The 115,343-nt window shown below is 61.2% G+C and carries 87 protein-coding genes, 1 pseudogene and 2 riboswitches (2 of these 90 only partly in view); of the genes and pseudogenes, 44 read left to right on the plus strand and 44 right to left on the minus strand.

Translation table 11 applies throughout. From position 1 onward, the window contains the following. From AB4N73_RS06270 to AB4N73_RS06300, 7 genes are all read right to left on the minus strand, one after another. Positions 1–698, minus strand: partial view of a TolC family outer membrane protein gene (locus tag AB4N73_RS06270; protein WP_122750731.1) — the 5' end (the start) only. 739 nt of this gene lie to the left of the window's left edge; 698 of the gene's 1,437 nt are visible here — the first part of the coding sequence; the start codon lies at positions 696–698; its stop codon lies beyond the left edge, outside the window. Between the two features lie 43 nt (positions 699–741). Continuing rightward, a complete protein-coding gene (locus AB4N73_RS06275) occupies positions 742–12,462 on the minus strand; it encodes a BapA/Bap/LapF family large adhesin (RefSeq protein WP_460143083.1) in 11,721 nt (3,906 codons plus the stop codon). A gap of 406 nt (positions 12,463–12,868) precedes the next feature. After that, the gene (locus AB4N73_RS06280; protein WP_460143084.1) at positions 12,869–13,828 is read right to left on the minus strand and encodes an alpha/beta hydrolase; all 960 of its coding nucleotides are present in this window, start codon (positions 13,826–13,828) and stop codon (positions 12,869–12,871) included. A 61-nt stretch (positions 13,829–13,889) separates the two neighbouring features. Then, the gene (locus AB4N73_RS06285) at positions 13,890–14,918 is read right to left on the minus strand and encodes a transketolase family protein (protein WP_150742626.1); all 1,029 of its coding nucleotides are present in this window, start codon (positions 14,916–14,918) and stop codon (positions 13,890–13,892) included. Continuing rightward, positions 14,915–15,763 carry a transketolase gene (locus AB4N73_RS06290; RefSeq protein ID WP_460143085.1) on the minus strand — a complete coding sequence of 283 codons (849 nt, stop codon included), beginning with the start codon at positions 15,761–15,763 and terminating at the stop codon, positions 14,915–14,917. Before AB4N73_RS06290 ends, AB4N73_RS06285 begins: the two co-directional genes overlap by 4 nt. A gap of 17 nt (positions 15,764–15,780) precedes the next feature. Continuing rightward, the gene (locus AB4N73_RS06295) at positions 15,781–17,079 is read right to left on the minus strand and encodes an MFS transporter (RefSeq protein WP_041480451.1); all 1,299 of its coding nucleotides are present in this window, start codon (positions 17,077–17,079) and stop codon (positions 15,781–15,783) included. 100 nt (positions 17,080–17,179) lie between these two features. After that, the gene (locus AB4N73_RS06300; RefSeq protein WP_252883659.1) at positions 17,180–17,929 is read right to left on the minus strand and encodes an SDR family NAD(P)-dependent oxidoreductase; all 750 of its coding nucleotides are present in this window, start codon (positions 17,927–17,929) and stop codon (positions 17,180–17,182) included. Between the two features lie 194 nt (positions 17,930–18,123). Between AB4N73_RS06300 and AB4N73_RS06305 the strand changes: the two genes are divergently transcribed. Together AB4N73_RS06305 and AB4N73_RS06310 are read left to right on the plus strand one after the other, a co-directional pair. Further along, positions 18,124–19,041 carry a LysR substrate-binding domain-containing protein gene (locus AB4N73_RS06305; protein WP_252869308.1) on the plus strand — a complete coding sequence of 306 codons (918 nt, stop codon included), beginning with the start codon at positions 18,124–18,126 and terminating at the stop codon, positions 19,039–19,041. 223 nt (positions 19,042–19,264) lie between these two features. Continuing rightward, positions 19,265–19,507 (plus strand): hypothetical protein, encoded by a 243-nt coding sequence (locus AB4N73_RS06310; protein ID WP_041480449.1) that lies wholly within the window; start codon positions 19,265–19,267, stop codon positions 19,505–19,507. A gap of 200 nt (positions 19,508–19,707) precedes the next feature. Here the strand turns inward: AB4N73_RS06310 and AB4N73_RS06315 are convergent, their stop codons facing one another. Next, on the minus strand, positions 19,708–20,616 hold the full coding sequence (locus AB4N73_RS06315; RefSeq protein WP_460143086.1) for a LysR family transcriptional regulator: 909 nt from the start codon (positions 20,614–20,616) through the stop codon (positions 19,708–19,710). 134 nt (positions 20,617–20,750) lie between these two features. Between AB4N73_RS06315 and AB4N73_RS06320 the strand changes: the two genes are divergently transcribed. Both AB4N73_RS06320 and AB4N73_RS06325 read left to right on the plus strand, forming a co-directional pair. Further along, a complete protein-coding gene (locus AB4N73_RS06320; protein ID WP_123442679.1) occupies positions 20,751–21,779 on the plus strand; it encodes an alpha/beta hydrolase in 1,029 nt (342 codons plus the stop codon). A gap of 117 nt (positions 21,780–21,896) precedes the next feature. After that, positions 21,897–22,241 carry a cyclophilin-like fold protein gene (locus tag AB4N73_RS06325; RefSeq protein WP_460143087.1) on the plus strand — a complete coding sequence of 115 codons (345 nt, stop codon included), beginning with the start codon at positions 21,897–21,899 and terminating at the stop codon, positions 22,239–22,241. Between the two features lie 406 nt (positions 22,242–22,647). On the opposite strand, the gene AB4N73_RS06330 is transcribed toward AB4N73_RS06325, so the two are convergent. Continuing rightward, a complete protein-coding gene (locus AB4N73_RS06330; RefSeq protein ID WP_457263397.1) occupies positions 22,648–23,643 on the minus strand; it encodes a cupin domain-containing protein in 996 nt (331 codons plus the stop codon). Positions 23,644–23,702: 59 nt separating this feature from the next. On the opposite strand from AB4N73_RS06330, the gene AB4N73_RS06335 reads away from it, so the two are divergent. Beyond that, the gene (locus AB4N73_RS06335) at positions 23,703–24,926 is read left to right on the plus strand and encodes an MFS transporter (protein ID WP_423661807.1); all 1,224 of its coding nucleotides are present in this window, start codon (positions 23,703–23,705) and stop codon (positions 24,924–24,926) included. A 55-nt stretch (positions 24,927–24,981) separates the two neighbouring features. Here AB4N73_RS06335 and msrA read toward each other — a convergent pair whose 3' ends face one another. The 3 genes from msrA to AB4N73_RS06350 form a co-directional block, all read right to left on the minus strand. Beyond that, positions 24,982–25,488: a peptide-methionine (S)-S-oxide reductase MsrA gene (msrA, locus tag AB4N73_RS06340; protein ID WP_016774420.1), complete on the minus strand. Its 507-nt coding sequence runs from the start codon at positions 25,486–25,488 to the stop codon at positions 24,982–24,984. A gap of 145 nt (positions 25,489–25,633) precedes the next feature. Next, on the minus strand, positions 25,634–26,419 hold the full coding sequence (gene sseB / locus AB4N73_RS06345) for an enhanced serine sensitivity protein SseB (RefSeq protein ID WP_460143088.1): 786 nt from the start codon (positions 26,417–26,419) through the stop codon (positions 25,634–25,636). 238 nt (positions 26,420–26,657) lie between these two features. Continuing rightward, positions 26,658–28,784: a TonB-dependent receptor family protein gene (locus AB4N73_RS06350; protein WP_460143089.1), complete on the minus strand. Its 2,127-nt coding sequence runs from the start codon at positions 28,782–28,784 to the stop codon at positions 26,658–26,660. 190 nt (positions 28,785–28,974) lie between these two features. Between AB4N73_RS06350 and ppk2 the strand changes: the two genes are divergently transcribed. The 5 genes from ppk2 to cydB all read left to right on the plus strand — a co-directional run bounded on the left by ppk2 (position 28,975) and on the right by cydB (position 33,632). Next, complete coding sequence (gene ppk2 / locus AB4N73_RS06355) at positions 28,975–29,790, plus strand: polyphosphate kinase 2 (protein WP_056785103.1); 816 nt, start codon at positions 28,975–28,977, stop codon at positions 29,788–29,790. Positions 29,791–30,612: 822 nt separating this feature from the next. Continuing rightward, on the plus strand, positions 30,613–30,828 hold the full coding sequence (locus AB4N73_RS06360) for a hypothetical protein (protein WP_130928185.1): 216 nt from the start codon (positions 30,613–30,615) through the stop codon (positions 30,826–30,828). Between the two features lie 23 nt (positions 30,829–30,851). Then, the gene (locus AB4N73_RS06365; protein ID WP_339100014.1) at positions 30,852–31,241 is read left to right on the plus strand and encodes a VOC family protein; all 390 of its coding nucleotides are present in this window, start codon (positions 30,852–30,854) and stop codon (positions 31,239–31,241) included. 3 nt (positions 31,242–31,244) lie between these two features. Further along, a complete protein-coding gene (locus tag AB4N73_RS06370; protein ID WP_460143090.1) occupies positions 31,245–32,618 on the plus strand; it encodes a cytochrome ubiquinol oxidase subunit I in 1,374 nt (457 codons plus the stop codon). Positions 32,619–32,630: 12 nt separating this feature from the next. Beyond that, complete coding sequence (gene cydB, locus AB4N73_RS06375) at positions 32,631–33,632, plus strand: cytochrome d ubiquinol oxidase subunit II (protein ID WP_460143091.1); 1,002 nt, start codon at positions 32,631–32,633, stop codon at positions 33,630–33,632. Positions 33,633–33,635: 3 nt separating this feature from the next. On the opposite strand, the gene AB4N73_RS06380 is transcribed toward cydB, so the two are convergent. Then, positions 33,636–36,245 (minus strand): bifunctional diguanylate cyclase/phosphodiesterase, encoded by a 2,610-nt coding sequence (locus tag AB4N73_RS06380; RefSeq protein WP_460143092.1) that lies wholly within the window; start codon positions 36,243–36,245, stop codon positions 33,636–33,638. Between the two features lie 220 nt (positions 36,246–36,465). On the opposite strand from AB4N73_RS06380, the gene AB4N73_RS06385 reads away from it, so the two are divergent. Then, positions 36,466–38,670 carry an OsmC domain/YcaO domain-containing protein gene (locus tag AB4N73_RS06385; protein ID WP_110599287.1) on the plus strand — a complete coding sequence of 735 codons (2,205 nt, stop codon included), beginning with the start codon at positions 36,466–36,468 and terminating at the stop codon, positions 38,668–38,670. A 196-nt stretch (positions 38,671–38,866) separates the two neighbouring features. Here the strand turns inward: AB4N73_RS06385 and AB4N73_RS06390 are convergent, their stop codons facing one another. The 3 genes from AB4N73_RS06390 to AB4N73_RS06400 form a co-directional block, all read right to left on the minus strand. Next, positions 38,867–39,382 (minus strand): PaaI family thioesterase, encoded by a 516-nt coding sequence (locus tag AB4N73_RS06390; protein ID WP_110599289.1) that lies wholly within the window; start codon positions 39,380–39,382, stop codon positions 38,867–38,869. Between the two features lie 8 nt (positions 39,383–39,390). Then, positions 39,391–40,548, minus strand: coding sequence for a GGDEF domain-containing protein (locus AB4N73_RS06395; protein WP_460143093.1), 1,158 nt, complete (start codon positions 40,546–40,548; stop codon positions 39,391–39,393). A 105-nt stretch (positions 40,549–40,653) separates the two neighbouring features. Continuing rightward, positions 40,654–40,902 carry a hypothetical protein gene (locus AB4N73_RS06400; protein WP_056785124.1) on the minus strand — a complete coding sequence of 83 codons (249 nt, stop codon included), beginning with the start codon at positions 40,900–40,902 and terminating at the stop codon, positions 40,654–40,656. Between the two features lie 167 nt (positions 40,903–41,069). On the opposite strand from AB4N73_RS06400, the gene AB4N73_RS06405 reads away from it, so the two are divergent. Further along, positions 41,070–41,711, plus strand: a complete 642-nt coding sequence (locus tag AB4N73_RS06405) for an ATPase (protein ID WP_353187487.1) — start codon at positions 41,070–41,072, stop codon at positions 41,709–41,711. A gap of 87 nt (positions 41,712–41,798) precedes the next feature. Next, positions 41,799–42,140 (plus strand): YajG family lipoprotein, encoded by a 342-nt coding sequence (locus AB4N73_RS06410; protein ID WP_041480431.1) that lies wholly within the window; start codon positions 41,799–41,801, stop codon positions 42,138–42,140. A gap of 816 nt (positions 42,141–42,956) precedes the next feature. On the opposite strand, the gene AB4N73_RS06415 is transcribed toward AB4N73_RS06410, so the two are convergent. From AB4N73_RS06415 to AB4N73_RS06430, 4 genes are all read right to left on the minus strand, one after another. Next, positions 42,957–43,913 carry a 2-hydroxyacid dehydrogenase gene (locus AB4N73_RS06415; RefSeq protein WP_457263382.1) on the minus strand — a complete coding sequence of 319 codons (957 nt, stop codon included), beginning with the start codon at positions 43,911–43,913 and terminating at the stop codon, positions 42,957–42,959. Positions 43,914–43,944: 31 nt separating this feature from the next. After that, a complete protein-coding gene (locus tag AB4N73_RS06420) occupies positions 43,945–44,703 on the minus strand; it encodes an SDR family oxidoreductase (protein WP_252879986.1) in 759 nt (252 codons plus the stop codon). Positions 44,704–44,737: 34 nt separating this feature from the next. Beyond that, positions 44,738–45,430 carry a fumarylacetoacetate hydrolase family protein gene (locus AB4N73_RS06425; protein WP_056785132.1) on the minus strand — a complete coding sequence of 231 codons (693 nt, stop codon included), beginning with the start codon at positions 45,428–45,430 and terminating at the stop codon, positions 44,738–44,740. Between the two features lie 99 nt (positions 45,431–45,529). Further along, positions 45,530–46,879, minus strand: a complete 1,350-nt coding sequence (locus tag AB4N73_RS06430; RefSeq protein ID WP_056785134.1) for an MFS transporter — start codon at positions 46,877–46,879, stop codon at positions 45,530–45,532. 541 nt (positions 46,880–47,420) lie between these two features. Here AB4N73_RS06430 and AB4N73_RS06435 point away from each other — a divergent pair. Then, positions 47,421–48,353 carry a helix-turn-helix transcriptional regulator gene (locus AB4N73_RS06435; protein WP_150742602.1) on the plus strand — a complete coding sequence of 311 codons (933 nt, stop codon included), beginning with the start codon at positions 47,421–47,423 and terminating at the stop codon, positions 48,351–48,353. Between the two features lie 8 nt (positions 48,354–48,361). On the opposite strand, the gene AB4N73_RS06440 is transcribed toward AB4N73_RS06435, so the two are convergent. The 4 genes from AB4N73_RS06440 to AB4N73_RS06455 form a co-directional block, all read right to left on the minus strand. After that, a complete protein-coding gene (locus tag AB4N73_RS06440; RefSeq protein WP_460143094.1) occupies positions 48,362–49,555 on the minus strand; it encodes a GAF domain-containing sensor histidine kinase in 1,194 nt (397 codons plus the stop codon). 127 nt (positions 49,556–49,682) lie between these two features. Beyond that, positions 49,683–51,851 carry a TonB-dependent siderophore receptor gene (locus AB4N73_RS06445; protein ID WP_460143095.1) on the minus strand — a complete coding sequence of 723 codons (2,169 nt, stop codon included), beginning with the start codon at positions 51,849–51,851 and terminating at the stop codon, positions 49,683–49,685. A gap of 267 nt (positions 51,852–52,118) precedes the next feature. After that, positions 52,119–52,958, minus strand: a complete 840-nt coding sequence (gene yghU / locus AB4N73_RS06450) for a glutathione-dependent disulfide-bond oxidoreductase (RefSeq protein ID WP_460143096.1) — start codon at positions 52,956–52,958, stop codon at positions 52,119–52,121. 228 nt (positions 52,959–53,186) lie between these two features. Continuing rightward, positions 53,187–53,690, minus strand: a complete 504-nt coding sequence (locus tag AB4N73_RS06455; RefSeq protein ID WP_460143097.1) for a cupin — start codon at positions 53,688–53,690, stop codon at positions 53,187–53,189. A gap of 180 nt (positions 53,691–53,870) precedes the next feature. On the opposite strand from AB4N73_RS06455, the gene AB4N73_RS06460 reads away from it, so the two are divergent. From AB4N73_RS06460 to AB4N73_RS06550, 19 genes are all read left to right on the plus strand, one after another. Beyond that, on the plus strand, positions 53,871–55,658 hold the full coding sequence (locus tag AB4N73_RS06460; protein ID WP_056785147.1) for a thiamine pyrophosphate-requiring protein: 1,788 nt from the start codon (positions 53,871–53,873) through the stop codon (positions 55,656–55,658). A gap of 10 nt (positions 55,659–55,668) precedes the next feature. After that, entirely contained in the window at positions 55,669–56,406 is a 738-nt protein-coding gene (locus AB4N73_RS06465) for a DUF72 domain-containing protein (RefSeq protein WP_460143098.1), read from the plus strand. Between the two features lie 74 nt (positions 56,407–56,480). Next, positions 56,481–57,368: a Dyp-type peroxidase gene (locus AB4N73_RS06470; protein WP_460143099.1), complete on the plus strand. Its 888-nt coding sequence runs from the start codon at positions 56,481–56,483 to the stop codon at positions 57,366–57,368. Positions 57,369–57,377: 9 nt separating this feature from the next. Beyond that, positions 57,378–58,343 (plus strand): Gfo/Idh/MocA family protein, encoded by a 966-nt coding sequence (locus AB4N73_RS06475; RefSeq protein ID WP_460143100.1) that lies wholly within the window; start codon positions 57,378–57,380, stop codon positions 58,341–58,343. 216 nt (positions 58,344–58,559) lie between these two features. After that, complete coding sequence (locus AB4N73_RS06480; protein WP_236169017.1) at positions 58,560–59,312, plus strand: GntR family transcriptional regulator; 753 nt, start codon at positions 58,560–58,562, stop codon at positions 59,310–59,312. Continuing rightward, a complete protein-coding gene (locus AB4N73_RS06485) occupies positions 59,309–61,039 on the plus strand; it encodes a fumarate reductase/succinate dehydrogenase flavoprotein subunit (RefSeq protein ID WP_460095506.1) in 1,731 nt (576 codons plus the stop codon). Before AB4N73_RS06480 ends, AB4N73_RS06485 begins: the two co-directional genes overlap by 4 nt. A 27-nt stretch (positions 61,040–61,066) precedes the next feature. Further along, on the plus strand, positions 61,067–61,312 hold the full coding sequence (locus tag AB4N73_RS06490; RefSeq protein WP_003225615.1) for a 4Fe-4S dicluster domain-containing protein: 246 nt from the start codon (positions 61,067–61,069) through the stop codon (positions 61,310–61,312). Between the two features lie 211 nt (positions 61,313–61,523). Then, entirely contained in the window at positions 61,524–62,948 is a 1,425-nt protein-coding gene (locus AB4N73_RS06495) for an ABC transporter substrate-binding protein (protein ID WP_460143101.1), read from the plus strand. Between the two features lie 330 nt (positions 62,949–63,278). Further along, positions 63,279–64,058, plus strand: coding sequence for an ABC transporter permease (locus tag AB4N73_RS06500; RefSeq protein WP_217863575.1), 780 nt, complete (start codon positions 63,279–63,281; stop codon positions 64,056–64,058). Further along, the gene (locus AB4N73_RS06505) at positions 64,058–64,906 is read left to right on the plus strand and encodes an ABC transporter ATP-binding protein (RefSeq protein ID WP_460143102.1); all 849 of its coding nucleotides are present in this window, start codon (positions 64,058–64,060) and stop codon (positions 64,904–64,906) included. The genes AB4N73_RS06500 and AB4N73_RS06505 overlap by 1 nt, the downstream gene beginning before the upstream one ends. Further along, positions 64,903–65,865 (plus strand): HEAT repeat domain-containing protein, encoded by a 963-nt coding sequence (locus tag AB4N73_RS06510; RefSeq protein ID WP_460143103.1) that lies wholly within the window; start codon positions 64,903–64,905, stop codon positions 65,863–65,865. The genes AB4N73_RS06505 and AB4N73_RS06510 overlap by 4 nt, the downstream gene beginning before the upstream one ends. Then, entirely contained in the window at positions 65,862–66,140 is a 279-nt protein-coding gene (locus AB4N73_RS06515; protein WP_305382830.1) for a DUF971 domain-containing protein, read from the plus strand. The genes AB4N73_RS06510 and AB4N73_RS06515 overlap by 4 nt, the downstream gene beginning before the upstream one ends. Before the next feature lie 197 nt (positions 66,141–66,337). Further along, complete coding sequence (gene lexA, locus AB4N73_RS06520; RefSeq protein ID WP_041478675.1) at positions 66,338–66,955, plus strand: transcriptional repressor LexA; 618 nt, start codon at positions 66,338–66,340, stop codon at positions 66,953–66,955. Continuing rightward, positions 66,955–67,572, plus strand: a complete 618-nt coding sequence (imuA, locus tag AB4N73_RS06525; RefSeq protein ID WP_041478676.1) for a translesion DNA synthesis-associated protein ImuA — start codon at positions 66,955–66,957, stop codon at positions 67,570–67,572. Before lexA ends, imuA begins: the two co-directional genes overlap by 1 nt. A 5-nt stretch (positions 67,573–67,577) precedes the next feature. Next, positions 67,578–68,993, plus strand: a complete 1,416-nt coding sequence (locus tag AB4N73_RS06530; protein ID WP_252877984.1) for a Y-family DNA polymerase — start codon at positions 67,578–67,580, stop codon at positions 68,991–68,993. Further along, positions 68,990–72,067: an error-prone DNA polymerase gene (locus AB4N73_RS06535; RefSeq protein ID WP_460143104.1), complete on the plus strand. Its 3,078-nt coding sequence runs from the start codon at positions 68,990–68,992 to the stop codon at positions 72,065–72,067. Before AB4N73_RS06530 ends, AB4N73_RS06535 begins: the two co-directional genes overlap by 4 nt. Before the next feature lie 517 nt (positions 72,068–72,584). Further along, positions 72,585–73,274 carry a GntR family transcriptional regulator gene (locus AB4N73_RS06540; RefSeq protein WP_076563214.1) on the plus strand — a complete coding sequence of 230 codons (690 nt, stop codon included), beginning with the start codon at positions 72,585–72,587 and terminating at the stop codon, positions 73,272–73,274. 135 nt (positions 73,275–73,409) lie between these two features. Beyond that, on the plus strand, positions 73,410–75,521 hold the full coding sequence (locus AB4N73_RS06545; RefSeq protein WP_252869333.1) for an ATP-binding protein: 2,112 nt from the start codon (positions 73,410–73,412) through the stop codon (positions 75,519–75,521). 38 nt (positions 75,522–75,559) lie between these two features. Continuing rightward, positions 75,560–78,193, plus strand: coding sequence for an excinuclease ABC subunit UvrA (locus AB4N73_RS06550; RefSeq protein WP_460143105.1), 2,634 nt, complete (start codon positions 75,560–75,562; stop codon positions 78,191–78,193). A 123-nt stretch (positions 78,194–78,316) separates the two neighbouring features. Here the strand turns inward: AB4N73_RS06550 and AB4N73_RS06555 are convergent, their stop codons facing one another. Genes AB4N73_RS06555 through AB4N73_RS06580 form a run of 6 tightly spaced genes read right to left on the minus strand, consistent with a single transcriptional unit; the run spans position 78,317 to position 83,745 of the window. Beyond that, positions 78,317–80,260 carry a response regulator gene (locus AB4N73_RS06555; RefSeq protein ID WP_041478681.1) on the minus strand — a complete coding sequence of 648 codons (1,944 nt, stop codon included), beginning with the start codon at positions 80,258–80,260 and terminating at the stop codon, positions 78,317–78,319. Next, positions 80,250–81,125: a sensor histidine kinase gene (locus AB4N73_RS06560; protein ID WP_041478682.1), complete on the minus strand. Its 876-nt coding sequence runs from the start codon at positions 81,123–81,125 to the stop codon at positions 80,250–80,252. The genes AB4N73_RS06555 and AB4N73_RS06560 overlap by 11 nt, the downstream gene beginning before the upstream one ends. Then, positions 81,118–82,131, minus strand: a complete 1,014-nt coding sequence (locus AB4N73_RS06565) for an ATP-binding protein (RefSeq protein WP_460143576.1) — start codon at positions 82,129–82,131, stop codon at positions 81,118–81,120. The genes AB4N73_RS06560 and AB4N73_RS06565 overlap by 8 nt, the downstream gene beginning before the upstream one ends. Continuing rightward, a complete protein-coding gene (locus tag AB4N73_RS06570) occupies positions 82,128–82,532 on the minus strand; it encodes an anti-sigma regulatory factor (RefSeq protein WP_016774465.1) in 405 nt (134 codons plus the stop codon). The genes AB4N73_RS06565 and AB4N73_RS06570 overlap by 4 nt, the downstream gene beginning before the upstream one ends. After that, positions 82,529–82,891, minus strand: coding sequence for an STAS domain-containing protein (locus AB4N73_RS06575; RefSeq protein WP_056785183.1), 363 nt, complete (start codon positions 82,889–82,891; stop codon positions 82,529–82,531). Before AB4N73_RS06575 ends, AB4N73_RS06570 begins: the two co-directional genes overlap by 4 nt. 2 nt (positions 82,892–82,893) lie before the next feature. Continuing rightward, complete coding sequence (locus tag AB4N73_RS06580) at positions 82,894–83,745, minus strand: STAS domain-containing protein (protein ID WP_041478684.1); 852 nt, start codon at positions 83,743–83,745, stop codon at positions 82,894–82,896. Positions 83,746–84,005: 260 nt separating this feature from the next. Between AB4N73_RS06580 and AB4N73_RS06585 the strand changes: the two genes are divergently transcribed. Beyond that, positions 84,006–84,269 (plus strand): hypothetical protein, encoded by a 264-nt coding sequence (locus AB4N73_RS06585; protein WP_110647015.1) that lies wholly within the window; start codon positions 84,006–84,008, stop codon positions 84,267–84,269. Between the two features lie 56 nt (positions 84,270–84,325). Here the strand turns inward: AB4N73_RS06585 and AB4N73_RS06590 are convergent, their stop codons facing one another. Continuing rightward, positions 84,326–84,847: a DUF4142 domain-containing protein gene (locus AB4N73_RS06590; RefSeq protein WP_056785185.1), complete on the minus strand. Its 522-nt coding sequence runs from the start codon at positions 84,845–84,847 to the stop codon at positions 84,326–84,328. Positions 84,848–85,051: 204 nt separating this feature from the next. On the opposite strand from AB4N73_RS06590, the gene AB4N73_RS06595 reads away from it, so the two are divergent. Then, the gene (locus AB4N73_RS06595; RefSeq protein ID WP_041478686.1) at positions 85,052–85,306 is read left to right on the plus strand and encodes a DUF465 domain-containing protein; all 255 of its coding nucleotides are present in this window, start codon (positions 85,052–85,054) and stop codon (positions 85,304–85,306) included. Positions 85,307–85,405: 99 nt separating this feature from the next. Further along, the gene (locus AB4N73_RS06600) at positions 85,406–85,570 is read left to right on the plus strand and encodes a hypothetical protein (protein ID WP_016774471.1); all 165 of its coding nucleotides are present in this window, start codon (positions 85,406–85,408) and stop codon (positions 85,568–85,570) included. Positions 85,571–85,701: 131 nt separating this feature from the next. Here AB4N73_RS06600 and AB4N73_RS06605 read toward each other — a convergent pair whose 3' ends face one another. The 3 genes from AB4N73_RS06605 to AB4N73_RS06615 form a co-directional block, all read right to left on the minus strand. Next, positions 85,702–86,778: an SMP-30/gluconolactonase/LRE family protein gene (locus tag AB4N73_RS06605; protein WP_460143106.1), complete on the minus strand. Its 1,077-nt coding sequence runs from the start codon at positions 86,776–86,778 to the stop codon at positions 85,702–85,704. After that, positions 86,775–87,920 (minus strand): sterol desaturase/SRPBCC family protein, encoded by a 1,146-nt coding sequence (locus AB4N73_RS06610; protein WP_305382847.1) that lies wholly within the window; start codon positions 87,918–87,920, stop codon positions 86,775–86,777. Before AB4N73_RS06610 ends, AB4N73_RS06605 begins: the two co-directional genes overlap by 4 nt. Before the next feature lie 111 nt (positions 87,921–88,031). After that, positions 88,032–88,895 (minus strand): LysR family transcriptional regulator, encoded by an 864-nt coding sequence (locus AB4N73_RS06615; RefSeq protein WP_056785192.1) that lies wholly within the window; start codon positions 88,893–88,895, stop codon positions 88,032–88,034. A 350-nt stretch (positions 88,896–89,245) separates the two neighbouring features. On the opposite strand from AB4N73_RS06615, the gene AB4N73_RS06620 reads away from it, so the two are divergent. Beyond that, complete coding sequence (locus tag AB4N73_RS06620) at positions 89,246–89,722, plus strand: antitoxin Xre/MbcA/ParS toxin-binding domain-containing protein (RefSeq protein WP_460143107.1); 477 nt, start codon at positions 89,246–89,248, stop codon at positions 89,720–89,722. Beyond that, a pseudogene (locus AB4N73_RS06625) lies at positions 89,719–90,213 on the plus strand (RES family NAD+ phosphorylase). Before AB4N73_RS06620 ends, AB4N73_RS06625 begins: the two are co-directional and overlap by 4 nt. A 105-nt stretch (positions 90,214–90,318) precedes the next feature. Here the strand turns inward: AB4N73_RS06625 and AB4N73_RS06630 are convergent. Further along, positions 90,319–90,636 carry an SCP2 sterol-binding domain-containing protein gene (locus AB4N73_RS06630; RefSeq protein WP_095179730.1) on the minus strand — a complete coding sequence of 106 codons (318 nt, stop codon included), beginning with the start codon at positions 90,634–90,636 and terminating at the stop codon, positions 90,319–90,321. A gap of 63 nt (positions 90,637–90,699) precedes the next feature. After that, the gene (locus AB4N73_RS06635; RefSeq protein ID WP_041478696.1) at positions 90,700–91,410 is read right to left on the minus strand and encodes a histidine phosphatase family protein; all 711 of its coding nucleotides are present in this window, start codon (positions 91,408–91,410) and stop codon (positions 90,700–90,702) included. A 204-nt stretch (positions 91,411–91,614) separates the two neighbouring features. Here AB4N73_RS06635 and sohB point away from each other — a divergent pair, with 204 nt between their 5' ends. Continuing rightward, positions 91,615–92,646, plus strand: coding sequence for a protease SohB (gene sohB, locus AB4N73_RS06640; RefSeq protein ID WP_016774479.1), 1,032 nt, complete (start codon positions 91,615–91,617; stop codon positions 92,644–92,646). 65 nt (positions 92,647–92,711) lie between these two features. Here sohB and AB4N73_RS06645 read toward each other — a convergent pair whose 3' ends face one another. From AB4N73_RS06645 to AB4N73_RS06655, 3 genes are all read right to left on the minus strand, one after another. Next, on the minus strand, positions 92,712–93,206 hold the full coding sequence (locus AB4N73_RS06645) for a DUF934 domain-containing protein (protein WP_041478697.1): 495 nt from the start codon (positions 93,204–93,206) through the stop codon (positions 92,712–92,714). After that, positions 93,190–94,848, minus strand: a complete 1,659-nt coding sequence (locus tag AB4N73_RS06650; RefSeq protein ID WP_056785207.1) for a nitrite/sulfite reductase — start codon at positions 94,846–94,848, stop codon at positions 93,190–93,192. Before AB4N73_RS06650 ends, AB4N73_RS06645 begins: the two co-directional genes overlap by 17 nt. Positions 94,849–95,319: 471 nt before the next feature. After that, the gene (locus tag AB4N73_RS06655; RefSeq protein WP_041478699.1) at positions 95,320–95,538 is read right to left on the minus strand and encodes a DUF2970 domain-containing protein; all 219 of its coding nucleotides are present in this window, start codon (positions 95,536–95,538) and stop codon (positions 95,320–95,322) included. Positions 95,539–95,695: 157 nt separating this feature from the next. Between AB4N73_RS06655 and AB4N73_RS06660 the strand changes: the two genes are divergently transcribed. After that, complete coding sequence (locus tag AB4N73_RS06660; protein WP_460143108.1) at positions 95,696–102,988, plus strand: dermonecrotic toxin domain-containing protein; 7,293 nt, start codon at positions 95,696–95,698, stop codon at positions 102,986–102,988. A 54-nt stretch (positions 102,989–103,042) separates the two neighbouring features. Here the strand turns inward: AB4N73_RS06660 and metH are convergent, their stop codons facing one another. Next, complete coding sequence (gene metH, locus AB4N73_RS06665) at positions 103,043–106,753, minus strand: methionine synthase (RefSeq protein ID WP_041478700.1); 3,711 nt, start codon at positions 106,751–106,753, stop codon at positions 103,043–103,045. 155 nt (positions 106,754–106,908) lie between these two features. On the opposite strand from metH, the gene AB4N73_RS06670 reads away from it, so the two are divergent. Both AB4N73_RS06670 and nfuA read left to right on the plus strand, forming a co-directional pair. Next, complete coding sequence (locus AB4N73_RS06670; protein ID WP_460143109.1) at positions 106,909–109,203, plus strand: fatty acid cis/trans isomerase; 2,295 nt, start codon at positions 106,909–106,911, stop codon at positions 109,201–109,203. Between the two features lie 103 nt (positions 109,204–109,306). Beyond that, complete coding sequence (gene nfuA / locus AB4N73_RS06675) at positions 109,307–109,891, plus strand: Fe-S biogenesis protein NfuA (RefSeq protein WP_460143110.1); 585 nt, start codon at positions 109,307–109,309, stop codon at positions 109,889–109,891. Between the two features lie 144 nt (positions 109,892–110,035). Here the strand turns inward: nfuA and cobM are convergent, their stop codons facing one another. From cobM to AB4N73_RS06695, 4 genes are all read right to left on the minus strand, one after another. Then, a complete protein-coding gene (cobM, locus tag AB4N73_RS06680; RefSeq protein WP_252869345.1) occupies positions 110,036–110,782 on the minus strand; it encodes a precorrin-4 C(11)-methyltransferase in 747 nt (248 codons plus the stop codon). 78 nt (positions 110,783–110,860) lie between these two features. Next, positions 110,861–111,274 (minus strand): cobalamin biosynthesis protein, encoded by a 414-nt coding sequence (locus AB4N73_RS06685; RefSeq protein WP_122507089.1) that lies wholly within the window; start codon positions 111,272–111,274, stop codon positions 110,861–110,863. Next, complete coding sequence (locus tag AB4N73_RS06690; RefSeq protein WP_056785224.1) at positions 111,271–111,972, minus strand: CbtA family protein; 702 nt, start codon at positions 111,970–111,972, stop codon at positions 111,271–111,273. Before AB4N73_RS06690 ends, AB4N73_RS06685 begins: the two co-directional genes overlap by 4 nt. Before the next feature lie 11 nt (positions 111,973–111,983). Continuing rightward, positions 111,984–112,181, minus strand: a complete 198-nt coding sequence (locus tag AB4N73_RS06695; protein WP_041478703.1) for a CbtB domain-containing protein — start codon at positions 112,179–112,181, stop codon at positions 111,984–111,986. Between the two features lie 123 nt (positions 112,182–112,304). Next, positions 112,305–112,523, minus strand: a riboswitch (cobalamin riboswitch). An 883-nt stretch (positions 112,524–113,406) separates the two neighbouring features. Next, positions 113,407–113,618, plus strand: a riboswitch (cobalamin riboswitch). Between the two features lie 99 nt (positions 113,619–113,717). Between AB4N73_RS06695 and cobW the strand changes: the two genes are divergently transcribed. Beyond that, the gene (gene cobW / locus AB4N73_RS06700) at positions 113,718–114,782 is read left to right on the plus strand and encodes a cobalamin biosynthesis protein CobW (protein WP_056785227.1); all 1,065 of its coding nucleotides are present in this window, start codon (positions 113,718–113,720) and stop codon (positions 114,780–114,782) included. Between the two features lie 3 nt (positions 114,783–114,785). Next, positions 114,786–115,343: the 5' portion of a cobaltochelatase subunit CobN gene (gene cobN / locus AB4N73_RS06705; protein WP_460143111.1), read on the plus strand. Its footprint extends 3,291 nt past the window's final position; 558 of the gene's 3,849 nt are visible here — the first part of the coding sequence; its start codon is at positions 114,786–114,788; its stop codon lies off the right edge, out of view.

Here is a 115,343-nt window from a genome sequence, read left to right on the forward strand (position 1 = left end):
AACGTCGCCGTCGCGCCTTCTGCGCGGGACTGCGCCTGGACCATATCGGAGCGGGTGCTGGCGCCCATGTCGCTGCGCTGTTTGGCCAGATCAACGATGCCGCCGATGCCCTGAATCTGTTCACGGGCAACCTCGAGCAGACGCTGATAACGCTGCACTTCGATGTAGGCTCTGGCGGTGTCGCGGGCGATATCGTCGATCGCCAGCAGAATCCCGGCCTGACTGCGCGCCACGCGGGCGCGGGCGGCGTCGACCGAACTGGAAACCTTGCCGAAGTCGTACAGCATCTGTTTCAGGGAAATGTTCACCGACTGGCTGCCGGCATCGCTGCCGTAACCGCTGGTGTAACCACCCTTGATGCCGCCGGTGACCTGCGGGTAATAACCGGATTCGGCGACGTTGACCCCTTCGCCTTGCTGGAACAGGGTGCCGATGGCCTCGCCGATGCGTGGGTGCCAGTCCACGGCCAGCCTGACCGCTTGTTCCAGCCCCAAAGTATCCGCGTTGGCGGCCGTTTTTGAAGCAGGGGCAGGGCGCTGACGATTGTCATTGCCTGCAGGTTGTTGCAGTTGCGACGGGCTGATGCTGCGCAAGCTGCTGTCGAGGTTGTCGTCGGCGCGAACGCCGACGGTGAAAGCGGGGTAGAGGCCGATGGTCAACAGGACCACCGGCCATTTCTGGCGAAAAACTGACTCCACAGACTTCCCTTACTGTTGAGAGACCGACGTTTGATGTCTTGTTTCAAACCACTTGAATGCCGTTCTGCACCCACAAGTGGTGGCTCGGATCCTCCTGTGCCGTGTATTGAACATAGTCGATGCCGTCGGCCTGTTGCGTGCCATCGGCGACCCAGCCATCGGTCATGTGCACGCTGTCCCTGTCGTCACCCTTGATCAGCAAAGTGTTGTTGTCCGAAGAGGTAATCGCCAGCAGATCGCCGAGATTCAATGTCAGCGCAACCGCACTGGAATGGTTGAGGTCGAGGATTTCGACGTTGTGGATCTTGCTCTGCAGATCGCCGAGGTTGATCGACACATCGCCACCGGCCCAGAGCAGGGTGTCGGTGCCGCTGCCGCCGTCCACCGAGGTGAACTGCTGATCGGCGATGATCAGCGTGTCGTCGCCACCGCCACCTTGCAGCGTGACGGCGCCACCGTGCGAGCCGTCGAGGGTGTCGTTGCCTTCGGTGCCCTGGATCAGTTCGCTGCCAGCGACATGGGCCAGACCGAGGTCATCGCTGGCCAGTGCCGAGAACGCGGTGCTGGCGAATGCGCCGGCATTGTTCAGGTCGATGGTCAGCGTCGCGGTATCCACGGTGCCGTTGGGGTGGGTGAGTTGGTAGGTGAAGGTGTCTTCCTGGCCGATCACCGCATCGGTCAGCCCGGCCTTGAGCGTGTAGGTGTAGTTGCCGTTGGCCTGGACCACCAGGGTGCCGTAGTTGCCGACCAGCGAGACGCCGTTGTAACCCGGCGCGACGTAACTGCCAGCGACCAGCACGCTGAGCAAGGTATAGACCGAGCCCAGTACATCGGCACCGCCGCCCGCGGTGTCAGTGAGCAGGTTGCCCGATACCGGTGTGTAGCTGCCGACCACGAACTGATTGTTGTAGGTCGCGACGTTGATCAGGCTGGTGTTGACGCTGGTCAGCAGGCCGAGGCCGCCCACTGCCACCCGCACCTGATAACTGCCGGCGGTCTGGTCGTCGAACTTGATCCCGTAGTTGCCGCCACCGAGATTGAGCAGCGCGTTGCCGCCGTAACTCTTGACCAGTACGTACTGGTTGGTGGCGGTATTGAGTTTGTACAGGCCCACCGTCATCGAACCGAGCAGCGCCAACAGGTTGCTCGAATTGACCACCACGGTCAGGTCACTGACGGTATCGGCCGCGACCACGGTGTTGTAGTTACCGCTGCCGCCGCCCAGCAGGACATTGAACGTGCCAAGGGCAGAGTTGGTGGTGACTTCGCGGTTGATCAGGGTGACGTCAGTCGAGGCGACGTCTGGCGTGGCATCCACCACCAGCGCCGGGCTGCCAAGGTTGGCGTCATTCCACACTTCGCTGGCTTGCGGGCTGTCGATGCGCACGTACAGATTGGCGGTGTCGCTCAAGCCGTTCGGGTGCACCAGTTGATAGTTGAACACGTCGACTTTGCCGACGCTGCCAACACTGCCGTTCGGTTTGTAGCTGTAGTTGCCATTGGCGTCGATGGTCAGCGTGCCGTACAACCCTTGCACCGTGGTGCCGGCCCCAGCGCTGACCCAGGCGCCGTTCTTGAAGATCTGCAATTGCGCGCCGTTGTCCGGGCCGGTCTGATCGGCCGTGCCATCGACGCCGACGTTGGTGATGACGTTGCCGGTCACCGCTGGCCCGGCAATGCCGTTGAACTGGGTCAGGCTGCTCACATCCAGTTGCAGCTGGGTATTGACCGTGGTCAGCACGCCGATGCCGGTGCTCGAAACCGTCAGTCGATAATCGCCTGACAGCAGGTTACCGATGTCGACCCGCACGCCCTGGCCGGCGAGCGCGATCAGGTCGAGCAGACCGCCGCTGCCGTTGACATCCAGAGTGACCCAGTTGCCGCTGGCATCTTTCACTTGCAGGGTGTAGACCACGCCATCGATCAGCGAAATCAGACTGCTGGTGGTCAGCGTCAGGGTCGGATCAAGACGCGTGCCGCCGGCCACGGTGAAGGTGAAGGTTTTCGAGAACCCGGCCAGCAGTGTGGTGAACGAGTCGTTAAAGGTCTGCGACGCGGTGACCGGAGCCAGGGTGACGGTGCCAACGGCGAGGTTATCGCTGGCGATCACTGGCGCGTTGACGTCGACGTCCGGCGCAATGACGTTGGCGGCCACCGAAACGTTGCCGCGAGCGTCGCTGAGATTGACGGTGAGGTTTTCGCCGTTGATCTGCGCACTGCTCAGGGTGACGTTAAACACGCCGAGGTTGTCGACCGTGCCAGTGCCCAGAACGCTGCCGCTGGCCGACTTGATGGTCACGGTTGCACCGGCTTCACCGGTACCGGTGACGGTCAGGCCATCGGCACCGACCAGCAGCGCCGTTGCCGCAGCGGGCGGTGTCAGGTCTGGCGCCGTCGCGGTCGCCGCTGCCGATACGTTGCCACTCGGATCGGCCTGGGTAACGCTGAGCACTTGGCTGTTGATCTGCGCCGAGGCCAGTGTCACCGAGAAACTGCCGTTAGCGGCGACGGTCGCGGTGCCGAGCACCGCACCACCGACGCCGAGCACGCTGATGGTCGAACCGGGCACGCCGACGCCAGTGAGCACGGTGCCGCTGCCATTGACGCTGACGCCAGTCGGCGCGCCGAGGGCGGTAATGTCCGGCGCCGTCAGGCTGGCATTGGGCGACAGATTGCCGGCCGGGTCGACCAGACGCACGGTCAACAGCTGCCCGTCGAGTTGCGCGGTGTTCAGGTTGAAGCTGAACGTACCGCCACTGCCCACGGTGGTGGTGCCGATCAGCGCGCCGCCGGGGCCGTAGACGTTGACCGTCGCACCGGCTTCGCCCGTACCGCTCAGGGTCAGACCGTTGGCAGCGAGCGTCAGACCGCTGGCCGCGATCGGCGCCTGTACGTCAGGGGCCGTCAGATTGAAGACCTGCGACAGATTGCCCGTCGGGTCGGCCTGTTGGACGTTGAGCTGTTGGCCATTCAGTTGCGCGCTGGACAGTTGCACGGTGAAGGTGCCGCCAGCATTGACCACAGCGGTGCCGAGGACGGTACCGGCTGCGTTGGTCACGCTGACGGTCGCGCCGGCCTCACCCGTGCCGCTGACCGCCAGGCCGGTGCCGTTCAGGCTGACATTGCTCAGCGGCGCCGGCGCTGTGGTATCGGCGACGCTGAGGTTGGTAACCGGCGAAACGTTGCCCGCCGCATCACTCTGCGTGACGCTCAGTTGCTGGCCGTTGAGTTGCGCCGATGACAAGGTCACCGAGAACGAGCCATTGCCCGCCACCGTCGCCGTGCCCAGCACCGCGCCTCCCGCACCGCGAACAGTGACGGTGGCGCCGGCTTCACCGAGCCCGCCGAGCACCAGACCGGCACCGCTGAGGACCAGTGCTGTCGGAGCGGCCGGGGGAGTGATATCGGGCGCAGTTACGTTAAGACCGGATGAGGTGTTGTTGGCCGCATCGGTCTGTGTCGCATTGAGCACCTGACCGTTGACCTGCTGCGTATTGAGCTGTGCGCTGAAAGTGCCATTGGCGCCAACCGTCGCATTGCCCAGCACCACGCCGCCAGCGCCGGTGATGGTCACCGACGCGCCGACTTCGCCGCGACCGGTAACCAAAGTGCCGTTGGCGTTGACCGCCAGATCGCTGAGTGGCGCCGGCGCCGAGGTGTCACCTGCGGTGATTTCAGTCGGCAGCGAGGCGCCACCCAACGCAGTGTTGGCGGTGACTTCGAGGCTTTGGCCGTTGGTTTGCGCAGGCGTCAGCACCACGCTGAACGTGCCATCCGCGCCGGTGACGCCGGTGCCGATCAGACTGTTGTCAGGCCCATAAACATTAATGGTGGTGCCGAGCGCCGCCGTGCCGGTCAGCGTCAGACCATCGGCCGTAAGCGCCAGATTGGCTGGAGCGTCCGGTGCCGGAACCGCCGGGACAGTCAGGTTAGCGTCTGCCGAAACGTTGGTTGCGACGTCGATCTGATTCACCGTCAGCACCTGGCCGGCAGTGATGCCCGGCGCCAGATCGATCAGGAACGTACCGTTGGCGGCCACTGTGCCGGTGCCGACGATATTGCCCAGCGCATCGGTCACTTCGACACTCGCGCCGGCTTCGCCACGACCGGCGAGCTGGCTCAGATCGCCGCTGATGGTCAGACCGGTGACGGCATCTGGAGCGGTAGTATCAGCCGCCGGGTAGAGCAGCACTGGCGATGCGTTTTGCGCCTCATCCGTCGCGATCACTGACAACAACTGACCATTGGCCTGGGCCGGATTCAGCGTAACGGTATAGGTGCCGTCGCCCAATGCCACCGCCGTGCCGAGCACGGTGCCGGTGGCGGACAGCACAGTCACGGTGCTGCCGGCTTCGGCGGTTCCGGCGAGCAAGGTGCCGGCGCCGGTCAGCGATGTCACCGTTGGTGCGATCGGTGCAGTGCTGTCCGGCGCGTCGACCAGTACGGGCTCGGACTGGTTGTTTTGCGCGTCGGCTTGCACGACCGACAGTGCGCGGCCATCGATTTGCGCAGCCGACAACGTGACGCTGAAATTGCCATCTGCGGCCACGGTCGCCGTGCCGAGCACCACCGTGCCGTCGCGCACGGTGACGGTCGCTCCGGGCTCGCCGGTGCCGGTCACGGTCAAGCCGTCCTGGCTGACATTGAGGTCGGCCACCTCCAGTGGATCGGTGATATCGCCCGCTTGCACGGGCGCTGTCGGCGATGTGTTGGATGCCAGATCGGTCTGATTGACGCTCAACAGCTCGCCGTTCACTTGCGGCGGGTTGAGGGTCACGCTGAACGAGCCATTGCCGGCCACGGTTGCCGAGCCCAACACAGTGCCAGTCGCGCTGAGTACACGCACCGTGGCGCCGGCTTCACCGCTGCCGGTCAGTGTCACGCCATTGGGCGTGAGAACGAGGTCGGTGGGCGCAGCGGGCAGGGTGATGTCCGGCGCAGTGACGGGCACGATCGGCGAAGGGTTGCCCGCCGCATCGCGCTGGATCACCGACAAGGCTTCACCATTGAGCAGCGGCTGGTCGAGCGTCACGCTGAAACTGCCGTCGGCCTGCACCGTGCCAGTGCCGACGATAGTGCCCAGCGCATTGGTGACGACCACCTGCGAGCCAGCCGCACCGGAGCCGGTAATCAGGCTGCCGCTGGCGTCGATATCGACATCGGTCAGCGCGGCAGGAGGCGTGCTGTCCGGCGCGGTCAGGGTGCCGGCAGGCGAGGCATTGCCGGCCGCATCCGCCAACACCACGAACAGCGCTTGGCCATTGGTTTGCACCGGAGTCACGGTGATCTGGAAACGACCATCGCTACCCACGGTGCCGGTGCCCAGTTCGGTGCCATCGGCCGACGTCACACGGACAGTGGCGCCGACTTCGCCGGTACCGGTGAGCAGACCGCCATCGGCATTCAGTTGCAGATCGGCCGGCGTCGCTGGCGGGGTCAGATCCGGGGCGGTGACCGTCACCGGGGCGCTGACGTTGCCGGGTGGATCGGCCTGCTGCACGCTGAGAATCTGTTCGTTGATCTGCGGCGGATTGAGGGTGACGCTGAACGTGCCGTCGCCGAGTACCACGCTGGTGCCGAGCAAAGTGCCGTTGGCATCGCGCACGGTCACGGTCGCGCCGGGTTCGCCAGTACCGATGACCAGCGCGCCGGACGAGTTGATATCGACGTTGTCCAGTGGATCAGGTGGGGTGAAGTCCGGCGTGGTCAGGTTCACTGCCGGCGAGTCGTTGCCCGCTGCGTCGGCCTGCACGACGGTGATCACTTCGGCATTGGTCAACGCCGGGTTCAGTGGCAGCGTGAACGTACCGGTCGCGCTGACCACGGCGGTACCAAGCACGTTGCCGTCACTGTCGATGACCCGCACCTGCGCGCTCGGTTCGCCGCGCCCGGTCAAGCTTGCGCCGTCGCCGCCGATGCTCAGTTGCGAAACGGCCGCTGGCGGTGTGCTGTCGACCGAAGTGAACGGCGTGGCTGCCGAGGTGTTGCCCGCTGCATCCGTCAGCGACACGGTCAGCGCCTGGCCGTTGGCTTGCGGCGTGGTCAGGGTGATCGCAAACGTGCCGTCGATGCTCACGGTGCCGGTCCCGACCAGCGCTCCGGCGGTGTTGTACACGTTGACCGTGGTGCCGGCCTCACCGGTACCCGACAGCAGCGTGCCGTCAGTGCTTGCCACCAGCGCCGCCGGCGCATTGGGCGCGAGCAGGTCCGGGGCGATCAGGTTGACGCTGTTCGATTCGTTGCCGGCGGTGTCGGCCTGGCTCAGGCTCAAAGTCTGACCAGAGGTCTGTGCCGGGCTGAGGGTGACGCTGAAGGTGCCATTGGCCGCCACCACCGCGCTGCCGAGAACCACTCCGCCGATGCCGAGCACGGTTACGGTGGCGCCGGCTTCACCGCGCCCGGTCAGGGCCGTGCCGTTCGGTGCCAGGCTCAGTTCGCTGAGCGGCGTTGGCGCGGCGATATCGGCAGCGGTGTAGTCGGTCGGGGATGAATTGATACCGGTGCTCGACGTCGCCACGGCAGACAGCTGTTCGCCGTTGAGTTGCGCGGCGTTGAGGGTGACGCTGAAAGTGCCATTGGCCGCCACCAGCGCGCTGCCGAGCAACACGCCCGAGGCATTGCGAATGCTCACGGTGCTGCCGGCGGTGGCCGAGCCGGTCAGGGTCAGGCCGTCAGCGCTGAGGGCCAGATTGGTCGGTGCACTTTCCGCCAGATTGCCCGGTGCAGTCACCGGCGCCGCCGGTCCGGTGTTGCCGGCAGCATCGATCTGCACCACGGAAAGATTCGATCCAGCCACCGCCGCCGGGGACAACGTGACGCTGAAATTGCCATTGCTGGCAACGGTCGCAGTACCCAGCAAAACACCGCCGGCATCGCGAACTTCCACGCTGGCGCCGACCTCACCAATGCCGGTCAGGGTGGCACCATTGGCGCTCACCGCCAGATCGCTCGCTACCAACGGCGCCGTGCTATCGACCGCATTGACGATTGCCGGGGCCGACGGATTGCCTGCCGCGTCGGTGGCCGTCACGTTCAGTGCCTGGCCATTGGTTTGCGGGCTGTTGAGGGTAATCTGGAAAGTGCCGTTTGCGGCCGCCGTGGTGGTGCCGAGAAGATTGCCCTGACTGTCGCGCACGGTCACCGTGCTGCCGGCCTCGGCGTTGCCCGACAGTTGCACGCCGGCAGCATTGAGCGTCAATGCGCTCGGAATCGCCGGGGCGGTCAGATCCGCGGCGATGACTTCAACCGCCGTCGAAACGTTGCCCGGCGGATCTTCCTGAGTGACGGTCAGCACTTCGGCATTCAGTTGTGCTGCGTTGAGGGTGACAGTGAACGCGCCGCCACTGCCGACCTGCGCGGTGCCGAGCAAGGTGCCGTCGGCGCTGCGCACAGACACCGTGGCGCCTGGCTCGCCATGACCAGTGACGGTGACGCCGTCAGCATTCACCGCGACTTGGGTCAGTGCAGCTGGTGGGCTGATGTCGGGTGCGTTGACGCTGGTCGACGGCGAGACATTGCCGGCAGGGTCGGTCTGGCTGATCGCCAACGCCTCGCCGTTGGTCGGCGCTGGCGCCAGGGTCACGCTGAACGCGCCGTCCGCGCCAACCACGGCACTGCCGAGCAAGGTGCCGTTGGCGGTGGTGACATTGACCGTCGCGCCAGCTTCACCCGTGCCGCTGAGGGTGCTGCCATCGGCGCTGATCAGTGGATTCTGCACGGCGGCCGGCGGGGTGCCGTCGACGGTGATCACGCCAGTGGAAGTCGAGGCGTTACCATTGGCGTCGGTCAGAGTGACCTGCAGGGTTTCGCCGGTGTTCTGCGCATTGGGCAAGGTGACCTGGAAATTGCCGCTCTGATCGACTACGCCGGTCGCCAACACGTTACCGGCGGCATCGCGCACGGTCACGGTGCTGCCGGCTTCGCCCTGGCCTTTGACCACGGTGCCGACGTCATTGATGCTGACGCCAGTCGCTGCGGCGGGCGGTTGCAGATCGCTGGCAATGATGCCAGCGGGTTGCGACAGGTTGCCGGCGGCATCGCTCTGGATCGCGGTAAGCGCCTGGCCATTAAGTTGTGCCGGCGTCAGCGTCAGGCTGAACGTGCCATTGCTGGCGACCAGTGCAGTACCGAGCACGGTACCTGTGGCGTCGGTGACAGTGACCGTCGCCCCGGCCTCTCCGCGTCCTGTGAGTGTCGTGCCGTTGGCATTCAGCGCCAGATTGGTCACCGCGTCCGGCGCCGTGCCATCGATCGCCGTCACCGTGCCCGGAATCGACACGTCACCGTCGGGACTGGTGGCCGTCACCTGGAGGACTTGCGCATTGATCTGTTTGCTACTGAGCAACAGGGTGAAGCGGCCGAAGCTGTTGATCAGCCCGGAGCCGAGCACCGTGCCGCTGCTGCTGGTCACCGTCACGGTGCAACCGGGCGTACCGGCGCCGGTCAGGGTGAAACCATCGGCACTCAAAGCCAGATCGGTCGGGGTCGCGACCTGGGTACCGTCCAGTCCTGCCAGCGGCACAACGGGCGAATCATTGCCGCCGCCGTCAGTGCTGATGACTTCCAGATTGCCGCCGGGCTCGGCCGGTGGACTGAGGGTCACGACGAAGCGGCCGTCCTCACCCGCCGTTGCGGTACCCAGCACGAGAGCGCCGCCAGCGATGCTGACGGTGACCGTCGTGCCCGGTTCGGCAAGTCCCGACACTTGCGTGCCGGCCGGGTTGAGCGCCAGATCGCTGACCGCTGCCGGCGGGGTGCTGTCCGGCGCAGTGACGCTGCCGGGAAGCGAACTGTTGGCGCCGTCCGACACCACGACTTGCAAGGCTTCGCCATTGGTCTGCGCCGTATCGAGGTTGACCGTGAAGGCGCCCGTGCCGTCAGCGGTCGCGGTGCCGATGACGTTGCCGTCGGCATCCAGCACCTGCACCGTGTTATTGGGCTGCGTGGTGCCGGTGACCGTGGCACCCGCAGGATCGATGAGCAGACCGCTCGGTGCAGGTGGGGCGGTGATGTCCGGTGCCGTAACCGGCGTGGCCGGCGAGGGCAGGGCACTCGCATCGGTCTGGATCACACTCAGCACCTGACCGTCGAGCTGAGCCGGGCTCAGGTTGACGCTGAAATTGCCGTCGCTGGCGACCACCGTAGTGCCAAGCACCGTGCCGTCCGCTGCGCTGACGGTTACGGTGCTGCCGGCTTGCCCGGTGCCGGTCAATGTCACGCCGTTGCTGGCGAGTACGACGTTGTCAGGCGCCAGCGGCGCGGTGGTGTCCGCTGCGGTCAGCGGCGTGTTGGGGGAGACGTTCACGCCATCCGATTGGCTCACTTGCAGTTGTTGGCCATCGATCTGCGGGCTGTTCAGCGGCACTGTAAAGGCGCCGCTGCCGTCGACGATCGCGGTGCCCAACACATTGCCGGCCGAATCCTTGACCGACACCGTGGCACCGGACTCGCCTGTGCCACTCAGTTCAGTGCCGCCTGCATTCAGCGTCAGATTGGAAGGGGCAGTGGGGGCCTGGATATCCGGCGCTTCAACTGGAACTGCCGGGGAGCCAGTGGGCGAGCCATCGGTCTGCACAACGCTGAGGTTCTGGCCGTTGGTTTGTGGCGAGGACAGGGAGACTTCGAACCGGCCGTTGCTGCCGACCAAAGCTGTTCCCAGCACGGTCCCGTTGGTGTCAGTGACAGTAACGGTGGCGCCGATCTGACCCGCGCCGGAGACTACGGCGCCATTGGCAGAAATGCTCACATCGGTCACGGCGACCGGCGTGGTCAGATCGGGTGCGGTGACGTTGACCGGCGCCGAAGGATTGCCTTCCGCGTCGGTCTGGATCACTTGCAGTTGTTGCGCATCGGTCTGTGGTGTGGAAAGTGGAACGGTAAAATTGCCATCGGCATCCACCGTGCCCGTGCCGATGATGTTGCCGGCCGGATCGCGCACAGTGACCGACGCACCCAACTCACCCTTACCGGTGAGCGTCTGCCCCTGAGCGTCGAGCGCGAGATCGGAGACGGCCGTCGGCCCTTGGGTGTCAGGCGTCACGTAGTTCAGTGGTGCGGAAGTGTTGCCAGCGGCGTCGCTGGCACTGATCTGCAGTGTTTCGCCGTTGTTCTGCGGACTGCTCAGTTGCAGGCTGAACGTGCCGTCCGCCGCCACCACGGCCGTGCCGAGCACATTGCCGTTGGCGTCGCGCACCGTTACGGTCGAACCGACCTGGCCGCGTCCACTCAACTGCGTGCCATCGATGCTCACTGCGATGTCACTTGGTTGGGTCAGCCCGTCGAGGTCAACCGCGATGATAGTCGCTGCTGGCGAAGGGTTGCCGGCGGCGTCGGTGACCAGCACGCTCAGCGCTTCACCATCGATTTGCGCGGCATTGAGTTGCACAGTGAACGAGCCATCGGCTGCCACCTGCGCTGTGCCGAGCAGCGTACCTTGCGCATTGGTGACGCTGACTGTGCTGCCGGGTTCGCCACGGCCGGTCACCGAAAGGCCATCGCTGCTCACGGCCAGATCCGTTGCAGCAGCGGGGCCGGTGATGTCTGGTGCATTGAAGGTCACGGTCGGCGATTGCGCACCGGCGCTGTTGACCGCCACGATACTGAAGGTTTCACCGTTGGCCTGCGCACGAACCAGCGTCAGCAGGAAAGTGCCGTCAGCAGCCACCGCCGCACGCCCGAGCAGTTCGCCGTTGGCGGTACGGACTTCAATCGTGGTGCCGGCCCGGGCGGTGCCGGTGAGTTGACTGCCGTCGCTGCTCAAATCGAGATTGCCTGGCGTCGTCGGTTCGACGATCTCCGGCGCGCTGACCGTTGCGCCGGTCGAGATATTGCCTGCCGCATCGGTGGCATTCACGGTCAGCGACTGGCCGCCGGTTTGCGCGGGGCTGAGGGCGACACTGAAAGTGCCATCCGCCGCCACCACAGCGCTACCGAGCAGAGTGCCATCGGCGGCGCGCACCTGGATGGTCGAGCCGGCTTCACCGGTGCCGCCGAGTTGCGTGCCATCAGGGCTCACGCTGAGATTGCCTGGTGCGGTCGGCGCGGTGGTATCCGGCGCAGTGACCGTACCCGGCGTCGAAACGTTGCCCGCGGGGTCGGTGAGCGTGACGTCGAGCGGCTGGCCATTGTTCTGCGGCGTACCCAGGTCGACCTGGAAACTGCCATCGGCGCCAACGGTTCCGGAACCCAAAAGGTTGCCGGCTGCATCGCGTACCTGAACGACACTGCCAGCTTCGCCAAAACCACTCAGCACCCGGCCATCGGCCGACAAGGTTAATCCGGTCGCGGGCGCAGGAGGCGTCGCGTCTCCACCGCCACCACCGCCGCCGCCGCCGCCACTTCCGCCCGCAGCGGCCGCCGCACCACCCGCGCCCAACAGGCCCAGCCCGGCAATCGCCCATGCCGGCGTCGCGCCATCCACCACACCGACGCCAGCGATCAGCTCGTCCAGCGAATTGATTTCGTCAAAGGTAAAGCCATTGAACGGCTCGGCGCTGTAGCGCGCCTGCCACAGCGTCGCGTCGTCACCCTGAAAGACAATGTCATTGGGCACGCCGTCAGGGCTGGTGACAAAGAAATTGGAGATTTTGATTTGCTCGCCAGACTTCAGATTGACGATCAAATCCTGACCGCTGCGACTGGTCGACGCCAATTGATCGGGCCGAACCGGCATTTGTACAACTGAAGGCTGACTGAGCTGAACATTGCCCCAGTTCTGGGCAGTGAGCTGAGAATTGGCTTTGTCGGCAATGACGATGTTGTCCATTACTACTCCCTGTAAATGGGTGGGGCGGACGTCCACGGATGGTTTTAAAACCATAGATAGGGAGTGTCGGATGGGGCTGCCTGATTTTTGACGAGCGTATGGATGGGCCATTTGCCCACGTTTATCTATTTGAAAATCTGCTCTATTCAGGTCGTTACCGTTTGTCGGGACGTTGGATCCAAGCGGTTTTTGGGTGCAACAAAATGTGTCGGTTTCGACATTATCCAACGAGACGCTGGAAAATATCCGGGCGGAATCGAGGAGAGCGATGGCTAAGCGATATTGAATTTCTCAAAGCGCAGGCCAACCTCCGCAGCTGCCTGTCTGCGAAGGTATTAATCAATAAGCGTAGAAGGGGGGAAGGCTTTGTATAAGAAATCCTGTTGTACTGTTTCAGCGGTTCTTTCTATCCCTCAGCAGTTAATGCGCTAGCTATCGATCGCCGAAGTGATCGGACAATATCCTGCGCAGACTGATCGCTAACACTGCCGGGGCACTGATCAAACATATGTGGCGCCCCAGGGTAGACATGCAGTTCGACGGCAGCCCCGGCGCGCGACAGACGCATGGCAAATGCAACGTCCTCTTCCAGGAACAGATCCAGCGCCCCGACGGCCATAAACGTCGGTGGCAAGTCACGCAGATCGTCTTGCAGGGCCGGCGAAAACCAGCCGATTGGCAGATCATCCAGCGCTTGGTCAGCGCGCAGGCAATCCCAACAGAACTGGTTGGCTTGCGCCGGCCAGCCAATCACTCCGGTCGTGCTGTTCTGGTGAGGCGAGGCCGGGCTGCCCGAACGGTAATCGAGCATCGGATACACCAGCACCTGGCTGGCGATGGAATATACGCCGCGATCCCGCGCCACAATTGCCAGCGCTGCTGCCAGACCTGCACCGGCACTGTGACCCATGACGATCACGTTGTCGGCGTCCATGTTGAGCGTTTGCCGGTGGGCGACAACCCAGCCGAGGGCGGTGTAGCAATCTTCCAGGGGAATAGGGAAGGGGTGCTCTGGCGCGAGACGGTAATCGACAGCGACGATGATCGCCTGAAGTTCTTCGGCGAGGTTAGCCAGATAGTCATCGGCCATTTCGGGGCAACCAAGGACGAAACCTCCACCGTGGATGTACAGGATCACCGCAAAATTACCGCCCGGTGCCCCGGCGGCGGGCCGGTAAAGACACAGGCGCAAATCCTCACCGTCGTGGGCCTTGGTCCATAGGCTTTCACCGCGCGCTTGTTCTCGGGATTTGAATGTCGCATGGACACGCTCCCTGATCGCGGGCAGCGTCTCCAACGTCCAGGCTTGTGCGCCGGGGGTTAAAAAGCTTTTGAAGTCGGGATCCAGCAGTTCATGTGCTTTCACGTTCTGCCTCCTGTTCTCGAATGAGCGAGCGCCTCTGATCGAAGCGCCGCCCACGGTGGAGTTACAGCCAGGCTTTGATCTGCGCGCAGACAGCCGGCGTCGAAATGCCGTAGCGATCATGCAGCGTCGGCAGGGCACCGGCGTCGAGGAAGGCGTCGGGCAACGCGATCTGTCTGAAGGTGGGCGTCACGCCATTGCGCAACAACAACCCAGCAACCGCCTCGCCCAAACCGCCGATGATCGAGCTGTTCTCGGCTGTGACCACCAGACGCCCGGATTTACGCGCTTCGGCGAGAATGGTGTGTTCATCCAGCGGCTTGATGGTCGGCACGTGCAGCACGGCCACATCAATGCCGTCGGCCTGCAATTGCTTGGCCGCTTCCAGTGAGCGCATGGTCATCAGCCCGGTGGAGATGATCAGCACATCATTGCCCGTGCGCAGAGTCTTGGCCTTGCCGATCTCGAATTTATAACCGTACTCGTCCAGCACCAACGGCACATTGCCGCGCAGCAAACGCATGTAGACCGGGCCTTGGTGAGCGGCGATGGCCGGCACGGCCTGTTCGATTTCCAGTGCATCGCACGGGTCGACAATCATCAGATTGGGCATGGCGCGAAAAATAGCCAGATCATCGGTGGCCTGGTGGCTCGGCCCGTAACCCGTGGTGAGACCGGGCAAGCCGCAGACGATTTTGACGTTAAGGTTTTCCTCGGCGATGGCCATGCAGATGAAATCGTAAGCACGCCGCGAAGCGAACACCGCGTAGGTGGTGGCGAAGGGTACGAAACCCTCACGCGCCATGCCCGCCGCAGCGCTCATCAGCAACTGTTCGGCCATGCCCATTTGATAGAAACGCTCCGGATGCGCCTTGGCGAAAATGTGCAGGTCGGTGTACTTGGACAGGTCAGCCGAGAGACCGACGATGTCCGCGCGCTGGTCTGCCAGCGCTGCGAGCGCATGGCCGAACGGTGCCGAACGGGTCGCCTGGCCCTCGGAAGCAATCGAGGCAATCATCGCCGAGGTGGTCAGGCGCTTTTTCACCGGCGCGCCAGTAGCAGTCGAAGGCGCAGTGTTGGCGGCGTTGCTCATTGGTCTTTTCCTTCTGCAAGGTTGCTCAGTGCCAGGTCCCATTCGTGCTCTTCGACGCGAATGAAGTGGGTCTTTTCCCGGTTCTCCAGAAACGGCACGCCTTTGCCCATTTTCGTGTCGCAGATGATCACGCGCGGTTGCCCGCCGGGGTGATTGCGGGCGGCATCGAATGCAGCGACCAGGGCGTCGAGGTCATTGCCGTCGACGCGCTGGGTGAACCAGCCGAAGGCTTGCCAGCGATCGACAATGGGTTCGAACGAAAGAATCTCGCTGGAGTAACCGTCGGCCTGCTGGTTGTTGACGTCGACGATGGCGATCAGGTTGTCGAGCTTCCAGTGCGAAGCCGACATCACCGCTTCCCAGGTCGAGCCTTCATTGAGTTCGCCATCGGACAGCAGGTTGTAGACGAACGAGGCCGAGCCTTTGCGCTTGAGGCCCAGGCAGGCACCGACCGCGATACCCAGACCCTGACCCAGCGAACCGCCGGTGATCTCCATCCCCGGGGTGTAGGCGGCCATGCCCGACATCGGCAGGCGGCTGTCATCCGAGCCGTAGGTTTCCAGCTCGTCGAGGGGAATGATCTCGGCTTCGATCAGCGCTGCGTACAGCGCAATGGCGTAGTGGCCGATGGAGAGATAGAAGCGATCGCGCTGCTCCCATTCGGGATCTGCGGGGCGATGATTCATCGCATGAAAGTAAGACACCGCCAGCAGGTCAGCCGCGCCGAGGGCCTGGCCCACATAGCCCTGGCCCTGAACCTGGCCCATGCGCAATGCATGGCGGCGAATGTTGTGCGCGCGCTGGGTCAGGCTCAGCGATGCAGCGTGTGCAAGATTAGTCGTCATGATGAAACTCCGTTGACTCAACGATTGACCAAAGCGGCAGGAATACGCAGGACCAGGCTGGCGCCGAGGAACAGCACGCCGGTGATGAGGTACATGCCGATGGCGCTGGAACCGGTCAGGGTGGTGATCCAGCCGATCAGATAGGGCGAGCAAAACCCGGCGAGGTTGGCGAAGCTGTTGACCGCGGCGATGCCGGCGGCCGCAGACACCCCGCCAAGCAGCGTTGTGGGCAGCATCCAGAACAACGAGGTGGCGGATAGAATGCCGGAGGCGGCCAGGCACAGGCTGAGGATCGACAAGGTCGGGTTGCCGCCCATCATTGCTGCCAGGCTCAAGCCGATCGCACCGGCGATCATCGGCACGATCAGGTGCCAGCGGCGCTCGCGATGTTTGTCGCCACTGCGGCCGACCAGGAGCATGGCGGCGATGGCGCACAGATAGGGCAGGCTGGTCAGGAAACCGATGTGCAGCGGGTCGGAAACCCCTGCATTACGTACCAGTGTCGGCAGCCAGAAGGTGATCGCATATTGGCCCATCACCACACAGAAGTAGATCGCCGCCAGCAGCCACAAGCGCCGGTCGCGAATGAACTCGCCGACCGAGGCATGGGTGACCTTTTGCTGGTCGTCTTCGGCCAGCTCGCGAGTGATCAGCGCTTTTTCCTCGTCATTGAGCCAGGTCGCCTGATGCACGCCGTCTTTCAGATAACTCAGTACCAGCAGGCCGACGAGCACGGTGGGCACCGCTTCCAAAACGAACATCCACTGCCAGCCGGCCCAGCCGTGCACACCGGCAAAGTGGTTCATGATCCAGCCCGAAAGCGGGCCACCGACCATGCCTGACAGCGGAATGGCGATAAACCACAACACGGTCATGCGCGCCCGCCGATAGGACGGAAACCAGTAGGTGAGGTAGAGCAGCAGGCCCGGCGCCAGACCGGCTTCGGCAATCCCGAGGAGAAAGCGCAGGGCATAGAACTGCCAGGCGGTTTCGACGAAGGCGAACAGCGCCGAGACGATGCCCCAGGTGATCATGATCCGCGCAATCCACACTCGCGCGCCGACCTTGTGCAGGATGATGTTGCTGGGCACTTCGCAAAGGAAATAGCCGATGAAAAACACCCCGGCGCCCAGTCCGTAGACTGTTTCGCTGAGGGCCAGATCGTTCATCATTTGCAGTTTGGCGAAACCGACGTTGACCCGGTCCAGATAGGCGCACAGGTAGCACAGCATCAGGAACGGCATCAGCCGCCAGGCCGTTTTGCGATAGGCAGAAGAACGCACGGTCGAAACCGCTTCGAGCGACAGGGTAGTCATGATGGTCTGATCTCTTGTTTTTATTGACCGCCAGGCCATCAGGCCCGGCTGCGTCATCGATCCAGAACCGCACGGGCCACGCAGGCCCGCCCAGAGTTACTCAGTGAATCAGCATGCCGCCGTTCACATCGAGGGTGATGCCGGTCAGATACGCGGACAGGTCGCTGGCCAGGAACAGCGCGGCGTTGGCGACGTCCTGCGCTTGACCCAGGCGACCTAGCGGAATGCCGTCGATGATGGCGTGGCGGCGTTCATCCTGCATCAGGCCGCCGGTGATGTCGGTGTGAATCAGCCCCGGGGCGATGGAGTTGACGCGAATATTGTCCGGCCCCAATTCCCGCGCCATGGCCTTGCCCAGCCCCAGCACACCGGCCTTGGCCGCGCTGTAATGCGGGCCGCCGAAGATGCCGCCGCCGCGCTGGGCAGACACCGACGACATGCAGACGATGCTGCCGGAAGACTGTTGGCGCATCAGCGGAATCACCGCCTGGGACATGAGCAAAGTGCCGCGCAGGCTGACGTCCAGCACCTTGTCGTAGTCCGAAGGACGAATATCCAGAGTCTTCAGTGGCTGGGTAATGCCGGCGTTGTTGACGAGGATATCGATGCGCCCGAAGTGCTCGATGATGGCGGCGACGGCTTGCTGAACCTGCGCTTCGTCGGCCACGTTGGCCGCCAGGCCCAGATGACCTTCGCCCAGTGCTGCGGCGGCGTCACGTGCTGCGGATGCATCCAGATCGAGGATGACCACGCGAGCGCCGTGTTGCGCAAATGTGCTGGCGGTAGCGCGGCCAATGCCACGGGCAGATGCGGCACCGGTAATGATTGCGACTTTGCCTTGAAGAAGCATGGAGGATTCCCTCGAATTGTTTTTATTGGGTCGGTGTGTAAGTAACCGATGACTCAGCTTGTCCTCCGGGGCGAGCGTGAGCAATAACGCGGAAGTCACTCAATGCTGAAAAAAATTCAGCACTCGTCAGGCCGTTTCGCAAATGCTTGAATGAAACCGGTCCGTACATCACAAGAAATCACCACGGAGTCACCATGCGCTCTGACACTGAGGCATCGATCATCCTGCCACCGCTGAAAGCAATTCAGGCCTTCGAGCAAACCGCGCGCTTCGGCAACGTCGCCAGAGCGGCGGAAGTGCTGGACCTGACACCCTCGGCAGTCAGCCATCAACTGGCGAAACTGGAAGGGATGATCGGCCGGCAATTATTCGTCCGTGCTGCCCGGGGCGTCTCGCTTACGCCGGTCGGCGAGCAATACCTCAAGGAAGTCTCCGGGATTCTGCACAGTCTCGCCGTTGCCACCGAGCGTGCGGCCAGCGATGTCAGCCTCGATTGCCTGCGTTTGCACTCATCGCCAAGCTTCGGCCTGCTCTGGCTGATGCCGCGCCTGGAAGCATTTCGCGCCAGTCATCCGGACATACAGATCAACCTGTCGTGCTCGTATGAATCGCTGCACTTCAGTCGCGACAAGATCGACGTCGATATCCGTCACGGTCTGCCGAACTGGCCCAGTTATGAGGTGCGCACGGTCAGGAACGAGACGTTCGCGGTGCTGACCTCACCGAAACTGCTCGCGCAGCGCCCGATACGCGGCGCGGCGGATCTGCTGGAGTGCGATCTGATTCTGTCGGAAGCCACCCTGCTCAAATGGCCGCAATGGTTTGCCCAACATGGCTTGGCGCGTCCGGAACGGCCTTATGCATTGAGCTTCGATCGTTCCTACATGTCGCTGGAAGCGGCGAGTCATGGCTTGGGTTTCGCGCTGGAAAGCACATTGCTGGCGCAGAAGTATCTGGCGGCGGGCACGCTGGTTGAAGTCGCGCCTGAATCACTGAGTGCTGCGGTGGCGGCGCACCATTTGGTATTCCCCAAGGCGCATTCGAGCTTTCCACGGGTCAGGCGTTTTCTGGCGTGGATGGAGAGCGAGTTGGGGCACGAGTTCGCGTATTGAGTCGGGATCAATTCTTTCAAACTCTCTGAACCGCTCAAGGTCAATCCATTATCGGTCTTGATCATTCACGCAAGAACGCACTTTACCGCGCGCTGCCGATCCGCGAAAAACCAAAGGCTGAGCAGGCTGTTGTTTTCTGTGTTCATCGTTTCTTTAGAAGGGGCTGATTTATGGTCATCACATGTCTGGGATGGGGATCACTGATCTGTAAGCCGGGGAAGCGATGAGCACCCGCAGCCAGGCGCAGATTGCCGCGATCTTCGATCAGCTGTTGGCACTGCGAGAAAGCGTGGACATTCTTCAACACGTGGAGAGCAGTAGCGTCGAGTCGCTGCGTGGCCATCAGACCGTGGACGCTCCCGAGTCGCTGGATCTGGTGTTTCAAAAGCTGCATGAAGACATCGCCAGCATGGAGGAAACCTTGGCGACGATTGCCGAGGCTACCGGGGATGTGTCGAAGTTGTGAGGCGCGCGCGGGGTGGCATGCAGAGATGATTTGCCTGGTCTGGCGTCTTCGCGAGCAGGCTCGCTCCCACAATGGATTTGTGAATCGATTGATTTCCGGGATCTGACGCAAAACCCTGTGGGAGCGAGCCTGCTCGCGAAAGCGCTGGGTCAGGCACTTACTCTGTTGGATGTGCCGACGCTATCGGAGCAGGCTCGCTCCTACAACGGGGCTGGGTCTCTGACCACGCGCAACGCATCCACCACCAGTGAAAACGCCGGCGACGGTTGGCGGCGGCTGGGGTAGTAGAGGTGGAAGCCACCGAACGGTTCGCACCAGTCTTCCAGCACTCTGACCAAACGCCCTTCAGCCAGATGCGTACCGAACTCGTCTTCAGGCAGGTGGGCAATCCCTAACCCGTTCACAGCCGCGTCGGCGATGTGCACGGTGGAGTTGAACACCAGTTGCCCGTCGACTCGCACTTTCAACTTTTTGCCCTGACGCTCGAATTCCCATGCATCGACGCCGTCGTAGGTCGGAAAGCGGATGTCGATGCAGCGGTGCGCCGCCAGATCGCGCGGATGTTGCGGGGCGGGGTGCTGGGCGAAGTAGCTGGGCGAAGCGACCACTGCCATGCGCAGTGGCGGGCCGATCGGTACGGCGATCATGTCCTGGGCGACGGTATCGCTGAAACGCACGCCTGCATCGAAGCGGTCGGCAACGATGTCACGGAAACCGTAGTTGATATCGAACTCAAGCTTGATGTCCGGGTACTGCAGCAGCAGCGGTGTCAGCTTCGGCAGCAGAGTGGTCTTGATGACGTTGTCGCCGCAGGTGATGCGCACCGTGCCAGCGGGCTTGTCGCGCAACTCGGTCAGGGCGTCCAGCTCGGCTTCGATCTCATCGAAACGATGACCCACGGTGTGCAGCAAGCGTTCGCCGGCCGCGGTCAGTGACACGCTGCGCGTAGTGCGGGTCAGCAGGCGAATTTTCAGACGCGCTTCCAGCGCCGAGACTATCTGACTCACCGCCGATTGCGTCACGCCCAGCTGCACCGCCGCGCGGGTGAAGCTGCCGCTGCGGGCAACGGTGACGAAGGCGAGCAGGTCGTTGAAATTGGGTTTGGCCATGGGCGCGCGCTCGGGTTTATTGATTAGCAGAGTTTATAACCGCATTAAGCACTCATTAGCTAATCAAAGTCTCGAGCGTGCGCAACAATACCTTCATCCCGGCCACGCCTGGCTTCTCGATCAAGGACGCCCCCATGAAACGACTGTTCATACTGCTCGGGTTTCTCCTGAGTTCATTCACTGCATTCGGAGCTGACATGTCCCACGGTGCTGACAATTTTTTCAAAAGCGATAAGGTGACCGTGCAGAAGGTCAGCTTCAAAAATCAATATCAACTCACCGTGGTCGGCAACCTGTTTGTCCCCAAAGGACTCGACCCGGCAGCGCGCAGCGCGGCGATTATCGTTGGCCATCCGATGGGCGCGGTTAAGGAGCAGAGCTCCAATCTGTACGCACAGAAACTGGCGGAGCAGGGTTTTGTCACCCTGTCGCTGGATCTGTCGTTCTGGGGCGAAAGCGAAGGCGCGCCGCGCAATGCCGTGCTGCCGGACATGTATGCCGAAGACTTCAGCGCGGCCGTCGATTACCTCGGCACACGGCCATTTATCGACCGCGAGCGCATCGGCGTGTTGGGCATCTGCGGCAGCGGCAGCTTCGTGATCAGCGCGGCGAAAATCGACCCGCGCATGAAAGCCATCGCCACGGTGAGCATGTACGACATGGGCGCGGCCAACCGTGATGGCCTCAAGCACTCGCAAAGCCTTGCGCAGCGCAAGCAGATCATTGCGCAAGCGGCCGAGCAGCGTTACGCCGAGTTTACTGGCGGCAAGGTCGAATACACCGGCGGCACGGTGCTGGAACTGAAGGCCGACACCCATCCGATCCAGCGTGAATTCTTCGATTTCTACCGCACCCCGCGCGGCGAATTCACCCCGGCCAGCTCGACGCCGCAACAGACCACGCGTCCGACGCTGAGCAGCAACACCAAGTTCATGAACTTCTATCCATTCGTCGATATCGAGAGCATCTCGCCGCGCCCAATGTTGTTTATTGCCGGTGCCGACGCGCACTCCCGCGAGTTCAGCGAAGAGGCCTTTCGCCTGGCAGGGCAGCCGAAAGAACTGGTGATCGTGCCGAATGCCGGCCATGTCGATCTGTACGACCGGGTCGAGCTGATTCCTTTTGCCAAGCTGACGCAGTTCTTCAAGAGCAACCTGAAGTAACTTTCAACGCGACGGAGCCAAGCGATGCGGTTTTTTGCCCACGGCTGGAAGGGATTCGTACTGATGGCATGGCTGCCCGTTGCTCTGTCTGCACCGACCGCTATGGAGGCCAGCAGGATGTGGATGACCGTCGGAGAACAGCGTTTTGCCATTGCACTGGATGACAACCCGAGTACGCGGCAATTGCTCACGCGATTGCCGCTGAGCCTGGACATGGCTGACCTGCACGGCAATGAAAAATACGCCACCGTGCAGCCGCCATTGCCCACCCAGCCCTACCGGCCGGGCACGATCCACAACGGCGATTTCCTTTTGTATGGCGACGATACGTTGGTGGTCTTCTACAAGACCTTCGATTCGTCTTACCGCTATTCGCGTCTTGGTCGCATCGACCGGCCGCAGGACTTGGCCGAAGTCTTGGGGCGCGGCGATGTGCGGGTGACGTTCACGCTGGATGAGTGAGGAGATTCATTGATGAACCAGAGATCGTTAAATCAAGGGCGCCTTCTGCGCATTGTGGCTCTCGGCTGCGCGGTCCTCGCCAGCGCAGCCTGCGTTAATCCTAGCGTACTGCCTTGGGCGGGATGGGAGCGAGATTAGGAGGGAGTGACGGATACGTCAACAACCCCTTTTTCGTCTGACCTGTTTGTATGAAGTTGAATGTGCCCAGCGCTTTCAAATTTCAGGTGGCGACGGGGAAACGATAAATTGCGGAGGGTAAGCAGGGAAGACAGGGACTTCCGTAAGATTTGTAGGCAAAAGCGCTGTATCTCGTAGGCTCGGTTATCCGTGAGCGGGTGAGCGCGGGGCTGGGCAGAATCCGGGGAGGCACAGAATGAGAGCGGCTCTGTTACGGCGATTCTCGTCTTCAGCGCTGGCGCCGACTCGCTCCCGGTGAGCTTCCCGTTATCCGCTTGAACGCACGACTGAACGCCGCTTGGGAGGTGTAGCCCAAGCGCTGCGCCACTTCTTCGATCGGCAGTCTTTCCAGTGTCAGCCACTGACTGGCCAGGCGCATGCGCAGTTCGGTGGCGTAGCGCAGCGGCGGGGTGCCGAGGGTGGTCTGGAAGCGTTCGGCGAAGACCGAGCGTGAGGTGTTGCACAGCGTTGCGAGTTCGGCGACGCTCCAGTCGCGCCCCGGTTGTTGGTGCAGGGCCAGCAAAGCTTTCGCCAGACGAGGGTCGCGCAGGGCTGCGACGAGACCGGAGGCATTGCCGCAAGCGCATTCGACCCAGCCACGAACAATCATTGCCGCCACTACGTCGGCAAGGCGAGCGAGAATGCCGGCGAAGCCGATGCGCGCTGCGCTGACTTCGCGTTCCATGGTCGCAAGAATCGGCATGAGTCCCGGATAACGCTGGCCGCCGGCGTCGATCAGCATCAGTCCCGGCATCAGCCGACCGAGGCCCTGCAGGCTGCCGAGCTCGAACTCCATACAGCCACTGAAGAGCAGGGCGCTATCGGGCGAAACGGCGCTGTGACCGACCTGCACCGCGCAGACCGTATCGCCGAGTGGCGCGGCGACGGCGCTGTCAATGTCCTGCACTTCGGCGTTTGGGTGTGACAGCAACTGGTGCGCGGCACCATGGGCAATGAATACCGCATTGCCCGCCGCCAACTCGTAAAGGCTGCCGTCCTCCAGTCGCAACACCGTCGATCCAGCGGCAACGAAGTGGAAATACGCATGGCCCGATTTGTCGCTGAAACCCAGACCATACGGCGGACCGGCGTGGATCCGCCGATACTGCACGCCACGCAGACGCATGCTGCGCAGCAATTCTGTGATCAGGTCTGATGACAGTGAAAAGGAATCAGTGCTGCTCATGTTCGGGGTTTCGATCAAAAGTTCAAGACTGCGCATCATAGATCATCCGGTTTGCCGCTAATAGACTGCTCTCTTGAAATGTCCGAGGGAGTCTTGAAATGAATGAATGTGTAGGTGATGGGCGAACTGAAGAGGAGCCGATGGCTCCTGCGTGGATGGCGGTTTTCTCACTGGCGATGGGGGTGTTCGGTTTACTCACTGCGGAATATCTGCCGGCCAGCCTGCTGACACCAATGGCGCTGGATCTCGGCGTCAGCGAAGCGCTGGCCGGGCAAGCAGTGACGGTGACCGCAGTGGTGGCGCTCTTTGCCGGATTGCTCGTACCTGGATTGACGCGCAGTCTTGATCGGCGGCTGGTCTTGCTCGGTTTCTCGGTACTGATGATCGCGTCGAATCTGCTGGTGGCGCTGTCGTCGAGCCTCGCAGTTTTGCTGATCATGCGCATCCTTTTGGGCATAGCTCTGGGCGGATTCTGGAGCATGGCGGCGGCCGTGGCGATGCGCCTGGTGCCGGCGGCGCTGCTGCCACGGGCGCTGTCGATTATCTTCAGCGGGATCGCCGTCGGGACCGTGGTCGCGGTGCCATTGGGCAGTTATCTCGGCGGCCAGTTTGGCTGGCGCAGTGCGTTTTTCGCAGCTGCGGCGGTTGGCGTGGTGACGCTGGTCTTTCAAATGTTCACGTTACCGAGTCTGGCGCCACATCGACCTTCACGCCTGCGTACGGTGCTTGAGGTGTTGCTGCGACCGGGCATTGCCATTGGCATGTTCGGCTGTGTATTGGTGCACACCGGCCACTTCGCGTTGTTCACCTATATCAGGCCATTTCTGGAAAGCACCACCGGAGTCGGCGCGCAGACGCTGGCGCTGATGCTGCTCGGTTTCGGCGTGGCGAACTTTGCCGGCACGCTGTTCGCCGGCTGGCTGTTGCAGCGCAATCCACGCGCAACACTGGTGCTGATGCCGGTGTTGGTGGGCGTTGCTGCTCTGGCGTTGGTCGGGTTACCGGCGTCGCTCACCGGGCAGGCGTTGCTTCTGGCTCTGTGGGGGATGGCCTTCGGTGGCGTGCCGGTGGCATGGTCGAACTGGGTGGCGCGATCGATACCCGATCAGGCCGAAAGCGCAGGCGGCATGGTCGTCGCATCGGTGCAGTCGGCGATTGCCGCAGGCGCCGCCGCCGGCGGTTCGGTGTTCAGTTTCAGCGGCATCAATGGCGTGTTTGTAGCAGCTGGAATTCTGATGTTGCTGGCCGCGCTGCTGATTGCCCTGAAGGTCAATGTCGATGTGCCGGAGCCGGGTTCGGCGGCTTTGCCAGTGCATTTGTGATTTTGATCAGGGCGGGGCGGTGGCGAAGCACTGAAGCTCCGCCGATCCCGTCTCTTCAACCGCGCTTGGGCAGTTTCCAGTTAGGCCGGATGAAATGGCAGGTGTAGCCGTTCGGAATCCGCTCCAGGTAATCCTGATGCTCGGGTTCCGCTTCCCAGAATGGCCCGGCCGGTTCGATTTCCGTTACCACTCGGCCCGGCCACAGCTTTGATGCGTCGACGTCGGCGGCGGTGTCCTCAGCGACGGCGCGCTGCTCGTCGTTGAGGTAGTAAATCGCCGACCGGTAGCTTGGGCCAAGGTCGTTGCCCTGACGGTTGGGCGTGCTCGGGTCGTGGATCTGGAAGAAGAACTCGAGGATCTGCCGGTAGCTGATCACGGCCGGATCAAACTCGATTTCGATGGCTTCGGCGTGGTTGCCGTGGTTGCGATAGGTCGCATTCGGCACATCGCCGCCGGTATAGCCGACGCGGGTTTTCAGCACACCCGGATAGCGGCGCAACAGATCCTGCATGCCCCAGAAGCAGCCGCCGGCGAGAATGGCAGTTTCGGTTTGAGTGGTCATGGTGTGTGCTTCCTCTCGAGACGATGGGGGATACCCACTGTTATGAGGGCGGGTTGAGAGAATCCAAGGTTACGCTCATCAGAATCGACCACTGGCCTGCTGATCAAGCGACATGCAGGCGACTGCGATCTTCGTCAGATCGTATTCAACCAAAGCCAAAGAACGAACGCAGCTTGCTTGGCGACTTGCGCTCGTAGAACGGTTTGGTCTCCTTGAGGAAGTAATCACTGAGCCCGGCTTGTCCCGTCAGCACGCGGCAAAAATCAACCGGCCCGCCATCAGGGGCTGTGTCCCCAGCGACATTGCCGGCTTCGCGCATGACCTGTTCGATATCACCATCCGCTTCGATGCCAACGATCAGGTGCGGCTTTTCATCAACCGAGGTGTCGTGCATCAGCGCCAGGAACGCGCGTTTCACATTGGCGTGTTTGGCCAGCAGTTGCGAGAGCGAATGGACCATCGTCGATGGGTAGTCCGAAGGCTGTCCAAGCAAGACGTTGGTTTCTTTTTCGACGGTACGTTGCGTGGCGGGCCGGCCGATTTCGCCTGAGAGCAGCCGTTGCACTTCATCCGAAAGGAATTCCTTGCCGTACGGCGACTTCGGATTGAGAAAGAGCAGCGCGCCCAGCGTGATTTCGAACAATGATCGGGCCGGTATCTCCACATAGCTCTGTTCGCTGTCGATGGATTGTTGCAGCGTTGGCAGCGAGGAGAAGAACGGAATGACAGGCGTGCCATCGGGCTTCTGCCAATGGGCGATGCTGATGTTGCTGCCGGCTTCGAGATTGACATGACCTTGCGCCGCACCGGCGGTGCCGAGGATGTAGACGGTCGAGTCCAGAAGGGTGCGATAGAACTCAGGGCGATGCGCGGGTTCGTCCGCGGCCAGTCGGAGCGATGTTTCCAGAGGGTTTTCTTGGGAAGTATCCATGAGGTCAGTCCGTTATTTTCAATGGAGAGCGATGATTATCTGGTCGGTCCGAGGAGACGTGCTGTCACGATGATACTCGTCCAGAGATTCGAATCCTGCGTCGTTCTAACCAACACCACAAAGCCAACTGTGGGAGCGAGCCTGCTCGCGAAGGCGTCGTGTCAGTTGAAATAACTCACGGCTGATACACCGCTTTCGCGAGCAGGCTCGCTCCCACATTTGAATTTCGCGTTGGGTCTTATAGCAAACTCCACGAAACCCCAACATAAACCCCCATCCCTTCACCCGGAGTCGACCGCGCAGCATCCAGACCTTTGTCGTCATACCCCGGCGTGACCGTCGCCGCGTAGCGCTTGCCGGTCAGGTTGCGCATGTCCACCCAACCTTGCCAGTCGCCCTTCGGGGCGTTGTAGCCCAGCGTTGCGCCGAACAGGGCGTACGGATCGGCGTAGTAGCTATTGGCGTAGTCCACGGCAACTTTGGAGACCAGTTGCGTGTTTACGGCGGCGAAGAAGCCCTGCGGCCAGTCGTAACGCAGTTCGCCTTGGTAATAATGCATCGGCAGGCCCGGCAGGCGGTTGTCGCCGAAGCGTTCGTCGTCGCGGTAGTGGAAGTCGCTGAAGGTGTAGGCCTGGCGCAAGCTCAACTGGCGGCCGTCGGCGGCGGTCCAGAGTTTGCTGTTGAGGCTGGCCTCGATGCCCTGGTGCACGGTCGGGCTGGCGTTGAGTTCGTAGGGCGTGACGGCGTTGGCGTCCGGCAGTACCGAGAGCAGTTCGTGACGAACTTGCGCGTAGTACCAGGCCAGGCTCCATTCGCCCAGTTTGCTGTCGCCACGGCCACCGAGTTCCAGAGTGGTTGCGGTCTGGTTTTGCAGTTCGACCGGGTCGCGCTGGGTGCCGGTGGCGGCGCCGTTGCCGGCAGGGAAGCGCACGTTGGAGCTGTAGATCAGCGACCACGGGTGCGGTGCTTCGACGGAGCGGCTGAGGTTGCCGAACACTTGCACGTCCGGGGTGATCTGATAGCGCAGGCCGATGCGCGGTGCATAGTCCCAGTCGCTGAGACTGGTTTTGCCGCCGCCCTGCGGATAGGTCACGGCGCTTTCGCGGCGGGTGTAGATCGCGGCGAGGCCGGTGGTCAGCCAGAGGTCGTCGGCAATTTCCAGGTCATTGCCGAAATGCAGAACGGTGTCCGAGCCCTGATAAGTGAAGTTGCGCATCCGCGTGCCCGGGGCATAGCTGGCGGTGTTGCCACTCGGGATGCGCACGAACTCGCTTGCGCCGTCGTTGGGCAGGTGCTTGGTCACGCGCAGGCCGACGTTGCTGCGGCTTTCCATACCGAACAAAGTGTCGCGGCGCTTGTAGTCGAAGGTGCCGCTGACGTCGGTGTAAGCCACCTTCAGCCGGTTCGGGCCTTCGCGCAAATCCATCGGGTAGTCGTGGTAGGCGAGGCCGGTCTGGATGCTCGAATCGTCGTCGAGATAGAACGTGGTCTTGTTGCCGATGAAGGTACTGCCGGGCTGCTTGCGGCTGTCATCGCGGGCCACATACGCCGGGTTGGCTGCCCGTGGGCTGTGTTCGATGGAATGCTTGGTCACGCGACCGGCGAGGTCGTTGTCGGTTTCGCGATAGCGGAAGTAGAAGCGGGTTTCCAGATTCGGGTTGAAGCGATAGCCGAAGTTGGCGATCAGGCCTTTGCTCTCGCTGGCGGTATGGTCCTGATAGCCGTCGGCGTTGGCATCGGTCAGGGACACGTAGTAATCGAAATCTCCCAGCACTTGCCCGGAGCTGACCTGGCGCTGCTGATAGCCATGGCTGCCGGTGGCGTAGCGCACGTGCAGCTTTGGCGCGGTGTAACCGGTGTGGCTGACGTAATCGATAGCGCCGCCCAGTGCCAGCGCGCCGCGATCGAAGCCGTTGGCGCCGCGCAGCACTTCGACATGGTCGACCCACAACGGCTCGAGCAATTCATAAGGTGTGCCGCCGGGGCCGGTCAGCGGCAAGCCATCCAGCATCGTGTAGAGCCCCGAGGCGTGGGCGCCGGGTGCGCGGTTGATGCCTGAACCACGGATGGAAATCTTCACGCCTTCGTTGCCCGCCGACTGTGCATACACCCCCGGCTGATAGGCCAGCACATCCTGATTGCTGGCAACGCGGCCCTGCAACGGCTGGCGCATGTCGACCACGTTGGTGCCGCCGGGAATCTGCTCAAGGCGTTCCCGCGCTTCTTCGACCGCTGCATCGCTGCCACTGCGCTCATCTGCCGAAATCAGCACTTGCCCCAGCTCCAGACCTTGGGTCTCGGCCATCGCCGGGCAGGCCAGGGCCAGACCGAGCAGGGCAGTGGGCAATGATTTGGACGACGGCATCGAAAAAACTCCAGCAAACAGGGGATCGGGCAATGAACAGTGCGACGTCGGAACAACCTCAGGAAACACATGGCGACAGGGCTTTTTTGCCCGGCAATGGCAAACAACCGGGCGTGAACTAACCTCACGGATCAGGCCCTTCGGGTCAATAAACAAATTCAGCGGGCTGTTGAAGCGCGAGGACAGGTTCATGGCGAAAGACAAGAAGAAACCTGCAAAGGCAATCGAACGTCCGCGCTTGAAAAACAAGGACTATCTCGAACAGCTGCGCAAGCTCCACGTTGAGCTGGTCAAGCTGCAGGAGTGGGTCATCGCCAAAGGTGTCAAGGTTTGTATTGTTTTCGAAGGGCGCGACGGTGCGGGCAAGGGCGGGGTGATTAAGGCGATCACGGAGCGCGTCAGCCCACGGGTGTTCCGCGTGATGGCATTACCGGCGCCAACCGATCGAGAAAAAAGTCAGATGCATGTACAGCGCTATCTGCCGCATCTGCCGGCGGGCGGCGAGGTGGTGATTTTCGACCGCAGTTGGTACAACCGCGCCGGTGTCGAACGGGTCATGGGTTTTTGTACGGAGGAGCAGGCCGACAAGTTTCTCAAGTCGATCCCGTGGGTGGAAAACGCCATCGTCGATTCGGGGGTGATCCTGCTCAAGTACTGGCTTGAGGTCAGTCCGGAGGAACAGACCCGCCGGCTCGAAGCGCGAATCAATGACGGGCGCAAGATCTGGAAACTGACACCCATGGATCTGAAGTCCTACAGCCGCTGGTATGACTACTCACGGGCGCGGGACGAGATGTTCAAGCACACCGACACCGATTGGGCGCCGTGGAGGGTTGCCGACTCGAATGACAAACGTCGTGCGCGGCTGAACATCATCACTGATCTGCTCAGTCGCATCCCCTATGAAGAGGTGAAGCGCGACAAGGTCGAGTTGCCGAAACGGCAGAAGCCGGGCAAGTACCGGGAGCCGGATTATGCGTACAAGCGGGTGGCGGAGCGGTTTTGACATTTGCGGGTTTTTTGGGCGTGGCGGCCTTTGGGCCGACCAGGCTCTTGGGGTTTTGGGTGTATATCCGTTTTTTCGGGTGTTGCGGCTGGCGGTTTCGCCCTTACGGCGAGTCACCTTTTCCAAACGCCGAAAAGGTAACCGAAAAGGCTTGCTCCTACGTTCGGCCCCTCGCGGGCTCGGGGTTCCTTCGCTGCGGGATCGATCCGGGCGCAGCGGCTACGGTTTGCTTCGCTGCACCTCCTTCCGCTGTGTTCGACTTCGTCGAACGGTCGCTGCGCTCCCACGCCCGGATCAATCCCTCCACTCAGCCTTCCGACGTCGCTGGTGGATCAAGATCAAAAGCGGTACTCGAGCTTGCGCTCATTGTTGAGTGGTGCGGCTTCGCCGCGGGCAGCTGCGCTGCTTTGCGTTTGCTTTGTAGGCGAGCCTGCTCGCGAAGGCGGCCTGACAGCCGACCTGTTCTTGAGGTGGTACGCGATCCAGCTGTAGGAGCTGCCGAAGGCTGCGATCTTTTGATTTTGCTTTTCTGTGGGAGTGAGCCTGCTCGCGAAGGCGGCCTGACAGCCGACCTGTACTTGAGGTGGTACGCGACCAACTGTAGGAGCTGCCGAAGGCTGCGATCTTTTGATTTTGCTTTTCTGTGGGAGCGAGCCTGCTCGCGATGACGGAGGCACATTCAAATTAATTTGACCGATATATCGCTATCGCGAGCAGGCTCACTCCTACAAGGTTTTGCGTATCACCCGTCCATCCGTCGTCTGCCCTGAACCTCTGTCGCGCTGTTTTTTCTACCGGGTAAGTCCATCAGGAGATACCCGTATGTTCGATCAGCAAAAGAAGGCATCACTGGCGGCATGGCGCAGGATGGCGGAGCAGGCCGAGGGCGATCTGGATCCGGAACAGCAGTATGACGAGCTGCTCAAGGCTGCGGATCAGATGGAGGAGCAAGGCCTGATCACCAGTGCCGAATGGCGCCAATTAGTGCGTGACGCCGGCAACATTTTTACCCTGAACGAGGAACAGCCACAGCGCTGACAGCTGCCATCGGAGGACGTCTCATGCTCAGTTATCTGTTTATCGGCGCCAACGATGTCGAGCGTTCGGCGGCTTTTTACAAGGCGATCCTGACGCCGCTTGGCTACCGGCATGACCGTGAAGAACACTACTGTTTCTACTTGCCCGATTGCGCCGACAAGTCCAACGGGCCCGGGAGTGTGCACATCTCGCAACCGTTCGATGGTGAGTCGGCGACGCCCGGCAACGGCATGATGCCGGCATTTCGCGCCGACTCGCGGCACAAGGTCGATCAGGTGCACAAGGCCGGGCTCGACAGTGGCGGCAGCGACGAAGGCGCGCCTGGCACTCGCGAGGCCTATACGCCAGACTTCTACGTGGCCTATCTGCGCGATCCTGAAGGCAACAAGCTGGCTGTGTTCTACAGCGGCTGATGGATGGAGCCTGTTGATTCGGCCCTGATGGCGGCCCGCGCCCAGTTTGCGATCACGATCAGTTTCCACATCGTGCTGGCGGCGTTCAGCATCGGTCTGGCGAATTTCCTCATGGTGCTGGAAGCGTTGTGGTTGAAAACCGGGCGCCAGGTTTATCTGGATGTTTATCGTTACTGGCTCAAGGTATTCGCCCTCAACGTTGCGGTGGGCACGGCGTCGGGATTGATTCTGGAGTATCAGTTCGGCCTCAACTGGTCACGGCTATCGGTGCAGGCCGGTGATGTCCTCGGTCCGCTGATGTTCTATGAAGTGATGGCGGCGTTTTTCATCGAAGCGGGTTTCCTTGGCATCATGCTCTTCGGCTTGAAGAAAGTCGGCCCGCGTCTGCACTTTTTTGCCACCTGCGCTGTGGCGGTGGGCTCGCTGATCAGCGCGTTCTGGATTCTGTCTGCCAACTCCTGGATGCAAACCCCGGCCGGCTATTCGATTGGCGCGGACGGGCGGTTTCTTGCCGAGGACTGGTGGGCAATCATCTTCAACCCTTCGTTTCCCTATCGCCTGGCGCACATGCTGCTTGCCGTGTTCATCGGCAGCGCGACGCTGATTGCCGGGATCAGTGCCTGGCAATTGCGCAAGGCCCCGAAAAACCCGCGTGCTCGCCTGCAATTCTCCATGGGGCTATGGGTGATTGCGCTGCTGATGCCGGTGCAGATTGTCGTCGGGGACCTGCATGGCCGGCACAGTTTGCACGCCCAGCCGCAGAAAGTGGCGGCCATCGAAGGCTCATGGACGCGCCCGGCCCAAGGGGCAGGGGAGCCACTGCGGCTGTTCGCATGGCCGGATATGCAAGAGCGCCGCAACCACTGGGAGGTGGCGATTCCGCGCATTGGTTCCCTCTACCTGCAGCATGACCTGACCAGCACCATCGCCGCGCTTGATGAATTTCCGGCTGAGGACATCCCGCCCGTGGCGCCGGTGTTTTTCGCGTTCCGGCTGATGGTCGGGCTGGGGCTGTTGATGCTTGGGCAGGGTGTGGTCAGCCTGATCCTGCGCCGACGGAATCGCCTGTACACGGCGCGGCGCTGGCTGGGCGCGTGCGTGCTGCTGGCACCGGCCGGGTTTCTGGCGATGCTCAGCGGCTGGGTCGTCACCGAAGTGGGGCGACAGCCGTTCACCGTTTACGGATTGATGCGCACGGCGGACAGTCTGTCGTCGGTGTCCAGGGCTCAAGTCGTCGGGTCGACGTGGCTGATTCTGCTGTTTTATCTGCTGATCTTCGGCATCGGTCTGTGGGTGTTGCTGCGCCTGTTGCGCGAGCCGCCGCAGCAGGATCAACCCGGGCCGCAGCCCACCCTTGCCGACGAAACCGGGCACTGAGGAATAGCAGACATGGACACGGACTGGCTGACTCTGTTGTGCGCCGCCGCACTGGCGTTCTCGGTCATGAACTACGTGGTGCTCGACGGCACCGATCTGGGCGTCGGCATGCTCATGGGCCTCACGGATTGCAAACACCAGCGACGAGCCATGGCGGTGTCGATTCTGCCGGTGTGGGACGCCAACGAAACCTGGCTGGTGCTCGGCGGCGGCGGGCTGCTGGCGTTGTTTCCGCTGGCGTACGCGATCTTGCTACCGGCCTTGTACGTGCCTTTTATCGTGATGTTCCTCGCCTTGATCGCGCGGGCCATGGCGCTGGAGTTTCGCGATTACGCACCGAACGAGCGACGCAAGCGCATCGTCGACGGCGTGCTGGCGCTGGCTTCGCTGCTGACCGGGTTGGTCCAGGGCATGGTGCTCGGCACTCTCGTGCAAGGCGTTGCGCATCAGGGCGGTCAATACATTGGCGATGGCCGCGACTGGCTGAATCCGTTCCCGGTATTTTGCGGTTCGGTGCTGGTGCTCGGTTACGTCTGGCTGGGGACGTGCTGGTTGTACTGGCGGACCCTGGATGAATTGCAGCAGCACTCGGCCCGCCAGGCCCGCGTCTTGGCGCTGGTCGTCGTGGCGTTATTGCTGCTGCTGATCGCATGGACGGCGACGTTGCAGCCGCAATACGCCCGGCGGCTTGCCGAAATTCGGCTGTGGTTGCCAGCAGGGGTCATCCTCTGTGCTCTAGGATGGATATTCAGCAAAGGCTTTCACAGCCGCTTCGACTTCATCCCGCTGTTCGCCGCGCTGGGCGTTTTTGTGCTGGCTTTCGCGGTGATGCTGGTCGCGCTATTTCCCTTCATCATTCCGCCGGATCTGACCTTGAGCGACGCCGCATCCAGCCCGAACAGCCAGATCTTCATGCTGGTCGGATTCGCCGTGCTGATCCCCATCACGCTGGCCTACAACACGTTCGGTTTCCGCGTGTTCAGCGGCAAAGTGCGCGTTGCCAGCGATGGCTGATATTCACGTTACCCGACCTTTTTTGCTCACCAGCGACAGGCGCGAAGCCCGTAGCAGATCAGCAAAAGCCGCCTTGTCGATTGGCCGACTCATGAAATAACCCTGCACCTCGTTGCATTGATCCTTGCCGAGAATCGCCAGTTGCTCCTCGGTCTCGACGCCTTCGGCGGTCACCGTCAGCCCCATGGCTTTGCCCAGACCGATGATCGCCTGCACCACGGCACGGTCGTTGGCGCCGCTGCTGATCGAGGCGATAAAGCGTTTGTCGATCTTGATCCCGTCGAATGGATAGGCGCGTAGGTAACCGAGCGACGAATAACCGGTGCCGAAGTCGTCCATGTTAAGGCGTACGCCGAGCTCCTTGAGCTGATTCATGGTAGTCAGCGCGCCATCGGTGTCGTTGAGCATCACGTTTTCGGTGATCTCCAGCTCCAGACGGCTGGCCGGGAAACGCGTATCCACCAGCACTTTACGAACATCCTCGACGACGTCGCTGAGAGCGAACTGCGCAGGCGAGAGGTTGACCGACAGCAGAATGTCATGGGGCCATTCCAGCGCGGTTTCACAGGCTTCGCGCAACACCCAGCGGCCCAGCGGTACGATCAGGTCGGTCTGCTCGGCCAGCGGAATGAACACGTCCGGCCCGAGCAGGCCCTGGGTCGGATGCTGCCAGCGCACCAGCGCCTCCACCGAAACGATGTGCTTGCCATCAACCTTGTAGCGCGGCTGATAGTGCAGGACGAATTCGTTGTGCTTGAGCGCATGGCGCAGGTCATCTTCCATTTGCCGGCGCGTCTGGATCTGGTCGCTCATGTGCGCTTCGAAATAGCACCAGGTGTTCTTGCCGTCGGACTTGGCCTGATACAGCGCGATGTCGGCGTAGCGGATCAGATCGCTGGCGACGAAACCGTGCCGACGACTCAGGGCGATGCCGACACTGGCACCGATATGCAGTGGATGCTGTTCGTAGAGGATCGGCTGATGCAGGCTGCCGATCAGCCGTGTGCAGAATTTGTCGATCTCGTTATGGCTGTCCATGCCGTTGAGCACCACGACGAATTCATCACCACCGAGACGGGCGACGATGTCGTGCTCGCGGGTGCATTCGCGCAGGCGCGTGGCGACTTCCTGGAGAACCGCGTCACCGGCAGGATGGCCGAGGGAATCGTTGATCGGCTTGAAGTTGTCCAGATCGATCATCAGCAGCGACAGCGGTGGCGCGTGTTCCTTCAATACCAGGACGTCGTCGAGATAACGCGCCAGTTTGTTGCGGTTGGGCAGGCCGGTCAGGGCGTCATGCATCGACAGGTGCTGGATCTGCGCATGGGCGGCGACTTCGTCGGTGATGTCGCTGGCAGTGCCGCGATAGCCGACGACGCTGTTCTTGTCGAAAATCGGCCGCGCCGAGAGCCGGCAATGGCGCGGCCGCCCGGAGTGATCGCGATAAGTGCAGCGCAAGTCGCCGGCACTGTTTTCCTCGCTGAGTTTGCGCAGCCACAGTTCCAGTGGCGTGGTGTCGCAACTCAGTAATTCGCCGATGTCCTGGCCCAGCCACAGGGCTTGCGGGTAACCGGTGACTTCGCTGAAGCGCGCCGACAGATAGGTCAGCGCCAACTGATCATCAACTTCCCAGATCCAGTCCGACGCCGCTTCGGCCACGGCGCGAAAGCGTTCTTCACTGGCTTCGAGGGCATGATTGGCTTTCTCGAGTGCCTGATTCGAGGCCTGCATGGCATGAATGCTGTTGTCGACGTATTGCGATGAGCGCAATGCATGGCGGAAAAAATAGGCGGTGAGCAGCATCAGCACCAGAAACGTCGCGCCGAGCGGCGGCACCAGCGTCCACAACAATTGCTGACCGGGTCGCTGCAGGTCGGCGACCAGACTGTAGCCGGTGCTGTCGAGGGGCACCCTTGGATGGCCTTTCTCAATGGTTTCATCCGGGACCAGGGTCAGGTTCGTCAGGCCATAACCGCTGCCGATCTTGCGCAGTTTGGTCGGGGTCAGCTTGTCGACGAACACCAGCACCGAGGTGTTTCTCAATTCATCCAGCGGGCGCTCGTCATTGGGAATGATCGCGGCAGCGGTGATCAGCGCCGGCCAGCCTTCGAACAATGAATAACTGCTGATCGGCTTGGTCAGATCAGGCTGACTCAGCACCTGCTCGACCAGCGCCGAGGCGGGCGCTTGCAATACGCTGGATACGTCGGTTTCAACCATCTGCCCGCGAATCACCGCGTACTTGGTGCGATTGCGATCAAGGACGAACACGCCGTCGTAGCCGTCGCTGGTGAACAGGGTCTTGCCCATGTTCTGTTCGGTGTAGGCCCAATTGACGTCGATCGGCCCGCTCAAGGCCTCATAGGCGCGGGTCCAGTAGGCATAACTGGTGATGTAGTTTTTCGACGCGGTGATGCGGTTTTCCACGGCGCGCACGGAGTAGAACTGGTTCTGTTCCAGATCTTTCGCGTCAAGGGTATTGGCAATGCCAAGCAGGGTGCTGATCGCGGCAATAACGCCAGCGACGAACAGTGCGCCAACGGCGATGGCCAGGCGCCGGGTGACGGCGCGTTGCGGGGTGGGGATTGGCTGCGCAGGGAGAATAACGGCCATGTGCTCGTCCTTGATCCGGTGTCTTCTGAATCTAGAACAATGGCGAGCGCACAATGTTCAGATTGTTGTTATTGGTATCGCCTGGATTTTTTCAAAGTGTAGCGAATCTGCCGGAATTTCCAGCAGCGCCGGCCAGCGGCGAATCCCGAAAGGGCGAGACTTCCCGCACAAAAACCGGATAATGGCCGCCATTCGTTTAGCCGTATTCTGGTAATCCCGCATGGAAATCAAGGTCAACTTTCTCGACAACCTTCGACTTGAAGCCAAGTTCGACGACTTCACGGTGATCGCCGATCAGCCAATTCGCTACAAGGGTGATGGTTCGGCACCGGGGCCGTTCGACTACTTCCTGGCGTCGTCGGCCTTGTGCGCGGCTTACTTCGTCAAGCTGTACTGCGACACCCGCAATATTCCGACAGAGAACATTCGCCTGTCGCAGAACAACATCGTCGACCCGGAAAACCGCTACAACCAGATCTTCAAGATTCAGGTCGAATTGCCCGCCGATATTTCGGACAAGGATCGCCAGGGCATCCTGCGTTCCATCGACCGTTGCACCGTGAAGAAAGTGGTGCAGACCGGCCCCGAGTTCATCATCGAAGAAGTCGACAACCTCGACGCCGATGCCCAGGCCTTGTTGATGCCGCAGTCCGATTCCCAGGCGGGCACCTACATCGCCGGCAAGGACCTGCCGCTGGAACAGACCATCGCCAACATGTCGAAGATCCTTGCCGACCTCGGCATGAAGATCGAAATCGCCTCGTGGCGCAACATCGTGCCCAACGTCTGGTCGCTGCATATCCGCGATGCGCATTCGCCGATGTGCTTCACCAATGGCAAGGGCGCGACCAAGGAAGGCGCACTGGCGTCGGCGCTGGGCGAGTTCATCGAGCGCCTCAATTGCAACTTCTTCTATAACGACCAGTTCTGGGGCGAAGACATCGCCAATGCCGAATTCGTCCATTATCCGGACGAGAAGTGGTTCAAGCCGGGTCCGAAAGACGAATTGCCAAGCGAAATTCTCGACGACTACACCCTCGGCATTTACAACCGCGACGGCGAACTGCGTGGCTCGCACCTGTACGACACCAACTCCGGCAACACTCAGCGCGGCATCTGCTCGCTGCCGTTCGTGCGCCAGTCGGACGGTGAAGTGGTGTACTTCCCGTCGAACCTGATCGAAAACCTCTACCTGAGCAACGGCATGAGCGCCGGCAATACCTTGGCCGAAGCGCAGGTGCAGTGCCTGTCGGAAATTTTCGAGCGCGCGGTCAAACGCGAAATCCTCGAGGGCGAAATGGCCCTGCCGGATGTACCGCAAGAGGTATTGGAAAAATACCCGAGCATCCTCGCCGGCATCAAAGGCCTTGAAGAGCAGGGCTTCCCGGTGCTGGTCAAGGACGCCTCGCTGGGCGGTGAATTCCCGGTGATGTGCGTGACCCTGATGAATCCGCGCACCGGCGGCGTCTTCGCTTCCTTCGGCGCGCACCCGAGCCTGGAAGTCGCGCTGGAACGCAGCCTGACCGAGCTGCTCCAGGGCCGCAGCTTCGAAGGCCTCAATGACTTGCCGCAGCCGACTTTCTCCGGGCAGGCAGTGACCGAACCGAACAACTTCGTCGAGCACTTCATCGATTCCAGCGGTGTGGTGTCGTGGCGCTTCTTCAGCGCCAAGCCAGACTTCGAATTCGTCGAATGGGACTTCTCAGGCCAAGGCGAAAACTCCAACGCCGAAGAAGCCGCGACCCTGTTCGGCATCCTCGAAGACATGGGCAAGGAAGTCTACATGGCGGTCTACGAGCACATCGGCGCCAAGGCCTGCCGCATCCTCGTGCCGGATTACTCGGAGATCTACCCGATCGAAGACCTGATCTGGGACAACACCAACAAAGCCCTGCAATTCCGTGCCGACATCCTCAATCTGCACAACCTCAGTAAGGTTGGCCTTCGCAATCTGGTCCAAGGCCTGGAACGCAGCGAGCAGGATGACTACACCGATATCACCACGCTGATCGGCATCGAGTTTGACGACAACACACCGTGGGGCAAGCTGACGATTCTGGAACTGCGCCTGCTGATCTACCTCGCACTGCAGAAGTTTGACGAGGCCAAGGATCTGGTTGAGGCGTTCCTGCAATACAACGACAACACCGTAGAGCGCGGCTTGTTCTATCAGGCAGTGAATGTGGTGCTGGAGATGGAGCTGGACGAGGATCTCGAGCTTGAGGATTACGAAGCCAATTTCCGCCGGATGTTTGGTGACGAGCGTATGGATGCGGCGATTGGGTCGGTGAATGGCAGTGTGCGTTTTTACGGTTTGACGCCAACGAGCATGAAGCTGGAAGGGCTGGATCGGCATTTGCGCTTGATCGAAAGCTATAAAAAGCTGCATGCGGCGCGGGCTGGTGTGGCGGCTTTGTCGCGTTGAAGAGCTGGCTCAGAACGTTTCGCTTTCGGCTTGAGTGTGGCTGCGTGGCTTGAACCGCAGCCCCTCACCCCAGCCCTCTCCCGAGGGAGAGGGAGCCGATTTTCAAGCTTTTCAGAATTTGTGTTCGACTCGGATTCCCAGGTCGGCGTATTTCCACCAAGCACCTCGGTCAGTTCCCTCTCCCTTTGGGAGAGGGCTAGGGTGAGGGGCTTTGGCTTTCGCGGCCATGCGCTGCATCCGCCAACTGCCCCGTGTCCACCCGCACAAACACCGAATCACCCACTGCTGTCAGCACTTCCCCTGCATACACCTCGCAAATCACCCGGGTCTTGCGCCCGACTTCACCTTCGACTCGCGCGCGCAAGAGCAGCGGCACGCCCATCGGTGTGGGTTTGATGAATTTGATCCCGAGGTTGCCAGTCACGCAGTCGATGCGCGGCAGGCTGCCGGCTTCGCGGTTCTCCGCGCGGTAGTGCCAGGCCATGGCGGTCCAGTTCGAATGACAGTCGACAAGCATGGCAATCAGCCCGCCGTAAACCAGATCCGGCCAGCCGCAATATTGAGCTTCGGGCAGATGCTCGGCGATGACGTGATTGCCATCCTCATCCCAACGACTTTTCACGTGCAGGCCTTGCGGATTGCGGCCGCCGCAGCCGTAACAAACGCCTTCGGGGGCGGCGAGGTCTTGCAGTGGGGTGTCGTGGCTGGACATGGCGGGTTTCATCCTGGAGTGGCGAGGCCGGACAGGCGCAAGCGGTTGCGTCCGCCGCGTTTGGACTCGTAGAGCGCGGCGTCGCCAAGTTCGATCAGCGCCGCCAGACTGGCCGGCGGTTTGTCGAACAGGGTGGCGCCGATGCTCAAAGTCACCGCAGCGGACGTGGGATAGTTGTGCGACGCGAGGGCCAGAAACTGTTCGCGCAAGGCGTTGCCCAGTTCAAGGATAGCTTCGGCTGAGGCGTTGTTGAGCAGCATCAAAAACTCATCGCCACCCAGCCGCGCCGTCAGCGCATGGGGCGGCAACTGGGCGCGGATCATCTCGCTCAGAGCAATCAGCAAGCGATCACCGGCGATATGCCCGTACTGGTCGTTGACCAGTTTGAAGTTGTCGATATCGATCAACAGCAACGCACCCGGTCTTTGCGCGGAAACGCCGGCCAGCAGGCGTGGCGTACGCTTTTCCAAGGCGCGGCGGTTGTAGAGGGCCGTGAGCGGATCGCGCTCGGCGAGGCGGGCGATCTGCTTTTCCCGGCGATAACGCTCGGTGCCGGTCATCGACAGGGCGATCAACATGATCGCCATCGCACCTTCGACCAGCGAGATCTGAATGATCTCGCCGCGAAATGCCGCCAGATCAATCAGCGTGCCGGGGATCACCACGGTCAGGGCCTTGGCCACATAAAAGATGCCGTGGCCGAGCAGCACATAGCGCAATTGCACCGCGCCCACGCTCAACGACTTGCCGTGCGGGCGCAGCAGCGAACTGGCCTTGAGTGTCGGGATCGCCACCAGCAGCGAGTTGGCCACCAGCATGGCCTTGGACCACAGCGGGCCGTCCGGCAACATCAACATGATCAGCCACGTCGCGAAAATCAGGTACCACGCTGGCGACAGTCGGGTCTGGGTGAAGCGCGCCACACCGAGCAGGAAAAAGAAATGCGCGGTCACCAGCAGGCCGTTGGCGAACCAGATGCCCAGCAGCAGAAAACCGCTGCTGCGCAGCAGCGCGAGGGTGGAGCCGATGGTGATGGTGGCGAAACCGGCGCTCCAGAACAGTAGCGAAGGCTCACGAATGCTGCGCCACTCGACCGCCAGGTACAGCGCGGCAGCGGCTGCGAGGGCGATCGTGATGGTCAGCATCGTTGGCGGGTCGAGCGGCATTTCCGGGCAGGCCTGTCTGTATGGCAATAGGCCTGCGATTGTAAGCGTTTGGTCAGGTTTTTCGCAGGGGGCGTGTTGCCGGGCAGACCACTGGCGCTCCAGCGGTCACTCTTGCGGGCTTAGCCAGGTGTCTACCACGCGGCGATCGAGCTCTTCCCAATAGGCCATGCCCAGCACCCGCGTGGTATTGAGGCCGCGCAGATAACCGCGCAGTTGCTGGGCGGTATCGCGGATCAATTGCGCATCGCGGGTGTTTTTGTCCAGCAGGACGCTTTCGTACTGCACCAGGTATTCGGCTACGCGGTCGCGATATTCGGGCAGCACGGCGTCACGGATCAGATCAAACGTTCTCAAGGCGAGACCCTCATCATTTTTCTTGAATGTGCTCAGTGTGCATCAGTCTGCGCGACGCGCAACTATTGCTGGAAGTAATAGTGACCATCAAGAAACGCAAGTTCTGCTTTGCCGGCGATCGGCGGAAAATCACCTCCATCGAAGACGCAGCTCAAGGAAATTGCGCGATGAACATTCTGACTCGACTGGCAATGATCGCCCTGCTGATGGGCGGGGTAGTTATCGCACCGGCTTACGCAGACGACGCCCGGTCGTGTCACCTGCAACCCATCGCCGCCAGCGCCTCGGCCCTGCAGCACACGCAGACCGTCGGGGTGTTGTTGAGCGAAAACACACTGCAGAACCTGCAATATCTGGAGCGCTACCACGACATGGCGCTCAATGGCGCGAAAGATGCGCTGGATTCGCGAATTCGCGACGCCTTTGTTGGCAGCTCCGACCCGGAACTGGCCCTCGACTGGCTGGTGAGTTCGCTGCAGCAACAGTTCGTCTCGGTGACCGTTTACGACAATCTGGATGAGCTGCTTCAGGCCCATCCGGATGTGGTGGTCAAGCTCGATACCTTCAATCGCTTGCTGACCCAGCGCAACAGTCTGGTCGAGGCGCGCTTCTCTGCACGGTTCTACGACGCCGACCTGCAATACATCGGCAAGGCCGAGGGGGCAATCGAGCAGGAGCTGCCTTCGGTCTGGGTGCATGACCGGGCGGCGCCGCAGATCGCGGCACAGATCAATCAGCAGCGTGATCTGCAACTCAATGCGCTGAAGCAATTCGATGTGTCGCTCAAGGCCCTGGTGGCGTCGAGCTGATTCTCCAAAAAATTGAATGGCAGCGGCGATCCCGTGAAGTCGAACCGTTGCCGGTTGAACCGAACCTTTATTTTCAGGATTACCCCGATGCGTCCTTTATTCGTGCCAGCCATGGCTTTTGTTTCCCTGTTGCTCGGCGGTTGTGCTTCGGCGCCGAACGATCCGACTCTGACGTTGCAGACCAGCAAGACGCCGGCGCAGTACGCCGATTGCGTGGTGCCGAAGTTGCAGGGCAGTGCGTTGAATCCGACGGTTTCGCAGAGTCAGCGCAGTTATCGGATTGTGGTGCCGAGCAAGGTATCCGCCGACAACGTGCTGGAGGCGTACAAGGCGGGGAAGGGCGGCAAGGTGTTCATTTATGAGCGGCATTTGCTGGCGTCGAATTTGTTGCCTTCGAGTTTTGAGCGGGCGGCTCAGGAGTGCATTTGATCTGAGCGCTTGACGGGTTTTGACAGAGCTCCTTTGGTTGGCCGCAACCAACCAATTTTTTCGCCCCACACTGGTTTTCGGTTGTGGGGTTTTTTTTTGGACTTGGCGGCCTTTGGGCCGACCATGCTTTGGGGTTTTTGGGTGTATATCCTTTTTTGGTGGTGTTGCGGCTGGCGGTTTCGCCCTTACGGCGAGTCCCTTTTGGCAAACGCCCCAAAAGGAACCAAAAGGTCTTCGCCCTGACGTTCGGCCCGCTCGCTGGGGCTCGGGGTTCCTTCGCTCCGGGATCGATCCGGGCGCAGCGGCTCCGGTTTGCTTCGCTGCACCTCCTTCCGCTGTGTCTGGCTGCGCCAGACGGTCGCTGCGCTCCCACACCCGGATCAATCCCTCCACTCAGCCTGCCGACGGGCTCCAGGATCAAAAGCTACTCGAGCTTGCGCTCATCGTGTTGGGTGGCGGGACGGCCTGCTTGGTTTGCTTTTGCTTTCCTGTGGGAGCGAGCCTGCTCGCGAAGGCGGCCTGACAGCCGACCTGTTCTTGAGCGGAACGCGATCCAACTGTAGGAGCTGCCGAAGGCTGCGATCTTTTGATCTGGCCTTCGCTTTTGCTTTTCCGTTGAGAGCAAGCCTGCATTGGACTTTGGGTGTTGACCAGTTCCTGTCTACGCCACAAAAAACTGTGGGAGCTGGCTTGCCAGCGAAGGCGGCCTGACAGACGCCCCATTTCTCACTGAATGTACGCAATCAAACCTGTGGGAGCGAGCCTGCTCGCGAAGGCGGTGTGTGCCGCGATCACGAACAGCGCTCCGGAACCCGTTCACCCCGTCACACACCCAACCGGCACTTTCCCCGCAAACGTATCAACCAGACTCGCCACCACCATTTCCCCCATCCGCGTGCGTGTTTGAAGCGTGGCGCTGGCCCGATGCGGTTGCAGCACCACCTGTTCATTACCAAACAACGCTTCCGGCACATTCGGTTCATCAACGAATACATCCAGCCCAGCCCCGGCAATCTCGCCAGCCGCAAGCGCGGCAACCAGATCCGCCTCATTCACCAGTTTGCCCCGGGCGACGTTGATCAGATAACCGTCCTTGCCCAGCGCTTGCAGCACTTGCGCGTCGATGATCGCTTCGCCCTTGTCCGCTGCAGCGGCGAGGATCAGGGCGTCGCTGTCGCGGGCGAGTTGTTTGAGGTCGGCGACGAAGGTGTGGGGGACGTCGCTCATCGGTTGCAGATCGGTGTAGCTGATCGGGCAGCCGAAGGCGGCGGCGCGGGTGGCGATGGCGCGGCCGACGCGGCCCATGCCGACGATGCCGATGCGCATGCCGGAGACTTGTCGGGCCAAGGGCAGCGGGGCGAGTGGGGTCGGGCTTTGTGGCCATTGGCCGGAGCGCACGTAGCGGTCGCTGGTGCACAAACCGCGACAGACCGAGATGAGCAGGCCGATGGCGAGGTCGGCGACGTCTTCGGTGAGGGCGCCGATGGTGGCGGTGACGCGGATGCCGCGGTCGCGGGCGTAGGCCAGATCGACGGCGTCGGTGCCGACGCCGTTGACCGCGACGACTTCCAGGTTCGGCAGTTGCGCCATCAGCGCCTGGCTGATGCCGGTGTGGCCGCCGGTGATGACTCCACGGATGTTGGCGCCGTGTTCCTTTATGTAGGCGGGTTTGTCCGCTTGCTGGTAGTAGCGGCGTACGGTGAACAGTTCGTCCAGACGCGCGTTGATTGCCGGGATCAGGATCGGGCTCAGTTGCAGGATTTCTGGCTTCATGGCTACCTCGTTACGCAATAAAAAGGCCGGCTCAACCGCGGCCGGCAAACGGCATGGCGCTGGCCATGACGGTCATGTTCAGGACGTTGGCTGACAGCGGCAGGCCGGCGATGTAGCACACTGCATCGGCGACGTGTTTGACGTCGACCATCGGCTCGACGGCGATGCTGCCGTTGGCCTGGCGTACGCCTTTGGTCATGCGCACCGACATTTCGGTCAGAGCATTGCCGATGTCGATCTGGCTGCAGGCGATGTTGAATTCGCGGCCATCCAGCGCCAGGGATTTGGTCAGGCCGAGCACGGCGTGTTTGCTCGCGGTGTAGGCGCTGCTGAACGGGCGCGGCGTGTGTGCGGAAATCGAGCCGTTGTTGATGATCCGCCCGCCCTGCGGCTGTTGTTTGCGCATCAGCCCAAAAGCGCCGCGAGCGCACAGAAAGACTCCGTTGAGGTTGGTGTCGATCACGTTGCGCCACTGCTCGAAGGTCAGCTCGTCCAGCGGCACGGCGGGGGCGTTGACGCCGGCGTTGTTGAAGACCACATCGAGGCGCCCGTAGACCTCGGCAATGGTCGCGAACAGCACGTCGACACTGGCCGGATCGCGCACGTCGGTGGGTACCGCCAGCGCTGGGTGACCCTGGCTCTGCGCCAGTTCGACCAGCGCTTGCAAGGGCTCGGGCCGGCGTCCGGCGAGCACAAGGGTAAAGCCGTCGGCCATCAGGCCGAGTGCCACGGCGCGGCCGATGCCACTGCCGGCGCCGGTCACCAGCGCGACTTTCAAAGAGGTCGTCATAGTGTTGTTCTCCTTTTTTCTCAATCCGCTGGAATCAGGGCCGTGGGCCGACGCGCATTTCCAAGTGGCCGATGCCGTCGATGCCAGCGCTGATCACATCGCCGGGTTGCAGACTGTCAACCCCGGCGGGGCTGCCGGTCATGATCAGGTCGCCGGCGCGCAGGGCCACGGATTGCGAGATGCGCGCGATTACTTCACTGACCGACCAGATCTGGCTGTCGAGGTTGTCGCGCTGGCGTTCTTCGCCGTTGACGTTCAGCCACAACTCGCCTTCGGGATGGCCAGAGCGGCTCACCGGGACCACGGCAGTCATCGGCGCGGCGCCGTCGAACACCTTGGCGCCTTCCCACGGCAAACCGTTGCTCTTGGCTGCGCGTTGAACATCGCGGCGGGTCAGGTCGAGGCCGGCGGCGTAGCCCCACACGTAGGCGAGCGCTTGATCCTCGGGGATATGGGCGCCGCCTTCACCGATGGCAACGACCAGTTCGATTTCGTGAACGAAGTCCTCGCACACTGAGGGGAAGGCGACGTCGCCGACGGCATCGACCACGCAGCTTGCCGGTTTCATGAAAAACACCGGCGGCTGGCGCGACTGGCCTTGAGAGTCCGGCCATGGGTAGTTGCGGCCGACACAGAACACCCGGCCGACGGGGAAGCGCTGCTCGGTGCCGAGGACCGGCAAGGTCACGGGCAGATCCGGGGTAAAGACGTATTCGGTCATGTTCATCCTGCGGGTCATCCTGTTTGAAAGGGCAGCGTACGGCGGCTGGCGTCGGCGAAGTTGGACGAAAGCCGCCTGTGTTTGGACAAATCCGGGCTTTTCGCCTCAGCGCACCTTCAGCTCGATGCGGTACAGACGTCCGAGCAACAACGAATAGGAGAGGGTGCCGATCAGCGCCACGCCGCCAATAAACCAGAAGGCATAGGCGAAGGTGCCGGTGGCGTGAACGATGGCGCCGATCACGATCGGTGTGACAATGCCGCCGATATTCGCCGCCAGGCTGGTAATGCCGCCGGTGAGGCCGATCAGCTCTTTCGGCGCCACTTCCGACACCGCCGCCCACGACGAGGACGCGATGCCCTGGGCGAAGAAGGCGATGGTCAGCACGGCGATGCAGATCAGGTTGGAATCGGTGAAATTCACCAGCACGATCGACATGCCCAGCATCGAGCCAACCACCAGCGGCAGCTTGCGCGCAAAGGACATCGAGTAGCCGCGACGGATCAGCAGGTCGGAAACGATGCCGGCCAGCAGAATCCCCACCGTGGCACCGACGAAGGGCAGCACGGCGAAGATCCCGGCCTTGATCATGGTCAGTTTGCGTTCTTCGATCAGGTAGGTCGGGAACCAGGTGAGGAAGAAGTACAGCGCCGAGGTGCTGGCGAATTTGCCGATGCAGATCGCCCAGATCTGCCGATAACTGAACAGCTCGGCAATCTGCCGCCAGTTGAAACGGGTGCGCTCCTGGCTGCTCTTGACCAGACCGCCGCCGGTTTCGATGTACTTCAATTCTTCCTGGCTGACTTTCTTGCAGTTCAGCGGATCGCGATACAGGTACAGCCACAGCACACCGAAGACGATGCCGAGTGCGCCGGTGCTGTAGAACACGTGGCGCCAGTCGAAGGTGGTCGCCAGCCATAACAGCGCGCCGGTGAACAGCGCGGTGCCGAGGTACTGGCCGCACACGTAAATGCTACTGGCCATCCCGCGTTCCCGCGCCGGGAACCACACCGTCACCGCGCGGCTGTTGGCCGGGAAAGCCGGGGCTTCCATGGCGCCGACCGCCAGGCGCAGGCCGAACAGCGAGGCAAATCCCGTGGCGAAACCTTGGCAAACGGTGACGGTCGACCAACTGATCAGCGATACGCCGTAGGTGAAGCGCGAGCCAAACCGATCAGCGATGAAGCCGGCCGGCACCAGTGCCAGCGCATAGGTCCAGGCGAAGGCGGAAAAGATCAGGCCCATTTCGATCTTGTCCAGGCCCAGGTCCTTGGCCATGAACGGCGCGGCAATCGAAATGTTCACCCGGTCGATGTAATTGATGATCGTCGCAATCAGCAGCAACGACAGCATGAACCAGCGCCGCCGGGTAGGCAGACGCTGCGCCGAAACGGCATCGCGTGCGCCGGCTATCACCGGCGGCACCGTGGCACTGGAAGAATGGGAGTTGGACATGCGGAGACCTCGTTATCGTTAGAAGAGTCGAGATTTTTCGAGCAGCCGATGCCGTTGCCCGCAAGGTGTGGGGCAAGGCAATCGAACGGGTTGCAGCGCGGCTTTCAGACGTTCAGGAACGTCTTTCTGCGACTGATTTCAAGGGGAGGTCGGGCGGGGCGGCGAGGGGAAATAGCAGGATCATGACGTGCGCACCTTTGATTGTTTTTGAAAGAGGTTGGGCTGCGTTGGTCATTACAGTGGTCGTACAACGGTTCTAAATCAACCGATGGGTTAGAACGTTTTTTCTTGAAAAAAGTGGATTTGGCGAACGTGTCCAAAAAGATAAATACGATTTGTCTTGAGAATAAAGATCAGGTTTAAAGCATAAATAACTGAAAAATAACGACTATCTTTACTTTTACGATAATGCGGTTTTTGGACAGGCTCATCGCGAGGCTTCTTTCAAAAAAGACAACGTCATCGTATGACTCGTTGCCGCCCACCGCACAACCCTGCAAGATGACGGGCGCCACCTCACTGCCCGGAGGACCTCCCGCCCATGTCTTCACCCAGCCGTATCCCGACCTACGTCATGCAGCAACGCAGCGAATTGACCGATTTCTACATTCGCGACAAAAAGGGTCGGCGCGCCGAAACCGCGCCTCACCGGCATGAGTATTTTCAAATCCAGATCAACCTCGGTGGCGACACCGTGCAGCACATCGGCAGCGTCCAGCGGCCGTTCCCGCGCAACACTCTGGCGTTCATCCTGCCTCATCGGGTGCATGTGATTCCGCATCCCGCAGACAGCAATTTCATCGTCATCAATTTTTCCCAGACGTTCCTCTTGCCGCATCTACAGTGCGACCCGATGGATCTGGAAGAGGTGTCAATCCTGCTCGCGCCTGAACTGTCGCCGTTCCGCTTTCAGGAGCATCTGGATTTCATTTTGGGCGATGAGGATTTCGCTCAGGTCTGCGGCCTGATCGAGCAGATGCGCAGCCTTGATGAGAACCGTCAGTTCGGCACACGGGAAATGCTCAAGGGCTTGTTGCTGCAGATGATCGGCAGCGTGTGTTTTCTTTACGCCGAGCCGCTCAAGCGCCTGGCGGAAGAGAATGCCGCCGAGAACAGCCGTCGCGACGCCTTGAGCCGCATGTTCGAATACTTGCGCAAGAACATCGCCGATCCTGATCTCAACCTGATCAAAGTCGCCGCTGCGACCTATCTGTCACCGACTTACCTGACGCACTGGCTGCGCAAGGAGATCGGCAAGACGTTCACCGAGCTGGTGCTGGAGCGGCGCATGCACGCGGCGCGCAATTTCCTGCTCAACAGCACGCGCTCGGTGGGCGAGGTCGCGCGGCTGTGTGGATTTGCTGATGAGGCCTATTTCTCTCGACGTTTTCGCCAGATTCATGGCCAGCCACCGGGGCAGTTTCGTCGCCGCCAGCTCAACCCGGACACGCCGCAGACGCCACTGAATATTTAGAGCAGCGCTCAGACCCACTTGAAGCGGGCAGGGAAGCGCGCCACGAAACAGGTGCCTGCCTCGCTGTCGGACGTCACGGTCAAGGTGCCGTTGTGCGCATTGGCAATTTGCCCGGCAATGTACAAGCCCAGCCCCAGCCCTTCATTGCGCTGACCGGCTTCGGAACGTGAGAACGGTTCAAACAGCAGCGGCATCAGCGCGGGTGGAATCGGCGCGCCCTGGTTGGTCAGCGAAATCACCATCTCGTCGCCCTCGGCAAACGCCTTGAGCACGATCGGTTCGGCCGTAGAACCGTGGGTCACCGCGTTGCCCAGCAGATTCGACAACAACTGACTGATCCGCAGCGGGTCGCAATAGACCCCGGTCGGTACCTCAAGCGAATCAATAAACGTCGCCTGCGGGTACGCCACCTGGATTTCTTCCAGGGTCTGGCGCAGCGTTTGCTGCAAGTCATCGACCAGTTTGCGCTGCACCGGGATGCCACTGCCGAGCCGACCCCGGGCGAAGTCGAGGATGTTTTCGATCAGCACGCCCATGCGCACCGAACTGGTACGGATCGCCGATAGCAGCGTGCGCGAGCGCTTGTCTTCGGCTTTGCTTTGCAGCAGATCGGCGCTCATGCGAATGGCACTGAGTGGCGTGCGCAAGTCATGGCCCAGTACGGCGATGAACTGCTCGCGCAGGCGGCCCAATTCGTTGGCATCGGCCAGCGCGGTTTTGGTCGCGTGCAAATGGCCCTGGGTATCCAGGCTCATCGCAATCAGCTGGGCGAAGAGGGTGAGGGTCTTTTCGATGGCCGGGTCGTCGAGGTTCGCCGGAACCGAATCAATGGCGCAGAGTGTGCCGAAAAACTCGCCATCGGCCTTGATGATGGGAATGGAAATGTAGCTTTCCAGACCGTAGGTTTTCGGCGTGTGGTGCGTGGAGAACAGCGGGTGCTGGCTGGCATGGCCGAAGATCACCGGCTGATGGTGCTGACGGATTTCATGGCAAATCGTCGATTCCAGCACCAGCTCGCCGCTTGGCAACAGGCCGAAGTCAATCGAATCATCCACGGCGCAGGCGATCCACTTGCTCTCGGTAACCCGCGCTACGGCGGCGAAGCGCATGCCGGTCATGTGCTTGACCATGCTCAGGATCACCGGCACGGCGTCAATGCTGCCGATGGCTTCGAGGTCGGAGGAGAAATCTGTCTGGGGCATGGCCGGCGCTTCGCGAAAGTGTCGCCAGAGACTATCGGTAAACGCCGGACATGCCTAATGAACCTGCAAAAAAGGGCGCCGGGAAAACTCCCGGCGCTCTGTGTGGTGCTTGCTGAGCGCTATCGCCTCAGAACTTGTACTTGGCCGTCATCATGTAGCTGCGCGGGGTGCCGTAGTTATCGGTCGAGCCCCAGGTCACGTCGGTACCGATGGAGGAATAGTACTTGCGGTCAAAGATGTTGTTGGCGTTGACCTGCAGGTCGAGGTGCTTGTTGACCTCGTAACCGGCCATCAGGTCGGTGACCGCGTAGCCGCCCTGTTCTAGACGATAGCTGCCGCCATTGGCCAGAGCGATGTCGTTGTACATGCGGCTCTGCCAGTAGACGTTGCCGCCCACGCGCAGTTTTTCCAGCGGGCCTTTGAAACGATACACGGTGGAGACCTTGAACAGGTGCTCGGGCATGTCGGTGTCGAATTTCTGGTTATTGTTGGCCGGGTTTTCGTCCTTGATGTAGTGGGCGCGGGTGTAGGTGTAGCCGGCGCCGACTTGCCATTGCTCGGTCAGCGCACCTTGCAGTTCCATGTCCACGCCTTGGGCGCGAACCTTGCCGGAGGTTTCGTAGCAGGTCAGTTCCGGGCAGCCGAGCTGGGTCGCCGCCTGGGTGGCGCGGTTGGTCTGGTCCATCTGGAACACCGCCACGCTGCCGTTCAGCGCGCCGTCGAAATATTCGCCCTTGATTCCGACTTCGTAGTTTTCACCGACGATCGGCTCGAGCACTTTGCCGCCGAGGTCCTTCTGGGTTTGCGGGGTGAAGATATCGGTGTAGCTGGCGTAGACCGAGTGATGGTCATCGAGTTTGTAGATCAGGCCGGCGTAACGGGTCAGGTTGCGCGTGACCTTGAAGTCACCGTCGGCACTGCGATCGTCGTAGTCATACCAGTCCAGGCGGCTGCCGAGGATCAACGTCAGCGGGTCGGCCAGGCTCAAGCGCGTGGTCAGGTAAACCGCGTCCTGGGTGGTGACGTTACGCGACTTGCCACTGCGCACGAAGTCAGGCTTGGGCGCGGCGATCGGCAGACCGGTGTCGTAGGGCGAGTATTCCTTGGTGGTGGCGTCGTACACGCGGTTGCTGGCGCCGACCACCAGTTCGTGAGTGCGGCCGAACGCTTCGAACGGGCCGCTGGCGAAACCGTCGAAGGCGCGTTGCTTGTCGGTGTGGTGCGATTGGTAGGCGGTGGTTTCCAGCGGGCCGTCGTAACGCGACAGGTACGTGCCGGAGAATTCGCCTTCGGTTGTCGAAGTCGAGCCGCCGAGGTGCAGTTTCCAGTCATTGGCGAAACGGTGTTCGACTTCACCGAACACGGTGTCGACCTGCAGCTTGCGGTTTTCCCAATCGGTGCCCGGGTAGGTGGAGCGGGGCAGGTCGAGGTGGTGGCCGTTTTCGCCGATCGGCAGGCCGCCCCAGAAATAGTTGGTCTGATCGTTCTGCCGGGAGAAACCGAGGGTCGCGGTGGTGCTGTCACTCAGGTCGGCTTCACCGATGGCGTAGAACAGGCCGTGATCGTTTTCTTCCTTGTCGCGGAAACTGTCCGCGCCCTGATACGACGTCACTACCCGGCCACGCAGGGTGCCGCTTTCGTTCAGCGGGCTGGAGGCATCGACTTCGCCACGGTAGTCATCCCAGCTGCCGGCGGCGCCGGTGAGGGTTACGCGCTGATCAGCGGTTGGACGCTTGCGCACCATGTTGATCGCCGCCGACGGGTTGCCGGCACCGGTGACCAGGCCGGTTGCGCCACGGACGATTTCCACCCGGTCGAACATCGCCAGGTTCGGTTGCACCGCCAGGGTGTACGGCGAATACGAGCTGGGCAGGCCGTCGTACATGATGTTGTCGATGTCGAAACCGCGCGCCTTGTAAGTCTGCCGGCCCGGGCCGCTGGCCTCGCTGAGGAACAGCCCCGGCGTGCCGCGCACCACGTCGTTGACGCTGGTCATGTTCTGGTCGTCCATGCGCTGACGGGTGATCACCGTCACCGCCTGCGGCGTTTCGCGCATGGTCAGCGACAGCTTGGTCGCGGTCTGCATCGGGCCGGTGGTGTAGGACTGCGTGTCTTCGGTAGTGCTGCTCATCTGCGTAGCGCCGATTTCGGTCGCTTGCAGTTCCAGCGGGCCATTGGTGGGCGCAGTGGCTGCGGTTTCTTCAGCCAACGCAGGAGCGATGCTGGCCATGCCGATGGCGAGTGCGAGGAGGTTAGGTGAAAGGTTCGAGCGGCGGTGAATGGTGTGAAACGACATCTATCTGCTTCCCCAAGATTTACCCAAACGAAACTAATGCGAGTGAATGTAAGAATTATTCGCATTAGTATGTCGGAAGTTTCCGGGGGAATAAACCCGTACGAGTCAGTTAGTTAATGATTTTTTCACAATTGGATTGATGGCCTTCGGACGCAAATGTGGGAGCGAGCCTGCTCGCGAAGGCGGTGTGTCATTCAACAGATGCGTTGTCTGATACGACGCTTTCGCGAGCAGGCTCGCTCCCACAGGGTTATGCGGTTTTTGCTATCAGTCCAGATCCTTCGCCTCATGCCGCTCCGGCACCTGACTGTCTTCATCACCCCAGGTGCGATTCACTCGCTGCCCACGGATGACCGCTGGCCGCTTGGCGATTTCTTCCGCCCAGCGCTGCACATGGATGTACTCGTGCGCGGCGAGAAATTCCGCCGCCGAGTAAACGTTGTTGCGCACCAGTTGCCCGTACCAGGGCCACACGGCAATGTCGGCGATGGTGTAATCGTCGCCGGCCAGATAGGCGTTGTCGGCGAGACGGCGGTTGAGCACATCCAGCTGCCGTTTGGCTTCCATGGTGAAGCGGTTGATCGGATATTCGAGCTTCTCCGGCGCATACGCGTAGAAGTGCCCGAAACCGCCGCCCAGGTACGGCGCCGAGCCCATTTGCCAGAACAGCCAGTTGAGGGTTTCGGTACGACCGGCCGGATCCTTGGGCAGCAAGGCGCCGAACTTTTCCGCGAGATACAGCAGGATCGAACCGGACTCGAACACCCGGATCGGCGGCTCGAGGCTGTGATCCAGCAGCGCCGGGATTTTCGAGTTCGGGTTGACCTCGACAAAACCGCTGGAGAACTGATCGCCCTCGCCAATGCGGATCAGCCACGCATCGTATTCGGCCTCGCTGTGCCCGAGTGCGAGCAACTCTTCGAGCATGATGGTGACCTTGACGCCGTTGGGCGTGGCCAGCGAATACAGCTGCAACGGATGCTTGCCGACCGGCAGTTCCTTGTCGTGGGTCGGCCCGGCGATCGGCCGGTTGATGCTGGCGAAGTGGCCGCCGGACGGGGCTTCGTGTTTCCAGACCTTGGGCGGAACGTAAGACGCATTGCTCATGAAACGGACCTCGTCGATGCTGGGAGAGAACAGGTAGACACCGTAGGGAAAATTTCCGGCGGGTGCCAGCGGTGAGTGCGGTTATTCATATTGAATGATGTAAACCGATCTGCCGCCTTCGCGAGCAGGCTCGCTCCCACAGGGTATGTATTGGACAGAGAAACAGGGTTCACCCGTATTCATTGTGGGAGCGAGCCTGCTCGCGAAGCGTCGGCAGGGTCGCCGCGCCTAATGGCTCCAATACCGCCCAACCGCACCCTCGACTCCCTGCACCGGATCTGTCTCAGGAAACGCCAGCCCCGCAATCCGCGCCAACTGCGCATCACTCGGCGCGGCCCGGCAAATATCCGCCTGCTGCCCCGGCGGATAAGCACCCACCACGAGAAAATCCTCACTCGATCCCAGATTGCAGTGCCCGGTTCCGGCAGGCAGCAACAGCACATCCCCGGAGCTGACGTCGACGGCTTGCCCGTCAGGCCCGCCCAACATCAACCGCGCCTGACCGGCCGCCACGCCAAGCACTTCGTGGCCTTCAGTGTGGTAGTGGTGATAGTCATAAATGCCATAGCGCCACTGCGCCGGCCAGCCATTGGCGCCGAAGGTCTGCTCGAAGCGCGCGGCCGGATCGTCGCCCTCGACGGCCACCGCGCTGCGGTAGATCAGCACCGGCAGACGCGGATTGTTCGGCACCCAGTCATTGCGTTGCAGCAGCAGGGTTTGTACTTCAGTCATGGCCCATCCTCCTTCGATCATTCCTCAATCGACCACAGAGCAGGGCGCACGCCTCAAAAAATCATTGCTGCGCAAACACGGCGCCGATGTTGATGCCCGGAAAATCCAGCGAAACTTCATCGCGCACCGGGCTGTCCAGACCCTTACATGTCCATGCAGCGGTAAATGGCGAGGGTCAAGATGACGATGACAGTAGGTGATTTTCTGGTTGAGCGGCTCAGCGAATGGGGCGTGACGCGGATTTTTGGCTATCCAGGGGATGGCATCAACGGCGTGTTCGGCGCCATGAGCCGGACCAAAGGCAAGATCGAATTCGTTCAGGCACGGCACGAGGAAATGGCTGCGTTCATGGCCTCGGCCCACGCCAAGTTCACTGGCGAGCTGGGCGTCTGCATCGCCACCTCCGGTCCCGGCGCTTCGCACCTGATCACCGGCCTCTACGATGCGCGCATGGACCACATGCCGGTGCTGGCCATTGTCGGTCAGCAGGCGCGGACGGCGCTGGGCAGTCACTACCAGCAGGAGCTAGATCTGGTGTCGATGTTCAAGGATGTCGCCGGTGCGTTTGTGCAGCAGGCTTCGGCGCCGTCGCAAGTGCGCCATCTGCTTGATCGTGCGGTGCGCACTGCGGTCGGCGAGCGCCGCGTCACCGCGCTGATTCTGCCCAATGACTTGCAGGACCTGCCTTACGAACAACCGGCGCGCGCCCATGGCACCGCGCATTCTGGCGTCGGTTACAGCAAACCGAAAGTCGTTCCTTATGCCGCCGATCTGCAACGCGCCGCCGAGGTGCTGAACAGCGGCGAGAAAGTCGCGATTCTGGTCGGTGCCGGTGCGCTGGAGGCGACCGATCTGGTCATCGCCGTGGCAGAAAAACTCGGTGCCGGTGTCGCTAAAGCCTTGCTTGGCAAAGCGGCACTCCCCGATGACTTGCAGTGGGTGACCGGCAGCATCGGCCTGCTTGGCACCGAGCCCAGCTACAAGCTGATGAGCGAATGCGACACCTTGCTGATGATCGGTTCGGGCTTCCCGTATTCCGAGTTTCTGCCCAAGGAAGGCCAGGCGCGCGGGGTTCAAATCGATCTGCAGCCGGACATGCTCAGCCTCCGCTATCCGATGGAGGTCAATCTGGTCGGCGATTCAGCGGAAACCCTTGCCGCGTTGCTGCCCTTGCTGGAACAGAAAACCTCGAACAAGTGGCGCAAGAAGATCGAAGGCTGGCGCAGCAGTTGGGAGAAAACCCTGGAAAAACGCGCCATGGCCAAAGCCGATCCAGTCAACCCGCAACGAGTGGTCTACGAGTTGTCACCGCGCTTGCCTGAGCAGGCAATCATCACTAGCGATTCCGGCTCCTGCGCCAACTGGTTCGCCCGTGACCTGAAAATCCGTCGCGGCATGAAATGCTCGTTGTCCGGTGGTCTGGCCTCGATGGGCGCGGCGGTGCCCTATGCGATCGCGGCGAAATTTGCTTACCCGGAACGCCCGGTCATTGCCCTGGTCGGCGATGGCGCGATGCAGATGAACAACATGGCCGAGCTGATCACTGTCGCCAAATACTGGCGACAATGGCAGAGCCCGAAATGGATCTGCGCGGTGTTCAACAACGAGGATCTCAACCAGGTCACCTGGGAGCAGCGGGTGATGGAGGGCGATCCGAAGTTCGAAGCGTCGCAGAGCATCCCGGACGTGCCGTATCACCTGTTCGCGATTTCCATCGGTCTGAAGGGCATTTTCGTTGATCGTGAAGAAGAGGTCGCCGCTGCGTGGGAACAGGCACTCGCCTCGGAAGTGCCGGTGCTGATCGAGTTCAAGACCGACCCGAACGTGCCGCCGCTGCCACCGCACATCAAGCTTGAGCAAGCGAAGAAATTCGCCACGACCCTGCTCAAGGGCGATCCGGACGAAGCCGGGGTGATTGTGCAGACCGCCAAGCAGGTGTTGGGCGCCGTGTTGCCCGGGAAGAAATGACGGTGTGCGCTTGAACGAGTCAACCATCTACATCGGTTGCGCCGGCTGGAGTCTCGGGCGCGAGCACTGGCCGGCATTCCCCGCCGAGGGCACGCACCTGCAACGCTACGCCGCGCGCTTCAACTGTGTGGAGATCAACAGCTCGTTCTACCGCCCGCATCGGCGCCAGACCTACGAGCGCTGGGCCGACTCGGTGGCGCCGGACTTTCGCTTCGCCGTGAAAGTGCCGAAGCTCATCACCCATGAACAGCGGCTGGCGGACAGCGCGGCCGCGCTCGATGAGTTTCTCGGACAGTGCCAGGGCTTGGGTGATCGACTCGGTTGCCTGCTGGTGCAACTGCCACCGAAACTGGCGTTTGAGGCGCCGGTCGCCGAGGCGTTTTTTCGTGCCCTGCGCGAGCGGTTCAAAGGCAGTGTGGTGCTGGAACCGCGACACGAATCGTGGACTGGCGCTGAGGCGATGCTGGTCGATCTGCAAATCGCCCAAGCGGTGGTCGATCCCTCGCGGATCAGCAGCGACACCGCGCCGGCTGGCTGGCAAGCCTTGCAGTATTGGCGCCTGCACGGCTCGCCACGGATTTATCACAGCGCTTATGAAGCGGCTTATCTGCAACAGCTTGCCCGGAACCTGCTGCGTGCCAGTGCCGAGGGCAAACACATCTGGTGCATCTTCGACAATACCGCCAGCGGTGCCGCCACCGCCGATGCGCTGGCTTTGAAGGCGTTGATCGAAGGCGTTGAACGCTGAACGACGACGCTCTCGCCACCCACACAAAAGATCCGGCTACAGGTAAACTCCGCGCACTTTTTCAAGGAGTTCACATGAGTTACTACCAGCCGGGCATTCTCGCTACCCCTGTTCCTGCGCAAGCACGTCATCTGTTTTTCGCCCTGGCGTCGGTTGAAGCCTTGCCGCAAGCGATCGACAACCTGCTGATGCTGGTGGATGGCAAGTCGGCGGTGGTTGGCTTTGGTGAGTCGTTGACCAAGGCGCTGAATGTCGAAATCGCTGGCCTGCGCAGCTTCCCGGCGCTGACCGGAGTTGGCGTGAATAACCCGTCGACCCAGCATGCCCTGTGGATCTGGTTGCACGGTGTCGACCGTGGTGAACTGCTCAACCGCTGCAATGCTATCGAAGCCGCGCTGGCCCCGGCCTTGTGTCTGGTCGAGATGCAGGAAGCCTTCCGCCACATGGACGGCCATGACCTCACCGGTTACGAAGACGGCACGGAAAACCCCCACGATGACGCCGCTGTGGCTGCCGCGCTGCTGAGCTCCGGCGCTGACGGGCTGGTCGGCGGCAGCTTCGCCGCGATCCAGCAATGGCAGCACGATCTCAAGGGTTTTCATCGCCTGTCTGCCGGCGCCAAGGACGACATCATGGGGCGTCGCTTGAGCGATAACGAAGAAATCGACGACGCGCCGATCTCCGCCCACGTTAAACGCACCGCGCAGGAAAGCTTCGCGCCGGAAGCGTTCGTGGTGCGCCGTTCGATGCCGTGGATCGAAGGCGATCGTGCCGGTTTGATGTTCCTTGCTTTCGGTTTCTCCCTCGATGCCTTCGAAGCGCAGCTGCGGCGTATGAGCGGTCTGGAGGACGGTATTGCCGATGGCTTGTATCAGATCAGCCGACCAATCACCGGCGGCTACTACTGGTGCCCGCCGCTCAAGGACGGACGCCTTGATCTGCGCGCGTTGCGCATCGGCTGAGGACTGCATATGAACGTGGTGCGCTGGGGCATGATCGGTTGCGGTAGCGTCGCTGAACGCAAGAGCGGGCCGGCCTTCTACAAGGCGCCCGGTTCGGCGCTGGTTGCGGTGATGGGCCGACGCCTCGAAGCGGTGACCGACTACGCTGCGCGCCACGGCATTAGTCGCGTCTACACCGATGTCGATGCGCTGATCAACGATCCCGAAGTCGACGCGGTGTACATCGCCACACCGCCCGACAGCCACCACGCCTACAGCCTTAAAGTCGCCGCCGCCGGCAAGCATTGCTGCGTGGAAAAGCCCATGGCGCTCAACGCCGGGCAAAGCCGCGAGATGCAGCAAGCGTTTGCCGCTGCCGGTCTGCACTTGTTCGTCTCGTATTACCGCCGCTCGCTGCCGCGCTTCGCTCAGGTGCGGCAATGGCTGGAGGAGGGGCGCATCGGTGATGTCCGGCATCTGAGCTGGACGCTGACCAAAGCGCCGTCGCCGGCTGATCTTGAGGGTCGGGATAATTGGCGCACCGACCCTGCGGTGGCTGGCGGCGGCTACTTTGCCGACCTGGCCAGCCATGGCTTGGACCTGTTTCAGTATCTGCTTGGCGACATCGTTGAAGTCGCCGGTTTCACCGCGCGTCAGGCGGGTCTGTACGCCGCCGAAGATGCGGTCAGCGCCACGTGGCGATTCGCCTCCGGGGCGTTGGGCACGGGCTGCTGGAACTTTGTTGCGGATCGCCGTGAGGATCGCGTCGAGATTATCGGCAGCAAAGGGCGGATCGGTTTTTCGGTGTTTGACGAGCATCCGGTGCAGCTGTTTGCCGATGAGCAGATCAGCCTGGAAATCGCCCACCATGAGCATATCCAGTGGCATCACGTGCTGGGGATGAATGCGCATATTCGTGGTGATTCACAGCATCCCGCCGTGGCCGAGCAAGCCGTCAAGACCGATTGGGTAATGGACCGGATCCTCAAACGCTGAATAGCTTACGATCCCCGGTGGGAGCGAGCCTGCTCGCGAAAGCATTCTGTCAGTCAGTATCTTGGGTGACTGACACACCGCTTTCGCGAGCAGGCTCGCTCCCACAGGTTTTGCCGGCGCAACACGCATCTAAGGTTATGCCCAAACAATATTTCTCAACCTCGGCATCACATCTCTAACATCACGTCATAACTCGTTATGACAAGTGATTCCGTGATGACCGATAACGTTCTCTCCCTCAGTAGCGTTCCGCTGCACACCCAACTGCGCGACGTCCTGCGTGCGCGGATTCTCGACGGTGAATACCCGCAAGACAGTCAGATGCCTTCCGAAAGCGAACTCGGTGCGCTGTTCAAAGTCAGCCGCATCACCGTGCGCCAGGCCTTGGGCGATCTGCAGAAAGAAGGGCTGATCTTCAAGATCCATGGCAAGGGCACCTTTGTCGCCAAGCCGAAAACCTTTCAGAACGTCAGCAGCCTGCAAGGCCTCGCCGAGTCGATGACCGGGCGCGGCTACGAGGTGATCAACCGCCTGCGCAGTTTCAAATTCATTCCGGCCGACAAGCGTGTGGCCGAGCGTCTGCAGGTGGCCGAAGGTGAGATCGTCGCGCAGATCAAACGCGTGCGCCTGATCAACCGGGAGCCGATCTCGTTGGAAATCACCTACCTGCCCAAAGCCGTCGGCGAGCGGCTGGAGAAGGCCGATCTGGTCACCCGCGACATCTTTCTGATTCTGGAAAACGACTGCGGCATCGCCCTCGGCCACGCCGATCTGGCCATCGATGCGGTGCTGGCCGACAGCGACCTGACCCAGGCACTCAGCGTCGAAGCGGGCTCGCCGATCATGCGCATCGAGCGCCTGACCCACGATGCCCACGGCCAGCCGCTGGACTTCGAACACCTTTATTACCGTGGCGATGCGTTCCAGTACCGCCTGCGGATCGACCGGCAAAAAGGGGAGCAGGCATGACCCGCAACGTTCTAGAACAGGAATACGACATCGTCGTGATTGGCGGCGGTACGGCCGGGCCGATGGCGGCGATCAAGGCCAAAGAGAAGAACCGCGATTTGCGCGTGTTGCTGGTCGACAAGGCCAACGTCAAGCGCAGCGGCGCGATCAGCATGGGCATGGACGGCCTGAACAACGCGATCATCCCCGGCCACTCGACGCCGGAGCAGTACACCAAGGAAATCACCATCGCCAACGACGGCATCGTCAATCAGGCGGCGGTCTACGCCTATGCGACGCACAGTTTTGAAACCATCGAACAACTCGACCGCTGGGGCGTTAAGTTCGAGAAAGACGAGACCGGTGACTACGCGGTAAAAAAGGTCCACCACATGGGCGCCTATGTGCTGCCGATGCCGGAAGGGCACGACATCAAGAAAGTCCTGTATCGGCAGTTGAAACGTGCGCGGGTGAGCATCACCAATCGCCTGGTCTGCACGCGTTTGTTGACCGACGAGGAGGGCGCGGTCAACGGTGTGATGGGCTTCGATTGCCGCACCGCCGACTTCCATGTGATCAAGGCGAAAGCGGTGATTCTCGCCTGCGGCGCGGCCGGGCGCCTCGGCCTGCCATCGTCTGGCTACCTGATGGGCACCTACGAAAACCCGACCAATGCGGGCGACGGCTACGCGATGGCCTATCACGCCGGCGCCGAACTGGCCAATCTCGAGTGCTTCCAGATCAACCCGTTGATCAAGGATTACAACGGCCCGGCTTGCGCCTACGTCACCGGCCCGCTGGGGGGCTACACCGCCAACAACAAGGGCGAACGCTTCATCGAGTGCGACTACTGGAGCGGACAGATGATGTGGGAGTTCCATCAGGAACTGGAGAGCGGCAACGGTCCGGTGTTCCTCAAACTCGATCACCTGGCCGAGGAAACCATCCAGAACATCGAGGAAATCCTGCACAGCAACGAGCGTCCGAGCCGTGGCCAGTTCCACGCCAATCGCGGCACTGACTACCGTACGCAGATGGTCGAAATGCACATTTCGGAAATCGGTTTTTGCAGCGGCCACTCGGCGTCCGGCGTGTGGGTCAACGAGCGTGCCGAGACTTCAGTCAAAGGCTTGTACTCGGCCGGCGACATGGCTGCGGTGCCGCACAATTACATGCTTGGCGCGTTCACTTACGGCTGGTTCGCCGGGCACAACGCCGCAGACTTTGTCGCCGGCCGCGAGTTTTCCGCACTGGACAGCGAGCAGATCGCCAAGGAAAAAGCCCGGGTCTACGCGCCGCTCGACCGCGAACACGGCCTGCCACCGGCGCAGGTGGAATACAAGCTGCGCCGCTTCGTCAACGACTACCTGCAACCGCCGAAAGTGACCAAGAAGATGCAGATCGGCCTGCAGCGTTTCAGCGACATCGAACGCGATCTTGAGCAGATGAAGGCCAGCAATGCTCACGAACTGATGCGAGCGATGGAAACCAGCGTGATCCGCGACTGCGCCGAAATGGCCGCCCGCGCGTCGTTGTTCCGCGCCGAAAGCCGCTGGGGCTTGTACCACTATCGCGTCGATCACCCGCAACGCAACGACGCCGAGTGGTTCTGCCATTGCCATCTGAAGAAGGGCGAGGACGGGCGCATGACCAGTTTCAAGAAAGCCGTCGAGCCTTACATCATCCCGCTCGATGCCGAAGAAATGCAGGCCTATGACCGCCTGCGGGTCGGCGCCTTCGCCGCTTGATGCATCACTGAAAAGAGAGTCCGAACCATGGCTTATCAAGCTCAGGAAATCTTCTTCCGCTCCAACGCCCCGGTCACCGTGGACGAGGACAAATGCATCGCCGAAAAGGGCTGCACCGTGTGCGTCGACGTCTGCCCGATGGACCTGCTGGCGATCAACCCGGCCACGCAAAAGGCCTACATGGCGTTCGATGAATGCTGGTACTGCATGCCGTGCGAGAAGGATTGCCCGACGGGGGCGGTGAAGGTCGACATCCCCTATTTGTTGCGTTGACCCCAAATCCACTGTGGGAGCGAGCCTGCTCGCGAAAGCATTCGCTCATTCAACAATGATGGTGACTGACCCGCCGCCTTCGCGAGCAGGCTCGCTCCCACATTGCAATTGTGATTATCCAATAGCCATCCGGTGAACCCCGGACGCTGAATTGCAAAACACCCCTCGTTTCCCACCGCGCCCTGATCGCGGCGGAGACGAACTTCAAACAATGATTCGAGGGGAAACACTCATGTTGCGTGCAGCACTTGCCGGTCTGGTACTGGCTTCATTCACCTTGTCGGCCTCGGCCGAAACCATCCGCATCGCCATCGGCACTCAGGACACCACCATCAACTGCGCCGCTGGCGGGTTGTTGATCAGGGAACTGGGGCTGCTGGAAAAATACCTGCCCCACGATGGCGCCTACAAAGACGCGAAGTACGACGTGCAGTGGAAGAATTTCACCAGTGGCGCGCCGCTGACCAACGAGATGGTCGCCGGCAAACTCGACTTTGGCGCCATGGCCGATTTCCCCGGTGCGTTCAATGGTGTGGCGTTCGAAACGGCGGGCAAGCACAGCCTGTTCATCAGCGTGCTGTCGGGCAGCATCAAGGGCAGCGGCAACGGCATCGTCGTGCCGAGCGCTTCGGCCGTGCAGAGCTTGAGTGAACTCAAGGGCAAAACCATTTCGGTGCCGTTCGCCTCGACGGCTCACGGCATGTTGCTGCGCGCCGTGGCAGAGCAGGGCTGGGACCCGCTCAAGGATGTCAACATCATCGCCCAGCCACCGGAAGTCGCTGGCTCGGCATTGCAGGCCGGCAAGATCGACGCCCACGCCGATTTCGTGCCGTTCGCCGAGCTGTTCCCGAGCCGTGGTTTCGCCCGCAAGATCTACGACGGCGCCCAGGCCAACGCACCGACCTTCCATGGCGCACTGGTGGATCAGGCCTACGCCGGGAAGTACCCGGAAATCGTCGTCGCCTACCTGCGTGCGAGCATCGAAGCCAACCGACTGCTCGCCGCCGAACCGGAGAAGTACAGCGAACTGATCGCCAAAGTCACCGGGGTCGATGCCGAGGTCAACTACCTGTTCCATGGCCCGTTGGGCGTGCAAACCCGCGACCTGAGCTGGAAACCTGAATACCGCCAGGCTGTCGGTACCGCCATCGATACCTTGAAGCTGCTGAAGAAAGCCGATCGCGGGCTCGATCTGAACAACTTCATCGACGACCAGTACATCCGCGCCGCCTTCAAGGCTTCGAAGCTCGATTACACCGCGCAACTGGCCAACTACGCGCAGACGCCGTTGCCGGGTGTGGATGCGGCGACGGGCAAAGCCATCACCGACGTCAGCCATGTCGCGGAAATCTGGGTGCGCGGTGAGGAAAAAGTCCGCCGTTACGGCTCGGCTGAAGCGGCGTTCACCGCGCTGGCGGGGTTGAAGCAGGAGGGCAAGAACATTCGTGCGGTGTATGCGCAGGCCAGTGACAGCGGGATCAAGTTGCTCGCTGAACAGGCGTGGTTTGCCAGCGATGCCAAGGGTCGCCTCAGCGCATTTCTGCTCAAGGGCCAGGCCCAGCAATACGCTGCGGCGCAGGGTGGCAAGGTGTTCGACTTCAGCGATGCGACTGCGCAGGTTGTTGCTGCGCGCTGAAGATCAAAAGCCCCTCACCCTAACCCTCTCCCAAAGGGAGAGGGGACTGACCGAGTTGTTGGTGAGAGATACGCCGACGTGAAGTACCGAGTCGAACTGAGGTCTGCAAGCGCTGAGATCAAAAGCCCCTCACCCTAACCCTCTCCCAAAGGGAGAGGGGACTGACCGAGTTGTTGGTGAGAGATACGCCGACGTGAAATATCGAGTCGAACTCAGGTCGTGAAAAGCACGCAAATCGGCTCCCTTTCCCCCTCGCCCCCCTGGGGGAGAGGGCTGGGGTGAGGGGGTAAATCTCAGCCATCACACAGAACCCGAACTGGAAACCGGACTATGAAAACACCGTTGCGCTGGACATCAAGAGCCGCCTCACTGCTGCTCTGCCTGCTCTTCTGGCAACTCGCCGCCAGCCATCACTGGAACCTCGGCCTGGTCACCTTTGCCAACGTGCCGACGCCACTGGCGGTGATCGAAGCCGCGCTGGGCCTGGGCGACTCCGGCAAACTCTGGCAGCACCTGAGCAGCAGCCTCGGCCGGGTCTTCGCCGGTTACGTGGCGGCGTTGATCCTCGGCATCGCCCTGGGCCTGGCCATCGGCCGTTCGAAATGGGCTGAAGACATTCTGCTGCCACCACTGGAGGTCCTGCGCCCGATCCCCGCCGTGGCGTGGATTCCGCTGGCGATCCTGATGTTTCCGTCCTCGGAGTTGTCGATGGTTTTCATCACCTTCACTGGCGCGCTGTTCCCGATCCTGCTCAACACCGTGCACGGCGTCGAAGGCGTTGATCCACGTCTGATTGCCTCGGCAAAGAGCCTCGGGGCCGGGCGTCGGGCGATTCTGCTGGAAGTAATCCTGCCGGGCGCTGCGCCGAGCATCATCACTGGCCTTGCGATCGGCATGGGCACTTCGTGGTTCTGTCTGGTGACCGCGGAAATGATCTCCGGGCAGTTCGGCATCGGTTACTACACCTGGGAGTCCTACACCATTCAGAACTACGCCGACATTGTCGTCGGCATGCTCCTGATCGGCGTGTTGGGCATGGGCAGCAGTTGGCTGATCAAACGCCTGGGCGGCTTGTTCACGCCTTGGCATCGACCGCGAGGCAAAGCCTGATGAGCGTGATGCAAACCCCGGCAGGGCGGATCGACATTCGCCAGTTGTCCATCGTCCTCGGCCAGGGCCGCGAAGCCTTCGAAGCGGTGCAGGGCCTCGATTGCCAGATCGAATCCGGCCAGTTCATGTGCATTCTCGGCCCGTCCGGTTGCGGCAAGTCGACCTTGCTCGGCGCCCTGGCCGGACACTTGAATGCCAGTACCGGCAGCTTGAAAGTCGACGGCAGCGCGGTGACCGGCCCGTCGCCGCAGCGCGGCATGGTGTTTCAGCACCACACGCTGTTCCCGTGGCGCACGGTGCGCGACAACGTCGCCTTCGGCTTGAAAATGCGCGGGGTCGGCAAGGCTGAGCGCCATCGCGCCGCTGACGACATCCTCAAACTGGTCGGCCTCGAAGGCTTCGCCGAGCGCTGGCCGGATCAACTCTCCGGGGGCATGCAGCAACGGGTAGAAATCGCCCGGGTGCTGGTCAATCGCCCGCGACTGTTGCTGATGGACGAACCGTTCGGCGCGCTGGATGCGCTGACCCGTCTGAACATGCAGGAACTGCTGCTGGACATCTGGACGCGCATCCGCACCACGGTGGTTTTCGTCACCCACGACATTGACGAGGCGCTGTTTCTCGCCGACCGCTTGCTGGTGATGAGCGCGCGACCGGGGCGAATCATCGAAGACTTGCCTCTGGACTTTGCGCGCCCGCGTACCAGTGAACTGGTGACCAGCCCGGAATTCGCTCGCCTCAAGCGCCACTGCCTCGACCTGCTGCGCCACGACAACGACCGACCGCTGCCGCGCCTCAATCCGCTCGGCCTGCCTCCTGAAAACCCTTTGCCGCGATTTGCCCTATGACCTCTATTTTTGCTGTGACCGACAACGATGACATCCGCGCCCTGCAACCGCGCTTGACGGCGGAAGACCCCGGCGTGCGGCGCATTGCCCTGATCGATCTGGCCGATCTCGAAGAACCGGATGGCTTGCTCTGGCTGGTTGATCGACTTCGTCAGGATCCTGCCGAGGATGTTCGCGCTGAAGCTGCGCGATTGCTTGAAGCGTGGGAGGACGATGCGGTCGTGCAAGCCTTGTGCGAAGCGCTGACGGATCCGTCGCCCGCTGTGCAATCGGCAGCGGCGCAAAGCCTGAGCCTGCTCAAGACTGCAGCGGCGGGGCGCGTGATTCTGCCGTGGACCGAACATGCCGATGTCAGTGTGCGCATCGCCGCATTTCGGGCGTTGCGAGAATTGCGCTTTGCCGAGGCCGCGCCGGCTGCCGTCGCGGCATTGGAGGATGCCGATGCTCATGTTCGGCGCGAAGCGGTTGGCGTGCTCGGCTGGCTCAAACAGCTCGACGCGCTGCCAGCCTTGGCGCGCCTGGCCAGCGACGACCCGGACACCGAAGTGCGCCGCGCCGCGACGGGTGCGCTCGGTCTGGCCAGTGGCGCCGAAGTGTTGCCGGCGCTGAGCCAGGCCTTGCACGACCCCGCCCGGCAAGTGCGCGAAGAAGCCGCGACGACACTGGGCAAGGTTGGCCACAGCGACGCCGGCCCGACCTTGGTCGAAGCGCTGAGCGATGACTATTGGCAAGTGCGCCTGCGCGCCGCTCGCAGCCTTGGCCGCTTGCGTTTCGTCCCGGCGCTGGACGCGCTGATCGACACTCTCGGCCACCGCATCAGCAACCTGCGCAAGGAGGCCGCGCTGGCGCTTGGAGAGTTGAACGATCGCGGCGCCGTGGCCGCGTTGCAGGCAGCGCAGGACGACGGCGACCCGGAAGTGCGCAAAGCCGTGCGCATCGCGTTGAGTCAGCTGCAATGAATCCGCTGTCGGTGGGCAACTCGCAGAGTGAGCGCACGTTACACCTGAGCTGGCCGGACGGGCGCGAATCGCTGCTCAAGCATGCCGATCTGCGCCGGCAATGCCCTTGCTCGCAATGCCGCGCATTTCGCCTGCGCGGTGTCACGCCGCTGGTTGATGATCGCGTGCGCCTGATCGAACTCAACCCGCAGGGTTATGGTGTGCAACTGGTGTTCAGCGACGGGCATCAACGCGGGATTTATCCGTGGGAGTACCTGGCGCAACTGAATTCCTGAATTTTCCTGGCCCCCTGTGGGAGCGAGCCTGCTCGCGAAGGCGTCGGCACATTCACATCATCGTCGCCTGACACTACGCTTTCGCGAGCAGGCTCGCTCCCACAGGGACTGTGTTCACAGATTGATCCGATTGCAGCTCCCTGCGTCGGCATGCGCCGACTGGCGGTTCTTGTCAGGAAATTCCCACAGGAGTACAAATGTACTCCATGACTAATCTGACTCCCCGCCGTACCGCCATTCTGACCTTTATCCGCGATCGCATCGCTGAGCACGGTCAGCCCCCAAGCCTCGCTGAAATCAGCGAGGCTTTTGGTTTTGCCTCGCGCAGCGTGGCGCGCAAGCATGTGCTGGCGCTCACCGAAGCCGGTTTCATCGAGGTCAATCCGCATCAGGCCCGGGGCATTCGTTTGCTCGGCCAGCCATCGCGTCCGGAGCTGCTGGAGATCCCCGTACTCGGTCGTGTGGCCGCCGGCGCGCCGATTGGCGCCGATGCCGATATCCATAACCGTTTGCTGCTCGACCCGGCGCTGTTCTCCCGCACCCCGGATTACATGCTGCGGGTGCAGGGCGACTCGATGATCGAAGACGGCATTCTCGATGGCGATCTGGTCGGTGTACGGCGCAATCCCGAGGCGCTGAACGGCCAGATCGTCGTTGCGCGTCTGGACGGTGAAGTCACCATCAAACGCTTCGAACGGGTCGGGGATGAAGTGCGCCTGCTGCCGCGCAACCCGGCGTACAAGCCGATTGTCGTGCGTGATGATCAGGATCTGGCCATTGAAGGCGTGTTCTGTGGTCTGGTGAGGCAAGGCTGATGGGCGCCGTCGTTGCGTTGGATACGCTGTTCAATGGCGGCCAGGTCTGGCGCGGCAGGCCTGCGCCACCGGCGGCGAGTCCGCAGCCGACCGGGCATGCGGGACTGGACGCAGCTCTGCCCAGCGGCGGCTGGCCGGAAGCGGCGCTGAGCGAAATCCTTCTCGCCGGCCCTGGTGTCGGCGAGCTGCAACTGGTCTGGCCAACCCTGGCGCGATTGTCCGCGGCCGGTGAGCGCATCGTGCTGGTGGCGCCGCCGTTCGTGCCGTACCCGCAGGCCTGGGCCAATGCCGGGGTCGATTTGCGCCAGTTGTCGGTGATTCAGGCCAGCGAACGCGATGCCTTGTGGGCGGCGGAGCAGTGTCTGCGCTCGGGCAGTTGCGGCGCGGTGCTGTGCTGGCCGAACAAGGCCGATGACCGAGCCTTGCGGCGTTTGCAGGTAGCGGCGGAAACCGGCCAGACCCTGGCCTTTGCCTGGCGCCCGTTGAGCGAGGCGGTCAACCCGTCACCGGCAGCGTTGCGCATAGCCATCGATGCCAAACCGGCGCAACTCCGCGTACTCAAATGCCGTGGCGGGCTGGCGCGTGCGGCGCCGATTGCCTTTGCCGTGGGGCACTGATCGTCATGCGCTGGGTATGTATTCTCTTTCCGCAACTGGCCCTCGACGCTGTGCTGCGTCAGCGCCCCGACCCTGAAGAGCCGCTGGTGCTGCTCAGCGGTCCGGCCCAACGCCGAGTGCTGCAAGCGGTAAATCCGGCGGCGCGCAAACTCGGCCTGCGCCCCGGCATGTCGATGACCGCCGCGCAAGCAATGAGCAAAGGCTTTGCCACCGCCGATTACGAGGTGGCCGAGGTCGAGCGCTGGCAGCAGTTTCTCGCCGCGTGGGCCTATCGCTTCAGCGCGCAGGTCAGCGTGCATTACCCGCGTACCGTGGTGTTCGAGATCGAATCCAGCCTCGGCCTGTTCGGTACCTGGCCGCAATTTGAAGCTCGCCTGCGCCAGGAATTGAAAGATCTGGGCTTTCGCCATCGCATCGTCGCCGCGCCGAACCCGGTGGCGGCGCGAGTGCTGGCCAATGCCTACGATGGCCTGGTGGTGCCGGACAGCGAAGCCTTGCAGCATCATCTCGGGCAGTTGCCTGTTGATCGTGTGGGGCTGGAGCCGAATGTCGCCACGGCGTTGTCGCGCATGGGCCTGCGCAATCTCAGTCAGGTGCAAAGCCTGCCACGCCAGGCACTGGCCCGGCGCTTCGAAGCGCAGATGCTCAAGCACCTCGACACGCTGTTCGGCGCACGCCCGCTGGCGCTGGCGTTCTATCTGCCGCCAGACCGTTTCGATATCCGCATCGAACTGAATTTCGACGTGCAATCCCATCAGGCATTGCTGTTCCCGTTACGGCGCTTGACCGGCGACCTGTCGGCGTTCCTCTGTGGGCGCGACAGTGGCGTGCAGCGTTTTGACCTGCATCTGGAACACGCAGGGCTGCCGGACACAGTGATCAAGGTCGGCCTGCTCAGCGCGGAGCGTGACGCGGCGATGCTGTTTGAACTGGCCCGTGGCCGGCTGGAGCAAGTCCAGGTCGAGGCGCCGGTGCGTGGTTTTCGCTTGCGCGCCGAAGACCTGCCGAGTTTCGTTCCGCAGTATCAGGAACTGTTCGACGACCGCCCGCAGCAGACCTTGCCCTGGGAGCAATTGCGCGAACGTCTGCGCGCACGGCTGGGTGATGACGCGGTGCAGGGCTTGCGCTTTCAGGCCGATCATCGCCCCGAGTGCGCGTGGCAGAATGGCGTCGACAAACAGCCTTGCACAGGTTTGCCCAGCGTCCAGCGCCCGGGCTGGCTGCTCAACGAACCGCAGAGCGTGCCGGAAGGTTCGGCGCGGATTCTCATGGGGCCGGAGCGCATCGAATCCGGTTGGTGGGACGGTGGCGACGTGCGGCGTGATTACTACCTGATCCAGAACCGCGCCGGTCAGCAGGGCTGGGCCTGGCGCGCTGTGGGTGAGGGCGGCCCGCTGTGGCTGCAAGGCTGGTTCGCATGAGTGCCGATTACGCCGAACTGCATTGCCTGTCGAATTTCAGTTTCCAGCGCGGTGCCTCCAGCGCGCTGGAGCTGTTTCAGCGGGCGAAAAAGCACGGCTATCAGGCGCTGGCGATCACCGACGAATGTACCCTGGCCGGCATCGTTCGTGCGTGGCAAGCGGCAAAGTCCGTCGAGTTGCCGCTGATCATCGGCAGCGAGGTGCGCATCGACAACGGCCCGAAACTGGTACTGCTGGTGGAAAACCTTGCTGGTTATCATGCCCTGTGCGGCTTGATCACCCAGGCCCGGCGGCGTACGCAGAAAGGCCAGTATCAGCTGCTGCGCGAAGACTTCGACGAAGCACTGCCGGGTTTGCTGGTGTTGTGGGTGCCGGATTCAGTGGATGACCGCGAAGAAGGGCGCTGGCTGAAACAAACCTTCGGCGACCGCCTGTGGCTCACGGTGCAACTGCATCGCGGGCAGAACGATCAGCAGCGGCTCGCGGCATTGTTGGCTCTGGCGGCTGAGCTGCAGACTCCAGCCGTGGCCAGCGGCGATGTGCACATGCATGCCCGGGGGCGCCGTGCCTTGCAGGACACCATGACCGCGATCCGTCATCACGTCCCCGTGGCCGAAGCGGGTCTGCGCCTGCATCCCAATGGCGAGCGGCATTTGCGTTGCCTTGATGTGCTGCGCGAATTGTATCCGCCGGCCTTGCTCGAGGAATCGGTCAACCTGGCCCAGCGCTGCACCTTCGATCTGAGCGAGCTGCGCTATCAATATCCGAAAGAGCTGGTGCCCAAGGGCCACAATGCCAGTTCCTGGTTGCGTCATCTGACCGAGGAGGGCATTGCCTGGCGCTGGCCGAAAGGGCCTCAGGCCAAGGTGCTCAAGCAGATCGATGACGAGCTGCAATTGATCGCTGAACTCGGCTACGAAAGCTACTTCCTCACCGTGCACGACGTGGTGCGCTTTGCCCGCACGCAGAACATCCTCTGTCAGGGCCGTGGTTCGGCCGCCAACTCGGCGGTGTGTTTTGCCCTGGGCATCACCGAGATCGATCCGGATCGTACTACGCTGCTGTTCGAACGCTTCATGTCCAAAGAGCGCAACGAGCCGCCGGACATCGATGTCGATTTCGAGCACGAGCGCCGCGAGGAAGTCCTGCAATACGTGTTCAACCGTTATGGCCGGCGACGTGCGGCGCTGACCGCGGTGGTCAGCACCTATCACGCCACCGGTGCCGTGCGCGATGTGGCCAAGGCCCTCGGCCTGCCACCGGATCAGATCAACGCGCTGGCCGATTGCTGCGGGCGCTGGAGCGATGAAACGCCGCCGCTGGAACGTTTGCGCGAAGGTGGCTTCGACCCGGACAGTCCGGTGCTGCGCCGGGTGCTGAGCCTGACCGGGCAACTGATCGGCTTCCCCCGGCACCTGTCGCAGCATCCCGGTGGTTTCGTGATTTCCGAGCAACCGCTGGATACCCTGGTGCCAGTGGAAAACGCAGCCATGGCCGACCGCACCATCATCCAATGGGACAAGGACGACCTCGATGCGGTCGGCCTGCTCAAGGTGGATATTCTCGCCTTGGGTATGCTCAGTGCGATTCGCCGCTGCTTCGATCTGCTGCGCCGGCATCGTGATCTGAACCTGACACTCGCGACGATTCCACCTGAAGACAAACCGACCTACGAAATGATCAGTCGCGCCGATACCGTCGGCGTGTTCCAGATCGAGTCGCGGGCGCAGATGTCGATGTTGCCGCGCCTGAAGCCAAAGACTTTCTACGATCTGGTCATCGAAGTGGCGATTGTCCGTCCCGGGCCGATTCAGGGCGGGATGGTTCATCCGTATCTGCGCCGACGTAACAAGGAAGAGGCGGAAACCTATCCGTCGCCAGCGCTCAAAGTCGTGCTGGAAAGAACCCTGGGCGTGCCGCTGTTTCAGGAGCAGGTCATGCAGATCGCCATCGTCGCTGCCGACTATAGCCCCGGCGAGGCCGATCAGTTGCGCCGCTCGATGGCAGCTTGGAAACGCCATGGCGGACTGGAGCCGCACAAGGAGCGCCTCGCCGCCGGCATGAGAAAGAACGGCTACACACCGGAATTCGCCGCGCAGATCTTCGAGCAGATCAAAGGCTTCGGCAGTTATGGCTTCCCCGAATCCCACGCCGCCAGTTTCGCCTTGCTGACCTACGCCAGTTGCTGGCTGAAATGCCACGAGCCGGCGGCGTTCGCCTGTGCATTGATCAACAGTTGGCCGATGGGCTTTTACAGCCCGGACCAGATTCTGCAGGACGCGCGGCGGCACCAATTGCAGATCCGTCCGGTGGACGTGCGCGCCAGCGACTGGGATTGCAGCCTCGAGCCGCTGAGTGCCGGGCAACCGGCGATTCGCATGGGCCTGCGCATGATCAAGGGTTTTCGCGAAGAGGACGCACGGCGCATCGAAGCCGCGCGCCGACACGGGGCGTTTGCCGATGTCGCTGACCTGGGTGAGCGCGCCGCCCTCGACAGTCGTGCGCAGGCCTTGCTGGCAGACTCCGGCGCCTTGCGCGGTCTGGCCGGGCATCGTCATCGTGCGCGTTGGGAAGTAGCCGGGGTGCAGAAACAACTCGGCCTGTTCGCCGGCCTGCCCAACGAAGAGGAAGTCAAAATCGTCCTGCCCAAACCCAGCGTTGGCGAAGACCTGCATGCTGATTACTCGACCGTGGGGACGACGCTGGGGCCGCATCCACTGGCGTTGTTGCGTGGCGAGTTGCAGGCCCGGCGTTGCCGCAGCTCGCGGGAATTGATGGATATCGAACATGGCCGGCCGGTCAGCGTGGCCGGTCTGGTCACCGGCCGACAGCGCCCCGGTACGGCCAGCGGCGTGACGTTCGTGACCCTGGAAGACGAGTTCGGCAACGTCAACGTGGTGGTCTGGCGTGACCTGGCCGAGCGGCAGCGCCAAGTGCTGGTGGGGTCGCAATTGCTCAAGGTCGACGGCCGCTGGGAACGCGAAGGCGATGTGCGCCACCTGATCGCCGGGCGCATGAGCGACCTTAGCCCGCTGCTCAACGGCATTCACGTGCAGAGCCGGGATTTCCACTGACCTTTGTGGGAACGAGCCTGCTCGCGAAAGCGCAGTCTGAGGCAATGACGATGTTGACTGTGCCGCCGCCTTCGCGAGCAGGCTCGCTCCCACAGGGACTTTGGTTGCGATGAAGATGGTCGATCTGCCCCGTATCAGTGTGGGAGCGAGCCTGCTCGCGAATGCGGGCTGTCAGGCAATGACGATGTCGAACGTGCCGCCGCCTTCGCGAGCAAGCTCGCTCCCACAGGGATTTTGGTTGCAATGAAGATGGTCGATCTGCCTCGTATCAGAGTGGGAGCGAGCCTGCTCGCGAAAGCGCAGTGTCAGGCAACGACGATGTCGAACGTGCCGCCGCCTTCGCGAGCAGGCTCGCTCCCACAGGTTTTGGCTGTTTATCCAAAATCGAGATAAATCAAAAGGCTGCACCTTTGGGCCGAAGGCAGATATTCTGCGCTTCACACCGGTACGGGAACCCGATCAACTCCATGGCCAGCCACTGCCAGGATGAATTGCCCGACGCCAAAGGAGTGTTCGAATGAGCGAAAAGAAACTGGAAACCACGGTCGATCGCGTCTACCAAGGGGTTTACGCGGCGATCAGCAAGCGTTCGTTGCGCCCAGGCATGAAGCTGGGTGAGGCCTCGCTGGCCGAGTTGTTCAATGTCAGCCGCACGTCGGTGCGTGCTGCGCTCAAGCAATTGGAAGCCGATGGTCTGGTCACCACTGAGCCCAACAAAGGTGCATCGGTGTCGCTGCCCAGTGACGCAGAGCTGCGTTCGCTGTTCGAAACCCGGCGGCTGATCGAAATCGGCATCGTCACCGAACTGTGCCGGCGCAAAGACACCGTTGCCATGCAGGATCTGCGTGAGCACTTGTTGCTGGAGGATGCCGCCCATGCGGCCGGCGACCATGAACGGCTGATCCATCTGCTCGGCGAGTTCCACCTCAAACTGGCGCGCAGCCTGAACAATCCGGTGCTGCTCGACTGGTTCCAGAAGCTGATCTCGCGCGCTTCGCTGTATGCCGCCGCGCTCGATGACGACAGTCATCAAGCTTGCCGCGACGATGAACACCTGCGTTTGCTCGAGTACATCGAGGCCGGTAATCAGAGCGCCGCGATCGAGCTGACCTGCACGCACCTCAACGGAATCGAGAAGGCGATTCTCGACGTTGCTGCAAAAATGAAAACCGGCTATCACCCACTCAAACACTTGATTGGCGTCTGAATGGCCCTGTGTCGCATATCGGCTATACCTCCAATGAAACCAATGCGTTTTCAGGGCCTCGAAACACACGGGCGTCGCGTCGTTGTAGCGTTGCGATAGATCGGAAAACCGCAAAAAAGGACACTGAGTCAGGCGATGCAGTTTTTATCCGAAAGCCACGGCTGTGAGGGCTGGAAAGGCGAAATGGCCGGACGCATCCGTGCGTTCGACTGGAGCCTCACCGAACTGGGTCCGCTCGCCGACTGGCCGGCCAGTCTGTGTAACACCGTGCAGCTGATGCTGGCTTCGCCGCTGCCGATGGTGATGCTCTGGGGCCATGCCGGCTACATGATCTACAACGACGCCTACTCCGAATTCGCCGGTGGCCGCCATCCCTATCTGCTTGGCGTGCCGGTAGAGCTTGGCTGGCCGGAAGTCGCCGAATTCAACCGCCACGTCGTTGACACTTGCCTGGCCGGCGGCACCTTGTCCTATCGCAACAAAGAGCTGGTATTGCTGCGCGACGGCGTGCCCGAAGACGTCTGGATGGACTTGTATTACAGCCCGGTGGCAAACGATGAAGGCGTGCCGGGTGGCGTCATGGCGATGGTGGTCGAGACCACCGAGCTGGTGCATTCCGAGCGTCTGCGCCAGGCGGCGGAAGATGCGTACCGCGCCGACAACGAGCGCGTGCGTCTGGCGCTGAATGCCGGCGCGCTGCTGGGCTCGTTTGTCTGGGACATCAAGAACAATCGCTTCTCTGCTGACGAACGTTTCGCCCGCACCTTTTCCTACCCGCCGGATCAGGACCTGAGCGATCTGCAACAAGACATCGCCGAATCGCGCATCCATCCCGAAGATCATCGGTGGGTGCAGGAGCGAGTTGCCCATAGCGTGCGCACTGGCGAGCCGTACAACGCTGAATACCGCGTGCAGCGGGCCGACGGCCAGTACCTGTGGGTGTTGGCCAGTGGTGCCTGCGAGTTCGATGAGCAAGGCAAACCGTTTCGCTTTCCCGGTGTGCTGATCGACATCCATGAGCGCAAAAACGCCGAAGAATCACTGCTCAAATTCACCCGCAATCTCGAACAGCGCGTGGCGGCCGAAGTGAATGCGCGGCTCGCGGCCGAGGAACAACTTCGCCAATCGCAGAAGCTCGAAGCCATCGGCGGCCTGACCGGTGGCGTTGCCCACGACTTCAACAATCTGCTGCAAGTCATCGCTGGCAACCTGCATCTGCTCGCCCGGCATGAGCCCAACAATGCCAACGTACAACGCCGGGTCGTGGCTTCGCTGGCGGCGGTCGAACGCGGTGCCAAACTGTCTTCGCAATTGCTCGCATTTGCCCGGCGGCAACCGCTGTCACCGGCCGTGTGCAACCCTGAGCAGATTTTCGAAGGCGTCGGCGAATTGCTCCAACGTGCATTGGGCGAAACCATTCAGATCGACGTGCAGTTGCCGCCGCAGCCCTGGCACATCAACGTCGACCGCAACCAACTGGAAAACGCGATTCTCAACCTGGCCATCAACGCCCGCGACGCGATGAAGGGCGAGGGCGTTATCGGCCTCAGTGCCGCCAATGTCTGCCTGGACAGCGAATACTGCGTCGGCAAGGGCATCGCGTCCGGTGAGTATGTGCGCGTGGCGGTCACCGACACCGGCGTGGGCATTGCCCCACAAATGCTGGAACAGGTTTTCGAACCGTTTTTCACCACCAAGGCCGACGGGCAGGGCACTGGTCTCGGTCTGAGCATGGTCTTTGGCTTCGTCAAACAGAGTGGCGGCCACGTCGAGATCGACAGCAAGCTCGGCGAAGGCACGCGGGTGCAGTTGTATTTCCCGCGCAGTCTGCGTCCGGTTCGTGAAGAGACCGCCAGTGTCGGCGAGCGCAAGAGCGGCGGCCACGAAACCATTCTGGTGGTGGAAGACAATGACGCGGTGCGCGCTTCGGCGGTGGAGTTGCTGCGCGAAGAAGGCTATCGGGTGATGACCGCGTGCAATGGCGACGTGGCCATGCAGATGCTGCTGGAAGGCATCGAGATCGATCTGATCTTCACCGACGTGGTCATGCCCGGCCTGATCAAGAGTTCCGATCTTGCCGCGTGGGCCAAGGTGCAGACGCCGCCAGTGCCGGTGCTGTTCACTTCCGGGCATACCCGCGACATCATTTCCCGCGACCACCAGCTCAGCCCCGATACGCATCTGCTCGGCAAACCCTACAGCCCGCAAGCTTTACTGCAGATGATTTGCGAGGTGCTCGGCACCTGATGCCGAGCGCTGCCCAGTTTTTCAATCAAGGCAGGCCGATGATTTCCAAGCGCAATTCCAAAGCACCCGCCGGCATGGTTCGTGTGCGCGGCGCCCGCGAACATAACCTGAAGAATGTTGACGTCGATATTCCGCGTGATGCGCTGGTGGTGTTCACCGGCGTCTCGGGTTCGGGCAAGTCGTCGCTGGCGTTTTCCACGCTTTACGCCGAGGCCCAGCGGCGTTATTTCGAATCGGTGGCGCCCTACGCGCGGCGGCTGATCGATCAGGTCGGCGTGCCGGATGTCGATTCCATCGAAGGACTGCCGCCTGCCGTCGCTCTGCAACAACAGCGCGGCACGCCGAGCGCGCGTTCGTCGGTGGGCAGCGTGACGACGTTGTCGAGCCTGATCCGCATGCTCTATTCCCGGGCCGGGAGTTACCCGCCGGGGCAGCCAATGCTGTATGCCGAGGATTTTTCACCGAACACGCCGCAGGGCGCCTGTCCGGAGTGTCATGGACTTGGTCGCGTCTATGAAGTCACCGAAGCGCTGATGGTGCCGGACCCGAACCTGACCATCCGCCAGCGCGCCGTGGCGTCCTGGCCCTTGGCGTGGCAAGGGCAGAACCTGCGCGACATCCTCGTGACCATGGGCATTGATGTCGATATTCCGTGGAAGAAACTGCCGAAAAAGCAGCGCGACTGGATTCTCTTCACTGAAGAGACGCCGACGGTGCCGGTGTACGCCGGGCTGACCCCGGAGGAAACCCGCGTAGCCCTCAAGCGCAAGATGGAGCCGAGTTATCAGGGCACCTTCACCGGCGCGCGGCGCTACATCCTGCACACCTTCACCCACTCGCAAAGTGCGCTGATGAAGAAGCGTGTTTCGCAGTTCATGCGCGGCAGCCCTTGCCCATTGTGCGAGGGCAAACGGCTCAAGCGCGAGGCGTTGTCGGTAACCTTCGCCGGCTACGACATCGGTGAGCTGTCGCAGATGCCGTTGCTGCAAGTGGCCGAAGTGCTGCGGCCTGTAGCAGCGGCAAATTATCTGGAACACGCCGAGGAGAGCGGCGACACCCTCAGCCATGCGCAAACCCGCGAGGCCCGTCAGCAGCGTGTCGCCCATGGCGCGAGCGGGCATGCCAGCGCACCGGACGTGCGCCATACGCCGAACCTGTCGCTGGAAAAGCGTCTGGCGGCGCAGCGCATCGCTGAGGATTTGCTGGAGCGGGTCAGCACCCTGACCGATCTCGGCCTGGGTTATCTGGCGCTGGAACGCAGTACGCCGACCTTGTCGTCGGGCGAGTTGCAGCGTTTGCGCCTGGCCACGCAATTGGGTTCGCAGCTGTTCGGGGTGATTTATGTCCTGGACGAGCCGTCTGCCGGTCTGCATCCGGCGGATGGTGAGGCGCTGTTCGAAGCGTTGCAGCGCTTGAAGGCGGACGGCAACACGCTGTTTGTAGTCGAGCATGATGTCGAAACCATGCGCCGTGCCGACTGGCTGATCGACGTCGGCCCAGCGGCGGGCGAGAAGGGCGGGCGCGTGCTGTACAGCGGTCCGCCTGCGGGACTTGCTGATATTGCAGATTCGCAGACCCGCGCTTATCTGTTTGCCGAAAACCAACGCCCTGAGCGCGCCGCGCGCAAGCCGAGCGGCTGGCTGAAGCTCGACGGCGTGACGCGCAATAACCTGAATAATCTTAGCGCCGAATTCCCCTTGGGCTGTTTCACCTCGGTGACCGGCGTATCGGGATCTGGCAAATCGAGTCTGGTCAGTCAGGCCTTGCTCGAACTGGTCGGCGCGCAGTTGGGCCGTCCGGTGGCCGAGGCCGAGTCAGAAGAGCCGAGCCTGGAAGATGACACTCCGCCGCCCAGCACCGGGCAGATCAGCGCCGGCCTGGAGTCGATCAAACGGCTGGTGCAGGTTGATCAGAAACCCATCGGACGCACGCCGCGCTCCAATCTGGCGACTTACACCGGGTTGTTCGACAACGTGCGCAAGCTGTTTGCCGCGACACCTGAGGCACAAGCGGCGGGCTATGATGCCGGGCAGTTTTCTTTCAACGTCGCCAAGGGCCGTTGCGCTACTTGCGAGGGTGAGGGGTTCGTCAGTGTGGAATTGCTGTTCATGCCCAGCGTGTATGCGCCATGCCCGACCTGCCACGGAGCGCGGTATAACCCGCAGACATTGGCGATTCTCTGGCAGGGCTTGAGCATCGCCCAAGTCCTGCAACTGACAGTCGATGAAGCGGTAGCGGTGTTTGCCGAACAGGCGGGGATTCGTCGTTCGCTGGAAGTGCTGCGCGATATCGGCCTGGGTTATCTGCGCCTGGGGCAACCGGCCACGGAACTGTCCGGTGGTGAAGCGCAGCGGATCAAACTGGCGACCGAGTTGCAGCGCAGCCAGCGTGGTGCGACCTTGTATGTACTGGATGAACCGACCACGGGATTGCACCCGAGAGATGTCGATCGGTTGCTGGAACAACTCGATACGCTGGTAACGGCGGGGCACACGGTGATTGTGGTCGAACACGAAATGCGTGTCGTCGCGCAGAGCGACTGGGTGATCGACATCGGCCCCGGCGCCGGTGATCAGGGCGGCAGGATCGTCGCCGCCGGCACACCACAGAAAGTCGCCGCCAGCAAGAAGAGCAAGACCGCGCCGTTTCTGGCTCGGGCTTTGAGCCGATAACTGCAGCGCCTTGCTGGCCGCCATCGCTGGCAAGCCAGCTCCCACAGAAATTCAAGTTGTTGCCGAAAATCTGCGCACACTGATGCCCCCTGTGGGAGCTGGCTTGCCAGCGATGGCGCCAGTTCAGGCGCCATCCAGCGTACGGCGGACCTTGTCGAGCAGTTCGCTGATCTGGAACGGTTTGACCAGCATGTCCATGCCGGTGCCGAGGAAGACCTGGCGGTTGAGCGCGGTTTCGGCGTAGCCGGTCATGAACAGGATCGGCAGCCCTTCGTGCCAGCCACGGGCAACATCCGCCAACTCCCGCCCGCTCATGCGCGGCAGGCCGACGTCGGTCAGCAGCAGGTCGATCGACGGGTCGTTCTGCAAGCGCTCCAGCGCCGATTCGATATCCGCCGCTTGCGTGCAGCGATAGCCGGCATCCTCCAGCACTTCGGTGACGAACAAGCGCACCGTGGCCATGTCCTCGACGATCAGCACATGCTCGCCACTGCCTTTCGCGTCAGGCACGGGCACAGGTGCGTCGGCCCCGGTCGGGTCGTTGGTGCCGGGCAGCATGATGGTCACTTCGGTGCCACGTCGGGCGACGCTGCGGATGTGCGCGTCACCGCCCGACTGACGGGCAAAACCGTAGATCGTCGACAGACCGAGCCCGGTGCCCTGGCCCAAAGGCTTGGTGGTGAAAAACGGTTCGAACACCTTGTCGATCACGTTGTGTTCAATGCCGGTGCCGTCGTCGCGTACCGACAGCGCCACGTACGCGCCATCGGCCAGATTCGGATCGCCATGGGAATAAGCGGCGTAAGTATTGACCCAGATATTGCCGCCAGAGGGCAGGGCATCACGGGCGTTGATCACCAGATTGAGCACCGCGCTTTCCAGCTGCACCGGGTCGACCAGCGCAATCGCCGGTTTGTTGGTCAGTTCCAGCTTGAGGGTGATGCGCTCGCCGATGGTGCGCACCAGCAATTCTTCCAGCGAGCGGACATGCTCGTTGATGTCCACCGGCCGTGTATCGAGCGGCTGCTGGCGGGCAAATGCCAGCAGACGATGGGTCAATGAGGCCGCGCTCATGGCTGAGTTCAGCGCTGCTTCGGTATAGAACTGCACCTTGTCCAGACGCTCATCGGCCACGCGTTTCTGGATCAGTTCCAGACTGGTGATGATCCCGGTCAGCAGGTTGTTGAAGTCGTGGGCGATACCGCCGGTGAGCTTGCCCAGCGCATCCATTTTCTGCACTTGCAGCAATTGCGCTTCGGCGTGCACGCGCTCGGCGACTTCCTTGGCCAGCTGCGTGGTGGTGTCATCCAGCCGCGCCAGGTGCGAGCGCTCGCGATGGCGGTGTTCGGTGACGTCCTCGACGAACACCAGACTCAGTTCCGGGGTGCGATACGGCGAAATCTGCCATTGCGTCTCGCGAATCTCGCCCTGCACACGCATGTTCAGCGTGCCTTTCCAGCGCTCGCCGTCGACCAGACGCAGACGCAGTTCATCGAGGATCGAGCATTGATCTTCGGCAAAGCATTCACGCAGCGCCTGCGGGTCGCGGTTATCGACGATCAGTTGGGCAAAGGCGTGATTGCATTCATGCACTTTCAGATTGGCATCGAGCACGGCGATCGGTGCCGAGACGTTGGCAAAAATCTCGCGGAAACGCGCCTCGCTTTCGCGCAGGGCATTTTCCGTGTCGCGCACCCGCAGCAGGGTACGCAGGGTCGCCAAGAGCACATCGGGGTCGACCGGGTGAATCAGATAGGCATCGGCACCCGCGTTGAGACCAGTGATGATATCGCCGGTCTGGATCGACGCCGCTGACACATGAATCACTGGCAGCAGCGCGGTGCCCGGGTCGGCGCGCAGCAGGCGGACGATGTCGAAACCGCTCATGTCCGGCAGGTTGACGTCGAGGATCAACGCATCGAGGGCTTCGCCCTCGATCAGGGCCAGGCCGTCGCTGCCGGTGCCGGCTTCGAGCACCGTGTAGCCATGGCGCTCCAAGCGCCGGCGCAGGGCGTAACGGGTGGCGACGTTGTCATCGACGATCAACAGGCGGATGTCACGATTCATCGACGTTCTCCAGAGCGATCGCCAGCGGGATGATGACAAAGAACGTCGAGCCGACGCCCGGCGTACTGTCTACCCCGACTTCACCGCCGAGCAGGGCGGCGAAACGCTTGCACAGTGACAGACCCAGACCGGTGCCGCGCAGACGTTTCTGCAATGGCGAATCGACTTGGGAGAAGTCTTCGAACAGCGTGTCATGCAGTTCGGCCGCGATGCCGATGCCGGTGTCGCTGACGGCAAAGCGCACTTTGTCTTCACCTTCCATTCGCGCCGATACCCGCACTTCGCCACGGGTGGTGAATTTCAACGAGTTGGAAATGAAGTTGCGCAGGATCTGCCCGAGCTTCTTGTCATCGGTATACAGGCGCGGCAGGCCCAGTGGCTCTTCGAAGATCAGATCCACCGCCGAGGCGTCGACGATTGGCCGGAACATCCCGCGCAGGGCGGAGAACAGGTCGAACATGTCGAACCAGGCCGGGGAAATGCTGATGCGCCCGGCTTCGATCTTCGCCAGATCGAGCAGGTCATCAACCATGTCGCTGAGCTCGCGGGCAGCGGTGCTGACGAAGGCTACCTGCTTGTGCTGTTCAGGGCTGAGCGGACCGTCGAGTTCGTCAGCGAGCAGACTGTTGATGCTCAGTATCGAGCCCAGCGGCGTGCGGAATTCATGGCTCATGTACGACAGGAAACGGCTCTTGAGATCCGATGCCTGACGCAGTTCTTCGGCCTGATTGTCGAGCTCGGCGTACAGCGCCAGAACACCCTGGTTGGTTTCATCGAGTTCTTCGCGCAGGGCAGTGGTTTCGCGCTGCAACTGAGCGATGAGCGCCGCCTGTTCGGCGTGGCTCAAGTGAGTCGATTCAGCCATGGGCGGCCTCCAGAGCCACGACCAGCACCGTCACGTCATCGCGACCACGGCAAAAGTCGCGGTGCAGGACGCTGGCTATCACGGCAGGATGGCGATGCACCAGGCCGGGGTAGTCTGCAAGATTCCAACGGGACTGTAGGCCGTCGCTGTACATGATCAATAAATGTCCGTTCACGTGAGCATAGTCAAAGGGTTTGGCTTTACGGTACTGGCCGCCAACAATACCGGGGTGTGAGGCCAGGCCGCGGGATTTGCCAGGCTCCAGCAGACTGGCGCCGATGTTACCGACACCGGCGAACGTCAGGCCGTCGCGCTGGCTGTCAAACTGCGCGAACGCCACGGCGCCACCGCGCGTGCCGAGCATTTCCTGATGCAGGTCTTCCATCAATACCACAGGATCGGCAAACGGTGCCCGGGCGAATGCCTGCGCCCCGGCCAGGCCTGCGCGCTCGGCGTCTTCGCCATGACCGAGGCCATCGACCACCAGCGCGCTGATCCGCGAGCCTTCATATTTCAGATGCCAGACATCGCCGCAGGCCGGATCGGCATGCAGCGAATGCTGGCTGACCCCGAAGCGGATATCGGCCTGCCGATCGCTGCGGGCAAAGATCCGCGCCAGCAACACCGCGCCACGGTGGTCGGCGTAGACATCAAAGACACTGGTCTGCCGCGATACGGCGCCGAGGCCGATGCCTTGTGTGCCGCCAGTGGAAAAGCCATCCGCCAGACAGGCATCCAGATCAAAGCCCTGGGCCCGATCCACGGTCTGCATTTCGATGCCGAAACCGCTATCCGGCCGAGCCAGTAAACGCAGGTGAAATTCACCACGCTGGGCGTGCTTGAGTACGTTGCTGGCCAGTTCGGTCGCGACCAGCGCCACGCGGCCGGCATCGTTTTCGTCGAAGCCATGCTGCTCGGCGAGTTTCTGCGCGGTGCGCCGGGCGTGTCCGATCTGGCTGCTGTCCTCGATCGGCAGAACCTGGGTCAACGACCCGGTGATATTCATGTCCATCGTGTGATCGTAATGCGCGTGCCTTTGCCGGGCTCAGTGTCGAGTTCGAATTCATTGACCAGGCGCTTGGCGCCAGTCAGGCCAAGGCCCAACCCGCTGCCGGAGGTCCAGCCGTCGGTCATCGCCAGTTTGATGTCGGGGATGCCAGGGCCTTCGTCGCGGAAGGTGATGCGCAAACCGACCCGGCCGTTTTCCTCGAGAATCTGCCAGTCCATGTCGCCGCCGCCGCCATAGACCATGGTGTTACGCGCCAACTCACTGACAGCGGTCACCAGTTTGGTCAGGTCGATCAGGCGCATGCCACATTCGGTGGCGAGCTTGCGCGTGGTCTGGCGGGCCAGCACTACGTCCTGTTCAATGAGAATGGGTTGCGTACCGCTACTGCGCACGGTCATTGTGCAAGTACTCGTTCCCGCAGCAGTTTCATCCCGCGTTCGACGTTCAGGGCGGTGCTCACGTCTGGCAAAGTCATGCCCAGCTCAACGAGCGTGATCGCCACTGCCGGCTGCATGCCGACCAGCACGGTTTTGGCGTCCATGATTTTCGACAGCCCGGAAATGTCGCCGATCATGCGCCCGATGAACGAATCGACCATGTCCAGCGCCGTGATGTCGATCAGCACGCCCCGGGCGGATGTCCGGCTGATGCGCTCGGACAGATCGTCCTGCAGGGTCAGGGCGAGTTGGTCATGCATGTCGACCTGAATGGTCACCAGCAAGATATCGCCCATTTGAAGAATCGGAATACGTTCCATGGTCAAGCCGTCTTGACGAGGCTGACACCCAAGCGGGTCAGGGCCAGTTTCAATGCGTCGGCCAGGTTGGCCTTGGTCACTACGCCTTGCAGATCCAGACCCAGGTGAACGATGGTTTGCGCAATCTGTGGACGCACGCCGCTGATGATGCAATCAGCGCCCATCAGGCGAATTGCGGTCACGGTTTTCAGCAAGTGCTGGGCGACCAGAGTGTCGACGGTTGGCACGCCGGTGATGTCGATGATGGCGATTTCCGAACCGGTGTCGACGATGCGTTGCAGCAGCGATTCCATGACTACTTGGGTGCGCTGCGAATCGAGGGTGCCGATCATTGGCAGGGCGAGGACGCCATCCCACAGCTTGACCACCGGAGTCGACAGTTCCAGCAGCTCTTCCTGTTGACGCTTGATCACCGCTTCGCGGGATTTCTGGAAGGTGCCGATGGTGTGCATACCGACGGTGTCGAGCAATTCGGAGACTTCCAGCAATTGCTCGGCAAGCAGTGCCGGCTGGTCCTGATAATGGTTTTGCAGCAGGGCGAACAACGGGCCTTTCAGGGCAAAGATGAAATTGGCGGTTTGCTGGGAATCCTGGCCGAGGAGGGCACGGCTCTGCGACAGCTTTTCAAGGAACTGACGGGTATCCTCCCAACCCGCAGCGGCAATCTTGCTGCCGTTGCCGTTTTCCAGACCCGCCAGGAGCAGGCCCAGCAAGTCGCGGGTTTGCTGAGCGAGGTCGTGTTCCTTGAGGTTGCGTGTGGCGCCGCTGGCTTCGAGGCGTTTGGTCCACTCGCTCAACAGCTGAGTCTGGTTGTTCTTGATTGCTTCAACTGTGCTGTTCTGCAGTGCTGCCATGTGCGTGTCGCTCCGTTACGTATATGGGCCGGCTCGGCGAAATGACCGGCGCGATTTGACTGACATTTACCGCTTGAAATAGTTGTTCAGCTAGCGATGAATTTTTCTGCCTGCCGCGTCGAACGCCCCGCTAACTCTAGTCGGCGTGGCGGCAGGCAACGATCTTTTGAACGAATCTACGGCGTCAGGCTTCGAATCTGCATGCCCGACGTTTTCCAGTCGTGCTGGAAGAAGGAGGCAGGACTATGAATGAGGTGGATATGAACGAGCAAGCGCCGCAACAGCAAAATCAGTCCTCAGAGTCAATTAACCGCAACGACCCGGCCATCGACCCGCAAACGCCGGGGCAAAATACTCCCGCGCCGGTTGAAGAAGGGCAGGCGGACAGCGCGGCTGCCGAGGTCGATCAAAAGCAGCATCACAACGACAACAGCAACGACTTCAGCCCCGGCTTCAAGCCTGACCCTGACCGTCCTGAACCGGGCGAAAGCACCGACGCCGATATTGACACCGATGGCGGTTGATCGCTGAAACGCAAAAAGGCCGCATCGAAGGATGCGGCCTTTTTATTGCCGGCCGGTTACTTGCTCGGATGTTTGGCTTGCAGCTCTTTGGCGTGGGCCAGGTGTTTTTCCAGCGCTGGCAACATCTTCTGCGCAAACGCTTTCAGTTCAGTAGCGCCCTTGGCCTTGTCATCGGTCACGGTGTTCGCCTGCTTCTTGAACAGCTCGATGGTCTCTTCGTGAGCCTTGACCTGGTTGTTGGCGTAGGCCGCATCGAAGGATTCATCGCGCATGTCGAGAATCTTTTCCTTGGCCTGCTTGACCAGGGTGGTGTCGTCAGGGACTTCGATGTCATTGGTGGTCGCGATCTTCTTCAGCTCTTCATTGGCCTTGGTGTGATCAGCGATCATTTGGTTAGCGAAGGCTTTGATGTCGGCTGACTGGCTTTTTTCCAGTGCCAGCTTGCTGGTTTCGATTTCGGCGATGCCACCAGCGGCGGCATTGTCGACAAAGTCGTTGTCGGTTGCGGCAAAGGCGCTGCCCATGCCGGCAGACAGTGCAACAGCCAGAGCGAGATGACGCAGGTTGAATCCGTCCATTGGGTATCTCCACGCAGGTTTTTGTGAGCGTTATCCAATGGAGCGAGCGCAGACGCCAAAGGTTTTATCGCATTTACGACAGGGCGACGAACGGCAACCGCTGGTCTGACAGGGAGTCGACAGAAGTCATCGGGCAAGGCCATGCTGATAATGAGTCAGCGCATCGGTCGCGCTGGTTGTCGATCAAATTGATGGAGGTGTTTCATGCCGGTTTCACATGATCTGTATCAGGACCTGGGCTGCAAGAAGGAAGAGATCGAGCAAAAACGCTCCGAGGATCCGAAGCTGGATTCGCTGCTCAACAAATATTTCGACGTGGATAAAGCCGTGGTCGAAGCGGAGAACGCCCAGTCAGACGCCCCCACTGACGACGAATTGAAAAAGCTCAAAGAGAAGCGCGTGATCGTCAAGGAACAGATCGTTGCTCAACTCGCCGGGCAGCCGCTGACGGGACAGTAGTCCCCCGACCCGTGGTCATTTTCTAAAGGGAACGGCTACGGCCAATGGCACCTCCAATGTGCAGAGTCTGCAAACCATCGACTCGTTGCGAGGTGCCATATGAACGACCCCAAATTCCCCAGTGAAGAGCAGGGTGGTTTCGACCCGATTCCTACCCGTCCTGAACCGAACAGCCCGGCGCATACCACAGCGCATCCGGAAAAAACCGTGAAAGAACTGCCGGAGGATGAAGATCCGGAGAAGTTCGACCGGTCCGGCAACTGACAGACCGCTATCGCTGGCAAGCCAGCTCCCACAGGTTCATCTGGTGAACACATATTTGGAGTTCACACGGACACTGTGGGAGCTGGCTTGCCAGCGATATCGTCGGTCCATACGGTGAAAATTTTTCTGTTTTACTTAAGCGCCGCATCCAACCCCATTCGCCCCATATGCATGGCCTTCAACGAGCCGAAATACAACCACTGCCCATACTCGCGCACCGTGGTAATCGGCGAATAATTGCCTTCGCTCGCGTCCTGCAGATTGGCAATCACCTTGCCGTCCAGGTCCAGTCCCAGCACAAACCCGCGCTTTTCGACAGGCTTGGGCAAAACCGTCAACGCCCGCACGATCATCTTGCGCACGAACGGGTGTTCAGCGGTGCCATCGAGCAAGGCATTGCGCGGCGCATACAGCGCTACCCAAAAGCGATTGCTGCCATTGAACGAGAGGTTGTCCGGAAGCCCTGGCAAGTTGTCGATGAACACATCATGGGTACCGGCCTTCGGCCCGCTCAGCCAGTAGCGGCTGATGCGATAAGCGCCGGTTTCATTGACCAGCACATAGGCCTCGTCCGGACCAAGAGTGACGCCATTGGCAAACTGCAACTTGTCGAGCAAGACGCTGGTCTTGCCGGTTTGAAAGTCGTAGCGCAGCAGACGTCCGTCGGCGCCGTGCTCAATGATCGCCTCGCCGTCATGACCATAGCCCCAACGGCTCGAGGCATCGCTGAAGTAGGCGTAGTGGCCTGACTTGTCGACCGCTACATCATCGGTAAATCCAAATGGCACGCCGTTGGCCTCGGTGGTCAACGGAATCACGCGGCCCTGCGCATCCAGCGACAGCAAGCCTTTGACCGCATCGGCAACTACCAGCATGCCGTTCGGATGACGGGCCAGGCCCAGTGGACGGCCACCGGTGTCGGCCAGGACCTTGCGCTGCGTACCGTCGAGGCTGTTACGGATGAGCCTGCCGTCATGCAATCCGGTGATGAGGAATTCGTCTTCCAGTAGCAACGCCTCAGGCCCTTCGATGTCGCTCGGCCCGACCTTCGCCACAGCTTTGAGGCGCTGGTTGTCCGCGTAGATCCCGTCTTTCAGCGAGGGCGCCGGTGGCGGCGTCCAGGCGACCGGTTCGACCTTGGTCGGCAGCAACAACAAGAAGGCGATGACGAGAACGATCAGCAGGCACAGCACATAACGTAATTTCACGCGCTGGCCCTCGCCGCGCCGATAAACTGCGCAGCCATGTCGCGCAGGGCGAGCATGGATGCGGCAGATTCGCGCTCGATGCGCCGCTTGAGCAGCAGGCGATTGGCAAGACGCATGAGCAAACCGTCAAAGCGATATTCCAGCGTGCGCACGAAACGCGTGCCGCCAGCCTCCGCTGAGCACTCGTAAGTCAACCGCAGGGACAAGCCCTGATCACTTTGCGCGCGTGCGCACCAGCGCCGGCCCGGCAGATATTCAGTAACCTCCCAGCGCAAGTGACCGGCACGTCCGCCGGCATGGATGTCCTCTTCGAAACGTGCACCGGCATGCAGTGGACCTTGCGGACCGTCAATCTTCAATGAGGAGGGATGCCAGTCCGGCCAATGACTGACGCTGGCGGCATAAGCCAGCACGGCGACCGGTTCGCCGGCGATATCGATCTGGTGCTGCATGCGCGTCATGGGCATTTTCGAATAACTCAAAGGGGCGGGTTCCGGCTCGCGGTACAGCGTGCCGAACAGGTAGTCCATCAAGGGCAGAACGATGTTGAAATTGCGCTCCTGCATGCGCTCGCGGCGGTGATGCAGTTCGTGCAGACGGCGCATCTGGCGAATCCACGGCAAACGAGTCAACGGATTCTGCGGCGGCAGATGCTCACAGGCATGGAATACCTCATAGAGCAGATAACCGAACACCATGCACCCGGCAAACAGCCCGGCGACATTGGCGTTGACCTGCGCGAGCAGCCACCAGAGGGGCAGGGTGATCAATAGCGTATGAATGACGATCAGCCAGGCTGGAAACAGAATCACTCGCCAGTCCCGCGCGCTGTCGTAGGTCATATGGCCGGGGGTGAAAAAGCTGTGATGGTCCCCGGCATGTCGTGCGTAGAACATCTTTGCGAAAGCTTTTTTGTGATGGCCTAAATGACGATGGACCATGTACACGCCGAAGTTGAACAACAACAGGCTCAGCGGCACTGTCAGCCATTCCAGCCAGCTCACTGAATGCACCGTGCGCCAGAACGCAGCGACGGTGAAAATGCCGAACAGCAACACGAACGCGCCATGCAACCACGGATTGTATAAAGGATGAATGGCCGCACGGTAGCGGCTGCGGAATGCCTCGGTGGTCTGCCTCAACGCTTTCACCTGCGGGTATTGTTGTTATACCCGGCAGATTAGCCGATCCGCTGACTTGTGCAGGGCGAACCTTGCGGCCTTAAGCGCCATGCTCTGGACTGAAGCCGCCCGTCAGCTCAACGGGTTCCAGCGCTGCGACCAGTCATCATCGGTGCGGATCACCTCGCGCAACAGATCGAAGGCCTGTTGCAGCACTGCCGAGTCGCGATCGCGGGAATACACCAGATAGGTCGGATAACCGAATTCCGGGGCTTTGGTGACGGCTTCCAGCGCGCCGGTCTCCAGATAAGTGCGCACGACCCGGGTACGGAAATAACCGCTGCCACCATGTTCGAGGATGTATTGCAGGGCCAGTGGGCCAAGGTTGAAGCTCAGCGCGGCTTTGGCTTTTTCCGGCAGGGCGGCGTCGTGCTGACGACGAAAGTCCGGTCCCCAATCGATGTAGACGTAAGGCTCCGGACGCTCGGGCGCGCGCACCAGAATCAGTTTTTCCTCCAGCACTTGCTCGACCTGCAATCCCGGCCAGTATTCCGGTTGATAAACCAGCGCCGCATCGAGCACACCGAGTTCGAGCTGACGCAAAAGATTTTCGCCGTCGCGAATTTCCATGCGCAGTGCGTGGCCGGGGATTTTCTCGCGCAGTTCCGCCGCCCAACTGAGCATCAACGGGTTGCACAGGCTGACCTCACCGCCAATGTGCAGAACGTTGTGATAACCCTCGGGCAGCGGCAAGTCGCGGCGCGCGGCTTCCCAGGTCTGCACCAGTTGATTGGCGTAGACCACGAACGCTTCGCCATTGGCCGTCAACTTCGCCCCGGCGCGATTGCGCACGAACAGCGTACTGCCCAGCTGGCCTTCGAGTTTCTGCACCCGTGCGGTGATCGCCGTTTGTGTGACGAACAGCTTCTGCGCGGCGGCGGCAAGACTGCCGTGGCGGACGATTTCGAGGAAAGTGCGGGCGAGGTCGATGTCCATGGGGCAGGGCCGGTGTCTGGAGGTGGAGCGCATTGTAAGTCAAAAGTCCCTCTCCCCAACTTGAAAGCAGCAATGGACTGAACCGCTGAAAATTGCGTTTCAGTCCTACGGAAACAGGAGCGTTTTGATCAGATGAGGGGATATTTCTGACGACTTTTTCAGGTTGGTCGTCGGACGCCGGATCTATAGGATCAGTCCTGACATTGAAGTCATCGAGCGCACAGATCGCTCTGGACCTGGACAAAGGATGGACTATGCGAATCCCACTGATTGAAAGCCATACGCCTGCTTACTCGCCTCGCCATTACTGGCGCGACGACCGCGCGAGATGCCCCTCGGAGGACGTTGCCATGCCGAGCGCCAAAGTGCCCCGGCTCACGGGCTTGAAGAAGCTTGAGGGCAAACCTCTGGAATTGCTGTTGCGAGGGCAGGACACCGGCGACGATCCGATGCTCATTCTGCGCTGCACAGCCGAAGGATTTGCGCTGCACGATGTGGTGAACATGATCGCAACCTCCGAACTGTACCAACAGGGAGAGATGGTCAAACGTATCACCGGCAAATCTGTGAGAACCGTGCGACGTCTGCTCAAGGAAGGCGCGTCGGTGCGCCTCGACACGCCGCAGAGCATCATCGCCTACCAATATGCGGCAGCGCTGGAGCTGGCCATCGAGGTGTTCGGGCGACAGGCCAAGGCCGAATCATGGCTGGAGCAACGCGCCACTTACTTCTACGGTTATGTGCCGCTCGATCTGGTTGGAAATGCGTTGGGCTTCAGGATGGTGGAGGAGTATCTGAACCAGATCAAATACGGGGTTTATCAATGAATCCCTTGCCCTGGGATGATCGCTGGTACGCGTGGCGGCTGGATCGCGAGGTGTAAAGCGAGACCTGGGACAGCGGCCTGGGGTCGAAACGGGACGGCGGTCGCTGGAATACGCCCGGCCGCAGAGTCGTTTATGCGTCGGTCGACCCCTCCACGGCGATACTGGAGGTGGCCGCCCATGGCAGCTTCGATGCACTTGATCAGGAGCCCTACGTATTGACCTGTTTTGAAATCACCCACGACGCCAGCGTCAGAATCGTGCAACCGGAAGATGTGCCCAATCCGCATTGGCTCACCCCGATAAAAACCTCGCCCAACCAGCGAAAGTTTGCCGACGCACTGCTGGCTGAACATCCATTTGTTCTGGTGCCATCGGTGGCCACCCGACACTCGTGGAATTTGCTGGTGAGTTGCGATCTGGCGGAAGGTCAGTTCAGGATGGTTTCGCAAGAGCGGTTTGGGCTGGATACGCGGTTGTTGCAGGAGGGTTGATCGTACCTACGCGAACGGAGAGCGAAGCCGAGGCCTGCGCTGATCCCCTTGCATGAACGACAAATCCCGCCAAAAGGGCGGGATTTGTTTGAACCAGGCTGCTTCTTACGAAGGGAACAGCTCGGACAGTTTCATCGACAGCATCATGTCGCCTTCAACGCGCAGCTTGCCGCTCATGAAGGCCTGCATGCCGTCGGTCTCGCCGCTGACGATACCTTTCAGGGTTTCGCTATCCAGCACCAGCGTGCAGTTGGCGTCCGGGTTTTCGCCTTCCTGAATGTTGCAGGTGCCGTCTTTGACGATCAGTGCGTATTGCTTGTCTTCGTCGGTGATTTTGAAACCGAAGACCAGATCCAGACCGGCAGCGGCGGCTGGGTTGAACTTGGCTTGCATTGCTTTTACGGCATCAGCTACGGAGGTCATGGTTCGATCCTTTCTTGGTCATGGGAGCTGGGTGGTTACAGCCAGGGTCACAGTAAGCCGGACTCAGCGAAAAGTGATGAGTTCCGGGGCCTTCAGCAGTTGCAGGTGTGCGTGACTGTTGAAGGAAGCCAGAGCCACCTCGCGACCACGAAACTTCAGTTGGTTGAGCGAGGTGTTGACGATTTGCCAGTTCAATTCAAAGGCCTGTCTGGCAGGCATTTGCGTAATCAGGTGGAGCAGGGCAGTGATGGTGCCGCCGGAGGTAAACACGGCGATTTTCTGGTTCTTTTCCGCCAGGTCGAGGATGCGGTGCAGCCCGGCCTGAACCCGTTCGACGAAACCCAGCCAGCTTTCCAGTCCGGGTGTGTCGTAGGTGCCGGCAAGCCAGCGCTCGACGATCAGGGCGAAGATGCGCTGGAATTCACCGCGGTTCTGCGCGGCGTTGCGCAGGATGTCGAGGGCTTCCGGCTCTTCCGGCAGCATGGCCGGGAGCAGGGCGCGGATCACCGCGTCGGCGTCAAATTCGTTGAAAGCGGAATCGGTTTCGAGGACTGGAACCGGCAGGCCTCTGGCGCTGAATTGCTCCAGTGCACTGCTGGCGGTGTGCTGTTGGCGGCGCAGATCACCGGCAAGGCAACGATCGAAGCTGATACCAAGGTCGGCGAGGTGCTGGCCGAGAATTTCTGCCTGACGCACACCGGTCGGCGACAGGACGTCGTAATCGTCTGCACCAAAGGAGGCCTGGCCATGTCGTATCAAGTAGATGCTGCCCACGTCCGCGTCGTCCCGGTACGTTGAAGGTCAGGCGAGGTTATGAGGATGGCGTAAGGCTGTCAATGAAAAAACATACGCTTGTTTGAAATGCCCGTTACAGGCGTGTTGCCAGAGGTTTCACGGCTGGCCGACGAGCCGACGCATGGGTATGCTGGAGCCATTCCGCGTGTAATACACCGTCACGCATTGCTTTGAGGAGTCTCTGTGGATTTTTTCACCGAATACGCCAGCTTTCTGGCCAAGACCGTCACACTGGTGATCGCCATACTGGTGGTGCTCGCCAGTTTCGCCGCGTTGCGCAGCAAAGGCCGGCGCAAATCGGCAGGGCAGTTGCAGGTCAGCAAGCTCAACGATTTCTACAAGGGGCTGCGTGAACGCCTGGAGCAGACCTTGCTCGACAAGGATCAGCTCAAGGCATTGCGCAAGGGCGAAGCGAAAACGGAAAAAAGCGCGAAGAAACAGAAGAACAAGCCTGAGACCAAATCCCGGGTGTTCGTGCTCGACTTCGACGGCGATATCAAGGCTTCCGCCACCGAGAGCCTGCGCCACGAGATCACCGCACTGCTGACCCTGGCCACGCCGAAGGACGAAGTAGTCCTGCGTCTGGAAAGTGGCGGCGGCATGGTGCACAGCTACGGTCTGGCGTCGTCTCAACTGGCGCGAATCCGTGATGCGGGCGTGCCACTGACTGTGTGTATCGACAAGGTCGCAGCCAGTGGCGGTTACATGATGGCCTGCATCGGCGACAAGATCATCAGTGCACCGTTCGCCATCCTCGGTTCTATCGGCGTGGTCGCGCAATTGCCTAACGTCAATCGCCTGCTGAAAAAGCACGATATCGATTTCGAAGTGCTGACCGCTGGTGAGTACAAGCGTACCCTGACCGTGTTTGGCGAAAACACCGAAAAGGGCCGCGAGAAGTTCCAGGAAGACCTCGACATCACTCATCGCTTGTTCAAAAACTTCGTGGCGCGGTACCGCCCGCAACTGGCGATCGATGAAGTGGCTACCGGTGAGGTGTGGCTCGGTATCGCTGCGCTGGAAAACCAACTGGTGGATGAGCTCAAGACCAGCGATGAATACCTGGCGCAGAAAGCCAAACAGGCTGAGGTTTATCACCTGCACTACGCCGAGCGTAAAAGCCTGCAGGAACGCATCGGCATGGCCGCCAGCGGTTCGGTAGACCGCGTGCTGTTGAGCTGGTGGAGTCGTCTTACTCAGCAACGTTTCTGGTAAACACCAGGCATAAAAAAACGCCGGTCAATGACCGGCGTTTTTGTGTCCGCAATAAACCCGCTGGCTTAGCGCCGACGGAACAGCGGCAGCGGTTCGTCACTGGCGGCCTGGTAGGTCACCGAGAAGTCCTTGAGACCTTCCAGTGCTTCGTACGGGTCTTTATCCGCGCGAATGGCAAAGGCGTCGAAGCCACAGCGGTGCATGTAGAACAGCTGGTCCCGCAGCACGTCGCCAATCGCGCGCAGCTCGCCTTTGAAACCATAACGGTCACGCAGCAGACGGGCATTGGAGTAACTGCGGCCATCGGTGAACGCCGGGAAATTCAGCGCGATTACCTGGAACTCACCGACGTCTTCACCGATTTCTTCGGCTTCCTCGTCAGCATCCAGCCACACGCCCAGACCGCCGTCGCGGGCCTTGAGCATGCGGCTGTGCTCGCGCCACAACTGCAGAGGAACGATCAGATCGTCGCAGTTGCTGATCTCATCGATGTTGAAATCCTTCGGCAACAGGTGCCAGGTTTCGTCGACGACTTCGTTGTTCTTAATGATTCGCTGCATAGACGCGTTCCTTGAAGAGGTCGATGCCAATACGCTGATAAGTGTCGATGAAGCGCTCGTCTTCGGTACGTTGTTCAACGTACACGTCGATCAGCTTCGAGATCACGTCAGGCATGGCTTCCTGTGCGAAGGACGGGCCGAGGATCTTGCCCAGGCTCGCATCACGGCTGGCGCTGCCGCCGAGGGAAACCTGGTAGAACTCTTCGCCTTTCTTGTCCACACCGAGGATGCCGATGTGGCCAACGTGGTGGTGACCGCAGGCGTTCATGCAGCCGGAGATGTTCAGGTCCAGTTCGCCAATGTCGAACAGGTAATCCAGGTCATCGAAACGGCGCTGGATCGATTCGGCAATCGGAATCGATTTGGCGTTGGCCAGCGAGCAGAAGTCACCACCGGGGCAGCAGATGATGTCAGTCAGCAGGCCGATGTTCGGCGTGGCGAAACCGCTTTCACGCAACTCACCCCACAGGGTGAACAACTGGCTCTGCTCGACATCGGCGAGAATGATGTTCTGCTCGTGGGAGGTGCGCAGTTGACCGAAGCTGTAGCGCTCGGCCAGATCGGCGACGGCGTCGAGCTGCTTGTCGGTAATGTCGCCCGGGGCAACGCCGGTCGGCTTCAACGACAGCGTCACAGCGACATAGCCCGGTTTTTTGTGCGCCAGGGTGTTGCGGCTACGCCAGCGGGCGAAACCCGGATGCTCTTTGTCCAGATCGGCCAGTTGCGCGGTCTGGTTGTCGAGGGTCTTGTAGTCCGGATCGACGAAGTGCTTGGCGACGCGATGCAGTTCGGCCTCGGTCAGCGTGGTCTGGCCACCGCGCAGGTGCTCCATTTCCGCGTCGACTTTCTGCGCGAACACCTCAGGCGTGAGCGCCTTGACGAGGATTTTGATCCGCGCCTTGTATTTGTTGTCGCGACGGCCGTAGCGGTTGTACACCCGCAGGATGGCGTCGAGATAGCTCAGCAGGTCTTGCCACGGCAGGAATTCATTGATGAATGCGCCAACCACCGGCGTACGACCGAGGCCACCGCCGACCAGCACTCGGAAGCCCAGCTCGCCGGCAGCGTTATAGACAGGTTCCAGACCGATATCGTGGACTTCAATGGCTGCGCGGTCACTGGTCGAACCGTTGACGGCGATCTTGAATTTGCGCGGCAGGTAGGCGAATTCCGGGTGGAACGTGGTCCACTGACGGACGATTTCGCACCATGGACGCGGGTCGATCACTTCATCGGCGGCGACGCCGGCAAACTGGTCGGTGGTGACGTTGCGCAGGCAGTTGCCGCTGGTCTGGATGGCGTGCATCTGCACGGTCGCGAGTTCAGCAAGGATGTCCGGGATGTCTTCAACCGCCGGCCAGTTGAACTGCACGTTCTGCCGCGTACTGATGTGGGCATAGCCCTTGTCGTAGTCGCGGGCGATCTTCGCCATCATGCGCACCTGGCGCGAAGTCAGCTGGCCGTAAGGCACGGCCACGCGCAACATCGGCGCGAAACGCTGGATATACAGGCCATTTTGCAGGCGCAGGGGGCGGAATTCTTCTTCGCTCAGCTCACCTGCCAGATAGCGTCGGGTCTGATCACGGAACTGCTTGACGCGGTCCTCGATGATCCGCTGATCGTACTCGTCGTATACGTACATATAAGTCCTGTTCTCAGGCTTGGGCTTCTCGGAAAACGCTGCGTTTTCGCTTGCTGGAGTCCGATGTTGCCTCTGCAATTCTGCGCGCACGGCCGCGCACTCCGTCACGGAGCCGGGGCAATATACCCGTTTGCAGTTATGCGCAAAAGTGATGTTTGAGTATATGTAAAGAACCAAATCGCCTAACGTGCGTGCCGGTCATCTAATCCACATTTGTCGTGCGGACAATCATCGTCTTAACTGTGATCGAGTCTTTGTGCAATCACCGATAAAACCGACAAGAGGCGATGCAATGAGCAACCCGACCAAAGCCAGAAAAAGCGACAGCAGTGTCGACGCGTGGGCCATTTTGTTTCTGATCATTCTCGTAGTAGGAACAGCGGTCTTCTGGGTCAGTCACCAGTAACATCCGCGCTCCGGGCCGTTCTCCCAAGGCCCGGATAACCTGTGGCAGATGCCTGTTCAGTGCCATCACACCCCGGCCAGATACAGCACCAGCTTGACGATGGCAAACAGCGTCAGGCCGAACACCGCCGTGAACAAAACTCCCAGAATCACAAAGTGACTGGGTTTGCCGTGGGTAAAATCCCTTTCCCGGTTCTTGCCGCTCTGCACCCCGAACGCCGCCGCCATGACGCTGTGCAGCATCTGCCAGAAACTCGGCGGTTTGTTGTCGATTGGATCGTCCATAAATCCCTCTGCGAAAAGTCATCCTCCTGAAGCATAGCCAATCCGCTGGGTCCGGGATGCCATCGAAGCAGCCCGGACAAGTTTGAGCGATACCCGAATAACGCAGAAGCGATAACGCGACATGGTTTGCTGACCGCTCCATGAAAAAGGAGTGACCATGAACGTTATCCCCCCCGAACCAGTGTCGACGCAGCCTGCGTCCACCGCTCAGCAGGCAGCCCCCAACCGGTCTGCAAAACTCATCGCAACACAAAGCCTGCACGGCGAGTTTCTCGAGACATCGATCCCGCAATGGTTGACCAGCGCTTTGCCGCATCGGCGCGAGGCGCTCAAGGCGGTTCCGACCGCGTTACCGGCCTGGTATCAGCATGCGACGCCGGCCCAGCGTAAAACCCTCGACGAGACTTTCAAGGCCAGCGTTATCGCCCAGAACAGTCTCGACAAGAGCATGGCGAAATTCGTCGATGTCGAATCATTCGCCAGGCCGTTATTGGTCAAAGCCTTGAAGGACCAATACGCGCTGGAAATCGATGTAGACAAAACCCTGTTATGTCTGCGGCGCCCGGTCGAAATGGGTATTCAGAGAACCGTATTGGCCTCGTTCGAGGTTCTCAAGATCACGCTGCTGGAAGCCTCGCTGCACAACTTCGAAGCTGACGAATGCGAGGGGACCTATCATTCGAGCTCCGGTTTTGTTGTGGCGACGCCTGCTGCGGACACATTCAAGCACGTCGACACAGGCCTCTCGGTCAGCCAGTTTTTGCACCTTTGCCGCAATCTGGATATAGGTCAGCAATACCAGACTTACCTGCAGGGTTTTTTTCATCCGGGGGACGCGGTGGCAGAGGCGGTGCTCAGCGAACGCTTCATCGCCAGCCAGAAGGCAGCGATGCGCGCTGCAGCCGAACAGGCGCTATTGCGCAATGACATCGAGGCGGCAGATCACGCGATGATCCTCTCGGTCATCGACGGCGAAATGCACCCGTGGATGGGGCGCAAGCAAGTCTGGTTCCAGGACCTCGGCCTGATGAAAAAAAGGCTGACCGGGTGCGTGGCTTTCGTCATCTGCGAAAAATACCGTTACACCGATGAACTGATCCTTTACATCCCCAACGACCCGGAACATCCGCTCAAGCGCTACACGTTCGAGCAAATGCGCGAAGAGCTCAAGCGCTTGCTCACTGCACGTGATGCGTCGCAACAGACCAGCGCAGAGCCCACCGCATACCAGCGTTTTTTAAGTCAGTTCCTGCCCTATGATCAGCGCCCGTACTATTTCAGCCAGTTCAGGCAAAAGGCAGCCGACTCACCTGGCGATGCCTGGGACGTTCTGCGTTCCCCTTGGCTGGCCTTCGTACAGGGTTTTACCGGTGGTTCTACATTCACCACCATCGAACAGGTTCCACCCGAACGCACAGTCAAGTGGGAGCCGGCGGTTGATCCGTACATCGCGCCTTCGACAGTCGAACGCAAGGGCAGGGGGCTTTGGGCGCCCAACGAGGACTTGTGGCAATACCTTTATGCGCAGAATCGCGCCAAGGTGTTGGCCGACGCGCGAAGCCACGCGGTACCCACTGCCGATGTCGATGCGAACGCACGAGATGCCAAACTGGCCCATCTGATGCAGATCGGCATGCTGGGCTTGAATCTGGTGTCGATGTTCGTGCCTGTGCTGGGCGAAACAATGATGGTCGTGATGGCGGGACAACTGCTGTATGAAACCCTTGAAGGCGCTATCGAGTGGAGTGAAGGTGATCGCAGGGCCGCCAGGGGTCACCTGGTCGACGTGGCCGAGAATCTCGCTCAGGTTGCCGTGATGGCGGGTGTTGGAGCAGGTGTAAGGAAGTTCTCGGCCGCCAGGGCTGTACCGGTCATCGAACAGTTGAGTCCGGTCACGTTACCCAATGGCGAAACCCGCCTGTGGAAACCTGATCTCAGCGGCTACGAGGCCGCTGTTGTCCTTGACGCACACTTGACCCCGAATCCTTCCGGGCAGTATGCGGTGGATGGCAAAACCTGGATCCGTCAGGACAACAAGGTGTATGAGCAGGTCTTCGACGACTCGATCAACCAGTGGCGCATCAAGCACCCGACCGATCCTGCAGCCTATCAACCTGTTCTGCAAAGTAATGGCCATGGAGCGTGGCGCCATACCCTGGAGCGTCCTCTGGAATGGGATCGTCTGACGCTGTTGCGGCGCATGGGCCACATCTGCGAGCCGCTATCCGATACGGAGCTGCTCAAAGCGATGGATATCAGCGGCGTCAGCGACGATATGTTGCGCAAGATGCACCTCGACCATGGGGTGCCGCCACCGGAGCTGATTCAGGCCATGCGCCTGTTGAAAACCGATGCACAAGCCGCGCAAGTCATTGAGCAACTGGAGGGCGGGGCGCCGGTCGATGACAAGTATCTGTATGCCCTGCCACTGGTCACTGACATGCCGCGCTGGCCGGCCAATCGCGTACTGGAAGTCTTTGAGGGGACGCAACTGACCGGCAGATCCGTCAAGTATGGCGGCGGATATCGGGTGCGGGGTGTCGGGGTTAAGGCGCCGATCCGGATTTCCCGGGCGGACGTCCTCAGCGGCGACCTGCCGCAGCTTGTTCTGGGCGGACTGGATGAATCGGAAATCGTCCACCTGCTCGGAGGTGAAGGTGCGCGGGTTCGAGAAGCGAGACCTGCAGAACTCGCCAAGCAAATTGCGGCCTATGCCCAAACCCGCCAATCGGCCATTTACGACAGTATTTATCAGGGCACCGAGCCTGTCGCCGATCAGGTCAGGCAATTGCAGAACGCCTGTCCGGGACTCAGTGAGTCAGCTGCACAGCAAGTGCTGGCGCAGGCGCGGCCGGATGAACTGCAACGGCTCGGCTCAACTCGTCCCATACCGCTGCGCATGCTGGAGGAAGCTCGCTGGTATGCGCGCCGCAGCCGGCAGGTGCGGGCATATGCGGGGCTGCGCAGCGAGAATATTGCCTCGGCGGACAGTCGACGCCTGGCGTTGCACACGCTTGAACGGTTGCCCGGCTGGCCGGACAACTTGCGCCTTGAAATACGCGAGGGCAGCGACAGCGGTCCGTTGCTTGAGAGCATTGGCAGCCAGACGGCCTTCGAGAGAAAGTACCTGATCAAAAGCGGCCAGCAATTTCAGGCATTCAACGACCGAGGCGAAACGCTCAACAGCCTGCCACGCCACGGCGACAACTTTTATGCCTCTCTCATGCACGCTCTGCCGGATCACGCGCGGCGCGCCCTGGGGGTGCCCGAGGTCAGTCAGTCGGCCGAACTGCAAAAGAAAATCATCGCCCACGCTGACCAGCACCACGGCATGGCGGCCGCATTGCTGGAACAGCCAGCGCAGTGGATGAGACCGCCGGTACGGGTAAACGAAGCGTTGATCGGCTATCCCGCCAGCGGAAGAGCGGGTTGGCTGGAGCGCAATCTGGTTGCCGACCTGCGCGACCTCTACCCGGGCCTCACCGATCAGCAGGCCAGTGGATTGATCCTTGAGCAGGTGCGTGCGGGCAGAAACAACCGGGAGATTTTTCGGTGGTTGCAGTCGCGACGCGAAGAGTGGCAACAACTTGAGGCAACACTGGACGAGTGGGCGGGGACCAACGCGATGGCTCCCTGGGAACCTTCCGGTACTGTTCAGAATCTGCTGGTCGCGCAAGCGCTTAAAACCAGTTGGCGCAATGCCCTTTTGGTCGATGAAGTGCCCAATGCGGATCAACTGCGCCTGGTGACTTACGATGCTTTGCCCGCGCTGACAGCAGACTTTTCCCACGTGCGTAAATTGTCCCTTCGCGGAGATGGCATTACTGATGGCAATGCCGACGCTTTTCTTGCCCTGTTTCCCGGCCTGGAAAAACTCTCGCTGGGTGAGCGCGAGAGTTATTTTGATTTGGGTATGCACCAGCAGTCGCTGTCCTCTCTGCCCGCAAGCTTAGCCAGGATGCCTGCATTGAAAACGCTCAAGCTGAGGACCTCGGCCCCGGCAATGGCCACAGATTTCCCTCAGCGGGTGAAAATGTTGACCTCGCTCGAAGCCCTTGAACTCGATTTTCAAGGATTCATTGACGAGAACCCGCCGGCACTGGAACTGGCCGCGCTCAAACACCTGAAACGACTCAAGATCGAAGCCCCCGGCATGACGCAATGGCCAGCATCGGTACAAGCGCTTCCCGAGCTGCAGAGGCTGGATCTGTTTCGGACGTCAATCGCTTCCATTCCTCCAGCGCTCTATACCGGCCATGAAAAACTGTGGGCGGGCCTGTCACTGAATTGGTCGAACTTCTCCCATGAGGCATTCAAACCAGCATTCGAGTACGTCAAAAATTATTCGGGGTCCATGGGGCATCTGATGGACCTGAACTTGATGGTCCGCCAGTACTGCCTCGGTGAACTGAAATTCCTCACGGGTGAAGGCCGCTTTCTCGATCCGTTGCCTGAGCACATCATGACTGTCTGGAATACCCCGGAAACCCGGTTGAAAGCGATCGAACTGCTGCGCCTGGAACACGCCGGGATCTTCCGCCGGTTTTATCAACCGACGACGTCCGATGGCCTGCGTGGCGCTGCACGCGAGCCGCGCTGGCAGTCGCCGCCGAACAGCGCGGTGGTGCGTGAGCTTGAGGAAAACTGGCGCGCGAGCGTACGCAAACGCTATCGCCTGCTCGACCTGGGGGACGATTCTCTGGTATTCGAGCTGTCTGACACAGACGGTTTGAACCATGGCGCGGCCATCAGCGAGCTTGTGCCATTGCCGGCCGGTACATTTTCCCATGTGCAGACCTTACGTCTGGATCGGTTGAACGTGCCGGCTGGACAGATTCAGGCTTTTCTGCAAGCGTTCAGCGGCGTGCGGACACTGCAAATCACTGGCTGCGGATTGACCGAGTTGCCGGTGAAACCGGCGGATTTTGCGCAGCTGACGCGGCTGGACCTGTCCAGCAACCAGATCACCTCTACGGGGGAAATTCAAAGCCAGTTCGCCGAGCTCAAGGCGCTTGAGTTTCTGAACTTGCGGCGCAACCGTTTGACGGCGCTGGACGTGACGGCCATGCCGAAGCTCGAAGTGCTGGATTTGAGTGGCAATAGCCTTCAAACGTGGCCAGCGGGGGCGGAAAATCTGTCCGGGTTGAAGTGGCTGGATCTGCGAGACAACAGCCTCGATTCGCTGCCCGAGCGCGTTCTGGCCATAGACAGCGTATTGCTCAAGAGCCATCTGACCGGGAACCCGTTCAGCGCTGAGGCAGAGGCAGCTCTGACAACGGCGCGCGGGCGTATCGAGGCGAGCAACGGTTTGCCTCGAGGTGCATTGAAAAGCTATGAAAGTCAGCCGGCCGGCTACCTGGTCGCTGCGAACACGTCGGTGCCAGGCACCGCGTTTTCCCGGATTCACGAGTTTCTGTTACCACTGCGTACTGCGTCATCTGCGGCTGAAGGTAGCGCAGGTCTGGTCAGGCGGTTGCGGGAATTGAATCCGGACCTTTCCCAGGAACAGGCCCAGCACTGTATTGCGCGGTTGGGCGGCGCAGGGTTGGATGAAGCGCAGATTGATGCCCGGATCAAGGACTGGCGAGAGAGTGACGAGGCGCTGACGCGTCAGTTGAACGGTTGGATCTTCAAGCCGGCGGCCGCGAGGGTTTCGACGCAAGACAGAGTCTTCACGGCGATGAGAATCCGTGATTGCTGGGTCGATGGACTGACCCGTCATACCGAAGAAGCGGGTCGCAAGCTCGACCTCAGCGGCTTGCACATTGTTGAGTTGCCGCCTCTGTCGAACGCGTTTACGCAAGTACGAACGCTCGACCTGACTTCGGTAGGGTTTTCCTTGCAGAGCCTGAATGATTTTTGCAGCGCTTTCCCTGAACTGACCACGCTGGTGCTTAACTCCAACAATCTGGAGGGGCTACCGGAGGCTGTCGGTACATTGCACAGGCTGGAGCATCTGGAGCTACGCATTAACCATTTTGCTGAAGCGCCTGGCGTTTTGCAGCAAATGGGCAATCGCCTGCGTTTGCTGGATCTGAGTCATAACCAACTGAGCCAATTCAACGCCAGCGCACTTACCCGGATCGAGCGCCTGAATCTGTCTCTCAATTCGATAAGCCACTGGCCTGATGGGGTACAGGCACTGGAGCATTTGCAAACTCTAAATCTTCTTGGCAACCGTATTTCCCTATTTCCCGACACGCTGCTGGATGGCAACCATGAGCGACTGGTGGCAGGCACCGACCTGCGCGGAAACCGACTGCCTCTCGAGAGTCTGGAACAGCTCAGGGACTACAGTGCGGCTAACGCGAACCGTGGCGTCATGGGGTATTCGTTTGCATCTCTCGAGCGCGCAATTACCGAGTATGAAGCGACGTCCGAAAGCGAGCCCGATACGCCTTTTGATTCCGACAGTAGCGATAGCGATGACAGTAATGCCGGCGGTGCCGGACGCGTGGACAGGCATGAAGCCGTAGAAGCAGACGAAATCATCGCCAATCCGCAGCAAGACGTAGATGAGCAGGCAATGAACACCTGGCTCAATTACACCCGGACCCAGACGCGCGAAACGCGGCAAGCGCTATGGCTGCAATTGGCGCGCGAACCCAACCATGAGGCGTTCTTTCACCTGCTGTCGATGTTGCACGACACTGCCGATTTCAGCGTGTCGGGCGCTGATCTGACGCAACGGGTATGGCGGGTGATAGAAGCGGCAAGCGAAAACACGGAGTTGCGCGAGTTGCTCTTCTTCAACTCCGCGACTCACGGCACCTGCCCCGATGGCCGAATACTGTCGTTCAGTGAGCTGGAAACACGGGTCTATGAATACACCGCATTGCGCGACATCCCACGCCATCTGCCTGATCAGCGCGGCATAGCGTTGGTCGAGCTGACGCGGCGCCTGTTCCGACTGGAAAGGGTCGACAGGCTGGCGGAAGCAGCTGGCAGGTTCCAGGACCGGGCCGAAATCCGTCTGCAGTACCGAATCGGCATGACGCGCGGCTGGCCCGACGGGTTAGAGCTGCCTGCGCAACCGGATCACATGTTGTACAGGACACCGATCGAGGGACAACTGCTGAGCGAGGCACGCGCTTCTGTGCTGGCCGACGAAGCGTCAGACCTGTTCCTCGAGGATTTGATTGCCCGCGATTACTGGATTCGCTACATGCGCGACCGACACGCCGCCATCTTCGATGAGCTCGAACGCAGCGCCACACATCGTCAGGAAGAAGTCGAGGATGCGCATCCAGACAAGTGGAACGACGAGGACTCGCGAAGACTGTACGTGGAAGCGATGAGCCAGTTGGAAATCGAGCTGGCGCAGGCACGCACCGACAAACTCAAGGAGCTGTCTCGCCAGGAACTGGTAAACCTTGCGCGGGTCGCTGCAGGGGATTCGCAGACACGCCCGGCGTCACCGCAACCGGGGCCGTCCTCGCGTCGGGACTGAGGAGCTGACCCGATCCGGGAATCGCAAACTCCCGGATCGGCTTTGCAACAAGCCTCAGCTGTCGTAACCCAGATTCGGCGCCAGCCAACGCTCGGTCACGCTCAGGTCCTGGCCTTTACGCGCGGTGTAGCTCTGCACCTGATCCTTGTCGATCTTGCCCACCGCAAAGTATTGCGCTTGCGGATGGGCGAAGTACCAGCCGCTGACCGCTGCGGCGGGGAACATTGCGTAGTGTTCGGTGAGGAACACGCCACTGCGCCCGGCGCGCATTTCCGCAGCCTCTGGATCGAGCAGGGTGAACAGTGCCGCTTTCTCGGTGTGATCCGGGCAGGCCGGGTAGCCGGGAGCGGGGCGGATGCCACGGTATTGCTCTTTGATCAGTGCATCGTTGTCGAGGGTTTCATCCTTGGCGTAACCCCAATGTTCTTTACGCACTTGCTGGTGCAGCCATTCGGCGCAGGCCTCGGCCAAGCGGTCGGCGAGGGCCTTGACCATGATCGAGTTGTAGTCGTCGCCAGCGTCCTGATAAGCCTTGGCCACTTCTTCGGCGCCGATGCCGGCGGTGGTAATGAAGCCGCCGACGTAGTCGGTGACTTCGCTGTCTTTGGGCGCAACGAAGTCGGCGAGGCAGAAGTTCGGCTTGCCGTCGGTCTTGATGATCTGCTGGCGCAAGTGATGCAGCTTGGCCAGCGGCTTGCCGTTGTCGTCGTACAGCTCGATGTCGTCTTCGTTGACCTGATTGGCTGGCCAGAAACCGAACACCGCACGGGCGCTGATCAGCTTTTCGTCGATCAGTTTGGTGAGCATTTCCCGGGCGTCCTTGTACAGCGCAGTGGCGGCCTCACCGACCACTTCATCTTCAAGGATGCGCGGGAACTTGCCGGCCAGGTCCCAGGAAATGAAGAAAGGCGTCCAGTCGATGTACTCGGCCAGCACGTTCAAATCGATATTGTCGAGCACCTTGCTGCCGGTGAAGGTCGGTACCACTGGCTGATAATTGGCCCAGTCGAATTGCGGCTTCTTGGCGATGGCGGCGGCATAGCTCAGGCGTTCGGTGCGGGCGCTGCGATTGGAAGTGCGCTCGCGCACGTCGATGTATTCCAGGCGGGTTTTTTCGACGAAACCGGCCTTGAGTTCCTTGGACAACAACTGTGTCGCCACGCCGACGGCGCGCGAGGCGTCGGTCACGTAGACCACGGCATCGTTGCTGTACTTCGGCTCGATCTTCACCGCAGTGTGCGCCTTGGAGGTGGTCGCGCCACCGATCATCAGTGGCAGATGGAAGTCCTGACGCTGCATTTCGCGGGCAACGTGGACCATCTCGTCCAGCGACGGGGTGATCAGGCCGGAAAGGCCGATGATGTCGCACTTTTCTTCTTTGGCGACCTGCAGGATCTTCTCGGCCGGAACCATCACGCCTAAGTCGACAATGTCATAGCCGTTGCAACCGAGCACCACGCCGACGATGTTCTTGCCGATGTCGTGCACGTCGCCCTTGACTGTGGCCATGAGGATCTTGCCCTTGGCTTCCGGCTTGTCGCCTTTCTCCAGTTCGATGAACGGGATCAAGTGCGCCACGGCCTGCTTCATCACGCGGGCGGATTTCACCACTTGCGGGAGGAACATTTTGCCGGCGCCGAACAGGTCGCCGACGATGTTCATGCCGGACATCAGCGGGCCTTCGATCACTTCGATCGGCCGCGCAAACGACTGGCGGGATTCTTCGGTGTCTTCAACGATGTGCGTGGTGATGCCCTTGACCAGCGCGTGCTCCAGACGTTTGTTGACGTCCCAGTTGCGCCATTCTTCGGTCTCGGCTTCCTTGACGCTGCCGTCGCCCTTGTACTTGTCAGCGATGGCGAGGAGGGCGTCGGTGCCGTCCGGGGTGCGATTGAGGATCACGTCTTCGACCGCGTCGCGCAGCTCCACCGGGATCTGATCGTAGATCTCCAGTTGACCGGCGTTGACGATGCCCATGGTCAGCCCGGCGCGGATCGCGTAGAGCAGGAACACCGAGTGAATCGCCTCACGCACCGGGTTGTTGCCACGGAACGAGAACGACACGTTGGACACGCCGCCGGAGCTCAACGCATACGGCAGCTCGTCGCGGATGTAGGCGCAGGCATTGATGAAGTCGACGGCGTAGTTGTTGTGCTCTTCGATGCCTGTAGCGACGGCGAAGATGTTCGGGTCGAAGATGATGTCTTCCGGCGGGAAGCCGACTTCGTTGACCAGAATGTCGTAGGAGCGTTTGCAGATCTCTTTCTTGCGCGCTTCGGTGTCGGCCTGGCCGGCTTCGTCGAAGGCCATCACCACCACCGCAGCGCCGTAGCGCTTGCACAGCTTGGCGTGGTGGATGAACTGCTCGACGCCTTCTTTCATGCTGATCGAGTTGACGATGCCCTTGCCCTGGATGCACTTGAGGCCGGCTTCGATGACTTCCCATTTCGACGAGTCGATCATGATCGGCACGCGCGAGATATCCGGTTCGCCGGCGATCAGATTGAGGAAGGTCACCATGGCCTTCTTCGAATCGAGCATGCCCTCGTCCATGTTGATGTCGATGATCTGCGCGCCGGCCTCGACCTGCTGCAGCGCGACTTCGAGGGCTTCGGTGTAGTTGTCTTCACGGATCAGGCGGGCGAATTTTGCCGAGCCGGTGATGTTGGTGCGCTCGCCGACGTTGACGAACAGCGAGCTGCGATCAATGGTGAACGGCTCCAGACCCGAAAGGCGGCAGGCCTTGGGGATGTCCGGAATCTGCCGCGGCGCATAACCGGCCACAGCTTTGGCAATCGCTTCGATGTGCCCCGGCGTGGTGCCGCAGCAACCGCCGACGATGTTGAGGAAACCGCTCTGGGCGAACTCTTCGATGACTTTCGCGGTTTGCGAGGGCAGTTCATCGTACTCGCCGAATTCATTGGGCAGGCCGGCGTTCGGGTGCGCCGAAACGTGGGTGCTGGCCTTGTTCGACAGCTCTTCCAGGTACGGGCGCAGTTCGCTGGCGCCGAGGGCACAGTTCAGGCCTACGGAAATCGGCTTGGCGTGCGCTACCGAGTTCCAGAACGCTTCGGTAGTCTGCCCCGACAGGGTTCGGCCGGAGGCGTCGGTGATGGTCCCGGAAATCATGATCGGCAATTCGAGGTGCAGCTCTTCGAAAACACCTTGCACGGCAAAGATCGCCGCTTTGGCGTTGAGGGTGTCGAAAATGGTTTCGATCAGAATCAGATCGGCGCCGCCCTCGATCAGGCCTTTGGTGGCTTCGGTGTAGTTTTCCACCAGCTCATCGAAGGTGACGTTGCGGTAGCCGGGGTTGTTGACGTCGGGCGACAGTGAGCAGGTGCGGCTGGTCGGGCCAAGCACGCCGGCCACGAAGCGCGGCTTGGCCGGGTTTTCGGCGGTCTTGGCGTCGGCAATCTTGCGCGCCAGACGTGCGCCTTCTACGTTTAACTCGTACGCCAGCTCTTCCATACCGTAATCGGCCATGGAAATGCGCGTGGCGTTGAAGGTGTTGGTTTCGAGAATGTCGGCGCCGGCGTCCAGATAGGCTTTTTCGATACCGCCGATCACGTCCGGACGGGTGATCACCAGCAGGTCGTTGTTGCCCTTGACGTCGCTCGGCCAGTCCGCGAAGCGCTTGCCGCGATAATCCTGTTCTTCGAGCTTGTAGCTCTGGATCATCGTGCCCATCCCGCCGTCGAGAATCAGGATGCGCTCTTTGAGGGCTTGCTTGAGAGCTTGAAGGCGGACGCTGCGATCGGACATGTGGACTACTCGGAAAGACCATTACGAAGGAGCGCGATCATAGCAAACCTGTGCGCTTTTGGAGCATGTGCAGCTTTTGCATGAATATCGCTCATGTTGGTGCGAGCGTCATAACGGTAGAATCGCAGCCTTTTTTTATCATCGAGATCAGCAGCATGCCGCACCGCTTCATCAGTTTATGGTTGCTGGTCCTGAGCGGGAGCGTTGCGGCGCAAGATCCTGCCATCTCTTCTTCCATCTCCTACACCCGCGATATCCAACCGATCTTTACCGAGAAGTGCGTAGCCTGCCATGCCTGCTATGACTCGGCCTGTCAGCTCAATCTCGGCAGTGGCGAAGGCGCCGCCCGTGGCGCGAGCAAGATGCCGGTATATGACGGCGAACGCACCCAGGCGGCACCGACCACGCGCTTGTTTTACGACGCCTTCGGCAAGCGCGCCTGGCAACAGAAAGACTTCTATTCGGTGCTCGACGCCCAGGGCAGTCAGGCCGCGCTGATGGCACGGATGCTTGAACTCGGCCACAAGACGCCGCTGACGCCGAACGCCAAACTGCCAGAAGAGATTGTTCTTGGGCTCAATCGCAACAATCTATGCGCAATGCCTGCGGAGTTCGACGGATATGCCGGCGCGCACCCGAAAGAGGGCATGCCGCTGGCGGTCACTGGCCTGACCGACCAGCAATACCAGACCTTGCAGCGCTGGCTGGCGTCTGGCGCGCCGATCGACGAACAGAGCCTGGCGCCGAGTGCCAAAGAGGCCATGCAGATCCTGCAGTGGGAGAACCTGCTCAATGCTCCCGGTGCTCGGCAAAGTCTGGTCGGGCGCTGGTTGTTCGAGCACTGGTATCTGGCGCACATCTATTTCAAGGACGGCGAGCCGGGGCATTATTTCCAGTGGGTGCGTTCGCGCACGCCGAGCGGCCAGCCGATTGATCTGATCGCCACTCGCCGCCCCAACGACGACCCGGGCACGCAGGTGTATTACCGCTTGTGGCCGGTGCAAGGGGTGATCGTGCACAAGACGCACATCACTTATCTGCTGAGCGCGGCGAAAATGGCCCGGATCAAGAGCCTGTTCTACAGCGGCAACTGGCAGGTCAACGCGTTACCGGGTTACGGGCCGCAAAGCCGCGCCAATCCGTTTGCCACCTTCGAGGCGATTCCGGCGCAGGCGCGCTATCAATTCATGCTCGATAACGCTGAATACTTCGTCCGCACCTTCATTCGCGGCCCGGTGTGCCGTGGGCAGATCGCGACCGACGTGATCCGCGACAACTTCTGGGCGCTGTTCCAGGCGCCGGAACATGATCTCTATATCACCGACCCGAACTACCGCGGCCAGGCCACGCCGCTGCTGGCGATGCCGGGGCAGAACGACGATGTCGGCAGCGTGCTGAGTCTGTGGCGCAACTACCGCGACAAGCGCAACGAATACGAGGCACTGCGCCGTGACAGCTATGCCGATCTGCCGGCGCCGAGCTGGTCGACGCTGTGGGCCGGCAACGACAACGCCTTGCTGAGCATTTTCCGCCACTTCGACAGCGCTTCGGTGACCAAGGGGCTTATCGGAGAGGTGCCGCAAACCATGTGGCTGTTCGACTATCCGCTGCTGGAACGCACCTACTACCAGCTCGCGGTCAATTTCGACGTGTTCGGCAACGTTTCCCATCAGGCGCAGACCCGTCTGTATTTCGATCTGATCCGTAACGGCGCGGAGCAGAACTTCCTGCGCCTGATGCCCGCCGACTCGCGCGAGGACTACCTCAACGATTGGTACCAGGATGGCGGCCAATTCAAGATGTGGCTCGATTACGAGGCCATCGATGACGACAAACCGACCGCATTAAAGCTCGACGAAAAAGACCCGAAACATGATTTCGCCATGCAGTTGCTGGCGCGCTACGGTGATCTGAACGCGCGGCCAGACCCGATCAATCGCTGCGACGGCGCTTATTGCTCGCGACCGAATATCGATCCGGCGTTGCAGAATGCCGAGCAGGCTTTGAGCCGTCTGGCCTCGCGCCCGGCAGCGGGACTGAAAGTCATCGACCAGATGCCCGAAGCGACCTTGCTGCGTGTCGAAACCGCCAGCGGCAAGCGCGAGGTCTACAGCGTGCTGCGCAACCGCGCCCACAGCAACGTGGCGTTTCTGCTCGGTGAATCGCTGCGCTATCAGTCGGGGCTCGACACCTTGACGATCTATCCGGGCGTGCTCAGCAGTTACCCGAATTTCATGTTCAACATCCCGGCCGAGCAGGTGCCGGCGTTTGTCGATGCCATGGAAAACGCCAGGGATGTCAATCGGTTCGAAAAGATCGTCGAGCGCTGGGGCATTCGGCGCAGTCATCCGCAGTTCTGGCTGTATTTCCACGATCTGAGCCAATACATCCACGAAACCGACCCGGTGGAAGAGGGCGTGCTGGATATGAACCGGTACGAGAACCTTTGATGATTCGCAGGCGTGTTACGAGATTCTTTCCCGACAAAAATACTAGGACTTTGTCAGCCGCGCCGATTGGCGTAAACTGCGCCCACGCCTGCGAGGAGTTTTTATGACCGCTATTACCATTACCGACGCCGCCCATGATTACCTGGCTGATCTGCTCTCCAAGCAGAACACCCCGGGCATCGGCATCCGTGTCTTCATCACCCAGCCTGGTACCCAGTACGCCGAAACCTGCATTGCCTACTGCAAGCCGGGCGAAGAGAAACCTGAAGATACCGCGCTGGGGCTGAAAAGCTTCACCGCCTACATCGATTCGTTCAGCGAAGCGTTTCTCGATGACGCGGTCGTTGATTACGCCACCGACCGCATGGGCGGCCAGCTGACCATCAAGGCGCCAAATGCCAAAGTGCCGATGGTCAATGCCGACAGCCCGGTCAACGAGCGCATCAACTACTACCTGCAAACCGAGATCAACCCGGGGCTGGCCAGCCACGGCGGTCAGGTCAGCCTGATCGATGTGGTCGAGGACGGCATCGCCGTGTTGCAGTTCGGTGGCGGTTGCCGGGGCTGCGGCCAGGCTGACGTAACCTTGAAGGAAGGCATCGAGCGCACCTTGCTCGAGCGCATCCCGGAGCTCAAGGGCGTACGCGATGTGACCGACCACACGCAGAAAGAAAACGCCTACTACTAAGGTGTTCGCTGCGAACATGAAAAACGGCGCCCCGTGAGCGCCGTTTTTTTATGGGTAACTTTTGCCGCACCCATTCGCGAGCAGGCTCGCTCCCACATTGAAATGCAATCACCTGTGGGAGCGAGCCTGCTCGCGAAAGCGTCTTCAAGGGCGATAAAGATGCGCATGCCCGGCCCGATACAACGAAGACTCGCTGAACACCTCGCTGCCCAGCACCCTGCCAACCAAGATCAGCGCCGTACGCCGAAAGCCTTTGGCCTCGACCTTTGCGGCAATGTCCGCCAATGTACCTACCACCCAGTCCTGATCCGGCCATGTCGCGCGGTGAATAACGGCAATCGGGCAGTCCGCGCCGTAATGCGGCAGCAGTTCAACCAGTATCTTTTCCAGATGATTGACCCCCAGATGAATGGCCATGGTCGCGCCGTGCTGCGCCAGGCTCGCCAGTTCTTCGCCGGCGGGCATCGCGGTCTTGTCGGCGTAACGGGTCAGGATCACGCTTTGCGAAATGTCCGGCAGGGTCAACTCGGCGCCCAGCAGCGCTGCGCATGCCGCCGTCGCGGTTACGCCCGGAATGATCTCGAAAGGAATGTTCAGCTCACGCAAGTAGCGGATCTGCTCACCAATCGCGCCGTACAGACTTGGGTCTCCGGAATGCACACGGGCCACATCCTGGCCTTGGGCATGGGCAGTCCTGATCAGATCGATGATCTGTTCCAGATGCAGTTCAGCGCTATTGGCCACGATTTCGGCCTGATGACCTTCCAGCACCGCTGCGGGTACCAGCGAACCGGCGTAGATAATCACCGGGCAGCTGCGAATCAGCCGTTGGCCTTTGACGGTGATGAGTTCCGGGTCGCCGGGGCCGGCGCCGATGAAGTAGACGGTCATCGTTGAATCCTTGTGAAGAGGCGCAGGCACACTGCAGATGAAGCGTGCTCATGATCGATGGCGGGGATTATCGGGATTTTATGCAGCGCCGGCCAATGCCAGCGTGGCCTGCGCATATTTCTGCCGGTGGATCAGCAGTTTCGCCGGCGCCTGAATCAGTTGCTCGGCGAGCGCCAGCGCGGCGCTTTCCGCCACGCCGTAGCAGCCGGTGCGCTCAAAGGCGATCTGCGATTGATGGCTGAGGCGCTGCTGATAGGGCGCCAGTTCGGCACTGTTGAAATACTGCAGCGGCAGGTTCAATTGTGTGGCCAGTTCCAGCAACCCCGGTTCGTCGCGCTTGAGGTCGATACTTGCCAAAGCCTTGACCGCTCGCAGCTCGATGCGGTGCGCCTGCAACGCTTGATCGAGTAACGCACGCAACGTACTGGCCGGGCAGCCCCGCTGGCAGCCGAGGCCGACCACGAGGGTCGGCGCTGCGCGGTCATCGGTCATGCCTGATATGGGCCTGCGCTTTTGCGGCGGAACAACCATGCACTGATCAGGCCCAAGGCCAGCCAGAACGCGACGTTGGTCAGCTGCGAAGCGATTTTGAACTGGGTTTCCAATGCCTCTGGAGCGAGCATCGAATGCACCTGCGGTTGCGGGGCGCCGATCACATGCGGCACGGCGAGAATCGCCACACCGAGAAGCTTCATCAGCCAGTGACGACTGAAGGCAATCAGTGCCAGACCGACGGCGGTCGAAGCGGCAGTGCCGATCCACCAGATCTGCCGCGAGGCCAGATCGGCGGCGGCTGTGCCCGGCAACTCAGGTGGCAGGCCCAGGGTCGGCGCGAGAACGAACGTGGCATAACCGGCCAGACCCCAGAGCAGCCCTTGCGAGGTCTTGGTCGGCGCGCGCAGGGTATAAAGACCGGCGAGCATCAGGGCGAAACCCACCGCTACCACCAGATTACCGCCAGTGGTCGAGACCACACGCTGCCAGCCGTCTTCCGGCTCCCAGGCTTCGCCATCATGGCTGTGGGCGGCGGTGCCGGCGGCGTGTTCGTGGACTTGCGCGACCGGTTCGGATTTCTCGAAGGTTTCGGCCTGCAGAATCAACGGTGATACCCAGAAACTCTGTAGCAAGGTCAGCAGCAGGGCGGCCAGCAAGCCGGTGAAGCCTGCGGTTTGCGCGATACGCTTGATCATTTCGGCAGGCCTCAGTGGCACGGGAACGCGGCGCTGTGGCGGGTATCGTGGGCGGCGTTGTGCACCGCTTCGATGTGCGAGAAACCGGCGAACCAGACCAGGCTGGCGCCGAGGATCGAGGCAAAGAGGGCGGCGGCGACGCGTTGGCCGAGTGTGGTGCTGCTGGAAATGGGGTCAGTGTGGCTGACAGTGTTACTGATGATCGACATAGCGCTTCCCTCTGAAATGTCAGCGGGTAAACAGAGCGCATGAAAATCCCTGCGGGCCGGGCACGCAGGGATTTCGAACAGCGCCCGCCCACCGCGGGTTTGTTTGTGTTCAGCGGCGCTTGCGCGTGCTGGGTGTTGCGGGCCGGTCTCCGGGCTCGCGAGGGGTTGGCTGGTCGCCGACCTGCAAGCATCACCTTCCCATGCCGGGGCACAGTGGATCTGACGCTTCGCTCGCTTACCGTTGCGGGGGCAGCACCGGACTGACATGGCTTTGAGTAAAGCACATGATTCACCGGTTTCCCGTTTCACCCTGTGAGGGGCACCCGTAACAAGGTGTGCAGGAGAACATGGGTTTGGGTTTTTAGTCAATTTCCGGGAGTTTTCGGTACTGCGGTGGGGGTATTTTTCTGATGTTTTTGTGTGTATATCCGTTGCTGCGGTAACGGCGGCTTAGGGTTTCGCCCTTACGGCGAGTCACCTTTTCCAAACGCCGAAAAAGTACCCAAAAAGGCTTGCTCCTACGTTCGGCCCTCGCAGGCTCGGCTTCCTTCGCTCCGGGACTGATCCGAGCGCAGCGGCTCCGGTTTGCTTCGCTGCACCTACACTCGCTGTGTACGACTGCGTCGTACGGTCGCTGCGCTCCCACGCCCGGATCAATCCCTCCACTCAGCCTTCCGACGTCGCCGGTGGATCAAGATCAAGAGCACTCGAGCTTGCGCTCATTGTTGAGTGGTGCGGCTTCGCCGCGGGCAGCTGCGCTGCTTTGCTTTTGCTTTTGTGGGAGCGAGCCTGCTCGCGAAGGCGGCCTGACAGCCGACCTGTTCTTGAGCTGGTGCGCGATCCAACTGTAGGAGCTGCCGAAGGCTGCGATCTTTTGCCTTTGCCTTTGCTTTTGCTCTGGCTTTTGATCTTTTGCCCCTTCGGCAGGCTTCGTTACGGGATCGATCCGGGGGTGGGAGCGCAGCGACCGTACGACGCAGTCGTACACAGCGGAAGGAGGTGCAGCGAAGCAAACCGTAGCCGCTGCGCCCGGATCGGTCCCGTAACGAAGGTACCCCGAGCCCCAGCGAGCGGGCCGTACGCCGGGGCAAAGCCTTTTGGTTCCTTTTTGGCGTTTGAAAAAGGGACTCGCTGTAAGAGCGAAACCATAAGAAGCCGTTACCGCAGCAACGGATATACCCCCAGTTTCAGACTCACCGACCATTGACCCACGACGGACCCATGCGTAGCCTTGCGCTTTCGAGGTTCTTCGGCACTCGCCGAAGCTAAGAAGGGAACGCGGTCAAAGCCGCGGCTGCCCCCGCAACTGTGAACGGTGATGTTCGTTGCCACGCCACTGCCAGCTCAACCGATGAGCCAGCGGGAAGGCGCAATGGACGCCAGGCCCAACGCCTGAACGCCGTCAGCCAGGAGACCTGCCTCGTCACAGATTCTCACTACAACCGGGCGGGGTGATCCGGTGGCGAATGCTTCCGGCGTGCACGCGCGCTGCCGGTTCTCGTCCCGTATGCCCGCCGCTTGCCAAAGGGCATACCGATGAAAACACTGGCCAAACTCCCCGTCACCATCGTCACCGGTTTCCTCGGTTCGGGCAAAACCACGCTGCTGCGGCACATGCTCGACAACGCTCAGGGCCGGCGCATTGCGGTGATCGTCAACGAGTTTGGCGAGCTGGGCATCGACGGTGAAATCCTCAAGCAATGCACCATCGGCTGCACCGAAGAAGAGGCCAGCGGCCGCGTTTATGAGCTGGCCAACGGCTGCCTGTGCTGCACCGTGCAGGAAGAATTCTTCCCGGTGATGCGCGAACTGGTCGCCCGTCGCGGTGACCTCGATCACATTCTCATCGAAACCTCGGGCCTGGCCCTGCCAAAACCGCTGGTGCAAGCCTTCCAGTGGCCGGAAATCCGTAGCGCCTGCACCGTTGACGCGGTGATCACCGTGGTCGACAGCCCGGCCGTCGCTGCTGGCACCTTCGCAGCGTTCCCGGATCAGGTCGATGCCCAGCGCAAACTCGATCCGAACCTTGATCACGAGTCGCCGCTGCACGAATTGTTCGCTGATCAACTGGCCAGTGCTGACCTGGTCATCCTCAACAAAGCCGACCAGACCAGCGCGGAAGATCTGGCTCGGGTGCGCGCTGAAGTCGCCGAAGAGCTGCCGCCAGCGGTAAAAATCATCGAAGCCAGCAACGGCCGCCTGCCGCTCGACGTGCTGATCGGTCTCGGTGCCGGCTCCGAGGAGCACATCGACAGCCGCCACAGCCACCACGATCACCACCATGACGGTGATGACGACGACCACGATCACGACGCCTTCGATTCGATCTCCATCGAATTGCCGCAAGCCGACGAAAGCCTGCTGCTCGACGCGCTCACGCAACTGGTGGTGCAGCACGGCATCCTGCGGGTCAAAGGCTTCGCGGCGATTCCGAACAAGCCGATGCGCCTGTTGATCCAGGGCGTGGGCACGCGTTTCGACAAGCATTTCGACCGCCAGTGGGGTGCCGACGAAGCGCGGGTGACGCGTCTGGTGCTGATCGGTCAGGAGCTTGATGCGGCACAACTCGAAGCGCAATTGCGCGCTGCGCTCAGCGTTTAAGCCATGCACCTGCTCAGGACCCAGCCGGGCGGATTCGTCTCGGACGACAACATTGCCGACCTCGGACAAACCCCCGCCGAGCTGGTGATCCTGTGCAGCGGCGATTCCAGCCTGGCGCTGCTCGCGGAGGCTGCGCAGCAACTGCCCGATGATTATCCGAGCCTGCGTCTGGCCAACCCGATGCAGGTGCAGAATCATGCCTCGGTCGATCTGTATGTCGACGAAGTGCTGCGCCACGCCAAGGTCATTCTGATCTCACTGCACGGCGGCATCGCCTATTGGCGCTACGGTGTCGCGCGGCTGGTCGAGTTGTCCGAACGCGGCGTGCAACTGATTCTGGTGCCCGGCGATGACCGCCCGGACCCCGAGCTCAGCGACTTGAGCACGGTCAGCGCCGACGTGCGCGATCGACTCTGGCAATTCCTGCGTCAGGGCGGCATGGGTAACGCGCTGGATTTCTTCCGTTGCCTGGGCAACCAATGGTTCGCCCGCGATTACCCGTGGAGCGAGCCGCAAACCCTGCCGCGCACGGCGATTTATCACCCACAGAAAAACAGCGCT

This window comes from Pseudomonas sp. S3_B08, from assembly GCF_054667725.1.

Excerpts from the sequence above, each read along its gene's own strand:
- AB4N73_RS06275 (WP_460143083.1), bottom strand. The coding sequence starts at position 12,462 with ATGGACAACATCGTCATTGCCGACAAAGCCAATTCTCAGCTCACTGCC.
- AB4N73_RS06285 (WP_150742626.1), bottom strand. The coding sequence starts at position 14,918 with ATGAGCAACGCCGCCAACACTGCGCCTTCGACTGCTACTGGCGCGCCG.
- AB4N73_RS06290 (WP_460143085.1), bottom strand. The coding sequence starts at position 15,763 with ATGACGACTAATCTTGCACACGCTGCATCGCTGAGCCTGACCCAGCGC.
- AB4N73_RS06295 (WP_041480451.1), bottom strand. The coding sequence starts at position 17,079 with ATGACTACCCTGTCGCTCGAAGCGGTTTCGACCGTGCGTTCTTCTGCC.
- AB4N73_RS06300 (WP_252883659.1), bottom strand. The coding sequence starts at position 17,929 with ATGCTTCTTCAAGGCAAAGTCGCAATCATTACCGGTGCCGCATCTGCC.
- AB4N73_RS06305 (WP_252869308.1), top strand. The coding sequence starts at position 18,124 with ATGCGCTCTGACACTGAGGCATCGATCATCCTGCCACCGCTGAAAGCA.
- AB4N73_RS06310 (WP_041480449.1), top strand. The coding sequence starts at position 19,265 with ATGAGCACCCGCAGCCAGGCGCAGATTGCCGCGATCTTCGATCAGCTG.
- AB4N73_RS06315 (WP_460143086.1), bottom strand. The coding sequence starts at position 20,616 with ATGGCCAAACCCAATTTCAACGACCTGCTCGCCTTCGTCACCGTTGCC.
- AB4N73_RS06320 (WP_123442679.1), top strand. The coding sequence starts at position 20,751 with ATGAAACGACTGTTCATACTGCTCGGGTTTCTCCTGAGTTCATTCACT.
- AB4N73_RS06325 (WP_460143087.1), top strand. The coding sequence starts at position 21,897 with ATGTGGATGACCGTCGGAGAACAGCGTTTTGCCATTGCACTGGATGAC.
- AB4N73_RS06330 (WP_457263397.1), bottom strand. The coding sequence starts at position 23,643 with ATGATGCGCAGTCTTGAACTTTTGATCGAAACCCCGAACATGAGCAGC.
- AB4N73_RS06335 (WP_423661807.1), top strand. The coding sequence starts at position 23,703 with ATGAATGAATGTGTAGGTGATGGGCGAACTGAAGAGGAGCCGATGGCT.
- msrA (WP_016774420.1), bottom strand. The coding sequence starts at position 25,488 with ATGACCACTCAAACCGAAACTGCCATTCTCGCCGGCGGCTGCTTCTGG.
- sseB (WP_460143088.1), bottom strand. The coding sequence starts at position 26,419 with ATGGATACTTCCCAAGAAAACCCTCTGGAAACATCGCTCCGACTGGCC.
- AB4N73_RS06350 (WP_460143089.1), bottom strand. The coding sequence starts at position 28,784 with ATGCCGTCGTCCAAATCATTGCCCACTGCCCTGCTCGGTCTGGCCCTG.
- ppk2 (WP_056785103.1), top strand. The coding sequence starts at position 28,975 with ATGGCGAAAGACAAGAAGAAACCTGCAAAGGCAATCGAACGTCCGCGC.
- AB4N73_RS06360 (WP_130928185.1), top strand. The coding sequence starts at position 30,613 with ATGTTCGATCAGCAAAAGAAGGCATCACTGGCGGCATGGCGCAGGATG.
- AB4N73_RS06365 (WP_339100014.1), top strand. The coding sequence starts at position 30,852 with ATGCTCAGTTATCTGTTTATCGGCGCCAACGATGTCGAGCGTTCGGCG.
- AB4N73_RS06370 (WP_460143090.1), top strand. The coding sequence starts at position 31,245 with ATGGAGCCTGTTGATTCGGCCCTGATGGCGGCCCGCGCCCAGTTTGCG.
- cydB (WP_460143091.1), top strand. The coding sequence starts at position 32,631 with ATGGACACGGACTGGCTGACTCTGTTGTGCGCCGCCGCACTGGCGTTC.
- AB4N73_RS06380 (WP_460143092.1), bottom strand. The coding sequence starts at position 36,245 with ATGGCCGTTATTCTCCCTGCGCAGCCAATCCCCACCCCGCAACGCGCC.
- AB4N73_RS06385 (WP_110599287.1), top strand. The coding sequence starts at position 36,466 with ATGGAAATCAAGGTCAACTTTCTCGACAACCTTCGACTTGAAGCCAAG.
- AB4N73_RS06390 (WP_110599289.1), bottom strand. The coding sequence starts at position 39,382 with ATGTCCAGCCACGACACCCCACTGCAAGACCTCGCCGCCCCCGAAGGC.
- AB4N73_RS06395 (WP_460143093.1), bottom strand. The coding sequence starts at position 40,548 with ATGCCGCTCGACCCGCCAACGATGCTGACCATCACGATCGCCCTCGCA.
- AB4N73_RS06405 (WP_353187487.1), top strand. The coding sequence starts at position 41,070 with ATGAACATTCTGACTCGACTGGCAATGATCGCCCTGCTGATGGGCGGG.
- AB4N73_RS06410 (WP_041480431.1), top strand. The coding sequence starts at position 41,799 with ATGCGTCCTTTATTCGTGCCAGCCATGGCTTTTGTTTCCCTGTTGCTC.
- AB4N73_RS06415 (WP_457263382.1), bottom strand. The coding sequence starts at position 43,913 with ATGAAGCCAGAAATCCTGCAACTGAGCCCGATCCTGATCCCGGCAATC.
- AB4N73_RS06420 (WP_252879986.1), bottom strand. The coding sequence starts at position 44,703 with ATGACGACCTCTTTGAAAGTCGCGCTGGTGACCGGCGCCGGCAGTGGC.
- AB4N73_RS06425 (WP_056785132.1), bottom strand. The coding sequence starts at position 45,430 with ATGAACATGACCGAATACGTCTTTACCCCGGATCTGCCCGTGACCTTG.
- AB4N73_RS06430 (WP_056785134.1), bottom strand. The coding sequence starts at position 46,879 with ATGTCCAACTCCCATTCTTCCAGTGCCACGGTGCCGCCGGTGATAGCC.
- AB4N73_RS06435 (WP_150742602.1), top strand. The coding sequence starts at position 47,421 with ATGTCTTCACCCAGCCGTATCCCGACCTACGTCATGCAGCAACGCAGC.
- AB4N73_RS06440 (WP_460143094.1), bottom strand. The coding sequence starts at position 49,555 with ATGCCCCAGACAGATTTCTCCTCCGACCTCGAAGCCATCGGCAGCATT.
- AB4N73_RS06445 (WP_460143095.1), bottom strand. The coding sequence starts at position 51,851 with ATGTCGTTTCACACCATTCACCGCCGCTCGAACCTTTCACCTAACCTC.
- yghU (WP_460143096.1), bottom strand. The coding sequence starts at position 52,958 with ATGAGCAATGCGTCTTACGTTCCGCCCAAGGTCTGGAAACACGAAGCC.
- AB4N73_RS06455 (WP_460143097.1), bottom strand. The coding sequence starts at position 53,690 with ATGACTGAAGTACAAACCCTGCTGCTGCAACGCAATGACTGGGTGCCG.
- AB4N73_RS06460 (WP_056785147.1), top strand. The coding sequence starts at position 53,871 with ATGACGATGACAGTAGGTGATTTTCTGGTTGAGCGGCTCAGCGAATGG.
- AB4N73_RS06470 (WP_460143099.1), top strand. The coding sequence starts at position 56,481 with ATGAGTTACTACCAGCCGGGCATTCTCGCTACCCCTGTTCCTGCGCAA.
- AB4N73_RS06475 (WP_460143100.1), top strand. The coding sequence starts at position 57,378 with ATGAACGTGGTGCGCTGGGGCATGATCGGTTGCGGTAGCGTCGCTGAA.
- AB4N73_RS06480 (WP_236169017.1), top strand. The coding sequence starts at position 58,560 with ATGACCGATAACGTTCTCTCCCTCAGTAGCGTTCCGCTGCACACCCAA.
- AB4N73_RS06485 (WP_460095506.1), top strand. The coding sequence starts at position 59,309 with ATGACCCGCAACGTTCTAGAACAGGAATACGACATCGTCGTGATTGGC.
- AB4N73_RS06490 (WP_003225615.1), top strand. The coding sequence starts at position 61,067 with ATGGCTTATCAAGCTCAGGAAATCTTCTTCCGCTCCAACGCCCCGGTC.
- AB4N73_RS06495 (WP_460143101.1), top strand. The coding sequence starts at position 61,524 with ATGATTCGAGGGGAAACACTCATGTTGCGTGCAGCACTTGCCGGTCTG.
- AB4N73_RS06500 (WP_217863575.1), top strand. The coding sequence starts at position 63,279 with ATGAAAACACCGTTGCGCTGGACATCAAGAGCCGCCTCACTGCTGCTC.
- AB4N73_RS06505 (WP_460143102.1), top strand. The coding sequence starts at position 64,058 with ATGAGCGTGATGCAAACCCCGGCAGGGCGGATCGACATTCGCCAGTTG.
- AB4N73_RS06510 (WP_460143103.1), top strand. The coding sequence starts at position 64,903 with ATGACCTCTATTTTTGCTGTGACCGACAACGATGACATCCGCGCCCTG.
- AB4N73_RS06515 (WP_305382830.1), top strand. The coding sequence starts at position 65,862 with ATGAATCCGCTGTCGGTGGGCAACTCGCAGAGTGAGCGCACGTTACAC.
- lexA (WP_041478675.1), top strand. The coding sequence starts at position 66,338 with ATGTACTCCATGACTAATCTGACTCCCCGCCGTACCGCCATTCTGACC.
- imuA (WP_041478676.1), top strand. The coding sequence starts at position 66,955 with ATGGGCGCCGTCGTTGCGTTGGATACGCTGTTCAATGGCGGCCAGGTC.
- AB4N73_RS06530 (WP_252877984.1), top strand. The coding sequence starts at position 67,578 with ATGCGCTGGGTATGTATTCTCTTTCCGCAACTGGCCCTCGACGCTGTG.
- AB4N73_RS06535 (WP_460143104.1), top strand. The coding sequence starts at position 68,990 with ATGAGTGCCGATTACGCCGAACTGCATTGCCTGTCGAATTTCAGTTTC.
- AB4N73_RS06540 (WP_076563214.1), top strand. The coding sequence starts at position 72,585 with ATGAGCGAAAAGAAACTGGAAACCACGGTCGATCGCGTCTACCAAGGG.
- AB4N73_RS06545 (WP_252869333.1), top strand. The coding sequence starts at position 73,410 with ATGCAGTTTTTATCCGAAAGCCACGGCTGTGAGGGCTGGAAAGGCGAA.
- AB4N73_RS06550 (WP_460143105.1), top strand. The coding sequence starts at position 75,560 with ATGATTTCCAAGCGCAATTCCAAAGCACCCGCCGGCATGGTTCGTGTG.
- AB4N73_RS06555 (WP_041478681.1), bottom strand. The coding sequence starts at position 80,260 with ATGAATCGTGACATCCGCCTGTTGATCGTCGATGACAACGTCGCCACC.
- AB4N73_RS06560 (WP_041478682.1), bottom strand. The coding sequence starts at position 81,125 with ATGGCTGAATCGACTCACTTGAGCCACGCCGAACAGGCGGCGCTCATC.
- AB4N73_RS06565 (WP_460143576.1), bottom strand. The coding sequence starts at position 82,131 with ATGAATATCACCGGGTCGTTGACCCAGGTTCTGCCGATCGAGGACAGC.
- AB4N73_RS06570 (WP_016774465.1), bottom strand. The coding sequence starts at position 82,532 with ATGACCGTGCGCAGTAGCGGTACGCAACCCATTCTCATTGAACAGGAC.
- AB4N73_RS06575 (WP_056785183.1), bottom strand. The coding sequence starts at position 82,891 with ATGGAACGTATTCCGATTCTTCAAATGGGCGATATCTTGCTGGTGACC.
- AB4N73_RS06580 (WP_041478684.1), bottom strand. The coding sequence starts at position 83,745 with ATGGCAGCACTGCAGAACAGCACAGTTGAAGCAATCAAGAACAACCAG.
- AB4N73_RS06585 (WP_110647015.1), top strand. The coding sequence starts at position 84,006 with ATGAACGAGCAAGCGCCGCAACAGCAAAATCAGTCCTCAGAGTCAATT.
- AB4N73_RS06590 (WP_056785185.1), bottom strand. The coding sequence starts at position 84,847 with ATGGACGGATTCAACCTGCGTCATCTCGCTCTGGCTGTTGCACTGTCT.
- AB4N73_RS06595 (WP_041478686.1), top strand. The coding sequence starts at position 85,052 with ATGCCGGTTTCACATGATCTGTATCAGGACCTGGGCTGCAAGAAGGAA.
- AB4N73_RS06600 (WP_016774471.1), top strand. The coding sequence starts at position 85,406 with ATGAACGACCCCAAATTCCCCAGTGAAGAGCAGGGTGGTTTCGACCCG.
- AB4N73_RS06615 (WP_056785192.1), bottom strand. The coding sequence starts at position 88,895 with ATGGACATCGACCTCGCCCGCACTTTCCTCGAAATCGTCCGCCACGGC.
- AB4N73_RS06620 (WP_460143107.1), top strand. The coding sequence starts at position 89,246 with ATGCCGAGCGCCAAAGTGCCCCGGCTCACGGGCTTGAAGAAGCTTGAG.
- AB4N73_RS06630 (WP_095179730.1), bottom strand. The coding sequence starts at position 90,636 with ATGACCTCCGTAGCTGATGCCGTAAAAGCAATGCAAGCCAAGTTCAAC.
- AB4N73_RS06645 (WP_041478697.1), bottom strand. The coding sequence starts at position 93,206 with ATGCAGCGAATCATTAAGAACAACGAAGTCGTCGACGAAACCTGGCAC.
- AB4N73_RS06650 (WP_056785207.1), bottom strand. The coding sequence starts at position 94,848 with ATGTACGTATACGACGAGTACGATCAGCGGATCATCGAGGACCGCGTC.
- AB4N73_RS06655 (WP_041478699.1), bottom strand. The coding sequence starts at position 95,538 with ATGGACGATCCAATCGACAACAAACCGCCGAGTTTCTGGCAGATGCTG.
- AB4N73_RS06660 (WP_460143108.1), top strand. The coding sequence starts at position 95,696 with ATGAACGTTATCCCCCCCGAACCAGTGTCGACGCAGCCTGCGTCCACC.
- metH (WP_041478700.1), bottom strand. The coding sequence starts at position 106,753 with ATGTCCGATCGCAGCGTCCGCCTTCAAGCTCTCAAGCAAGCCCTCAAA.
- AB4N73_RS06670 (WP_460143109.1), top strand. The coding sequence starts at position 106,909 with ATGCCGCACCGCTTCATCAGTTTATGGTTGCTGGTCCTGAGCGGGAGC.
- nfuA (WP_460143110.1), top strand. The coding sequence starts at position 109,307 with ATGACCGCTATTACCATTACCGACGCCGCCCATGATTACCTGGCTGAT.
- cobM (WP_252869345.1), bottom strand. The coding sequence starts at position 110,782 with ATGACCGTCTACTTCATCGGCGCCGGCCCCGGCGACCCGGAACTCATC.
- AB4N73_RS06685 (WP_122507089.1), bottom strand. The coding sequence starts at position 111,274 with ATGACCGATGACCGCGCAGCGCCGACCCTCGTGGTCGGCCTCGGCTGC.
- AB4N73_RS06690 (WP_056785224.1), bottom strand. The coding sequence starts at position 111,972 with ATGATCAAGCGTATCGCGCAAACCGCAGGCTTCACCGGCTTGCTGGCC.
- AB4N73_RS06695 (WP_041478703.1), bottom strand. The coding sequence starts at position 112,181 with ATGTCGATCATCAGTAACACTGTCAGCCACACTGACCCCATTTCCAGC.
- cobW (WP_056785227.1), top strand. The coding sequence starts at position 113,718 with ATGAAAACACTGGCCAAACTCCCCGTCACCATCGTCACCGGTTTCCTC.